The following is a 114394-nucleotide window of genomic DNA, read 5'->3' on the forward strand; positions in this document are numbered from 1 at the left end:
CCTCCATTATGAGGCTTATCGGGGTGTCCGCTCCAATTGGACCACTTCATGGCGAGCCAGAAGCGGAATAACCACTCCCCCGCGTTCAAGGCCAAGGTGGCTTTTGAGGCGGTTCGGGGGCTCAAGACAGCCAACGAAATCGGACAGGAGTACGGGGTTCATCCGGTGCAGGTCAGCCAGTGGAAGAAGGACCTGCTCGAGGATTCCTCGACGCTGTTCGTCAAGAAGTCTGGTCCCAAGCCGAAGGCTGAGTACCAGACCGACGAGAAGCTTTACAGCGAGATCGGCCGTCTGAAGATGGAGCTCGACTGGCTGAAAAAACTCCGGGATCAACCTGCCGTGACTTGCCGTAGCTGGATCGATCCTTCAGACGAGGTGCCGCTGGTCCAGCAATGCACACTGTCGGGTGTTGCCAGGTCGACGGTTTATGCTCAGCCGAAGCCCAGGCCACTGGTATCTCTCGACCTCGAACTATGCCATGCGCTGGATGAGATCTACACACGCTGCCCGTTCTATGGGAGCCGATGCCGTGAGGTCAAAGCAGTCCAGTGTGGTGGTCGGCAATCTGCCTATATAGCCGTTGGAAGCCGTGACGGCCACAAACATACGGGATGGTGGAGCGATTCAACGGCCGTGTCAGCGATGTGCTGGCTGCTACCCGGCGCTATGAATCAGGTGAAGACCTGGAACAGACCCTCAAGCGCTATTGCTGGCTGTATAATCACCATATCCCGCAGAAGGCGCTGCACCAGCAATCACCGATTGCAGCGATGAAAAAATTGCAGGACAAACGGTCTGAGCTATTTACCAAACGGGTAGTCTATCACCCGGGACCCGACTGTATATCGTGTTCTCGGGACAGAATAAATTCTCTGACTTCCTCGGCAGGTAGCGGTTTGGCATAAAGATAACCTTGCCCCGCGTTGCATGCCATGGTTTTAAGCAGCTCTGCTTGTTCCACGGTCTCGATTCCCTCCGCCAGTACATTGAGGCTCAGACTGTGACCCATGTGAATGATTGCCTGTGTAATGGCATGGCTCTCTCGACCCTCTATGAGACCGGCGGTGAACGTCTGGTCGATCTTGAGCCGGTGTAGCGGAAATTGCTTCAAGTAACTCAGGCTAGAGTAACCGGTACCGAAATCATCAATCGCCAGCTTGATGCCAAGGGTGTGCAGGCGACTGAGTTTATCTAGCACGATTTCCACACCCTGCATGACCATGCTTTCCGTCAACTCCAGCTCCAGGCGGTCTGCGGTCAGGCCGGTGCGCTTCAATACGGCCTCCACTACGTTGACGAAGTCAGGCTGTTGGAACTGATTCGCTGAGACATTGACCGCGATGGTGCCGACTTCAAATCCCTCGGCGATCCAGCGGGCGTGCTGATGGCATGCATCTTCCAGGACCCAGGTTCCGATAGGTACGATCTGGCCGCTCTCCTCTGCGATGGGGATGAACTTCCCGGGAGACACAAGGCCATGGGTGGGGTGCCGCCATCGGACCAGGGCTTCGAGTCCGATGATGGCGCCGGTCGTCAAGTCGAGCTGTGGCTGATATTCGAGGTGGAGCTGGTGGTTCTCGATTGCCCGGCGGAGATCCCCTTCCAGCATGAGATGCTCCATAGTCTTGGCATGCATATCTGCGGCGTAGAACTGGTAGCAGTTGCGCCCTTGCTCCTTGGCAACATACATGGCGGCATCGGCATTGCGCAGTAGGGTCTCTGCTTCCTGGCCATCGGCCGGGAAACAGGCAATCCCGATGCTGGCGGAGAGCACCACCTGGGTATCCTCCACTTGGAAGGGGGCTACAAATGTTCCGAGCACTTTCTGTGCAACGCATTCGGCCTCCTGATCATTGCGCAGTTCTGGCACCACCACTAGGAATTCATCTCCCCCCTGGCGACTGATGGTATCCATGGCTCGCATGACCCCACGTAACCGCTTGGCAATCTCTATGAGAATCTGGTCGCCGAAGGCATGGCCGTAGATGTCGTTGATGTTCTTGAAACGGTCCACGTCGAGGAATAGCAAGGCTAGGTGCTGGCCGTGCCGTTGGGCATCCGCAAAGGCCATGTTCAGGCGGTCGGTGAGTAGGAAGCGGTTCGGCAGGTCAGTCAGCGCATCGTGAAGGGCCATGTGGGTAAGCCGCTCATCGGCAATCCGCCGCTCGATTGCAGTGCTTAGGGTATTGGCAAGGCTCTCCAGGAAGCGGATGTCGTCGGAAGAAAAACGATGCGACTCTCGGGCGTAAGCGCCGAGGACGCCCAGAGGATGCTCGATCCCCTTTACCACCACGTTGACCCCACTAACGATGCCATGCTGGATTAGTAGCGGCGAGGGTGAAAAGCGCGTCTCGTCACGGAAGTTTTCGATGGCCAACGGTTCCTGAGAATCAAATACGTGTTTAGCCTGGGAGTAGATCGAACTGTCGCGATAGGTCTTGCGACCAATCCAATCCGCGGACCATCCGGTCCCAGCCACCAGTGTGCAAGTATTGCTGGATTCGTCGCAGAGCAGCACTTTGGCGTAACCCACGCCCAGGCCCTCGGCTATCAGCGCGGCCGCCTTCCGGAAGACCTTCTGTATGTCTTTTGTGGACAGTGCCAAACGCCCGAAGTCGGCTACCAGCAGTTGCTGGTGTGCGCGTGTCATCAAGGCTCGTTCGGCGCGCTTCTCCTCGCTGATGTCCTGGATCGTGCCGTAGAGGCCGTTGACACGGCCTTGTGAATCCTTGCTCGGTACCGCCATGGCCCGGACATACACCTCCTTCCCAGACGGGTGTGCGACGAGAAGCTCATACTCCTGAGGCTCTCCTGAGGCGATGGCAAGTTCGACTCTTTCGATGAGTACGCGATGGCTAGGCGGTGCGTAAAGCTTGGCATGCTCTTCAAGACTGCGTGGCGGTCCCAGTGTCAGATCCCGACCAAGAATCTCGTAAACCTGTCTGGACCAGTTAATAGACTGCGTTGCGATATCGTATTCCCAGTCGCCAATCCTACCGATACGCTGCGCCTCAGTGAGCCGTTCCTCAGTACGCTTGAGTTCATGGATGTCGGTACAGGTACCGAACCACTTTACAATCTGGCCGGTGCTGTCACGCAAAGGCAGGGCACGTCCGAGCATCCAGCGATAGGCGCCGTCGGCGCGACGCAGCCGATACTCGATCTCGTAGGGGGTCCCCGTAGTGATCGCCTCCTGCCATCGCCTGGCGGCACGCGGCCGATCATCCGGATGAAAAGCCGGATTCCAGCCGTGGCCGAGGCTCTCTTCTAGCGTCAGCCCGGTGAAGTCGAACCAGCTCTGGTTGTATTGCAGGTGCCAGCCGTCTGGTCGTGTCACCCAAACAATCTGAGGCATCGACTCGATCAGGGTGCGAAATTCGGCCTCGCTGTCTCGCAGGGCCACCTCGACGCGAAGTCGGTCGGTGATGTCATGGGCCAACACCAGTTCGGCGGGCTGGCCGCTGTAGCGAAGAAGGTGAGAGTAGATCTCGACGTCGATGTATCGGCCGTCTTTGGTGATGTGTTTCCAGATCCCCGCGCTATCCAGCGCCTGTGCATTTTCGGCTACCTGCTCGACGTTAGCGAGCAAACGGGGAATATCCTCCGGCGGGCGGATATCCTTGATGGTCATCCGCATGAACTCGTCACGGCTGTAGCCATATTGACTCAACATGGCATCATTCACTGCCAGGAAGGCCAGCGTATCAAGGCTGTAGACACACATCGGATGAGGATTGGCCTCGAACAGCTCGCGGTGACGGGCTTCGCTCACGCGGAGTTGTTGGGCGTGGTCTTCAAGTCGTTTCCTGACATCGGCGATTTCACGAATGGAAGCAGGCGGAACTGGTAACTTGGGATCCGCCAAGAAGGCTACCTGACGACGAATGCGACGCGCCGCCCAATGGCCACCGATCACACCGCTTAATGTTGCCATGAAGATCAGTAGCGCTAGGGTAACAGCGAGCTTCTGGCGTGGGGCATCGAGGGCCGATTGAGGAACTGACACAGTGATGTGCCAGGGAGATAGCTCGGACGAAACGCGAAAGGTCTCTGCCGTTTGCTGCGGACTTGCAGCGTCACCAGCCAGAGCACCGCGATGTGCCAAATGCCCCCCGCGGCTATCGGTCAGGGTCAATGTCCACGCGTCGGGGAGAACCAGTGAGTCGAGTCGCTGCTGAAGCTGTTTGGCTTCCAGGGTGCTGAGTATCAAGTGGGTGACATGACTCTCCCGTATTCCAGGCACCACGATGGCGACCAGGGTCTCATTGGCGACCGGACCCATGAAGCTGTCGCCGACTGCGGGCTGTCCCGTGGTGAGAGCCTGGGGCGCAGCTGCACTACCGTCTGGGCGGGGAAGTGGCGGAAGTTCCGTCCCGTATGGCACGCGGGTATTGAAGCGCATCCGCATGGGATCGCCCACACCGGAAAAAACCACGTGGTTTCCGAAGCTTTGCTGGAAGCCTTGCGCTTCGGCGTAGAGCTGCTGCCACTGCATGGGGTCATCCGCCAGAGGTGAAACAGCTAGCATCGACAAAGCACGAATGCGCGTATCCAAATAGTGATCGATAGAATTGCTTGTGTTGTGAGCTAGTTGCTGAGCTTCCACACGTATTTCCTGGCCGCGGCCTTGGACGCTATGAAATGCCCACCAGGCAGACAGCAGGACAAGGGGCAGGATACTCAAAAATATCAAGCCAGTGAGATACGTTGCCAGAGGACGTTGCGTCATCGTGATGGATATTTCCTGGATGCTGTGCCATCTGTATTGATACCGGGTGAGGTGGAACCCATCCTTCGGATCACCTGTCAGGTCATTTAAGCTTTCGGGTAATTGTCGGCATCAGCGCGCCTGGGTCAGTGGTTGAGGGAAGTACACCTCATCTGGTGGCACATCGTCCAATCCTTAATGAGGCCTCGCCCGGTTGTACCAGACTCGGAGCCCTTGAAGTATCCGGCGGCGTTGTCCAGCAGCTCGTGCTTCCACTGGTTCAACATGGACGGCGGCTCCTCGAAGCGAGCGGCCAACTCCAAGGTGGTCTTATCTCGCTTCTATAGCGCGCGAGGCTGCCTTGGCCTTGAAGTCACTGATGTACTGCCGACGTTTCTTGCTCATGATCAGGCTTTCCTGGTTGGTCTGTTCAGAGCTTAGTGCCTGGCCCAAATTTCGGAGACCACTCCAGTGCACTACTGGTCCTGGTATGGCCGTCTCGCATACTGTGAGCGATTGGCCAGGTTGTGGTGTGGGTACCAGTCTAGGTTCGCTCACATTGGCTTGTGCATTGGCACCTTTTCAGCATGCTATAGACCGCTCGAACCTATTTGGAACCTAGAAATTTCGGAGGGGAAAAAACCAAAAACCGCCACTCGGCATGACCCGTAAGCGGCGGTTTTTCTTGAATCTATTGGTCGGAGCGACAGGATTCGAACCTGCGACCTCTGCAACCCCATTGCAGCGCGCTACCAAGCTGCGCCACGCTCCGACAGTCGTTCTACAACCCCGGGTTTCCCCGGTTTTCGGGTTGGTTGGCCTTGACCAGTACCCCGAGAACGAGGCGTATACTAGCGCGTTCCTTTCTAAATGGAAAGCCTCTTTTGTACTTTCCTTTCATAAGCTTGCCTTTACAAGGGGTTGGTCGCGGCGAGGCGCCGAGCTTGCCGTGAAGGGAGGCGACCATTGCTTTATGATGAACATCGGCAAATGCTCATCATCGTCAAAGGAATACGTCCATGTACCAACAGGCTCAGCGCGGCCCTTTGAAGGGTCTGAACCCGCGGGTAACTCTGGTGACGTTCGTGGTCGTGGTGGTCTCCCTGATCTTCGGCGCGTTCTTTACTGAGCAGTTGGGCCATGGCCTGGCCCTGGTGCGTGCCGTTCTGGACCCGTTTCTTGAGTGGTATTACGTGCTGCTGGTGGCCTTTCTCCTCTTGTTCATGATTTGGCTGGGCACCGGCCGCTACAAGAACGTACGCCTGGGCAGCGACTTCGAACAGCCGGAGTTCACCTTCTTCTCCTGGGTGGCGATGCTGTTCGCGGCAGGGACTGGCGTTGGCATTCTGTTCTGGTCGGTGGCCCAGCCGATACTGCAGTTTCAGGAGAACCCCTTCATCGCCGACGGCATGAGCCCTGATGCTGCTCGCGTGGCCATGCGCTTGACCTATTTCCACTGGGGCTTGAATGGGTGGGCCATCTTCTCTTTTGTGGCGCTGGTCCTGGCCTATTTCTCCTATCGCTGGAAGATGCCACTCACCATCCGTTCGGGCCTGAAGCCACTGTTCGGCGAGCGAACCGATGGGCTGTTGGGAGATGCCGTCGATGTGCTGGCAGTTTTTGGTACGGTATTCGGCATTGCCACTACCCTCGGGCTTGGCGTTCAGCAGATGAATGCGGGCCTCGACGCCGTATTCGGCCTGCCGTCTTCGCTGACCCTGCAGTTGATCGTCACCGCCGTGATCATGAGCGTGGCGACATTCTCCGTGGTCTCCGGCGTCAAGCGTGGCGTGCGGCTGCTGTCGGAAGCGAATTTCTGGCTGAGCATCGCGGTGGTGCTGTTCATGCTGCTGTTCGGACCAACCCAGTACCTTATCGCGATTACCATCGAGTCCGCGGGGGACTATATTCAGAACCTGATGGGCATGACGTTCCATACCAATGCGACCCGTGACGATGGCTGGCAGGCAGAGTGGACGGTGTTCTTCTGGGGGTGGTGGCTGGCCTGGTCGCCGTTTGTCGGCATGTTTATCGCCCGGGTGTCACGGGGGCGTACCTTCCGTGAATTCGTCATGGGCGTCCTTCTGGTGCCCACGCTTATCACCATTGTATGGATCGGTCTTTTTGGCGGTACCGCGCTCTATCATGAGCTGTTTGGCACCGGTGGCATCGTGGCCGCCGTGGAGGCTGACGTGGCCACGGCGCTCTTTGCCACCATCGATGCCATGGGGCTCGGTTTGCTGGGGCAGGGCGTATCTGCCGTGCTGGTACTGCTGATCGCCACCTACCTGATTACATCGGCCAATGCCGGCACCTTGGTGATCAATACCATACTGGCAGGGGGCGACCCCGAACCACCCACGGCTCACCGTATACTCTGGGGTGGCCTGCTGGGCTTGCTGACGGCGGTGTTGCTGATGGCGGGTGGGCTCGAGACTCTGCAGGCGGCCGTGATCATGGCGGCCCTGCCTTTCTCGGTGGTGATCATGCTGATGATTGCCGGTCTGCTCAAGGCGCTGCATCGTGAGCGCTATGCGGCTCGTACCGGTGAGCGCGCCGAGGCGCCGCGGGAGCCGTGGGCAGACCTCGACGATGCGGGCTCCCAGCCGGTGCCGGTTTCCAATGACGAGGCGCACAAGGCGCATTGAGCGAACGCTGCGACGAGCAGAAGGGGGCTGGCATGCCGTTGATCATGGGGATGAGCGTATTGCTGGCCTGCCAGTTCGCCGGTGAGCTGGTGGCGCGTGGGCTGGGGGTGCCGATCCCGGGGCCGGTGGTGGGTATGGTGATTCTGCTGCTGGGCCTGATGGTGCTAGGTCGGGTACCCAGCAGTCTGCGCATTACCGGGGAGGGGCTGCTGCGCTACCTGACACTGCTGTTCGTGCCTGCCGGGGTTGGATTGATGGTGCATGCCAGGCTGATTGGCATGGATTTCTGGCCCATCGTTGCGACACTGATTATCTCGACGGCGCTGACCCTGGCGGTTACTGCGTGGGTGTTGGAGCGCATGCAGCGCCGCTATCGGCAAGGCGAAGCGCAATGAGCGTCGTTGCCCTGGATCAGCTATGGGTCTACCTGTCTGGCAATCCACTGCTGTCGTTATTGGTCACCTTGCTGGCCTTCATGGTGGCAGTGCGAATCAATCGCGTGCTGGGGGGGACTCCCCTTGTGCATCCAGTGACCCTGGCCATCGCCATGCTCATTGGCTTTTTGCTTTTGGTCGACATGGATTACGCCACCTACTTCGAGGGGGCGCAATTCATCCACTTTCTGCTCGGGCCTGCCACCGTGGCACTGGCCATTCCGCTCTATGATCACCGTGAGCGCATCCGACGGCTGCTGTGGCCCTTGCTGCTTGCTTGTCTGGTGGGAATATTTACCGCCGTTGCTTCCACGATTGCCATCGCCATGGCGCTGGGGGCCCAGATCGAAACCGTACTAACCCTGGCGCCGCGATCGGTGACGTCCCCAATTGCCATGGGCATCGCCGAACAGGTGGGGGGTATTCCCTCGCTGGCGGCGGGACTGGTCTTGTTGACCGGCTCGATTGGCTGTGCGCTGGGGCCGCTGCTATTCCGGGTAATGGGAATTCGCGACCCCGGCGTCCAGGGCTTTACCCTTGGGCTGGCCGCTCACGGCTTCGGTACCGCCCATGCTTTTGCTCGGATCGGGGCGGTAGCCGGCGCCTTCTCAGGGCTGGCCATGGCGCTGACGGGCTTGCTGACAGCGTTCCTGCTGCCACTGGTGGTCAGGGCATTCGGATTAGGCTGAGCGCTATCAATCGTTAGATCTCCTCCCAGATGCGTGCACGAAAGTCATGGGACAGGTTCGCGACATTTTTCATTCTTTCCATATGGTGTTCCGCCACTTCCTTGGCAAGTTCCTGATAGCACTCGTTCATTTTCATCGGATCGCCCTGGTTGGTGTCGTAGCACTTGGCGATGCGCTGACTGGCCTCGGCCAGGGCCGAGAGAAAACGGGCCTCCTGCTGCATGATTTCAGACAGATTCTCCATCCAGGCCAATTGCATGCGGGTCATTGGGGTCGCACCCTGCATCCACTGCTTGGTCCACCACTCCATGATGGGCTGGGCAGCCTCAAAGGGTGCGCTGGGGTTGGCGGCCGATTTCTTGGTGGTCATGTCGTACTCCAGAGGTCAGTAAAACAGGGCTTGTCTCCTACTTGAAGTGTAGCCCAGAGCGGGAGCCTTGGCGGTATTTCTACTGCGTTGCAGCATGGTTTTTCGTGTTGTTTTGAATACTTGATTTCCCGAAGTCGTGACTGCTGTGGCATGCTGTAAGCGTCCCAACTGGCCGTGGAGATCAGGCATGTGGAAGGTGGTCAAGTCGGTGCTTGCGGCTTTTTTGGGTGTGCAGAAGGAGCAGCAGAGGCGTGAGGATTTCGAGAAGGGCAATCCGATGGCCTTTATCCTCGTGGGTATCATCATGGCGCTGCTGTTTGTGGGCGTGATCGCAGTGGTGGCTATCTGGGCAGCAGGTTGAGCTGGCCCGGGTTTGATGCGCTGCGTTGATTGGAGCGTTTGTCAGAAGACGGGAGCAGGAGCAGTGACTTTCCGGCCCCGACTTCATATAATCTTTGCAGAAGCGGCTAATGTTCTTGCGCTTGCGTGAGGGCCCCCGTCCCTGACCTTCGGGGTTTCCGCTCTACGACAACTACAAACATCGGGAGGCGTCGATGCGCACTCTGCTCGTATGGTTGGCAGGGGGCCTGTCCCTTGTCGGCTCGAGCCAGGCGGCTCTGGCCAGTGGCTGGAACATGCCGGTGGGGGTAACAGACCTCAGTAGAGAAATCTACAATCTGCACATGGCCATATTCTGGATCTGCGTGGTCATCGGCGTGGTGGTGTTCGGGGTGATGTTCTACTCCTTGATCCGCTACCGCCACTCCAAGGGCGCCAAGGCGGCCAACTTCCATGAAAACACCACCGTGGAAGTGATCTGGACGGCGGTACCGCTGCTGATCCTGGTCGGCATGGCCATCCCTGCCACAGCGACGCTGCAGAAGATCTATGATCCCTCTGATGCTGAGTTGGACGTCATGGTCACTGGCCAGCAATGGCGCTGGCGCTATGAATATCTCGGTGAAGATGTTGCTTTCAATTCGAACCTGGCGACACCGCGTTCACAGATACGCGGTGACGAGGTTCGCGGTGAGAACTACCTGCTGGAGGTCGACGAGCCTCTGGTCCTGCCGATCAATCGCAAGGTGCGTTTCCTGTTTACTTCCGACGACGTCATCCACGCCTGGTGGGTGCCTGACTTCGCCGTCAAGCAGGACACTATCCCCGGCTTCATCAGTGAAAACTGGGTCAGGATAAACGAGCCGGGGATCTATCGCGGCCAGTGCGCCGAACTGTGCGGGGTGGATCACGCCTTCATGCCGATCGTGGTTCACGCCATGGAAGAAGATGACTTCGAGACCTGGCTGGCCGAGCGCAAGGAGATGGCAGCCGAGGAGGCGCTTGGCGTCGATCGCGATTGGGAAATGGATGAGCTGATGGAGCGTGGTGAAGCCGTCTACGGCAGCATCTGTGCCTCCTGTCACCAGGTGGAAGGTCAGGGCTCTCCGCCGGCGTTCCCGGCACTGGCCGGCAACGAGCAGATGCTGGACGATGTCGATTGGCACAAGGATGTCATCATCAATGGCGTGTCCGGTACTGCCATGCCGTCGTTCCGTACCACGCTCAACCCTGTCGAGCTCGCTGCGGTGATCACTTATACCCGCAACGCCTGGGGCAACGACACCGGCGATGCGGTACAGCCCGCGGAAATTGCCGAGCGGCTGGAACGTTGATCACGGCCACGGCACTCACGCCGTGGCCACCCCTTGCGCCGATATAACAAGACAATGAATCTGGAGATTTCCGATGGCCCCTAAGGTACCTCCTCAGCCTACCCTCGAGCAGAGCAGCACCGCCGCGGAAGCTGGGCATGGACACGCCCATGCAGCGCCCCCCAAGGGCCTCATGCGGTGGCTGCTGACTACCAACCACAAGGAGATCGGGTCGCTCTACCTGATCTTCTCGCTGGTCATGTTCTTCATCGGGGGGATCTTTGCCCTGGTGGTGCGCCTGGAGCTCTTCCAGCCCGGCATGCAGTTCGTCAATCCGGAATTCTTCAACCAGATGACGACCATGCATGGCCTGATCATGGTCTTCGCCGCTGTCATGCCGGCCTTTACCGGACTTGCCAACTGGATGATTCCGCTGCAGATCGGTGCGCCGGACATGGCCCTGCCGCGCCTGAACAACTTCAGCTTCTGGCTGCTGCCCGTGGCGTTCGGGCTGCTGCTGTCTACGCTGTTCATGCCGGGTGGTGGGCCCAACTTCGGTTGGACTTTCTACGCGCCGCTCTCTACCACCTATGCACCGCCCTCGACGACGTTCTTCATCCTCGCGTTGCATATCGCCGGTATCAGCTCGATCCTGGGGGCAATCAATATCGTTGCCACTATCCTCAACATGCGTGCCCCGGGGATGCGCATGATGGATATGCCGCTGTTCGTGTGGACCTGGCTGATCACCGGTTTCCTGCTGATCGCCGTGATGCCGGTACTAGCCGGGGTGATCACCATGATGCTGATGGACATCAACTTCGGCACCAGTTTCTTCAATGCCGCGGGTGGGGGTGATCCGGTCCTGTTCCAGCACCTGTTCTGGTTCTTCGGCCATCCCGAGGTTTACATCATGATCCTGCCGGCCTTCGGGATCGTGTCGGCGATCATTCCCGCCTTCGCCCGCAAGCGCCTGTTCGGCTACGCATCGATGGTGTACGCCACTGCGGCCATCGCTCTGCTGTCGTTCATGGTCTGGGGACACCATATGTTTGTGGTGGGGATGCCGCTGGCGGGGCAGCTTTTCTTCATGTATGCCACCATGCTGATAGCGGTACCCACCGGGGTGAAGGTATTCAACTGGATCGCCACGCTCTTCCAGGGCTCGATCAGTTTCGAGCCGCCGATGCTGTTTGCCCTGGCCTTCGTGGTGCTGTTCACCATCGGTGGCTTCTCGGGCTTGATGCTTGCCATCGCGCCGGCCGATTTCCAGTATCACGATACCTACTTCGTCGTGGCGCATTTCCACTATGTGCTGGTGCCGGGCGCGATCTTCGCGATTATGGCAGGGGTCTACTTCTGGCTGCCCAAGTGGACCGGGCACTACCCCAATGAGCGCCTGTCCCAGTGGCACTTCTGGCTGTCTGTGATCGGCGTCAACCTGACCTTCTTCCCGATGCATTTCTCGGGGCTTGCCGGCATGCCGCGCCGGATTCCCGACTATGCCCTCCAGTTTGCCGATTTCAACATGGTGTCGAGCATCGGTGCCTTCATGTTCGGTTTCTCCCAGCTGTTGTTCGTGGCCGTGGTGATCATGTGCGTGCGGGGTGGCAAGAAGGCGCCGGCTGCGGCCTGGGGCGACTATGCCGACGACCTCGAGTGGAGCGTGCCTAGCCCGGCTCCGCTGCATACCTTCGAGACACCGCCGAACTACCAGCGCCCGGCTCACTGAGCCGGCGTATCGGCATGTGACAGGAGGAACGAAGCATGAGTCGGAACGAGACGGATACTCAGGAAGTGAGGGTCAGGCGCACGGTATGGCGGAGCGTCGCGGCATTGGTGGGAATGTTCGCCTTCGCCTTTGCCCTGGTACCCCTGTACGACGTGTTCTGCCGCGTCACCGGCATCAACGGCAAGGTGGACACCAACGCCCAGGCATTGGTCCATGATGATGTTGACGATTCGCGCATGGTGACCGTGCAGTTCATCACCCGCAATGGCTCCGGCTTGCCCTGGCGCATGGAAGTCGAGACCCGCCAGGTCCGAATTCATCCGGGCCAGACATCCGAAGTGAATTTCAGCTTCAACAATCAGAGCAGTGGGGAGAGCTGGGGTCGTGCGGTTCCCAGTGTCTCGCCCTCGACTGCTACGCGACACGTGCGCAAGGCAAGCTGCTTCTGTTTCGAGGAGCAGCGGCTTGAGGCAGGCGAGCGGCTCGAGCTGCCGCTGGTTTTCCAGCTGGATCGCGATCTACCCCCCGAAATCAACACCGTCACCCTGGTCTATACGCTCTATCCCGTTGAAGGCAAGAAGGCGCCGCTTCAGGCCGCTGCGAAGACCATTGAAGGAGATGAGGCATGAGTGGCAGCTATTACGTACCTGCAACCAGCAAGTGGCCGGTGCTGGGCTCCCTGGCACTAGGCATGATGATGGTCGGCACCGGCATGGTGCTGGTGCATGGGAGCGGCACTTTGATCATGCTGCTGGGGTTGGCGGGGGTGGTGGCCGTGATGGCGCTCTGGTTCCGCGATGTCGTGGTGGAATCGCGCAGCGGCCTCTATGATGCCCAGATGGACCGCTCGTTCCGCTGGGGTATGGGCTGGTTCATCTTCTCGGAAGTGATGTTCTTCGCTGCCTTCTTTGGTGCGCTGTTCTATGTGCGCATGTTTGCCATCCCATGGCTGGGGGGCGAGGGCACCAAGGGGCCAACGGCGCTGCTATGGCCGGAATTTACCGCCCACTGGCCGTTGCTGAGCCCGCCTGACCCCTCGATTTCCGGGCCGGCACAAGTATTCAGTCCCTGGCATCTGCCGCTGGTCAATACGCTGATCCTCATCTCTTCAAGCATTACCCTGACGGTGGCGCACGAGGCGCTCAAGGAAGGCCATCGCAAGATCTGTCGCAACTGGCTGGCCGGCACGGTACTGCTGGGCCTCACCTTCATCGTCATCCAGGGTGTGGAGTATTACGAGGCTTACGCCCATTACGGCATTACCCTGGAGGCTGGCATCTATGGTGCAACCTTCTTCATCCTGACCGGCTTCCATGGCGTGCATGTCATCGTCGGTACCTTGATACTCATCGTGATGCTGGTGAGGGTAATGAAGCGTCACTTTTCACCCGAGGAGCATTTCGGTTTCGAGGCGTCCTGCTGGTACTGGCACTTCGTGGATGTGGTCTGGGTAGGGCTGTTCCTGTTTGTCTACGTATTCTGAGGCTCAACAAGCGCATCCCCCTTCACCAGTCGATGATACGATATCTCCCGTCCAGCCCGGTGTGGCCGGGCGGGAGTTCGTCGTGAGGCGTCGGGTGTTCAGGCGGTGCCCAGGTCGCCAAAATAGAAGCCGTAGAACAGCAGGGCGAGCAGTAGCGCGGCCAATCCAACGCGGATCTTCAGTGACACCAGCAGGCGGCGGGACTGGCTGTCGTCTCGTAGCAGAAAGCCGACGCCGGCTGCCAGGCTGGTCACCATGGCCAGGAATACAACGGCGATCAGGATCTTCAGCAGCATGAGTTACTCCATCAAGGGTCAGGGGGCAGGGGGAAAGGGGATGCCGACGATGCGTCTTCCTGGCTGGCGACTGGGCCTGTGGTGCGTGCTCTGGTCGCTGCTGGTGGCACTCGGTCTGGCTCTCGGACTATGGCAGTGGGAACGGGCCGACGACAAGCGCGACTATCTGGCCAACCTCGACGCCGCGCCAACGCTCGAGGCACCCTTGACGGCTCCTCCTGATGGTACGCGTCTGACGCTGCGAGGCGAGTACCAGGCTGACGACACCCTGTTCCTCGATAATCGTACACTCAATGGCCAGGTGGGTGTGGCAGCATTGACGCCATTGCGCACCGAGGATGGCCGGCTATGGCTGGTACAGCGTGGCTTCATGGCCACCGGTCCGGTGCGCGAGACACCCGAAGTGGATACGCCTCAGGGTCAGGTCACGCTAAAAGGTCGCTGGCAAGAGGCCGGCGATTCAGGGCCGCTCTATGGTCCGAACCGCGAGGGGCTGCGGCTGCAGCAGATGAATCTTGCTGCCTGGAGCCAGTCGCCCGGGTTCGCCCACGATGGCTGGCTCCACCTGGAGGAGGGTGGCGGTCTGCTCGAACCATGGTGGGAGCCCAGTGTGATGCCCCCTGAGCGACATGTCGGTTACGCGGTGCAGTGGTGGGGCCTGGCTCTGGCGGCACTGGTCATGATGATCGTCGGAGGGCGTCGGCTGGCCCGGGATCGGCGTGCAAGCTTCGCTTCTGACGATTACCCACCGCAGGGGCTGGAACCTCTGTCGAAACAACCTCCTACAGAGCCTCCCAAAGAAGGGTAGCCCGCTGGTTGGGCACGCTGGGAGCTGTCATCAGATTAAGGTAGAAACGTGCGAGAAAAGCCGGCCGAGCAACACATTAACGAGAAGGATAGCCAGAGGGCGCGTCGCCAGCGCTTCAAGCTTCTGGCGTTGATTGCCATCTTCGCCATACCGGTAGCTACCGCCTGGATCATGGTGGAGTGGCGCATTGGTATTCCAGAGCAGCGTACGGCTCACGGTGAATTGGCACCGGCAGTGCCTGCCCTTGCCAACTGGCCTCTGGTCGAGCCTCTCGAGGCGCTGGAGCCCGGGGATTGGATCCTGGCTTTCGATTGCTCTACGCAATGTGAGGCATTGGCTGACCAGTGGTGGCGCCTCCATCGGGCCCTGGGGCGAGAAGCGCCCAGGGTGAGCCGTTTGCGTATCGGTGGCGATGGGCCGGCACTACCGGGAGAGTCCGTGGCACAATGGACCCATACGCCGGAATGGCACTCGCCGGGCCGTGTTTGGTTGGTCGATCCACGGGGTGAGGCGGTGCTGACATACGCCCGCGAAGTGGAACTCCGCGATGTGATGGATGACATCAGCCACCTATTGCGCATGAATCCGGAAAAGCGAGCGGCGCCGGAGCTAGAGGTCGGTAATCGCTGAAACGCCAGCGGTCGCCTCTCACGATCAGGGTAGGCATCATCGAGTGGCAGTCAGGATCGATAAGGAATGTACCAATGCAGGACATATCGACGCGAGGCCATCAAGGGTCGTCGCGGCTGGGACTTCTGCTCAGCCTCAGTCTGGTGGGTGTTTTCTTCACGAGTGCCGTGATTCTGGTGGGTGTCTGGACGCGGCTGGTGGATGCTGGCCTGGGTTGCCCCGACTGGCCGGGCTGCTATGGCCGTCTTGTCGTACCTGACGCCGAGCGGGCCATGGCCCATTCACCGGACGCGCCTCTGGAAGTCTTCAAGGCCTGGGTCGAGATGATTCATCGCTATGTGGCTTCCGCGCTGGGTTTGCTGGTCATCGCCCTGCTGGTGGCGGGAGCCGGCCTGCGTAAACGCCAGGGGTATCCCTGGGGCGTGAGCGTGGCGCTGCTGGTCGTGATCCTGCTGCAGGGGGCTTTCGGCGCGTTCACCGTTACCCTGAAGCTTTGGCCCCAGGTGGTGACGATGCACTTGCTGGGCGGATTGGCCGTGCTGCTTTTATTCCTCTGGTTGCACTTGCGGCTTAGGCGATATGCCGCCGGGGACACGGGGGAGCGTCCAAGGCGCCGGCTTACGCCGCTGTGGGGCCTTGCACTGCTGCTGTTATTGCTGCAGCTTGCACTCGGCGGTTGGGTTTCCAGTAACTACGCCGGTATTGCCTGCCAGGGCTTCCCCACTTGTAATGGCCAATGGTGGCCGGAGATGGACTGGAGCGAGGGTTTTCATCTGACCCAGACGGTCGGGCCAAACTACCTGCATGGGCAGCTGCATGCCGATGCAAGAGTCGCCATTCATCAGGGGCATCGCATTGGTGCGCTCCTGCTGGGGTTGGTCCTGCTGGCGCTGGCGGTCCGCTATTGGCATGAGTCACGCCTGCGGCCTTGGCTGGGCGGCGTGGTGGGGATATACGTGCTGCAACTGGGGTTGGGGGTCGCCAATGTCCTGCTTTGGCTGCCGCTTTGGCTTGCCCTGCTACATACCGCCGGGGCCGTGGCGTTGGTGCTGTGCCTGGCATTGGCGGTATGGCATTGGCGTGAGGCGGTGGAGGATGAGACTACAATACGAAAGGACAAGGAGTGGGCGCATGTCTAATGCGGTAATCAAGCGAACGGGATTGAAGCGCACCCTGGGGGCTCCCTTCAATACCGAGGATGCTGCCGACTGGACCGGACAGGATCTGCTTACCCTGTGCAAGCCGCGGGTAGTCGTCGTCATGCTGGCTTGTGCCCTGGTGGGCATGGCATTGGCGACACCGGCCTTGCCCCCGCTCAGTACGGTGATTTTCGGGCTGGCCGGGATTGGCTTCGCGGCTGGTGGGGCCGCTGCGTTCAACCATGTGGTCGATCGGCGGCTCGATGCCATGATGCTGCGGACCTCGCGTCGGCCGCTGGCCAGCCAGCGAATGCCGACTTGGCTTGCGCTGGCCTGGGCCTCGCTACTATCCGTGTCGGGAATTCTGTTGTTGCTGTGGCAGGTCAATGCATTGACGGCGTGGCTGACGCTTGGCTCGCTGATTGGCTATGCATTGATTTATACCGCGTTTCTAAAGCGGGCCACGCCACAGAACATCGTCATCGGCGGTGTTGCCGGCGCGGCACCGCCACTCCTGGGTTGGACGGCGGTAACCGGCCAGTTGGGTCCGGAGCCGCTGCTGCTGCTGCTGATCGTTTTTGCCTGGACGCCGCCTCACTTCTGGGCGCTGGCAATCCATAAGCGTGATGAGTATGCCCGGGCCGGGGTCCCCATGTTGCCGGTTACCCATGGTGAGGCGTTCACTCGGCTACAGGTATGGCTATACGGCTGGTTGACCGTGGCAGTAACGATGTTGCCGTTCGTCATCGGCATGAGCGGCGCGGTCTACCTGGTTGGCGTTCTGGCACTGAATAGCCGCTTCATGTACTGGAACTGGAAGGTTTGGCGAGGCCACGATCCCGAGGCGCCTCTGGCCGCATTCTGGTTCTCTATCCGCTATATACTTGGCGTGTTCGGGGTTCTCCTGCTTGATCACTACGCAGCCCTCTGGGCGTTGTAATGGCAGGGCGTCGAAACCTCGGCGCCCTGTCGGCTCGCCCGCTCCCTCATTTCCTTTCCTTGCCTCTTTTTTCCCGTGCCGATTTATATCCGCGAGTCGGCCCAACCTGTGAGTGGGACACTACAGCAGGGCAGGGCATGCTGGAGGGTGCCGGCGGGGCGATGTTGAGCCTGGGATGCTACCCTGGTGGCTCATCTGTTGCCCTGAGTGTATTGCCTGCCCCTGGCTGAGGTACAATTCAAGCTAATTCTTAACCACAGGCTGGAAGAAGCCATGACGACAACGACTGCCCTGATCCTGCTCGCGGTGGGCGTGGCCATCATTGCCGGTATGGGCGCCTACGCCTTCACGCTCTGGCGTGAGATCAATCGCCGGCAAGCCGCCAAGCAGGATGAGATCCAGCGCGCTCACACCAACTGTCTGGAAAATCTGGAGATCGTCGCCTCGTCGCTATTGCAGGAGCAAGTGGACGTCACCGAGGGGGCGTGGCGCTGCAAGGTGTTGCTGGAGATACTCGACCCCCAGTTGCTGGAGCGTCCGGCCTTTCGTCCCTTTGGCGAGGTCTATGCCCGGACCCAGCACCTGCATACCCATTCAGCACGTAAGGCGCTCACCCCGCGCGACAGGATGCGGGAGGATCGCGAGCGGCTGGAGGTGGAGGCAGAGCTGCGCCAGCCAGTGTTGAAGGCCGCGGCCGAGGTGCTGGAATTTCGTCGGACCTGGCCCGGCAGCCTCCATTGAGGCAAGCACGGCCTGGACATGACTATGCTGTACATGTATTGTACAGTAATATTTCGATGCAACGCTTTGATTGTCTGCGCAGGCTTGTATAGTCTTCTGCGCTTGGCGTCGAGCCTGCCTAATTCTCGGACAGTTGAATTAGGTTATGCTTTGAGAGTGGCTGATTAAGGCCTACACTGTGAAGAACCGGGTCCCAGAATTCCCGGATATTTCGGGTCCTCGACAATGGATTGCCCGAAGATGAATCAAGAAGGAGTCTTGTAATGAAAAAATCTACGACTGGCTTGCTGTTAGGTTCTGCTCTCGTCATCGGTCTTTCCGGCTGTGCAAATACTCAGGGTGGGGCGACTGCCTCAACAGATCGTCCCTGGTATCAGCAGCCTGTGGTGTGTGGTGTCGCTGGTGGCCTGATCGGCGGCAGCATCGGCTATGCCGTCAGCGGCAGCTCCGATGAGGACCAGGGTGTTGGTGTTGGTGGCGCTACCGGTGCCGCTATTGGTGCATTGCTGTGTGCCGACCGTACGCCAGCACCGGTTGCCGAGCCTGAGCCCGAGCCGATGCCGGAGCCTGCACCGGCACCTGCACCCGAGTTTGAACCGGTAGTGCTGGATAGCGAAGTTACCTTCGCCTTCGATTCTTCCGAAATTCGTGAAGGTGCCTACCGCGAGCTCGAACAGGTGGCGAATACCCTGCGTGAGAATCCCGATATGCGTGTTCGTATCGAAGGTCATACCGACCACGTTGGCTCTGCCCAGTACAATCAGGGCCTCTCCCAGCGTCGTGCCGATTCCGTCAGGGACTTCCTCGTTTCTCGCGGTATCGATCAGAATCGCATGACTACCGTTGGCTATGGCGAAGAGCGTCCGGTCGCCACCAACGAGACTGACGAAGGTCGCGCGCAGAACCGTCGCGTGGAAATCGTCAACTGGGACTGATCTCACGATCGGACCCGGGGGCCTGAATCAAGGCCGCTTGCAGTAGACAGGGGCACCTTCGGGTGCCCCTGTTCCGTTCCGTACCCCCGCCCTGCCACGGCGAGCTTTCATGGCGTGGCGTGAGAAGGGGGGCATCTGGTAGTCTTGTCGGCTGTCGTGACCCGTCATGGACTGTTTTTAACTGTTTTGAACTACGCCACTAACTGCGGCACGTGATCCCTGGTATGGATCACCACTGCGCACAAGGACGCTTCAATGCCCATCGTGACCCTGCCGGATGGCAGCCAGAGAACCTTCGACGAACCCCTTTCCGTAATGCAGTTGGCCGAATCGATCGGGCCTGGCCTGGCCAAGGCCTGTGTCGCCGGCAAGATTGACGGCGCACTGGTGGACGCTGCCGATGTCATCGATCATGACGCCGAAGTGGCAATTATCACCGCCCGCGATCCGGAAGGTCTCGAGGTCATTCGTCACTCCTGCGCTCACCTGATCGGCCATGCGGTCAAGCAGCTCTATCCCGAGGCGAAGATGGCCATCGGTCCGGTGATTGACGATGGTTTCTACTACGATATCGACTTTGGTGCTTCCATCACCCCGGACGATCTGGCCGCTATAGAGACGCGCATGAAGGCGCTGATCGATGAGGAGTATGACGTCGTTCGCGAGTATGTGGACCGCGATCAGGCGATGCTGACCTTCCTGCATCGCGATGAGCCCTACAAGCAGGAGATCGTCCGTGAGATTCCCGAGGGGGAGACGATTCGGCTCTATCAGCACAAGGAATATACTGACATGTGTCGGGGGCCCCATGTGCCCAACACCCGGCACCTGAAGGCATTCAAGCTGACCAAGCTGGCCGGTGCATACTGGCGTGGCGATGCCAGCAACCCGATGCTGACCCGGGTATATGGCACGGCCTGGGGTGACAAGAAGCAGCTGAAGGCCTATCTCAAGCGCCTCGAAGAGGCCGAGAAGCGCGATCACCGCAAGCTGGCCAAGCGCATGAACCTCTTCCACCTTCAGGAGGAGGCGCCGGGGATGGTGTTCTGGCACCCCAATGGCTGGACCATCTATCAGGCGCTCGAGCAGTACATGCGCAAGGTACAGGTCGAGCACGGCTACCAGGAGATTCGCACTCCGCAGGTGGTAGACCTGTCGCTGTGGAAGAAGTCCGGTCACTGGGGGCACTACAGCGACCTGATGTTCACCACCGAGTCGGAGAAGCGCGAATACGCGGTCAAGCCGATGAACTGCCCCTGCCATGTGCAGGTGTTCAACCAGGGGCTCAAGAGCTACCGTGACCTGCCCCTGCGCCTGGCGGAATTCGGCAGCTGTCATCGCAACGAGCCCTCCGGTTCACTGCACGGCCTGATGCGGGTGCGCGGCTTTACCCAGGACGATGCGCACATCTTCTGCACCGAGAAGCAGATTCAGGCCGAAGCGGAAGACTTCATCGCCCTGACGCTCAAGGTCTACAAGGAGCTGGGCTTCGACGACGTGGAGCTCAAGCTGTCGACTCGCCCCGATGGCTTCATGGGCGAGGCAGGGCTGTGGGACCGGGCCGAGCAGGGACTGGAGGCGGCACTCAATGCCACCGGCCTTGAATGGGAGCTGCAGCCGGGTGAGGGCGCCTTCTACGGACCCAAGATTGAATTCGCTTTGCGCGATTGCCTGAATCGGGTCTGGCAATGCGGTACACTGCAGCTGGATTTCAATCTGCCCGGCCGTTTGAACGCTCAATTCGTCGATGAGGACGGTGAGCGCAAGACGCCGGTCATGCTGCATCGGGCCATTCTCGGCTCCTTCGAGCGCTTCATCGGCATCCTGATCGAGCACTACGCTGGGGCGATGCCGCTCTGGTTGGCGCCCGAGCAGGTGGTGGTGATGACAATTACCGATGCACAGCGCGACTATGCGGTACAATTGGAGCGTCGCTTGCAGAAAATCGGTCTTCGCGTCAAGGCGGACTTGAGGAACGAGAAGATCGGCTTTAAAATCCGCGAGCATACGTTGCAGAAAGTTCCCTATCTCCTTGTGGTAGGGGATAAGGAAGTCGAAGCCGACTCGGTTGCCGTGCGCACCCGCACCGGCGAAAACCTCGGCGTCCAGACCGTCGATGAATTCATCGAGCGTGTTCGGGCCGAAGGTTGGTAACGACACTGTCAATTACCGGAACGGAGACGGAACGATCAAGCGAAGCAGCCAGCGCGGACGTCCTCAGGACAAGCGCCCCCCAATGAACGACCGTATTACCGAGGATCAGGTACGCCTGATCGACAGCGACGGCGAGCAGCTGGGCGTAGTGCCCACCAGTGAAGCACTGGAGCGAGCCGAAGCGGCCGGTTTGGACCTCGTCCAGATTTCCAATGCCGACCCCATCGTCTGCAAGATCATGGATTACGGTAAATTCGTCTTTGAGCAGAAGAAGCAGAAGGCAGCTCAAAAGAAGAAGACGAAGCAGATTCAGGTCAAGGAAGTCAAATTCCGGCCTGGCACCGACGAGGGCGACTATCAGGTCAAGCTGAAAAACCTGATCCGATTCCTCGAAGGTGGCGACAAGGGCAAGGTCACGCTGCGTTTTCGCGGCCGTGAAATGGCGCACCAGGACATCGGCCGCAAGCTGATGGAGCGGATCGCTGCGGATCTCGACGAGATCGGGACCGTGGAGTCCTTCCCCAAGATGGAAGGGCGCCAGATGATCATGATCATTGCCCCCAAGAAGAAGTGATCCGACGGCCAGTTAAACGGATGGTCGGCGTCATTGCCGGCCATAGGCCACGGATTTTCTAAAAAACTCGAGCGGAGAATTGACTCATGCCGAAGATCAAGACCAATAGTGGCGCTGCCAAGCGCTTCAAGAAGACTGCCAATGGCTTCAAGCACAAGCAGTCTTACCGTAGCCACATCCTGACCAAGAAGTCGACCAAGCGTAAGCGTCATCTGCGTGGCACCAAGCTTATCCACGACGCCGACAAGGCCCTCGTTCAGCGCATGTTGCCGAACCTGTAAGCCTCTGCTTGTTCTATTTTAACGTCAGGAGAAAGCTATGACTCGTGTCAAGCGTGGTGTCGTCGCTCGTCGTCGTCACAAGAAAGTACTGAAGCTGGCCAAGGGCTACTATGGCGCTCGTTCGCGCGTATTCCGCGTGGCCAAGCAGGCTGTCATCAAGGCAGGCCAGTATGCCTATCGTGACCGTCGCAACCGCAAGCGTCAGTTCCGTGCCCTGTGGATCCAGCGTATCAACGCGGGTGCTCGTCAGCACGGCATGTCCTATAGCCGTTTCGTCGGTGGCCTGAAAAAGGCTGGTATCGAGATCGACCGCAAGGTGCTGGCCGATCTGGCTGTTCACGAGAAGGCTGCCTTTGCTGCCATCGTCGAGAAGGCCAAGGCTGCCCAGTAAGCGATTCCGACCGATGGCGTCGGGCCGGCGTTGGCCGGTCTCCTTCAACGCCAGACCGTCGCAGGGGAAGAGCAGCCGCTCTTCCCCTGTTTTTTTGTCGATCGAAACACGACGTTTTTTCAGACAAGATCAACGATTTCGGAGCTCAATGGATGGACCACCTTCCCACACTGGTCACCGAGGCCCGTCAAGCCATCCAGGCCGCCGACAGCATTGCGGCGCTCGATGAGCTGCGCGTGCGCTATCTCGGCAAGAAGGGCGAGATTACCGCTCAACTGAAAGGGCTGGGTAAGCTGCCGGCCGATGAGCGTCCCGCGGCAGGTGAACGTATCAACCAGGCCAAGCAGGCGTTGGCCCAGGAGCTGGACGAGCGGCGGCAGGCCTTGTCGAAGGCGGCACTGGAGGCGCAGCTGGCCGCCGAGCGCATCGACGTGACGCTGCCCGGTCGTGGCCAGCCCAGCGGTGGTCTTCATCCGGTGACGCTCACCCTGGAGCGAATTGAAGGTCTGTTCACTCGCATCGGCTATGACGTCGCCGTGGGGCCGGAAATCGAGGACGACTATCACAACTTCGAAGCGCTCAACATTCCCGCCCACCACCCCGCACGGGGCATGGCCGATACGTTCTACTTCGATGCCACCCGACTGCTGCGTACGCATACGTCGCCGGTCCAGGTGCGCACCATGAAGGAGCAGTCGCCACCCATTCGCATCGTCTGCCCAGGGCGGGTCTATCGCAGCGATTCCGATCTGACCCACACGCCAATGTTCCATCAGGTGGAGGGGCTGCTGGTCGACGAGGATGTCAGCTTTGCCGATCTCAAGGGCACCATCGAGGACTTCCTGCACGCCTTCTTCGAGCGTGACGATCTCTCGGTCCGTTTCCGGCCATCCTACTTCCCGTTCACCGAGCCCTCGGCCGAAGTCGATATCCAGTGCGTCATGTGCAGCGGTGATGGCTGTCGCGTCTGCTCCCATAGTGGATGGCTGGAAGTCATGGGCTGCGGCATGGTGCATCCGGAGGTGTTCCGCCATTCCGGCATTGATTCGGAGCGCTACAAGGGCTTCGCCTTCGGCATGGGAGCCGAGCGCCTGGCCATGCTGCGCTACGGCGTCAATGACCTGCGGCTGTTCTTCGAGAACGATCTGCGCTTTCTGCGCCAGTTCGCCTGACCGTGCGACGTTACATGAACTTCGGCAGAACACAGGATAAGTCATGAAATTTTCCGAACAGTGGCTGCGCGAGTGGGTCTCGCCGCAGCTGGGCGTTCAGGCGCTGGCCGACCAGATCACCATGGCCGGCCTTGAAGTGGATGCCATCGAGCCGGTAGCGGCGCTCTTCAGCGGCGTGGTCATCGCCGAGGTGGTGGCAAAGGCGCCACATCCGGATGCCGACAAGCTCAATGTGTGTCAGGTGCTGGATGGTAGCGGTGAGCCGGTCCAGGTGGTGTGTGGCGCAGCCAACGTGGCGGTCGGGCAGAAGGTGCCCTTCGCCCGCGTCGGCGCGGTGCTGCCCGGCGACTTTACGATCCGTCAGGCCAAGCTTCGTGGCGTGGAGTCCTGCGGCATGATCTGCTCCGCCTCGGAGCTGGGCCTGGAGGAGGAGACTTCACACGGGATTCTCGAGCTGCCGCTGGATGCGCCGGCGGGGGAGGATTTCCGGGGCTGGATGGGTCTCGATGACAACACCATCGAAGTGGACCTGACGCCAAATCGCGGGGACTGCCTGAGCCTCAAGGGACTGGCGCGGGAAGTGGGCGTACTCAACCGGCTGCCGGTGGTTTCACCAGGCGTCATGCCCGTCCCGGCGACCCATGACGAGACGTTCCCGGTTCGTGTCGAAGATGCCGAACGCTGCCCACGCTACATCGGCCGCTTGATCAAGGGTGTCGACGTCACGACCGCCACGCCGCTGTGGATGGTCGAGCGACTGCGCCGCAGTGGCGTGCGCTCCATCGATCCGGTAGTCGACATTACCAACTACGTGATGCTCGAGCTGGGCCAGCCTCTGCATGCCTTCGACCGTGCCAACCTGCATGACGGCGTGGTCGTGCGCCTGGCCCGTGAGGGTGAGCGGCTGGTGCTGCTCGATGGGCAGGAGATTACCCTGAGCGCGTCGACCCTGGTGATTGCCGATGAGCGTGGGCCCCTGGCCATTGCCGGGGTGATGGGCGGTGAGGACTCGGGCGTCAGTACCGCAACGCAGGATATTTTCCTGGAAGCGGCCTACTTCTCGCCCCTGGCCGTGGCCGGACAGGCGCGCGCCTATGGCCTGCACACCGATGCGTCGCACCGCTTCGAGCGGGGCGTCGATCCGCAATTGACGGTGGACGCCATCGAGCGCGCCACGGCCCTGCTGCTGCAGATCACCGGCGGCGAGCCGGGGCCGCTTGTCGACGCGACAAACCAGGCGCAACTGCCCGGCGAGCGTGAAGTGACGCTGCGCTCTTCACGCCTCGAGCAGGCGCTGGTCAAGGCGTTGCCGGAGGAGGAGGTGACCGACATCCTCGTGCGGCTGGGGATGACGGTCGATATCACCGAGTCTGGCTGGCAGGCGCGAGTGCCGAGCTGGCGTTTCGACATTTCCATCGAAGAGGACCTGATCGAGGAGATCGCGCGGATTCATGGCTACAACCGACTCCCGGTGCGCCGTCCTTCCGCACGATTGGCGCTGCGCCCGGACCATGAGGCGCGCACCCCGCTGGCTCGCCTGCGTCGGCAGATGGTGGCCCGAGGGTATCAGGAGGCGGTGACCTACAGCTTCGTGGCACCTGAGCTGCAGCAGGCAATGCTGCCCGACGTCGTATCTCCCAGGTTAGCGAACCCCATCTCCAGCGACCTCTCGGTGATGCGGGCGAGCCTGTTCCCCGGGCTGGTGCGAGCCCTGGAGCATAACCTCAACCGCCAACAGAGCCGTGTGCGGTTGTTCGAGGCAGGGCTGGTCTTTCGTGGGGACCTGGACGACCTTCAGCAGACGCCAATGCTTGGAGCGCTGGTCTGTGGTTCCCGCGAGCCCGAGGGCTGGGCCGGCGGTCGTGAAAAGGTCGACTTCTTCGACCTGAAGGGCGACCTGGAAAGCCTGATTGCCATGGGCGGGGAGGCCGATGCCTGGCGCTTCGAACCGGGCGAGCACCCTTCGTTGCACCCTGGCCAGAGCGCGCGCATTCTCTATCGCGGCGAGGTAGTCGGTTGGATTGGTGCGTTGCATCCGGGGGTCAAGGCTGCGCTGGGCCTCAAGACCGATGCACTACTCTTCGAGGTGCGGCAGGATGCTCTGGTGCGTGGTGTACTGCCGGCATTCGTGCCCCTGTCCCGCCATCCGGAAGTGCGTCGTGACCTGGCTTTCCTGATCAAGGAGGAGCAACCGGTTCAGGCGCTGCTCGACTGCGTGCGAGAAAAGGCCGGTCAGTGGCTCGAGGAACTGCGCCTTTTCGATGTCTACCAGGGCAAGGGTGTAACAGAAGGGTACAAGAGCATCGCCTTGGGCTTGACCTGGCAGCATCCTTCGCGCACGCTGAATGATGAGGAAATCAATCAGTTGGTCGATGCCATTGTCGCCGAATCGCATCAACACCTGGGGGCCGAGCTACGCGGTTGACCATTCCGGCAATGACCGGAGTCGTGTGTTCACGTGGCTTGCGACACAAGTAATGATGAATGACCGGTGACGGGCTGGACCGCCACTCTGAAGGAGTAGACATGGGAGCGTTGACCAAGGCGGAACTGGCCGAACACCTTCATGCCGAGTTGGGGTTGACCAAGCGGGAAGCCAAGTCGATGGTGGAGGCCTTCTTCGAGGAAATCCGAGCCTGTTTGCGGGAGAACGAGCAGGTCAAGCTGTCGGGTTTCGGCAATTTCGACCTGCGCGACAAACGCGAACGCCCGGGGCGAAACCCCAAGACGGGCGAGGAAATTCCTATTTCTGCTCGCCGCGTGGTGACGTTTCGGCCCGGCCAGAAGCTGAAGAGCCAGGTTGAGCGCTTCGAAGGGCCCCTGCCCAGTTGAAGTGTCATGACCCGATGCCGCCCCTTTGGGTTGCATCGGGTCGTTCTGGATCGTTAGACGCTACCGCGTTCTATGAGCCAGGTGATAACCACTTTCAGTAGATAGCCGAGAATGCCGGCGCCTAGCACCACGAACAGCATGATGGTGCCGAATCGCCCGGCCTGGGATTGCTTGGCCAGATCCCAGATGATGAAGCTCATGAACAGGACCAGGCCACCGATCATGATCGGCGTGATCCAGGCTTCGAAGGTCTGCAGCATGTCGCCTCCTTGGCATAAAATCCGACTATTATACTCGGACATTCCCCCGGCTGCATGCGGCCCCATGTCGCTAGCGTGCCGGTTTCGGAGCCGTTCGAGCTATGCTAATATCCGACCAAAATACTCAGGTATACCCTCGACATGCCAATGCTGAAGATCCTTGTAGGAACCATGTATGGCGGCGCGCTCGATGTCGCCGAACAGGTCAAGCCGCTATTCGAGTCGGCCGGCTATGAGGTGGACATCCTCGAACAGCCGACCGTCTCGGACTTGACCGATTCCCCCACCGATCTTGCGCTTTTCTGCGTCTCCACCACCGGTAGCGGTGACTTTCCCGGCAACTTCGTCCCTTTCGCCCGTGGTCTCGATGAGCAGAGCCCAGGGCTCACTGACTTGCGTTACGGCGTGATTGCGCTGGGTGACAGTTCCTACGGTGATACCTTCTGCGGTGCCGGCCGGCAGCTGGATGAGATGCTCCAGGGTCTGGGAGCCAACCGTTTGGGAGAGCGCCTGGAAATCGATGCCATGGAAACGTTCATGGCCGATGATGCGGCGATCCCCTGGGTGGAAGAGTGGATCGATGCCCAGCAGCTGAAGGTGGCCTGATGAGCGCCTCGCCGACAGCCGAGCGGCTGAGCGTCATGCTGGGCCTGCTGGTGCTGATGCTCTCCACCATACCGCGCTACCTGGCGGGTGGGCACGACAATCGCCTGACCATGATCACGCTCGCCCTGGTCGTTGTTGCGGCCGTGACGGTGGTGCACTGGCGCATGCTGGAAGCGAGCGAGCGACGTCGCCTGCCGATGCTGCTCAAGCGCTTTGGTGCCTCGCTGCTTGCCGGCCTGGGGCTGATGGGCGCCTGGCACGCCCTGATGACCGACTGGATCAGCTGGCAGCTGTTCATCGCCCACGCCGCCACGGCTGGGCTGCTGATGCACGTTCTGTGGCTGCTGTGGCGCCCGGCGGAGTCCCGGTAGGCGTCGTTGACAGTAATGAATCCGCCGAGGCGCCTGGCGCGACGCGGAGTCGGAGCGCCAAGCCGAGCGCTCCAGCAGCGATTCTATGCCACCGGCGGTGCCACGCCATTGTTGGAGTATCTTCAGATCACGACTGGAGGCCGCAGGCCTCCCGGCGGTGTTGCCAATGCTGGTGATTGCCGCCAACGCTGGCAGCTTCCTCCGAGGCGCCTGGCGGCGCCAGTCGCGATGGGAACCAGCGCTCCAACAGCTGTTTTTTCCTGCCTCGGCAACGACCGCCGGGGCGCCTGGCGGCGCCAGTCCCTATACCAGCCGGTAACAGGGCTCGTAATCGCGACCCGGTAGCTTCATCCGCCCCTGTGCAACAAAGGACCCCAGTAGCTCGTCAAGCCGCCGCATCAGTTCCGGTTCTGCGTGCAGAGAGAAGGGGCCTTTCGCCTCGATGGCGCGAATTCCGTTCTCCTTGACGTTTCCAGCGACGATACCGGAAAACGCTCGGCGCAGGTTGGCGGCAAGTTCGTGGACTGGCTGGTTCCTGTGCAACGCCAGGCTGCCCATGGCTTCGTGGGTCGGCTCGAAGGTTTCCTGAAAGTCGCGGGCAATGGTCAGGCGCCAGTTGTAGTGATAGGCGTCCTGATGTTCACGGCGAAAGTTTGTGACGTCGTCGATACCTTCGCGCATGAGACGGGCCACTTCGGTGGGGTCATCGACGATGATGCGGTACTTGGAACGCACTTGCTCGCCCAGGGTATAGACCAGAAATTCGTCGATGCGCTTGAAATAGTCTGACGCGCTGGCGGGACCGGTGAAGATGACCGGCATGCGCATGTTGGCATTGTCTGGATGAAGCAGAATGCCTAGCAAATAGAGGATTTCCTCGGCGGTGCCGACCCCGCCGGGGAACACGATGATACCGTGGCCGAGGCGAATGAAGGCTTCAAGGCGCTTCTCGATGTCTGGCATCACCACCAGTTCATTGACCAGCGGGTTGGGGGCCTCGGCGGCAATGATGCCCGGCTCGGAAATACCGAGATAACGGCCGTCCTGGATACGCTGCTTGGCATGGGCCAGGTTGGCGCCTTTCATCGGCCCCTTCATGGCGCCGGGCCCGCAGCCAGTGCAGATGTCCAGCTCACGCAGCCCCAGGTGGTAGCCCACGTCCTTGGTGTATTCATACTCTTCGCGGGCGATGGAGTGGCCGCCCCAGCATACAACGATACTCGGGTCCCGCCCCGGTTTCAGGGTGCCGGCCTTGCGCAGAATGTGGAACACGGCGTTGGTTGTCCCTTCGGCCGTGGTCAGGTCGAAGCGGGAGTGGTGCTGGATTTCGTTATAGACATAGACGATATCGCGCAAAACTGAGGAGAGGTGCCCACGAATGCCGCGAATCATCTTGCCATCGACGAAGGCTTCAGCCGGAGCGTTGGTCACCTTGAGGCGAATGCCGCGGTCTTGCTGTATCACCTCGATATCGAAGTCGTGGTAGGTTTCCATCAGCACCAGGCTGTCGTCTGTCATGTTGCCGGAACTGAGCACCGCCAGGGCGCAGCGGCGCAGCAGATCATGGAGGCCTGCCTTGGACGTGTCGCGTAGCCGGTTGACTTCATGTTGGGAAAGTACTTCCAGGCTGCCCAGAGGGGAAACGGTGCTGGAGATGGTGTCGGGCATGGAACGGTCCTTGTCAGGTCAGTTTGGCGGACGATCTCGGGGGAGCAAGGCCGCCGGATAGGGTCTGGTTAATCTTCGAATCCTACCATGAGCTTGCCCAGGGCGCAGCGCTGCGCGGCTTGAGCGGTACTGGTAGAATGGGGGCTATCAGGCCCTGGCCGCATCGCAAGCGAAGCCCATGTTCAACGCTCAATATTTCCGTACCTTCATCACACTGGTAGAGACCGGCAGCTTCACTCGCACGGCCGAACGGCTTGAGATGACCCAGCCTGGCGTCAGCCAGCACGTGCGAAAGCTTGAACACTATCTCGACAAGTCGTTGCTGGAGCGTCACGGCCGCCGCTTCGCGCTGACCGAGGCCGGTCGGCGCGCCTATGATTACGGCCTTCGCCTGTTCACCGAGCATGAGCAGTTCCGACACTCGCTGGACGATGAGGCCCTGGATACCGGGGAATGCCGGATAGGCTCGCCGGGTAGTGTCGGGCTGATGCTGTACCCCTATATTCTTGGGCAGCAACAGATGTACCCGGGCCTGACGGTCAGCTACAGCTTCGCCTTCAGTCATGAGATCGTTGCCGATGTGCTGGCCGGCCGGCACGATCTGGGCATCATTACCGAACCGGTTCGACATCCTGAGCTGGATTGTTCGCAATGGCACCAGGAGCCGCTTTGCCTGGTTGTCCCCGCCGATTTTGCCGGGACAACCCTCAGCGAACTGATGGGCATCGGCTTCATCAACTACTCCGACGGCGTCAACCATGCCGGCGCGCTGCTGCGCAGCAACTTTCCCGATGAGTTCCGTTCCATGAGCCAGTTTCGCCGTCAGGGCTTTACCAATGAGGTAGCCATGGTGCTGGATGCAGTGGCTCGTGGGCTCGGCTTTACGGTGGTCTCGCGCCTGGTACTCGAGACCTCTCCCTGGCAGCGGCAGGTCAAGGAGCTCGACCTTCCGGTGGTGGAGCATGAATCCCTGCACCTGGTCACCCGCACCAGTAGCCGGGTCCCCCGTCGTTATGAGCGTCTGCTGGAGGGGTTTCGCGAACAGCGGTTGCGGGAGCGCTTTGGATACAGCGATGGGGCGCCGGCCATTTGACGCATCGGAAGCACCGTGACTGGAACGCAATCGACCCGCCGCTGGCGGGTCGATTGCGTAAGGGCAGGAATTCACCAGTCAGTCACGATACTCGTCGATGCTGGGGCAGGAGCAGATCAGCTGCCGATCGCCGAAGACGTTATCGACGCGGTTGACCGCCGGCCATACCTTGGCGGCCTTGACTGCGTCGGAGGGAAAGGCGCCGAGCTCTCGGGCATAGGGGCGATCCCAGGCGTCGTCCATCAGGTCGGCCATGGTATGGGGCGCGTTGACGAGCGGGTTGTCATTCGCCGGCCACTCGCCGGCTTCCACCGCCGCGATCTCCTTGCGAATGCTGATCATGGCATCGCAGAAACGATCGATCTCGTAGCGAGACTCCGACTCGGTGGGTTCGACCATCAGGGTGCCGGGTACCGGGAAGGACATGGTCGGGGCGTGAAATCCGTAGTCCATGAGCCGCTTGGCGATATCCTCCTCGCTGATGCCGGAGGTCGCCTTGAGCGTGCGGATATCGATGATGCATTCGTGTGCCACGGTGCCATTGACGCCACGGTACAGCACCGGATAGTGCGCCTCGAGGCGCCTGGCGACATAGTTGGCGTTGAGGATGGCCAGCTCGGTGGCCTCGCGCAGGCCGCGGGCGCCCATCATCTTGATATAGGCCCATGAGATCGGCAGGATCGATGCGCTGCCGAATGCCGCCGCCGAGACGGCGCCGCAGTCGGCATTGACACCTGCGATCGGTGTGACCACGTGGTTGGAGACGTAGGGCGCCAGGTGCGCCTTGACCCCGATGGGGCCCATGCCAGGCCCGCCGCCACCGTGGGGGATGCAGAAGGTCTTGTGCAGGTTCAGGTGCGAGACGTCGCCACCGAAGTCGCCGGGGCGGGAAAGGCCAACCTGGGCGTTCATGTTGGCGCCGTCGATATATACCTGACCACCGTGCTGATGGACGATTGAACAGGCTTCCCGCACCCCTTCCTCGAATACGCCATGCGTTGAGGGATAGGTCAGCATGATCGCCGAGAGAGCATCGCTATGCTGGGCGGCCTTGGCGCGCAGGTCGTCGAGGTCGATGTTGCCGTTGCTGTCGCACTCGACTACCACCACTTTCATGTGGGCCATGGCGGCGGAGGCGGGGTTGGTGCCGTGGGCCGAGCTGGGTATCAGGCAGATGTCGCGATGCCCCTGGCCCTCGGCCTGCTGGAAGCGACGAATGGCCACCAGGCCGGCATATTCGCCCTGGGCGCCGGAGTTGGGCTGCATCGAGATATGTTCGTAGCCGGTGATTTCGACCAGGAAGGCGGCCAGCTCATCGATCATCTGCTGGTAGCCGGCCACCTGGTTGCGCGGGGCGAACGGGTGGATCTGTCCGAATTCCGGCCAGGTGACGGGGATCATCTCGCTGGTGGCATTGAGCTTCATGGTGCAGGAGCCCAGCGGGATCATCGCATGGGTGAGCGACAGGTCCTTGTTCTCCAGTCGCTTGAGGTAGCGAAGCATCTCGGTCTCGCTGCGGTAGCGCTGGAAGGTCGGGTGATCGAGAAAGCCCGACTCGCGGCGGCAGGCGGCAGGAATACCTGTCTTGCCTGAATTGACCACGGTCTCATCCAGTGCGGAGACCGACAGGCCGTGTTCCTCGCCGAGGATGACATCGAAGAGGGTGTCGAGATCGTGGGCTGTGGTGGTCTCGTCGAGACTGACCCCAATATCGCCATTATCGAAATAGCGCAGGTTGATCTCGTGGGTCATGGCGCGGCCATGGACCTTGCCGGCATCGATACCGGTCAGGCGCAGGGTATCGAACCAGCTGTCATGGGCCAGATTGACACCCTTGCTGATCACGCCCTCGGCGAGGAGGGTGGTCAGGCGGTGAATGCGCGTGGCGATGGTGGTGAGCCCTTCGGCGCCATGATAGACGGCGTAGAAGCCTGCCATGTTGGCCAGCAGGGCCTGGGCGGTGCAGATGTTTGAGGTGGCCTTCTCGCGACGGATGTGCTGCTCGCGGGTCTGCATCGCCATGCGCAGCGCGGTGTTGCCACGGGCGTCCCTGGAGACGCCGATGATGCGCCCAGGGATCGAGCGCTTGAGCTTGTCGGTGGTGGCAAAGAAGGCGGCATGGGGGCCGCCGAAGCCCATGGGTACGCCGAAGCGCTGGCTGCTGCCCACTACGATGTCGGCACCCAAGGCGCCCGGTTCCTTGAGCAGCACCAGACTCATGATGTCGGCGGCGACGCAGGTCATGATGCCGCGCTCGCGGGCAGCGCTGAGCAGGCCGCCAAGGTCGCGGACTTCGCCGCTCTGGCCCGGGTACTGGAGCAGGGCCCCGAAGACGTCGTGTTCGGCAAGGCTGTCGGCGGCGTCGACGATCAGCTGGAAGCCGAAGTAGTGGGCGCGGGTGCGCACCACGTCCAGGGTCTGCGGCAGTACGTCGTCGGCGACGAAGAAGGCGTTGCTCTTCGACTTCTTGTTGGCGCGCTGGCACAGCGCCATGGCTTCGGCCGCCGCAGTGGCTTCATCCAGCAGAGAGGCGTTGGCCAGCTCCATGCCGGTGAGGTCCATCACCATCTGCTGAAAATTGAGCAACCCTTCGAGACGGCCCTGGGCGATCTCCGGCTGGTAAGGGGTGTAGGCCGTGTACCAGCCCGGGTTCTCGAGAACATTGCGCTGTATTACAGCAGGAACATGGGTGTTGTAGTAGCCTTGGCCGATGTATGTCTTGAAGACCTTGTTCTGGCGGGCCAGGCGCTTCAGGTAGTCCAGCGCCTCGGCCTCGCTGCGGGGCGGATCCAGATCCAGCTCTCTCCCCAGTCGAATATCCGCCGGCACCGTGCGCTCGATCAGGGCGTCCAGGCTTTCCATTTCCAGTGACGCCAGCATGGCGGCGATGTCATCGGTACCGGGTCCGTTGTGGCGTCGGATGAAGGCGTCATGATCGGCCAGTTCGGCCAGGCGGCGATTGTCAAAAGCCATGGAGCACCCTGTCGATAGAAAGAAAAGAGCCCGGCCACCGTGGGCCGGGTGATAGCAGCGGGGATCAATCTTCGGCGGTAATCGCCTGGTAGGCGTCGGCGTCGAGCAGGTCGTCGAGGCTGGCAGTATCTTCCATACGCACTTTCATGATCCAGCCACCCTCGTAGGGCGTCTCGTTGATCGTCTCCGGCGAGTCTTCCAGCGCCTCGTTGACTGCGATGATTTCGCCGGTCACCGGTGCATAGAGGTCCGAGGCGGCCTTTACCGACTCGATCACTCCAAACTCGTCGCCCTTAGCCAGGTTGCGCCCTACGTCGGGGAGCTCTACGAATACCACGTCTCCCAGGGCTTCCTGGGCATGGTCGGTGATGCCGATGGTGACAGTGCCGTCGCCATTGTCCAGCACCCATTCATGGCTGTCGTTGTAGCGCAGATTGGCGGGAATCGTGCTCATGATGGTTTTCCTATACGAAAAAGGTTTCTGAACAGTTGAATGCTAACGCCATTGACGGCGTTTGGCGAGTCCCTGTGCCTGGCTGGTTCAACGGTGCTGATGCGAGTTCCAGCAGGTTGGCGGGAGAGCAGTACGAGCCGGCGGCGGCACGCATCTCCGCTATGTCAGGTTACTACCGCTGCTGATACCAGTCGATTCTCCTGTTAGACAGTTCCTTCTGCGCTCACTAGCCTTTAGCCAGGCCTGCGCGAGACGATGCCACGGCTGCGCGTGACTTGAGTGCCGAGGTGGAGAGAGTAGATGCTTGTTTCCGATACGAAACACGCGTTACGCTTCACGCCAGCGCAAGCTCTGACTTGGAAAGTGGACTCTTCGATGGGGTGGCATTTTGACGGTGGATTCCGCTATGGTACGCCGGTTTGTGTCGCTGATCGTTCGAGTAAGTTGGTAGTGGCAAGATTAATGTTGGTGCCGATGCGTTCGGGTCATGCATTGGCAGCCCCAACAACAAATCCATACAACAGAGGGAAGCGTGCGTGGAAACGTTGACAACACTATTTACGGCCATCAACAGCGTGGTGTGGGGCCCGCTGATGCTGATTCTCCTGCTGGGCGTCGGCTTGTACCTACAGCTTGGCCTGAAATTCATGCCTATTCGCAAGCTGGGCACCGGTTTCAAGCTGATGTGGCAGGGACGTGAGGCCAAGCCGGCACCGGGCGACAAGAAGCGAGTGGAAGAGGAGGGTGAGATATCTCCCTTCAATGCCTTGATGACGGCGCTTTCGGCTACGATCGGCACGGGGAATATCGCCGGTGTGGCAACCGCAATCGCCCTGGGTGGGCCTGGGGCGATCTTCTGGATGTGGATCACGGCACTGGTGGGCATGGCAACCAAGTTTGCGGAAGCGGTGCTGGCGGTGCGCTTTCGTGAGACTGACAGTACCGGCTATCACGTCGGTGGGCCGATGTTCTACATCAAGAATGGCCTCGGCAAGAAGTGGCTGTGGCTGGGCGGCGCCTTTGCCTTCTTCGGCGCCGTCGCTGCCTTCGGGATCGGCAACACCGTGCAGTCCAACTCCGTCGCGGATGCTCTGGATTCCACCTTCAATATCCCGCACTGGCTGACAGGTGTGGTGATCATGGTTCTGGCCGGGGCGGTCATCCTGGGCGGCATCAAGCGTATCGCCAAGGTGGCGGGCAAGCTGGTGCCGATCATGGGCATCCTCTATATCCTGGCGGGGTTGCTCGTCCTGATCGTCAATGCCGGTCAGATCGGTGAGGCCTTCGGACTGATCTTCTACTATGCCTTCAACCCCCATGCGGCGGCGGGCGGCTTTGCCGGGGCAGCCGTGATGGCAGCCATCCGCTTTGGCGTGGCGCGAGGCATCTTCTCCAACGAGGCTGGCCTGGGTAGTGCGCCTATCGCCCATGCCGCCGCCAAGACCAAGAACCCTGTCCGCCAGGGCTTGATCGCCATGTTGGGTACCTTCATCGATACTATCATCGTCTGTACCATCACGGCGCTGGTGATCCTGACGTCCACAGTGTGGATCGATGGCGAGCAGGGCGCTTCACTGACGGCGCTTTCCTTCGATGCGGCCCTGCCGGGCTTTGGCAACCAGGTCGTCTCGGTGGCGCTGGCAGTGTTTGCCTTCACCACCATCCTGGGTTGGTCCTTCTATGGTGAAAAGTGCTTCCAGTTCCTGTTCGGGACCCGGTCGATCATGCTCTATCGCACACTGTTCGTGCTTGCCATTCCCCTGGGGGCAATGGCGCAGTTGGGCTTCATCTGGCTGATGGCTGATACCTTCAACGCCATGATGGCGATTCCCAACCTGATTGCCCTGGCACTGCTCTCGCCGGTGGTATTCAAGGTGACCCGGGACTATTTCGATGGCAAGGAGGTCCTGCCGGGCGAGGATCTCGATCACGGCCAGCGTTGATTTCGGGAACCGGCAATTCGATAGGCGTCCACTGGGGCGCCTTTGCTACCGCTGAAACCCGCGTTCGGATATTTCGTCCAACACTTATCACTACCCGAGGACTTCCGCATGAGCGATCTCAAGCACACGCCGCTTCATGGCCTTCATCTTGAGCTGGGGGGGAAGATGGTTCCCTTTGCCGGCTATGACATGCCGGTGCAATACCCACTCGGTGTCAAGAAGGAGCATGAGCATACCCGGGCGGCCTGTGGTCTGTTTGACGTTTCTCACATGGGGCAGGTGCTGCTGCGCGGCCCCCGGCCAGCGGAGGCGCTGGAGACCCTCGTCTGTGCGGATATCGTCGGGTTGCCCGAGGGGACGCAGCGCTATGCACTCTTCACCGGGCAGGAGGGCGGCATCCTCGACGACCTGATGGTAGCCAATGTCGGAGACCATCTTTATCTCGTGGTCAATGCGGCCTGCAAGGATCAGGATATTGCCCTGCTCGAGATCGGGCTGGATGCCGAGCATCGGGTCGAGGTCCTCGACCGTGGTCTGCTGGCGCTTCAAGGCCCCCAGGCCGCGAGTGTCATGCAGCGACTGTGCCCCCCGGCCTGCGAGATGGTCTTCATGCAGCATGGACGTTTCCAGATCGATGATATTCCTGTCTGGGTCAGTCGCAGCGGCTATACCGGAGAGGACGGTTTCGAGATTTCGGTGGCGGCAGACCAGGCCGAGGCGCTGGCCCGTCGCCTGCTAGCCGAAGACGAGGTGGAGGCAATCGGCCTTGGTGCCCGGGATTCCCTGCGCCTGGAAGCCGGGCTCTGCCTCTATGGGCATGACATCGATACCGAGACCACGCCGGTGGAAGCGGGGCTCATCTGGGCGATCGGCAAGCCGCGTCGGCGTGGTGGCGAGCGCCAGGGCGGTTTTCCTGGCGCCGACCTGATCCTGCACCAGGTCGAAAAGAAGGATCACCAGCGAAAGCGGGTGGGCTTGCTTGGCGATGGACGTGCTCCTGTACGTGAGGGTGCCGAGCTGTTCAGCAGTGATGATATTTCGATTGGCGTGGTTACCTCCGGCGGATTCGGCCCCAGCGTTGGCCAGCCCGTGGCCATGGGTTACGTCACCATCGAGAACGCAGAGATCGGTACAACCGTCTACGCCGAGGTGCGTGGCAAGCGCCTGCCGATGACGGTGACCAAGATGCCGTTCGTGGAGCCGGGGTATTTCCGCGGTTGATTTTATACCGTTAACTTCTTGCCAGGATGATGCTCATTCATCCTGTCCTGAGGCGGTGCCTGGGACCGTTAGTCACGGCGGGAGTTTGGCCAGATCCAGCGAAAGGTAAGGCTTATCCTGAGTCCAGGAATCCTGCGGGGTAACAGCGCATGCTGTAGTTGACGCTGCACTCCAGGCCCCATTAGAAGGAGGCTGTCATGGGGCAGCCAGACATTGAATGCCGCGCCTGAGCCCTGGCGCCAGCGCATGCGCAACGGGCGCTCGGCGCCCAGGCTGACGGCGGCTATCAGCGGGTCAGGGCCAAGCTCGGGCTCGTCGTCGCTGTGCCAGCCCATGCGCTCCTCGCCATCGGCGTAACGGTTGAGCAGGACGCTGTTGAACCTGGCGGCCACACCGGCAGTGGCCAATCGTTCGACGACGGCGTCACGGATGCCGGCAACATCGGTATGCCAGGGCACGGGTTGGAAATCCTGCCCCGAATAGCGGTAATACGCTTCGCCATCGCCCATCCACACTTGTCGCCGGGGGATCGGGTGTTCGCGACCGTAGAGTCGCAGGCGAGGCTGTTCCCATGCCAATTCGCTGTCCAGCCGGGACAGGGTCTCGCTCGCTGTCGGCTCGCCGAGCAGGCAAGGGAAGCGCTGCAATAGCGGCGAGCGCAACAGGGTGTCACCACGAGCAGCGTCGAGTTTCATCATGAGCTCAGCGCAACACTCGGCGCGGATCGATCGGTTTGCCTCCCAGGCGCAGGTCGAAGAGCAGGTCGTATCGCTCGGTACTGTTGCTGTAACCGACCTCGCACAGTGGCGTACCACGGCTGATCCGGGCGCCATCGTCTACCAGGATCGAATCGCAAAGGGCGTAGACGCTTTGCAGGTTGTCGGCATGGTGCACGATGACGACCCGGCCCAGTTGTCGCATGCTGCCAGCGAAACGGACATCGCCATCGGCCACGGCCTTTGCCTTGGCCCCACTGCCGGTGGCGAGCAGCATCGGCTGCAGTGTGCCGCGGCTGTCGCTGCCAAAGGGGCGAACGACCCGGTAGTCATCCAGTGGCCATGGCCAGTTGCGAGCGGAGCTGGGTAGCGAACTGGTGTCGGTCGCAGGTGGCGTGGAGCGGGTGGCACTGGAGCCTGCCCCACTTTGCGGACGGCTCGCTGCGGCTGGTGCCGAGCGGGCAGGTCCTCCCTGCAAGGGCACCTGAATCACCTGTCCCACCCTCAGCCGCGTGGGCTCGATGCCGGGGTTGGCCGATTGAATCCGGGCAGACGTGGTGGAGAAGCGTCGGGCGATACCGGAATAGGTGTCGCCGGGACGTACCTGGTAGCGGTAGGGGCCACCGGAAGGTGCGCGCTCCTGTTGCGTCGGTACCAGCAGCCGTTGTCCTACCGCCAGCCGATTGGGGTTGGCATCCGGGTTGAAACGCTGCAATCGGGCCAACGGCACATCCGCCCGGGCCGCGATGCTTCCCAGGGTATCGCCACGTTGCACGGTGACCCAGCTCCCGGCGATGCCAGGATCGCCACTGCGCTGCACGTCGCCGCTGCTACCGCTGCTGGCACAGCCGGCCAGCCACAGCAGAATGGCGAGTGTCAGCGCGAGTCGAGCGCTTCGTCCTTTTCCTGCCAGAGGGCATTGAGCCATGAGTGGAAGCGCTCCTTATAGTGCGGGTCGTCGTAATAGCTGCCTTCCAGCATCCAGGCGGGTACGTCAAGGCGGCGTGCCTCGACCTGGATCGGCCCTTCTCGGCCGCACAGGAACCCCCAGAAGGTCGGGTTGGGGTTCTGGTAGCGCAGAGTGAAGTCAAGTATGCCGCTGAGTCGGTCGCCGAGCAGGTTGAGCACCTGGGCGATGCCCCCGGCCTTGGGCCTGAGCAGGTGTCGAAAGGGACTATTCTGCAGGTCGCGTTTGGCTGGCGTAAATCGCGTACCTTCAACGAAATTGAAGATGGCAATCGGCATTTCGCGAGCCCGCTCGCACATGCGCTCCGTCGCCTCTCGATCGATGCGGGCGAGCTGCGGCTTGCGTTCCAGTTGCTGCTTGCTATAGCGGCGCATGAACGGGTATTCCAACGCCCACCAGGCGAGACCCACGATAGGTACCCAGATCAACTGCTGCTTGAGAAAGAAGCGGGGCATGGGAATGCGCCGATGCAGCCCCATCAGCAGCATGAAGATGTCGGTCCAGCTGCGATGGTTCGACAGCACCAGCCACCACTGGTCCCTGGCCAGCCCCTCCGGCAGATTCATGCTCACCTGGGGCTTCAGCCAATGGCGCATCCACCACAGGTTGAAGCCGATCCAGTTGAGTGCCACGCCATTGAGCCCACGGAGGATGAGCCGCCGGAGAGGGCGCCCGGGGGTAATCAGCTTTAGGGCAGTCAGCAGAACCAGGGGAACCCCCCAGAACAGGGTGCTGAGAATAAGCAGTAGCACGCTGACGATCCCCTTCAGGGTCGACATGCCTCACTCCTTGCGTCGAATTCATGACAGCCGCTCATGCTAATAGATCAAGGGTGGGCTGCCCAGCGCTACCTGCTGTTACGGACCGGTTCGCTGAAGCGTTGACCCAAGAACATCATAAAGTGCGCGGGCAGCGGTAGAGAGTTCCTGGCCGGCCCCGATGACCACGCCGACGGTTCGCCGTATCTGCGGGTCGTGCAGCGGAATGCAGCGAGCACCCAGCTCGTGCATCTGCTCCCGGCAGAGGGTAGGTACGGCACTGACCCCGAGCCCGCTGGCGACCATCCGTCCCACCGTTGCCAACTGGTGGCTTTCGAAGGCGACGGGTAGTTCGGTCCCGCGCAGTAGCAGGGCCTGCTCCATCAGGATCCTTACCATTGAGGGGCGCTGCAGGGTAATGAAGTCGTAGGCGAGCAGGGCCTTCCAGTCGATAGCCCCGGCATCCACCAGCGGTGAATCGGGAGGCACAACGGCGACAAAGGTATCGTCGAAGAGAGGCAGGAAGTCGACCCCCTCGCTGGTTTCCGGTTCGAAAGCGACGCCGAGCTCGACCTGCTGCCGGCGAACCATCTCGATGACTTGCTCGTTGATGACATCATGTACGGTCACGTTGACCCGCGGGAACTGCTCGCGGAAGACGCGCAGGGCATGAGGCAGTCGGTTGCAGGCGATAGAGGGCATGGCGGCAACCGCCACGCGGCCCAGCTGCAGCGTGAAACGCTGACGGAGCAGTTCCTCGGCGTTGTCCCAGTCGGTTAGCAGCCGCTTGGCCATGGGCAGGAGTGTCTCGCCCTCGGGTGTCAGGCGTACGCTTCGGGTGTTGCGAATCAGCAGCGCGCCGCCCAGCGTCTCCTCCAGTCCCTTGATGGCCAGGCTCAAAGCCGGCTGGGATAGATGAAGGCGCTCGCAGGCCTGGGTGAAGCTTAGCGTCTGGGCAACGGCTTGGAAGGCGCGAAGCTGCTTGATAGTCATGGGCATGATTTATTTGCCATACCGATTAATTGATAAAAAAAACAAACTTAACAAATATATTCGTCGGGTCAACACTGATCAGGTACTGTCACTCTTTCATCCCACAACAAGACGAGGCTTCGCGATGGCCGGATTCGACAAGCGCGTATATTCCTACGAAGAGGCAATGCAAGGCATCGAAAGCGGTATGACCGTGATCGCTGGCGGATTCGGTCTGTGCGGCATTCCGGAGAACCTGATCGCCGAGATCAAACGCCGTGGCGTCAAGGACCTCACCGTGGTCTCCAATAACTGCGGGGTCGACGGGTTTGGCCTCGGGCTACTTCTGGAAGATCGTCAGATCAGCAAGATCTATGCGTCATACGTGGGCGAGAACGCCATGTTCGAGCAGCAGATGCTCAATAACGAAATTGAGGTCGTGCTGACGCCCCAGGGCACCCTGGCCGAGCGCATGCGCGCCGGTGGCGCTGGCATCCCCGCCTTCTACACCGCCACGGGCTATGGGACGCCAATCGGCGAGGGCAAGGAGGTGCGCGAGTTCAACGGTCGCCACTATATTCTTGAAGAGGGAATCGTCGGCGACTTCGCCATCGTCAAGGGCTGGAAGGCCGACCGCTACGGCAATGTGGTCTACCGTCATACGGCTCAGAACTTCAATCCCATGGCCGCCACCGCCGGCAAGATCACCGTGGTTGAAGTGGAAGAGATCGTCGAGCCGGGGGAGCTGGAGCCCAGTCAGATCCACACGCCCGGGATTTACGTCGACCGGATCATCCAGGGCTCATTCGAGAAGCGCATCGAGAAGCGCACCGTTCGCGACTGAACCGCGACTTTCCATGGATTCGATTCGAGCCTTCCGGCCTGACCGAAGTGGCTCACAACGACAAGAGGCAAGAAGATGGCACTGACTCGCGAACAGATGGCACAGCGCGTGGCACGCGAACTCCAGGACGGCTTTTACGTCAATCTGGGTATTGGCATTCCCACGCTGGTGGCCAATTACATTCCCGATGGTATCGACGTCATGCTGCAGTCCGAGAATGGGCTGCTGGGCATGGGGCGCTTCCCGACCGAGCAGGAAGTCGACCCGGACATGATCAATGCCGGCAAGCAGACCGTGACTGCACGCCCTGGCGCCGCGATCTTCTCTTCCGCGGAGTCCTTTGCAATGATCCGCGGCGGCCATGTGGACCTGACCGTTCTCGGTGCATTCGAGGTCGATCAGGAGGGCAATATCGCCTCCTGGATGGTTCCCGGCAAGCTGATCAAGGGCATGGGCGGCGCCATGGATCTGGTTGCTGGTGCAGAGAACATCATCTGTACCATGACCCATGCGTCCAAGCACGGTGAGTCCAAGCTACTGGAGAAGTGCACCCTGCCATTGACCGGTGCAGGCTGCATCAACCGGGTATTGACCGACTTGGCCTATATGGAGATCGAGAACGGGGCCTTTATCCTCAAGGAACGGGCGCCGGGCGTCAGCGTGGAAGAGATCGTCGAGAAGACAGCGGGCAAGCTGGTGGTGCCTGAACACGTACCTGAGATGACGTTTGACGACTGATTCCTGTCAAGCGCTACCTTGATGAAGCCCGGGCCGTGATGCCCGGGCTTTTTTCTGGGAGCCATCCGGCAAGGTTACAAGAGATGATGGTTTTGTGACCAGTTCGTATGAGCCCTTCTGGTTTCTGGGTAGCAAGGTCTTGCAACCTTCTCTTTCACAGTGTTATCCACAGTTTTTGTGGATAAGCGCGAGCTTCAAGAAATCTCGCAGCGGGTATGGTGCGGTAGCAAAAGCTCGACGGCTCGTTCATGGTCGCTGCTCAGACGCTTTTGCATCAGGGCCAGGCCCCCCTGGGGAATACGGTGCTCATCGCCATCGGCGAAAGCGATACGTCGTGAACAGGTGGGATAGAAGCGATAATTGAGCAGTGGCGAGATCGGGAAGAGCCCATGTTGTCGATCCTCGCTACCGTTCAGCCCGGTCTCCTTGAGGGCTTCGTCGAGACTGTCGATTTCACGCCCGATATGCTCGCAGTCGTATCCAGCATGATGCATGCTTGGTCCCATGACAGCCAGCCAGCCGGCCAGCGGATGGGCTTCACAGAGCATGCGATAACTGGACCAGTCGGGCATCGCCCAGGGACGACCGCGCGTCAAAAGGTTCTGCCCGCGGGTATCCTGAGGATGCGTATTGGCGACGAGATCGGCGAGTCGGGCCCTGGGTTCACGCGATAGTGTTCCCATCTGCAGCTCAGCCAGTATGAGCCATGGACCGTCATCGGGCGGGGCCAGCAGGGTGACCAACAGGCCACGGTCCGCCATGGCATAGCGTTGGATGGGACGAAAGCCGAGATGCCCAAGGGTGGGCAAGAGATCGGCAGAAGCAAAGGGCGCTTGATTCAGCGTCAGTATCGCCAGGTATTCGGCTGAGGTGCTGGTGGGCCACAGGCGCAGGGCCCCTACCTCCGTATTCTGGTGGATATAGTCCAGCCAAAGCTGTTGCAAGAACTCTTCCCGCTGCATCGTTGCCGTTCCTTGTCTCCTGAGGCGCCTGTCACAGTACGCTTGGCGTCAGTATAGGTGCTGCCGGCAATTGGCTTTCAACGCAGAAAGAGCGCTCAACGAAGTAAGGACGCTATGGGGAGCTGAGCAGTCTGCTCCTCGAGGATTGGCTGTCAGCCGTTACTGGTTTGCGACAAGAGGTCGTGCTCACGCACATACTGGTCGAACTCAGTAAAGCCACCCACGTGGGACTGGTCGACGAATATCTGCGGCACGGTCGTGACCGGCTTGCCGATGGTCTTCTCCATGTCGGCCTTGCTGATGCCTTCTACCAGGATATCGACGTAGCGGTGGCCCTCGATGGCACCGGACGCTTCCAGCCGCTCGGCAAGCGCCTGGGCACGAACGCAGAAGGGGCAGCCGGGACGGCCGAAAATCACGACGAACATAGGAGCACTCCTGAATAATGTTGGCGCTATTGTGACCGATGACCTCTTTGGGCGCCAATAGCGACCCGCTAGCCAAGGCATTGCCCTTGGCTATCGATCTGCATGCCGTTGCAACGCATAGGCCCTGGCAAGGGCATCGCCGGGAGCCGGTCAGCTCAGAAGAGCGTTAATTCATTGTCATCGGCGGCGCGAAGCAGGTCGGCGAGTTCCGCATGGATCTCCGGTGCGCTGACCAGCAGGTTTTCGCCGTAGAGGTCCTCGGGGATACCCTTCGGGCAAGGGTAGAGATGACCGCCCCTGGCGCCGGCCTCGCGGGCGATCAGCAGACCGGCGGCGAAGTCCCAGGGCGAGACGCTTTCGTAGTAGGCGTCAAGCCGGCCGCAGGCGACGTCGCAGAGGTCCAGTGCCGCCGAGCCGTTGCGGCGCACGTCCTGACAGTGCTGAAGAATTGCCATCAGACGGCGCATCAGGGGAGGGCGACTATCGCGCCGATAGGGAAAGCCGGTGGCGACCAGGCAGTGCTCCAGGTTGGAGCGACGACTGGCATGGATGGGCTTGCCGTTGCACCAGGCACCCTGGCCATACAGGGCGGTGTAGGTTTCTCCCAGGAAGGGGGCGTGGACCACGCCGAGCCGGGTCCTGCCCTCGCTGACCCAGGCGATGGAAACACCGACATGATGAAGACCATGGGCGAAATTCACCGTTCCGTCGATGGGGTCCACGACCCACAGGGCTTCTGTCGTGGCCATCGCCGTGTGATCCGGTGCCAGCTCTTCGCTGAGCCGTGACTCGCCCGGCAATGCGGCCTCCAGCCGCTCGCTGATCAGTGTGTCGACCTCAAGATCGACATTCGTGACCAGCTCCTGTCCCTTCTTGTAGCGCTGGTTGAATGCCTGGCCCTGGCGAGCCGCGATGATGTGCTCTCCGGCCTGGGTTGCGATCGACACAGCCAGCTCGAGGCGGTCCTGGGGAAGCATGAGCATTCCTCGTCGCAGTTGGAACTGCCAGAATAGCAGCCGTTGTGTTTTCCTGCCGAGCCGAACGGCACGATCAACCAGTTGAGAAGGAGCGCCAATGCAGGCCCTGACCCCCGAGCAGTACGAGCGTCTTCGCGATTTGGCTGCCGCTTGGCAGCAGCAGCAGGGCCGAAGCCTGAAGGCCTCGCCTCAATACAATCCGCGATTGACCGTGGATGCGCTGTGCTTTCAGGTGCTGCCGGAGGATCCGTCGGACGGGGAGGACACGGCCTACCTGGCCGGCGCCCTGGTCACTCCGGTGTCGCTGTCGCTGGTGCTGGTCCCTGCCGAGCACAGCTCGCCGCCGCCAGAACCGGGAACACGCCGGCATTTCACTCTGCCATCGGGGCGCTACCCCTTCATTGCGGAACGACCCGCAACTTCGGTGTGGCTGTGGCGCTGCGAACTCATTGACGATCTGTCGGACCTCGACTCCTTGCAGGAGGCGAGTCGGCTGGCCCAGCGAATGATGGACAAGGTGATGAGCGTCGACGGCAAGGCGTAAGCACGCTTTCTGCGGGAGTTACCGCCGCACCGGCCGTTTCTGCAGCTTGCGCTGCAGGGTGCGGCGATGCATGCCCAGGGCGCGGGCGGTGGCGGAGATATTGCCGTCATGTTCCTGCAGTACTTTCTGAATGTGTTCCCAGGCGATGCGGTTGATGGACGGAGGGGTGACGGCCAATTCGGCGTCTGGGTCGCCCTGCTCGCGGCCAAGGGCGATGAGGATCTCCTCGGCATCCGCCGGCTTGCAAAGGTAGTTGACGGCTCCGAGCTTGATCGCTTCCACGGCGGTGGCGATGCTGGAGTAGCCGGTCAATACCACGATACGACAACTGGGCAGCACGTCGAGCAGCTCCGGGAGCAGCTTGAGGCCAGAGCTCTGTTCCAGCTTGAGATCCAGCGTGGCGAAATCCGGGCGGTGGCGCCGAGCCAGGGTAATCGCTTGTTCTGCATCGTGTGCCACGATGACGTCGAAACCACGCCGGGTCATGGCGCGAGACAGGACATGGCAGAACATTTCGTCGTCGTCGATGATCAGCAGGCGTGAATCGGCGTCTTGCATGGCAACCTCGGCGCTTCGTTCGTAAGGGACACCGCCCGGTCAGGGCTCGCTGGGCGGCAGGGTCACTTCGGTCAGCGTTCCCCCGTCAGGATGATTATACAGGCTAACGCCTCCGCCGAATCGGTTGATGGTCGCATGGGTAAGAAAGAGGCCGATACCCAGCCCCTTGCTCTTGGTCGAGACGAAGGTCTCGCCGAGCTGGTCGGCAATTTCCAGGGCGACCCCGGGGCCATGGTCGCGGATATCGATTACCACTTCTTTGGCGGACCAGTCGAGCCGGATGCTGATGTTGTCCGGATTGGCATCCGCAGCATTGTTGAGCAGGTTGGTGATGGCCTGTTCGAGCGTGGCGTCCACCTTGAGCCAGGGCGTGTTGCTATGGCTGCCGATGTCCAGCCGATGGCTGACGTCGGGTCGCAACACCAGCCAGCGTTGTACGACGCTGGCCAACCACTCGCGCGCATCGCACACCTGGGGTTTTGCCATCCGGCCTCGGTCAGCACTCTGCACCAGGTGGCGCAGTCTTTCCTTGCAGACATCCACCTGCTGACGCAGCAGGTCGACATCCTTTTCCAGCCCCCTGTCGCCACGGACTTCCTCGCGCATCTCGCTCAATAGAACGGCCATGGTCGATAGTGGGGTGCCCAGTTCATGAGCGGTTCCCGCGGCCTGGGTGGCCACCGCCACAACCTGCTCGTTGCGCAGGGCTGCTTCCCGCGTGCGTGATAGCGCCTGTTCTCGGCTCCGGAGGGCGTGGGCCATCTTGTAGATGAAGAAGGTGACGAGACCGGCCGAAAGGGCAAAATTCAGCCACATTCCCAGCACGTGGAGATCGATGGCTTCGTCATCATAGTGATGGGTCAGCTGTGGCACGGGGTAGTAATCGAACATCAGCATCGTGTAGGAGGCCATGGCCGCCGAGGCGATTAGCCAGGCATAGCGCCAGGGCAGCGTGGCGGCGGCGATGGTCACTGGGATCAGGTAGTAATTGATGAAGGGGTTGGTGGAGCCACCGGTGAGGTAGAACAGCAACGTCAGGCCCAGGACATCGGCGAGTAGGTGCAGTACGTATTCAGAGTGACTGACGACCCATTGACGGCCGAGTCGCCACCAGGTGAAGAGGTTGATGAGCCCCATGGCAACAATGACCCCGATGACTGCAACCACCTTCAGTTCGAAGTGAAGCAGCTCAACGCCGATGATCACCGCGGCCAGGAAACCGGTCCAGGTGATACCGCGTACGATGGTCAGTCGGACCAGGTTGCGGCTGGGTGTTGAAAGCGGCAGGGGCAGTGCGGAGGGCATGGGTGCTCCATTGTAGAACCTTCCCCCTATCATAACCCGTGGCGTTGGTGTGGTAGCCAGTGCTCTCCTCGATTGTGTCACTCAATGGGAAAGGTGCGCCCATAGAGAAAAATACGATAAGCGATCAAGCTCGTGATTCGATAAAGTGAAAAACATGCCGATATGCGACAGGATGTCGCGCGTGGACAAGCACTGCAAATAGGAATCGGACTGTGGGGTGGCCATAAGTGTCACACCTGAGCCGCTGGGGAGAGTCACCATGACGAACACATCACGCAAGGATCCTGACGGATTCAGGAGCCTGCAGACCAAGGGCAACGGGATCAAGACCCAGACCATCGGGTTTCTGCTGTTGGACAATTTCACCTTGATCTCGCTGGCCTCTGCCATCGAACCCCTGCGCATGGCCAACCAGTTGGCCGGTCATGAACTCTATCGCTGGTACACACTCACCGCCGATGGCGAACCCGTCAGCGCCAGCGATGGACTCAAGGTGACGCCTGACGTCTCCCTGCGGACTCCGCTGACGCTGGATATGGTGGTGGTCTGTGGCGGCGTCGGTCCCCATCGTAGCGTGCAGCGGGAGCATGTCGCCTGGCTGCAGGGCCAGGCCCGACTATCCCGTCGTCTCGGCGCAATCTGTACCGGCAGTTGGGCATTGGCCAAGGCCGGCCTGCTCGATGGCTACGACGTCAGTACCCACTGGGAATGCATGGCCGCGATGCGTGAGGCCTTTCCCCGTGTCGAGCTGACCACACGGCTGTTCTGTATCGACCGTGACCGCGCCACCTCCTCCGGGGGCACCGCGCCACTGGACATGATGCTCAATCTGATCGCCAAGGATCATGGCCGGGAGCTGTCTGCCGGTATCTCCGAGATGTTCATCTGCGAGCGCGTGCGCAACGAGCAGGATCAGCAGCGCATCCCCCTGCGTCATGTGCTGGGTACCACGCAACCCAAGCTGCTCGAGAGCGTGGCACTGATGGAGGCCAATCTCGAAGAGCCCATAGGGCTCGACGAACTGGCCTGCTATGTCGGTATCTCCCGGCGTCAGCTCGAGCGGCTGTTCCAGAAGAACCTTGACTGTTCGCCTTCCCGCTATTACCTCAAGCTTCGCCTGACCCGTGCCCGTCAGTTGCTCAAGCAGACATCGATGTCGATCATCGAGGTGGCATCGGCCTGTGGCTTCGTCTCGACCCCCCACTTCTCGAAGTGCTACCGCGAGTTCTTCGGTTTTCCTCCCAGGGATGAGCGCATTGGCAACCTCCAGCCGGTTGCGCGCCTGCAGGTCGACGCCCTTTTCAAGGATGCTGCCTTCGAGGTGATATCCGGTGAGCCGGTTTCCAGCGCCCTGGTCGCGCTTGACCAGGCACGGGGGGAGCCCACCTATGCCAGCGTAACGGTCACCAAATAGCCGGGGAGATGTCGCCTTTACGACAGGCGTGACGCAATTGGAATTCTCCCCGTCGCTTCCAGCCTCCGTGTAGATAGCTTGCCGGCGCTATGCTGCCGGCAGGCAACGACAACACGGAGATTCGGTCATGAGCCCCCACGAGCTGCACCAGGACGCCATCGTCATCGATGGCCTCATCATCGCCAAATGGAACCGTGAGCTGTTCGAGGACATGCGCCGCGGTGGCCTGACGGCGGCCAACTGTACCGTCTCGGTGTGGGAGGGCTTCCAGGCCACCGTCGACAACATCGTCAAGTCCAACCAGCTGATGGCAGAGTGCAGTGACCTGGTGCGCCCGGTACGCACTACTGCCGACATCAGTCGCGCCAAGGAGGAGGGCAAGACCGGCATCATCTACGGTTTCCAGAACGCCCATGCCTTCGAGGATCAGATCGGCTACGTGGAGATCTTCAAGCAGCTCGGCGTGGGGATCGTGCAGATGTGCTACAACACCCAGAATCTGGTGGGCACCGGCTGCTACGAGCGTGATGGCGGACTCTCCGGCTTCGGTCGCGAGATCGTCGCCGAGATGAATCGGGTCGGCATCATGTGCGACCTCTCCCACGTTGGTTCGACGACCTCCGAGGAGGTGATCCTCGAGTCGCAGAAGCCGGTCTGCTACTCCCACTGCCTGCCCTCGGGCCTCAAGGAACACCCCCGCAACAAGTCCGACGAGGAGCTGCGCTTCATTGCCGATCACGGCGGCTTCGTTGGCGTGACCATGTTCACCCCCTTTCTGCGCGCCGGCGTCGACGCCACCGTCGATGACTACGTCGAGGCCATCGAGTACGTCATGAACATCGTCGGTGAAGACGCCATCGGCATCGGTACCGACTTCACCCAGGGCCACGGCCAGGACTTCTTCGAGTGGCTGACCCACGACAAGGGCTATGCCCGCCGTCTGACCCGCTTCGGCAAGATCGTGAACCCTGAGGGCATCCGCACCATCGGTGAGTTTCCCAACCTCACCGAAGCGCTGCTGCGCCGCGGCTTCAGCGAGTCCCAGACGCGCAAGATCATGGGCGAAAACTGGGTGCGTGTACTGAAGGATGTCTGGGGCGGCTGAGATAGCCCTATAGCAAGGAGCGCCGGCCCGAAGACGCGGCTTAACCGGCGATAGGTCTATGAGGGGGCGCTGTAAACCCTTCCCTGGGCGCTACTTTTGCCATCCATGGCAAAAGACCCCCTCTACGACCTATCCCCGGCGCCGCTCACCTTGCATAACAACGATTTCGAGGAACAAGACCGTGACCAAGATGGCCCCTGAACTGCCCATCGAAGTGGATAGCGAGACCGGCGTCTGGACCAGCGATGCCCTGCCGATGCTCTATGTGCCGCGCCACTTCTTCATCAACAACCATGTCGCCGTCGAGGAGGCCCTGGGTGCAGAGACGTACGCCGAGATCCTCTACCACGCCGGCTACAAGAGTGCCTGGCACTGGTGCGAGAAGGAGGCCGAATGCCATGGCCTCGAGGGCGAATCGGTGTTCGAGCACTATATGACGCGGCTTTCGCAGCGTGGCTGGGGCAAGTTCATCACCGAGGCGATCGACCTCGAGGCGGGAACCTGCCGGGTGCGCCTGGAGCACAGCGCCTTCGTCTACCAGCTGGGCAAGGTGGGCCGCAAGGTTGAGTACATGTTCACCGGCTGGTTCGCTGGCGCCATGGACCAGATCCTGGCGGCACGCGGCAACAGCCTGCGCACCGTCGCCGAGCAGACCCAGAGTGCGGCCGAGGAAGGCTGCGACGTGGGCTATTTCGAGACCAAACCGCTGACCGGCGCCGCCCACTAATCCCGGCGACGAGGAGAGATATCCATGGCATTCGAGGCACTCTTCGAGCCGATCCAGATCGGCAAGCTCACCATCCGTAACCGGGTCGTCAGCACTGCACACGCCGAGGTGCATGCCACCGACGGCGGCATGACCACCGACCGCTACGTCAAGTACTACGAGGAGAAGGCCAAGGGCGGCTGCGGCCTGAGCATCTGCGGCGGCTCCTCGGTGGTCTCCATCGATAGCCCCCAGGGTTGGTGGAGCTCGGTGAATCTCTCCACCGACCGGATCATTCCTCACTTCCAGAACCTGGCCGATGCGGTGCATCAGCACGGCGGCAAGATCATGATCCAGATCACCCACATGGGACGCCGCTCACGCTGGGACGGTTTCGACTGGCCGACACTGGTATCGCCTTCGGGTATTCGCGAGCCTGTACACCGCTCCACCTGCAAGACCATCGAGGAGGAGGAGATCCGGCGCATCATCGGTGATTTCGCCCAGGCTGCGCGCCGGGCCAAGGAAGGGGGACTCGACGGCGTCGAGCTCTCTGCCGTACACCAGCACCTGATCGACCAGTTCTGGAGCCCGCGGGTCAACAAGCGCGAGGACCAGTGGGGCGGCAGCTTCGAGAACCGCATGCGCTTCGGCATGGAAGTGCTCAAGGCGGTGCGCGCCGAGGTCGGCGACAACTTCGTTGTCGGCATGCGCATCTGCGGCGACGAATTCCACCCGGACGGCCTCTCCCATGACGACATGAAGCAGATCGCCGCCTACTACGATGCTACCGGCATGGTGGACTTCTTCGGCGTGATCGGCTCCGGCTGCGACACCCACAACACCCTGGCCAACGTCATTCCCAACATGTCCTACCCGCCTGAGCCCTTCCTGCACCTGGCGGCTGGCATCAAGGAAGTGGTCAGCGTGCCGGTGATCCACGCCCAGAACATCAAGGACCCCAACCAGGCACAGCGTATCCTCGAGGGTGGCTATGTGGACCTGGTAGGCATGACCCGGGCGCATATCGCCGATCCGCACCTGATCGCCAAGATCAAGATGGGCCAGGTTGACCAGATCAAGCAGTGCGTGGGCGCCAACTACTGCATCGACCGCCAGTACCAGGGCCTGGACGTGCTGTGCATCCAGAACGCCGCGACGTCCCGCGAATACATGGGCCTGCCCCATATCATCGAGAAGAGCGAGGGCCCCAAGCGCCGCGTGGTGGTGGTGGGCGGCGGCCCCGGCGGCATGGAGGCGGCCAAGGTGGCGGCCGAGCGCGGCCATGACGTCACCCTGTTCGAGGCCGCCGAGGCCCTGGGCGGGCAGATCACCATCGCCGCCCAGGCCCCACAGCGTGATCAGATTGCCGGCATTACCCGCTGGTACCAGCTGGAGCTCGCGCGGCTCAAGGTAGACCTGCGCCTTGGCACCCGTGCCGATGAGGCCACGATCCAGGATCTGCGACCCGATATCGTGGTGCTGGCCACCGGCGGTCAGCCGTTCATGGATCAGTATCCCGAGTGGGGCTATGCCGAAAACGCCGAGGAGAGCCTGGTGGTGAGTAGCTGGGACATCCTTTCGGGCAAGGTGGCCCCGGGCAAGAACGTGCTGGTGTATGACGCGATCTGTGAGTTCTCGGGTGTTTCGGTGGCGGATTTTCTTGCCGACAAGGGCGCCAAGGTGGAGATCGTCACCGACGATATCAAGCCGGGCGCGGCGGTGGGCGGCACCACCTTCCCGACCTACTACCGCAGCCTCTACGAGAAGGAGGTGATCATGACCTCCGACCTGATGCTGCATAAGGTCTATCGCGAGGGCGATTCTCTGGTGGCGGTGCTCGAGAACGAGTACACCGGCGTCCAGGAGGAGCGGGTGGTGGACCAGGTGGTGGTGGAGAACGGCGTGCGTCCCGACGAGGTGCTGTACTACGCCCTCAAGGACCAGTCCCGCAACAAGGGCCAGGTGGACCTGGAGGCGCTCTACGCCATCCAGCCCCAGCCCTGCCTGAGCGAGGCGGGGGACGGCTTCCTGCTGTTCCGCCTGGGCGACTGCACGGCGCCGCGTAATACCCATGCGGCCATCTACGACGCCCTGCGGATCTGCAAGGATTTTTAACCGCCAGAGGTCCGCTCCAGGCCGAGGGCATGCGCAAGCTGCGCCTTCAGCAATTCGCCCGAGTCGAGACGCCGCAACGCGGTTCTGCCGAAGGGATTCGGCAGAGGCGTGGGGGCCAGGGATGGCCCTTCCACGCCGTGACCGCAGGTTGCCAGTCGAGACTCGGCACAGCGAATGCGTGGCGCGCTTGAGGATGGCCCTCGGACGGCAATGCCGGCGCATGCGAAGGCGCTGAATAGCCGTTATGTCGGATGTTAACCCTGGCTATACCACTATCGATGAGGTGAGCACCATGCTCGAGACGCTCCTGCCGATTCTGATCTTCGCCGCCCTGGCGCTGGCGGTGGTCGGCGCCTGGCGGCGTATCCGCCTGTGGCGTCAGGGGCGGCCCGCCGAGGTCGACCTGCTCCGCGGGCTTGCTGCCATGCCGCGCCGCTACCTGGTGGACCTCCACCATGTGGTCGGGCGCGATAAAGTGATGTCCAATACCCACGTGGCCACCGCCGGTGGCTTCGTGGCCGCCGCCGTGCTGATGATCCTGGTGCATGGCTTCGGACTCGCCAACCCGGTGCTGGGCGGACTGCTGCTGGCCGCCAGCGCGACCATGTTCGTTGGCAGCCTGTTCGTCGCCAAGCGGCGGCGTAATCCGCCCGCACGGCTCTCCAAGGGGCCTTGGATGCGGCTGCCGAAGAGCCTGATGGCGTTCTCGGTAAGCGTCTTCCTGATTACCCTGCCGACGGTTGGCGTGCTACCGCAAGACGCTGGCAGCTGGTTCCTGGCGCTGGTACTGAGCGCGGTGTTGGTCTGGGGCCTGGGCGAGATGTTCTTCGGCATGACCTGGGGCGGGCCCATGAAGCACGCCTTCGCCGGCGCCCTGCACCTGGCCTTCCATCGCCGCCCGGAGCGCTTCTCCACCAAGTTGGGAGGAGAGGGGCGCTCAACCGGCCTCAAGGCGCTGAACCTGGACGATCCCGGCGCCAAGCTGGGGGTCGAGACGCCCAGCGACTTCACCTGGAACCAGCTGCTCGGCTTCGATGCCTGCGTGCAGTGCGGGCGCTGTGAGGCGGTTTGCCCGGCATTTGCCGCCGGCCAGCCGCTCAATCCCAAGAAGCTGATCCAGGACATGGTCGTCGGCATGGCCGGGGGCAGCGACGCGGCCTATGCCGGCTCTCCCCACCCTTCACAAGGGCTTGGGGGCAAGCCGGTGGGCGAGCATTTTGGTTCTCCCCATGGGCCCATCGTGGCGCCTGACTCGATGAAGAGTGGCAAGGCCCTGGTGGACGCCGAGACCCTGTGGTCCTGCACCACCTGCCGTGCCTGCGTGGAGGAGTGCCCGATGATGATCGAGCATGTCGATGCCGTCGTCGACATGCGTCGTTTCCTGACCCTGGAGCACGGCAATACGCCCAACAAGGGTGCCGAGGTGCTCGATAACCTGATCGCCACCGATAACCCCGGCGGCTTCGACCCCGGCTCGCGGCTGCACTGGGCTGCGGATCTCAACCTGCCGCTGATGGCGGACGTCAAGCAGGCCGATGTGCTGCTGTGGTTGGGCGACGGCGCCTTCGATATGCGTAACCAACGCACCCTGCGAGCCCTGATCAAGGTGCTGCGGGCCGCTGAGGTGGAGTTCGCGGTGCTCGGCGTTGAAGAGCGCGACAGCGGCGATGTGGCGCGTCGCCTGGGCGACGAGGCGACCTTCCAGTCCCTGGCCAGGCGCAATATCGCCACCCTCGCGAAGTACCGTTTCCAGCGCATCGTCACCTGTGATCCTCACAGTTTCCATGTGCTGGGTAACGAGTACGGCGAGCTGGGCGGCCCCGGAGCGCCGGACCGCTATGAGGTACGCCACCACAGCACCTATATCGCCGAGCTGTTCGAGGCGGGGCGCCTGCACTTCGCACCCTGGAAGGGCGGCAAGGTCACCTACCACGACCCCTGCTATCTGGGCCGCTACAACGGCGAGTACGAAGCACCGCGCAACGTGCTAAAGGCGTTGGGAATCGAGGTCAAGGAGATGGAGCGCTCCGGCTACCGTTCGCGCTGCTGCGGCGGTGGCGGTGGCGCCCCCATCACCGATATTCCCGGCGAGCGGCGGATTCCCGATATGCGCATGAACGACGTCAAGCAGACCGGTGCCGAGCTGGTGGCGGTGGGCTGCCCCCAGTGTACCGCCATGCTGGAGGGTGTGGTGGATGCCTCGGCGGAAGTGCGTGATATCGCCGAGCTGGTGGCCGATGCCCTGGTGGCGCGTCCTGCCGTCAAAGTGGTCGATGCCGCCGCCAACAAGACGACCGCCGAGGAGGTGACCTGATGAGCGAGATTCGTCGCCGCGATCCACGTCGCGAGTGGATCGCCCGCAATCGTCTGCATCCCGAGCACGCCGCAGCAGTGGCCGAGCAGGAGGGGGGCGCCATCAGCGAGTGGCTGGGCCCCAACGGAGTGATACGCAAGAATCCTCGTGCCATCGGCTTTATCGGCCCCAATGGCGTCAAGCGCATCGACCGCAGCGGTGCCCAGCAGGGTAACCAGGCGACGGGCGCGGCCCGCCAGGCAGCCCAGGATAGCCGTCGTGATGTCATCATCGAGGATCCCGCCTTCCTGGTGACGGTGGTGCCGGATATGCCAGGCGGGCGACTATCCGGCCATGACAAGGACCTGCTGGGCCTGGCCCGGCAATTGGCGGATGCCGACGCCGACCGTCCCGGCGCCGTGTTGGCCGTGGTATTTGGCGAGCATAAGGAAGATGCCTTTGGCGAGGCGGGCATCGATCGACTGCTTCACGTCAATGGTGACGCCTACGCCGGTTTCGCCCCAGAGGCGCGGCTGGCGGCGCTCTGTGCCGTGGAGCGGGAGCTGGCGCCGCGTCACTGGCTGCTGCCCGACTCCCCCCTGGGCGGGGCCGATCTGGGGCGCCGCCTGGCGCTGCGCCTGAGTGAGGGGAGTGGCGAGCGTGCCGCCACCGGCGTCTGGCAGATCGAGGCTGATGGCGCCGCGCCCCTGGGCTGGCGCTGTACCGCTCGTGGTGCGGCGGGGAGCCTGGATATCCAGCGCCCGCTGCCGCGGGTCACGCTGGCGCTGGCCGAGTGTGCCGAACCGGTGGACGAGACCCGGCATGGCGCCGAGCGGCTGGCGCTCAGCATCGAGCCGCCTGCGACCCTGTCGCGGATCGAGGACCTGGGGCAGGTCGCCGTCGACCCGGCCGGCGTGGCCCTGGCCGAAGCCGAGTTCATTATGTCCGCTGGCAATGGGGTCAAGAATTGGGAGGGTTTCCACCACGCTGCCAAGGTGCTGGGGGCCACGGAAGGGGCCTCCCGGGTGGCCGTGGACGACGGTTTCATGGCACGCGACCGCCAGGTGGGGGCCACCGGCACCTGGGTTACCGCCCGGGTCTATCTGGCGGTGGGCATCAGTGGGGCTATCCAGCATCTACAGGGCATCCAGAGCTGCGACAAGGTGGTGGCCATCAATCTCGATCCTGGATGCGACATGATCAAGCGCGCTGACCTGGCAGTGATCGGTGATAGCACCGAGATCCTTGCCGCCTTGGTAGCTATGGTGGAGCAACAGCGAGGAGGGCAGAGCGATGCGGCCTGAGCAGAAGGGAATCGAGGTGGCGGTACTGGTCTCGGTGGGCCGCCACCCCATCACCGGGCGGGCCCGTCGCGCCGATCAGGATGCCCGGGGGCTGGAGCTGGCCCTGGGCCTGGAACGCCAGTTGCCCGGCAGCCGGGTGAGACTGCTGCATGCCGGCCCGCGCAGCGAAGAAAGCGAAGCGGCGCTGCGCGGCTATCTAGGCATGGCCGCAGGCGCTGGCACGGGGCTGGACACCCTGACCCTGCTGGAGCAGGCCGAGGAGAGCGATGCCATCCCGGCGCTGGTCCGGCACCTGGCCGAAGCACCGCCGCAGCTGGTGATCACCGGGGCCCGGGCGGAGCGAGGCGAGGGCTCGGGGCTCCTGCCCTATGCCCTGGCCGAGCGCCTGGGCTGGCCCCTGGTCAATGGGCTGGCCGCGGTGGAGAAGGTCGAGAATGGCGTGGCGACGGTGCTGCAGGCCCTCCCGCGGGGCCAACGACGGCGCCTCAAGGTGCGGCTGCCGGCCATCGTCAGCGTGGATGGGGCGGCGCCGGCGGCGCGCCAGAGCGCGTTCGGCCCGGCTCGACGGGCCGAGCTTGATGCCACCCCGGTGGCCGCCGAACCCGACCGGGAACTTGCTCAGTGGCAGTTCGCCCCGGCCCGCAAGCGCCCCAAGCGGTTGAAGATCGTCAAGGCCGCTTCGGCAAGGGATCGTTTCAAGGCCGCCGCCGCCAAGGCGGAGGGCGGCAGCGGCCAGGTGCTGGAGGGCGTATCGGCGGAGCAGGGGGCCGAGGCGATCCTTAAGCTGCTCGAGGCAGAAGGGGTGCTGCGATAGGCCAAGCCGGTCCCCTTGTCTCGCACAGGCATGCCGATGCCTCTTTTGGGCAAGTGGCGTGCCCGGGAAGGCATAGGCTGGAGCAGCACGACCGGAAAGGTCGTCTTTCACCCCTCAGTCATACCCTGACAACAAGTACAGGAGTCAGCCATGAGCCAAGCCAACCGCGGCGTCGTCTACAAGGGCCCGGGTAAGGTCGACGTCGAGTCCATCCCCTATCCGGAGCTTGCCCTCGGCAATCGCAAATGCGACCACGGTGTGATCCTCAAGGTCGTTACCACCAACATCTGCGGCAGCGACCAGCATATGGTACGTGGACGTACCACCGCGCCCTCCGGCCTGGTGCTTGGGCACGAGATTACTGGCCTGGTGGTCGAGTGCGGACGCGACGTTGAATTCATTCAGCCAGGTGACCTGGTCTCGGTGCCCTTCAACATCGCCTGCGGACGCTGCCGCAACTGCAAGGAAGGCCGGACGGGGATCTGCCTCAACGTCAACCCGGCGCGCCCGGGTGCGGCCTACGGCTACGTCGACATGGGCGGCTGGGTCGGCGGCCAGACCGAGTACGTCATGGTGCCCTACGCCGACTTCAACCTGCTGAAGTTCCCGGACACCGACCAGGCCATGGAGAAGATCCGCGACCTGACCCTGCTCTCGGATATCTTCCCCACCGGCTTCCACGGCTGCGTGACCGCCGGTGTCGGGCCCGGCAGCACCGTCTATATCGCCGGAGCCGGCCCCGTGGGTCTGGCGGCGGCGGTTTCCGCCCAGTTGCTTGGCGCGGCCTGCGTGATCGTCGGTGACATGATCGAAGAGCGCCTGGCCCAGGCGAGGAGCTTCGGTTGCGAGACCATCGACCTGACCCAGGATGGCGACATGGCCGACAAGATCGAGGTGATCCTCGGCGAGCGTGAGGTCGACGCCTTCGTCGACTGCGTCGGCTTCGAGGCCCACGCCTGTGGTTGCAACCACGGCAAGGAAGCCCCGGCCACGGTACTGAACTCGGCAATGTCGCTGACCCGCGCCGGTGGCCAGATCGGTATCCCGGGCCTCTACGTGACCGAAGATCCGGGTGCGGCCGACGAAGCCGCCAAGCAGGGCGCTCTGAGCATGCGCTTCGGCCTCGGCTGGGCCAAGTCCCACAGCTTCCACACGGGCCAGTGCCCGGTGATGAAGTACCACCGCCCGCTGATGCAGGCGATCCTGTTTGGCAAGGTCAAGATCGCCGATGCGGTCAATGTCCAGATGATCACTCTGGACGAAGCCCCGCAGGGATACGCCGACTTCGATGGCGGTGCGGCGAAGAAATTCGTCATTGACCCCCATGGCAGCGTGGCTGCCTGAGACCGGATAATGGCAGGTATAGCGTTGCGATAGACGATGAGCCTCGGTTCCCATCGAGGCCCATCCCATCATGCCCCAGCGGGGACAGTGTATTGTCTGGCGCGCCGGCCATTGTCCTAGTATAGGGGGAGTGACACCATGAATCCGCCACTACCAACAAGACCGAATAACGAGCCCCCATGACCGTCCAGACCGTGAATCCCAAGCGCCGTTTTCGTGGCAAGCCCCGCGGCCGTGAACTCGACACCGATGAGCTTGCGGCACTGCGCCAGCTGATTGGCGATGAGCGTGAGCAGCCCGAGATGCGCCGGCGCGACCTGTTGATCGAGCACCTCCATGCGATTCAGGATAGTCGCGGGCATCTCCCCCTGGCAGCGCTTCGCGCCCTGGCCAGCTACATGAATCTTCCCATGGCCGCGGTCTACGAGACCGCGACCTTCTATGCGCATTTCGACGTGACCCACGACGATCAGCAGGCACCGCCCGCGATCACGCTGCGGGTCTGTGATTCACTCTCCTGCCAGTTGGCCGGTGCCGAGGCGCTCCGGGCTCGGCTGGAGGAGGGTGCCGACCCTGCCGAGGTGCGCGTGCTGCGGGCGCCCTGCATGGGACGCTGCGAGACCGCGCCGGTAGTGGAGGTGGGCCATCGCCACCTGGGGCATGCCACCCCCGAGCGCGTGACGGCGGCCCTGGAGGCTGGGGATCTGCATCCCGATCCCATCGACTGGCCCAGCCTGGCCGACTACCGGGTCGTTGGCGGCTACACGCTTCTGGCAGACTGCCGTGAAGGGCGCGTGTCGGTCGAAACCTTGATGCAGGAGCTGGAAGAGGCGGGCCTGCGCGGCCTGGGCGGTGCCGGCTTTCCCACCTTCCGCAAATGGCACTTCGTGCGTGCCGAACCCGGGCCGAGGTACTGCGTCATCAATGCCGACGAGGGCGAGCCCGGCACCTTCAAGGATCGCTACTACCTGGAGCGTGAACCGCACCGTTTCCTGGAAGGCGCCCTGGTGAGCGCCTGGGCCGTGGAGGCCGAGGCGCTCTATATCTACCTGCGCGATGAGTACCCGGGCCTTCATCGGGTACTGCGCGAGGCGACCGAAGAGCTGGAGCAGGCGGGCCTGGTCGACCCCGGCTACGTGGTACTGCGTCGCGGTGCCGGGGCCTACATCTGCGGCGAGGAGTCGGCGTTGATCGAGTCGCTGGAGGGCAAGCCGGGCAAGCCGCGCCATCGTCCTCCCTTCGTGGCCCAGAAGGGGCTCTTCGACCGGCCGACCCTGGTCAACAACGTGGAAACGGTCTACTGGATCCCGGTCATCCACAAGCGTGGCGCCGAGTGGTTCGCAAGCCAGGGGCGGCATGGCCGCAAGGGGCTGCGCAGCTTCTCGGTCTCCGGCCGGGTTCGTTATCCCGGCGTGCATCTGGCGCCGGCCGGCATCACCTTGCGCGAACTGGTCGATGAGTACTGCGGTGGCATGGCAGACGGGCACCGTCTGCTGGGGTATCTCCCGGGCGGTGCCTCCGGCGGTATCCTGCCGGCGAGCAAGGCTGACGTTCCCCTGGACTTCGACACCCTTCAGGAGCACGGCTGCTTCATCGGTTCCGCCGCTATCATCGTGCTCTCCGACCAGGATGACCTGCGCGGGGTGGCCACCAACCTGCTGGCCTTCTTCGCCGACGAATCCTGCGGCCAGTGCACGCCGTGCCGGGTCGGCAGTGAAAAGATGCTGACCCTGCTGGAGCGCCCGGAGTGGGATGCAGCGGCGCTGGATCGCCTGTCGCAGGTGATGATGGACGCCTCGATCTGCGGGCTGGGCCAGGCGGCTCCGAATCCGGTACTCGGTCTGCTCAAGGATTTTCGGTCCGAATTGGCCGATCAGAACGTGATTGTCAGGGGATGAAACCATGAATCAGGAAACCTTTACCCTGACCCTGGATGGGCATGAAATCAGCGCCACGCCGGGGGAAACCCTGTGGCAGGTCGCCAAGCGGGCCGGCGAGACCATTCCCCATCTCTGCTTCAAGGATGCGCCGGGCTATCGCAGCGACGGCAACTGCCGTGCCTGCATGGTCGAGATCGAAGGCGAGCGCATCCTGGCGGCGAGCTGCCTGCGCCAGGCCGCTCCCGGCATGGTAGTGAAGAGTGCTACCTCCGATCGTGCCCGGGTGGCGCGTGAGGGGGTCATGGAGATGCTCGCCGTCGACCAGCCTGCTCGCCATGCGAGCCCCGATCGCTCCAGCCACTTCTGGGCCATGGCCGACCAGCTCGCCGTCGATGCCGATGCGGTGCGCCAGTGGCTGCCTGAGCAGGGCGAGCGCAGCCAGCCGACGGTGCATCATGTGGCCGACCGCGAGTCCTCGTTGACGCAGGACCGCTCCCACTCGGCGATGGCCGTCGACCTCAATGCCTGTATCGAGTGCAACCTCTGCGTACGAGCCTGCCGTGAAGTCCAGGTCAATGACGTCATCGGCATGGCTCATCGGGGCGCGGCGTCGAAGATCGTCTTCGACTTCGACGATCCCATGGGGGATAGCACCTGTGTGGCCTGCGGCGAGTGCGTGCAGGCTTGTCCTACCGGAGCGCTGATGCCGGCGACCCTGGTCGATGCGGCTGGCCACGGCGACTCCCGTGCGGCCGATCGCAAGGTCGACTCGGTCTGCCCCTATTGCGGCGTAGGCTGCCAGCTGACCTATCACGTCAAGGATGACCGGATCCTGTTTGTCGAAGGACGCGACGGCCCGTCGAACCAGAATCGTCTCTGCGTCAAGGGCCGCTTCGGTTTCGATTACCCCAATCATCCCGCACGAATCACCCGGCCCTTGATCCGCAAGGCCGGGGTGCCCAAGGGGCTCGACCCTGCCTTTGACCCTGCCGCGCCGCTGACCCATTTTCGTGAGGCGAGCTGGGATGAGGCGCTGGATATGGCCGCCGATGGCCTGAAGCGGCTCAAGGTAGAGCATGGCCCCGCTGCGCTGGCCGGCTTCGGTAGCGCCAAGTGTACCAACGAGGAAGCGTGGCTGTTCCAGAAGCTGGTACGTACCGGTTTCGGCACCAACAACGTCGACCACTGTACTCGGCTGTGCCATGCCAGCTCGGTGGCGGCGCTGATGGAGTGCATCGGCTCGGGGGCGGTCACTGCCTCGTTCATGCAGGCGGAAAAGGCCGACGTGGTCATCCTCACCGGCTGCAATCCGGCCATCAACCACCCGGTGGCAGCGACCTTCTTCAAGCAGGCGGCCAAGCGCGGCACCAGGTTCATCATCATCGATCCCCGTGGCCAGTCGCTGGATGCCTATGCACACCTCAGCGTGCGGTTCAAGCCGGGGTCCGACGTATCGCTGTTCAATGCCCTGCTCAATGTCATCGTCACCGAGGGCCTCTTTGATGAGGCGTATGTCGCCCAACACACCGAGGGGTTCGAAGCGCTCAAGGCCCATGTGGCGCCCATGACCCCCGAAGCGATGTCCGGGGCTTGCGGCGTGGATCCGGCAACCATCCGTGAAGTGGCGCGTGTCTATGCCACCGCGGAGAGGGCGATGATCTTCTGGGGCATGGGTATTTCCCAGCACACCCACGGCACGGACAACGCCCGTTGCCTCATCTCGCTGGCGCTGGCCTGCGGCCAGATCGGCCGTCCGGGCACGGGCCTGCATCCGCTGCGTGGGCAGAACAACGTCCAGGGAGCCTCCGATGCGGGCCTGATTCCCATGGTGCTGCCCGACTACCAACCGGTCGCTGATGCCCAGGTTCGTGCCGCTTTCGAAGAGCTGTGGAATACGCCGCTGGACGACCAGCCGGGGTTGACCGTGGTGGAGATCATGCACGCCATTCATGACGGTACGATCAAGGGCATGTATATCCAGGGCGAGAACCCCGCCATGTCCGATCCGGACCTGGCGCATGCCCGCAGTGCCCTGGCGCAACTGGAACATCTGGTGGTGCAGGATCTGTTTGTGACCGAGACCGCCCAGTTCGCCGATGTGATACTGCCGGCTTCCGCCTGGCCGGAGAAGGATGGCACCGTTACCAATACCAACCGACAGGTACAGCTTGGCCGCGCCGCCGTGCCCATGCCTGGGGAAGCCCGGACGGACTGGTGGATCATCCAGGAGATCGCCCGGCGCTTCGACCTCGATTGGCACTACGATCACCCCCGCGACGTCTTCGCGGAAATGAAGCAGGGCATGCCTTCGCTGGATCACATCAGCTGGGAGCGCCTGGAGCGGGAGGCGTCGGTGACCTATCCCTGCCCGGCAGACGACGAGCCGGGGGCCGATGTGGTATTCAGCGATGCCTTCCACACCGAGAGCGGCCGCGCATCCTTCTCGCCGACCCTGCCGCTGCCACCGGACGAGCCGATCGATGCCGAGTACCCGGTCGTGCTCACGACCGGGCGCCAGTTGGAGCACTGGCATACCGGTTCCATGACCCGGCGCGCCCAGGTGCTCGACGACCTGGAGCCGGAAGCGGTGGCGACCCTGGCACCGGCTGAGATGCGCCGGCTGGGGGTGGAGCCCGGCTCCGCCCTTACCATCACCACGCGCAGGGGGAGCATTACCCTGTCGGTACGTACCGACCCAGCCATGCCCGAGGGCATGGTGTTCGTGCCGTTCTGCTACGCCGAGGCTGCCGCCAACATCCTGACCAACCCGGCGCTGGATCCCTTCGGCAAGATCCCGGAGTTCAAGTATGCCGCCTGTCGCTTGAGTGCCGAAAAGGCAACGGCGCCGGTGGAGAGCGTATAAGGAGAGCAGACCGATGATGATCGTCGACCTGATAGATGACGATGATTTCCGTGACCGCTTGGTGGCGCTCGGTATCCGTATCCCCGAGGGAGCCAGCCCGGAAACCAGCGCCCGCCTGGCACGGCTTCAGCATGACGAGGAGGGCGTGCCGGGTCTTCAGGAGCTGGTGCAGGCGCTCGGCGAGCGGACCGACATCATGCTGCCCTCGGTGAGGGCAGCACTGGATGAGGTCCTGTTGCCTGCCCTCGAATAGCAGGATCGGACCAACGTAGTGTTACTGGAAGACGCCCCCGACTCGAGAGAGTTGGGGGCGCTTTTCGGTGTGCCAGGCCCATGTCAGGATGCCGCAATCGTCGGCCTGACCGCTGTTGGCTTGGTCATCCCTGTGGACCTGGTCATGTCGTGGTCGAACCAATGCGAGCTGAAACGACGGGACCCGCGCAGAGGCGGGTCCCGTCAGGTAGGGGCGGGCAAGCGATCAGCCGCGTACGACTTGAAGACTGGGTGTGACCTGGCCGATATGCTCCTGCAGTCGCTCGCAGTACCAGTCGATGAAGTCGATGACGCCGAACTCATAGGTGGGTGAATAGGGGCCTGGCGAGTAGGCCTTCGAGTTGATGCCGCGCTGGTTCTCTTCGGCCAGCCGACGATCCTGGTCGTTGGTGGCGTCCCACACGCGCCGCAGTGCCGTCGGGTCGTAGTCGACGCCTTCCACCGCGTCCTTGTGTACCAACCACTTGGTTGTCACCACGGTCTGCTGTGGTCCCAGCGGCATGACGCGAAAGACCACCGCGTGATCGCCCATGACATGGTTCCAGGAGTTGGGCAGGTGCAGGATGCGCAGCGAACCCATGTCGGGGTCGGTCAGTTTGCCGAGCAGTCGCTTGCAGCCCTGTGTGCCGTCCATGGTCATGGAAACGCGCCCTTCGAGCAGGGGGGTGCGGGTCAGGCGATTCCGGCGGCCGTGGCGCTGCAGCGCCCAGGGAATATCGAGCGCATCCCAGTCGCTCTGCTTTTTTGCCACCAGGGCCTTGTAGGCATCGGTGGCGCGGGGGTCGTCGGTATCGTCGAATTCCTGTAGCGAGTTGAGCAGCTCCGGGTGCGCGCCGTTACAGTGATAGCATTCGCGATTGTTCTCGATCACGAGCTTCCAGTTGGCCTGCTCGACGATGGTGGACTCCACGGCGACCTTGGCGTTCTCCAGGTCATGTGGGGCCAGATAGCGCGATACGCTCGCCAGGAAGTCATCGATTGAGGGAGGCGTGTCGGACAGGCAGATGAAGATGAAGCCGCCGGCAATCTCTACGGCGATGGGGCGCAATCCATACTCGGCGAGATCGAAGTCGCTGCCCATATCGCTGCCAGCGAACAATAGCCTGCCGTCGAGCTCATAGGTCCACTGATGATAGGGGCAGACCAGCTTGGCCACCTTGCCGCGTGACTGGGTGCAGAGCCGCGACCCGCGATGGCGGCAGACATTGTGGAACGCGTGAATGGCACCCTCGGCACCACGGACGATGATGATGGGGTTATCGCCCACGTCGAGAGTAAGGTAGTTCCCCTTGGCCGGAATCTCGCAGCTCATGCCGGCAAACAGCCACTCCTTCTCGAAGATCGTCTCCATGTCGAGGGCGAAGAATCGGCCATCGTTGTAGAACGGCTGAGCCAGCGAGAAACCAGGCTGGCGGTTGTCGAGACGGGAAGCCACATCATGACGAGTGGCAGAGAGTGGGTCGTCGAGCGGCGAGGGTGTAGCAGTGGACATCAAGGGCATCCTTTTTGACGGGCTGGTGAATGAGGTTCGCGTCATCCGGGACCTTGCGGAACCATCGGAGGCAAGCAGAGTGTGGTCCAGCGTCGAGATGGGTCCATGCCTTGCAGCGACGCCGACAGGTGTGGTTACGACCTGGGTCATGTCGATGTCATGGGCGGCTGGCCTCTTCAGGCAAGTCGATGTCGCTGGCAGAACAATGGGGGGAGTCTCCCAACCCTCAAAATGTCCTTAAACAACGATCTAGCCATGAACGGCTGGCCCTCAACCTTCTGGCTTACCCTTGGCGAGACGAGATATGACAATGAACTTCCTCAATCCTGTCACTACCCAGACATGGACCAACGGCCGCCATATGGTGCGCTGCGTCAAGGTGATTCAGGAGACCTGGGATGTGCGTACCTTCTGCTTCATGGCGGAGCAGCCGGTGCTGTTCTTCTTCAAGCCGGGGCAGTTCGTGACGCTCGAGCTGGAGATCGATGGCGAGGCGATCATGCGCTCCTACACTATCTCCAGTTCGCCATCGATTCCCTACAGCATCTCGATCACCGTCAAGCGGGTGCCGGGTGGCCGGGTGTCCAACTGGCTGCATGACAACATGAAGGTCGGCGACGAGCTGCCGGTGCATGGTCCGGTGGGCAACTTCAACTCGATCGACTTTCCCGCCGACAAGGTACTATTCCTCTCCGGTGGCGTTGGCATTACGCCGCTGATGTCGATGACCCGCTGGTTCTTCGACACCAACGCCAGTGTCGATGTGGAGTTCATTCACAGTGCACGTGCCCCGCGTGACGTCATCTACCATCGCGAACTGGTGCATATGTTCTCGAGAATTCCCGAGTTCAAGCTGCATATCGTGTGCGAGAAAAAGGATGACGTTGGCGAGGCCTGGGCCGGCTACCGCGGGTATCTGACACAGCCGATGCTGGAGTTGATGGCACCCGACTTTTTGGATCGTGAGATCTTCTGCTGCGGCCCCACGCCCTACATGAACGCAATCAAGCGCATCCTGCACGATAACGGCTTCGACATGAGCCACTATCATGAGGAGTCCTTCGGCGCCACGCCGCTGGATGTGCGAGAGGACGTACTGGAACTGGCTGAACAGGCCGAGGCAGAGGCCGAGGAGGTCGATGTCGCCGACATGCTCAGTGTGGAATTCAGCTCCTCCGGCAAGAGCGTGCGCATCCAGCCGGGCGAGACGGTGCATTCCGCTGCCGCGAAGCTCGGGCTGCACATCCCCAAGGCCTGCGGCATGGGCATCTGTGGCACCTGTCGTGTCCCGTTGGCTTCCGGCGAGGTGGAAATGGAGCACAACGGTGGCATTACCGATGAGGATGTTGCCGAGGGGTATATCCTTTCATGTTGTAGTACGCCCAAGGGTAATGTGGTCGTCGATTTCTAGGCTGCCCAACGACACTCCTCGGCCAGTCACTTCCCTGGTCGGCCACAAGAAGAGCCCCGCATGTGCGGGGCTCTTCTCGTTGACGCTTTCTCTTTCTGTTCCATGCTCCCCGTTTCAGGGAGGCCCGTAGGCCTCCCTGTGTCGCCAGGGTCAGCCGAGGTTTGTCTTGAGTACTGGTTTGCTGCGGGGTTCGCTCATCAGTCCCTTGACGATGGTGTAGCAGCCTACCAGCAGCACCAGGGTGAAGGGCAGGCCGGTAGAGACCGCCATGGCCTGAAGGGCCGCGAGCCCACCGCCTAGCAGCAGGGCGATGGCAATCAATCCCTCGACAGTTGCCCAGAAGACTCGCTGGGGCTTGGGGGCGTTGACCTTGCCCCCGGCAGTGATGGTATCGATGACCAGTGAGCCGGAGTCCGACGAGGTGATGAAGAACACCACGACCAGCACGATGCCGATGAAGGACGTTATGGCTGCCAGCGGCAGCTCGGCCAGCATCACGAACAGCTGCAGTTCGAGCGCAGCATCCTGGACCCCTTCGAACCCAGCCGATACCAGTTGGTGGATACCGGTACCGCCGAAGGCGGACATCCACAATACAGAAACCAGCGACGGCACCAGCAGCACGGCGATCAGGAACTCGCGCACCGTGCGGCCACGACTGATCCGGGCGATGAACATGCCGACGAACGGAGACCAGGAGATCCACCATGCCCAGTAGAAGGCGGTCCAGCCCTGGCTGAAGTTGGCGTCTTCGCGACCGAACGGATTGGATAGCGCCGGCAGGTAGGTGGCATAGGCCAGCAGGCTGTCGAAGAATCCGGTCATGATGACCAGCGTGGGTCCGACGACGATGACGAAGGCGAGTAACAGGAAGGCCAGCACCATGTTCAGCTGGGAAAGCCGTTTCACGCCCTTGTCCACGCCGGCAACGATGGAGAGGATGGCGATAAACGTGATGCCGACGATCAATAGCATCATGGTCAAGTTGCCGTCCGGGATGCCGAACAGGTAGCCGAGTCCGGCGGCGGCCTGCGATGCGCCGAGACCCAGTGAGGTTGCCAGACCGAAAAGGGTGGCAAATACCGCCAGGATATCGATGACATGGCCCGGCCATCCCCAGATGCGCTCACCCAGGATCGGGTAGAAGATCGAGCGCATCGTCAACGGCAATCCCTTGTTGAAGGCGAAGATGGCCAGCGCCAACGCCACGATGGCGTAGATCGCCCAGGGGTGAAGGCCCCAGTGGAAGATGGTGGCCGCCATGCTCAGGCGAGCCGATTCCTGTGCGTTGCCGGCAGCCGCTCCTAGCGGTGCCCAGTCGGTGCGAACGCCATTCTCCATGGCGGTACCACCCATGGCACTGGAAAAGTGCGACATGGGTTCCGAGACACCATAGAACATGAGGCCGATACCCATGCCCGCGGCGAACAGCATGGAGAACCAGGAGAGATAGGAAAAGTCGGGGCTGGCATCGAGGCCGCCGATACGCACCTTGCCCAGCGGCGAGACCACCAGTGCCAGGCACAACACCACGAAGACATTGGCCGAGAGCAGGAAGAACCATGACAGGTGACCGGTCAGCCAGTTGCGCAGCCCCGTAAACAGGGGCTCCACTTCGCTCTGCAGGGCGAGAGTGAGGAGGACGAATAGCAGGGTGACCAGGGCGGAAATGCCGAAGACCTTGCCGTGGATATCGAGATCGATCTTTACATGACCGGTGAGATTGTCCTGACCGATCACGTAATCGGTTTCGATCAGGTCACTGGGGCCTTCCGGGGGTGGCACCCCCTCGGCGCCGGCCGTTGGCTGGCCGGATGGGGAACGGTGTTCGGGTTGCTTCATCAGGGCTTCTCCCGCTTGTTATTGTTCTCGCCCAGGCAAAAGCAGACGTGGCGAAACTGTCGCCAACGGGCCGCGCGCAGGGCGAGGGGCAAGTGGATGAGAGTGGCAGTGGGTTGGGGGGCCACCTCAGGGCGGAGCACGACGGTCCTGGCGCCATTGGGCAACACCCGGCGTCCAGAGCGTCACGCTGCAATGTACTCCTGTGGGAGGGGCGCGCATGTCTGACGGCGACGCTCGCACATTGCTCATACGACCTCTATGCGGACGTTTGCCGGGGAGTCACCTGAATACGGGTAGCCGCAATCTCCCGTGCCGACCTACAACTTCCGACACTGACCTACAACTGCCGCCGGCAAAGCCGTAGAATGCGTGGCATTCCATTCACGCACCCTCAGCCGGTGCCATGACGGCGAAATCTAAAACTGATGTCAGAAGCCACTCTGGCCCGTGAAGTCGGGCTGCGCAGGACGTTCGCGATCATCTCGCACCCCGATGCGGGGAAGACCACCATCACCGAGAAGATGCTGCTGTTCGGCAACGCCATCCAGCTGGCCGGTTCGGTGAAAAGCAAGCGCAACGACCGCCATGCCACGTCCGACTGGATGAAGATGGAGCAGGAGCGTGGCATCTCTGTTACCACCTCGGTCATGCAGTTTCCCTACGGTGGACGTATCGTCAACCTGCTCGATACCCCGGGCCACGAGGACTTTTCCGAAGATACCTATCGCACTCTTACAGCCGTTGATTCGGCGCTGATGGTGATCGACGGGGCCAAGGGCGTCGAGGCCCGCACCATCAAGCTGATGGAGGTGTGTCGCCTGCGCACCACGCCGATCCTTACCTTCGTCAACAAGATGGACCGGGAGATTCGCGACCCCGTCGAGGTGATGGACGAGGTGGAGGAGGTGCTCGATATCCAGTGTGCGCCCATGACCTGGCCGATCGGCATGGGGCGCAACTTCAAGGGCGTCTACCATCTCTACAACGATGTGATCCATCTCTATACCCAGGGGCAGGGTAGCCGGATCCCCGAGGACCGGCGCATCGAGGGGCTCGATAACCCCGAAGTCGACACGGTGCTCGGCGAGGACCTGGCCGAGGAGCTGCGCATGGAGGTGGAGCTGGTGCGTGGGGCATCGCACGAGTTCGACCATGATGCCTACCTGCGCGGTGAGCTGACCCCGGTCTATTTCGGTACCGCCATGGGCAACTTTGGCGTGCGCGAGATGATGGATGGCTTCGTCGAGTACGCGCCGCCGCCCCAGCCCCGGGAGACCGATACCCGTAGCGTGGAGGCCGCCGACCCGAGATTCACCGGCTTCGTGTTCAAGATCCAGGCCAACATGGATCCCAACCATCGTGACCGTATCGCCTTCCTGCGGGTCTGTTCCGGCAAGTACGACAAGAACATGAAGATGCGCCACGTGCGTATCAAGAAGGACGTCAAGATCGCCGATGCGCTGACCTTCATGGCCTCCGACCGCACCCATGTCGAAGAGGCCTGGCCCGGCGACATCATCGGCCTGCACAATCATGGCACCATCCAGATCGGCGACACCTTCACCGTGGGGGAGGACATGCGCTTCACCGGCATTCCCCACTTCGCCCCGGAGCTGTTCAAGCGCGTGCAGCTCAAGGACCCGCTCAAGCTCAAGGCACTGCAGAAGGGGCTGCAGCAGCTGTCGGAGGAGGGCGCCACCCAGCTGTTCCAGCCGCTGGACAACAACGACCTGATCCTCGGTGCCGTGGGTACCCTGCAGTTCGACGTGGTGGCCCATCGGCTCAAGGAGGAATACAAGGTCGACTGCGTCTATCAGCCGGTCAACGTGCAGACCGCCCGCTGGGTCTACTGCGACGATGCCAAGATGCTCGACGAATTCAAGCGTAAGGCGAGTGCCAACCTGGCGATAGATGGTGGCGGCTATCTGACCTACATTGCCCCTACGCGGGTCAATCTGCAGATGACTCAGGAGCGCTGGCCGGATATTCGGTTCGCCGCCACACGCGAGCACTAGCAGAGCTGCCGGAAGGTTCGCCAAGGGAGGCTGGAATTGCTCATCGACGCCCACTGCCATCTCGATTTCCCCGAATTCGACGACGACCGTGACGCCATGTTCGAGCGGGCCAGGGCGGTCGGGGTCGGACACTTCATGGTGCCGGGCACCACGCGGGAGTGCTGGCCTGGCGTGCTGGCGCTGGGCGAAAAGAGAGATGACGTCAGTATCAGCCTGGGGCTGCATCCCTATTTCATGGACGAGCACCGGGAGGAGGATGTCGAGGCGCTGGCCCAGGCCCTGGATGAGCACCCAGAGGTAAAAGCACTGGGCGAGTGCGGCATCGATGCCCGCTTCGAGGAGAGCCTGGCCGATCAGTGGGTGCTGTTCAACGCCCAGCTTCGGCTGGCCAAGTCGCGCCAGCTGCCGGTGGTGATCCACTGCGTGCATGCCAACGACAAGGTCTCCCAGCGCTTGCGCCAGCTCGACCTGCCTGCCGGGGGCCTGATCCATGCCTTCGCCGGTTCGCCGGATCAGGCCTGGAAATTCCTCGATCTCGGCTTCGTGGTCGGCCTGGGCGGTGCCGTGACGTATGAGCGAGCCCAGCGCCTATGGCGGGCGGTGAAGAGCCTGCCTGAGGATGGCTTCGTGCTGGAGACCGACAGCCCCGATATGCCGCTATGTGGCCACCAGGGTCAGCGTAACGAGCCGGCACGCATCGGCCAGGTTTGCGAGATGGTGGCGAATCTGCGCGACGAGACGCCGGAGGCGATTGCCGCACAGAGTACGGCAACCGCCAAGCGGGTATTTGGGCTTTCCTAAGTGCATATATCAAGTGCTTTTTCCTAGGCGCTTGCCAAGGCCAGGCTTTCCGGATCCAGCCGTTCGATGGGGTAGGGCAGCTTCATCAGCTTGACCGGCTGATCGTCGACGCTCAGTGGGCCGATCTCCTCTCGGGTACTAGTCACAGCCAGTATCTCGGGCTGACCGTAGGCGTCCATTTCGGCGGCCAGCACCTCACCGTGTGACTTGCCGTTTTCGTCGAGAAGGGGGGTGCCGAGTGCCGGCACCCTGTCTCCCTCGAGTTGGGCCCTTGCCAGCCGCTTCTTCACCTGCCCGCGGAAGTGGGCCCGTGCCACCACCTCCTGCCCGGTATAGCACCCCTTCTTGAAGCTGATGCCGCCCAGGGCCTCCCAGTTGATCATCTGTGGCAGCAGGGCGTCTTCATGATGCGGGGTGAGCCAGGCGAGTCCGGCCTGAATGTCGTGGAGACACCAGACGGCGTTGCCGACCAGGCTCGCCTGCGGGGTCAGCCGGGAGACGATCTCGACTGCCATATCGATAGGCAGGCAAGCCAACACACGGGGCTGGGTCCCGGGATGCGCCAGCAACTGAACGTTCTCGTCACCGGACTGGTGCCAGATGGCCGGCGGCACCAGGTCGAATCGAACCTCCGCCAGGGCCTTGGCCTCCTTGCCGATAAGCCCTACAAGGGCAAGGTCGTCGCGCACCCTGAGTTCCGACTTGTAGAACGGCGCGAATTTCTTGAGGTGGGCGCGCAGTGTTTCAACCAGGCCGCGATGAAGTATCAGGCGGTAGTGATCGGCAGTGATTCGCAGCAGTTGGGCATTGGCCAGCATGCGTCCCTTGGCGGTACAGAAGCAGGTCAAGGGGGCGAAGTCGCCATTGGCAAGATCCACCTGGGTGCTGGTCTGGCCCTGAAGAAACTTGCCGGCGCCCGAGCCGATGACATCGAGCACGCCAAGATGCACGAGCGGGGTTACGATGGTGGCATCCAGTGCCTGTCGGGCCGGGTCTGGGGTGTCGAAGTCAACCCGGTCCTCACTCTTGCGCCGCCCCTCCAGGGCGGTGATCCAGTCGCTCATTACCGGTGGCTCCAGGTGCGTCATGTGGGGAAGAGTTTGGTTGTCATTCCTAGGGTATGCGGGCGAAGAGAGGGAATTGCAACCGGCTGTCGGCCGGTAGGTAGCGTGCTAAACTCGTCCATTCACTATCTGCCATCTCATCCGCCGGGTCAGGAGTCATCTATGGCACAGCAATCGCTGAGCTTTCATGGCGTGGAGAACGCCGATCAGGTCAACCGCATTACCACGGCGCTGATGATGCTGGACGGCGTCGAGTCGGCCGAGGTTGGCCGACATGGAGCCGATGTGGAGGGCAGGGTGTCTCGTGAGGCGCTGATCAAGGCCGTCCAGTCGCTAAAGCTTCCCATTGAAGTCCAGTAATCCAGCCGAGGTCATTTCATGAAGAAGACCATTGAAATCGTCAGTGAACGTAACAGTCTCTTACGCCAACGGGTTGAGCTTGATGGCTTCGAAGACATCTTCGTCGACGTACCCAAGGCCTTCGGTGGCGAGGGCAACGCACCCGATCCCCATGACTACTTCGACCTCTCGCTCGGTGCCTGCAAGGCGATCACCGCCCAGATGTATGCCAAGCGAAAGAAGTGGCCGCTGGAGGGCGTCAGCGTCATCGTCAATCGGGACGATAGCGAGGAACCGAAGGGGACCTATCGACTCGAAGTGGTGATGACATTCCATGGTATCGACGATCCGGAACAGCGCGCACGGTTGGAAGAGATCAGCCACAAGTGCCCGATCCACCGCCTGATGACCAGTTCAACGGTGGACGTCATCACGCGTACAGCCGATACCAGCGAAGTGTGAGCCTCTGGCAAATTGACATTGTCCCACCCAGGCGCCGATTTGGCGCCTGATGCAATCCGGAGCCGGCATGAGCAAGCCCTTTCGCCTTCAGTCGAATTTCCAGCCGGCCGGTGACCAGCCGGCGGCCATCGAAAGCCTGATCAGTGGGCTGGAGTCGGGCCTGACTCACCAGACCCTGCTGGGGGTGACCGGATCGGGGAAGACCTTCACCATGGCCAACGTGGTCCAGCGGCTGCAGCGTCCGACCATTGTCATGGCCCCCAACAAGACCCTGGCGGCCCAGCTCTATGGCGAGTTCAAGTCGTTCTTTCCCGACAATGCCATCGAGTATTTCGTTTCCTACTACGACTACTACCAGCCTGAAGCCTACGTACCGTCGTCGGATACCTTCATCGAAAAGGACGCCTCGATCAACGAGCACATCGAACAGATGCGCCTGTCTGCCACCAAGGCGCTGCTGGAGCGACGCGATGCCTTGATCGTGGTCTCGGTATCGGCAATTTATGGTCTGGGCGATCCGGAGCAGTACCTGAAGATGCGGTTGCACTTCACTCGCGGCGAGTTGATCCACCAGCGTGACTTCCTGCGCCGACTTGCCGAGCTGCAGTACACCCGCAACGACATGGATTTTCGTCGAGGCACCTACCGCGTGCGCGGCGATGTCATCGATATCTACCCGGCCGACTCCGACGAAGAAGCAGTACGCGTGGAGCTGTTCGACGACGAGATCGACACCATCAGCCTGTTCGACCCGCTGACTGGAGAAGTGCGTGGGAAAGTGCCGCGCATGACCATCTACCCCAAGAGCCACTATGTGACGCCGCGAGAGACCATCGTGGCGGCAGCGGACCGGATCAAGGGAGAGCTGGTCGAGCGGCTGGAATGGCTGCGCAAGCATGACAAGCTGGTTGAAGCACAGCGATTGGAGCAGCGTACGCTCTACGACCTGGAAATGATGAATGAGCTCGGTTACTGCAACGGCATAGAGAACTACTCGCGTTACCTGTCCGGCCGTGCGCCGGGCGAGCCACCACCCACCTTCTTCGATTACCTGCCGGCGGACGCGCTGCTGTTCATCGATGAATCCCACGTCAGCGTTCCCCAGGTCGGCGGCATGTACAAGGGTGACCGCTCACGCAAGGAGACGCTGGTGGAGTACGGCTTCCGCCTGCCGTCGGCGCTGGACAATCGCCCCATGAAGTTCGAGGAGTGGGAGCGCATCTCTCCCCAGACCATCTTCGTTTCGGCCACCCCTGGGCCCTACGAGGCGGCACACGCCGGCCAGCTCGTGGAGCAGGTGGTGCGCCCCACGGGGCTGCTCGACCCGGAGCTCAAGGTTCGCCCGGCGACGACCCAGGTGGATGACCTGCTCTCCGAGATACGCTTGCGCACAAATGTCGGCGAGCGGGTGCTGGTCACCACGCTGACCAAGCGGATGGCGGAAGACCTGACCGAGTACCTCGACGAGCATGACGTGCGCGTGCGCTACCTGCACTCCGATATCGACACCGTGGAGCGGGTCGAGATCATTCGTGACCTGCGTCTCGGCAAGTTCGATGTGCTGGTCGGCATCAACCTCTTGCGGGAGGGGCTCGACATCCCCGAAGTCTCGCTGGTGGCGATACTCGATGCCGACAAGGAGGGTTTCCTGCGCAACGAGCGCTCGCTGATCCAGACGATCGGGCGGGCGGCGCGTAACGCCCATGGCAAGGCGATTCTCTATGGCGATCGGGTGACCGATTCGATGCGTCGTGCCATGGAGGAAACCGAGCGGCGCAGGACCAAGCAGATGGAGCACAACGCGGCCCACGGCATTACCCCCACCACGATATCGCGCTCGGTGGCCGACATCATGGAAACCGCCCGGACGCCGGGCAAGAAGGGCGGCCGCAAGCGCGGCGAACGCCAAGTGGCCGAGGGTGCCGCGATCTACGATCTCAATGCGCTGTCGCCGGGTGAGCTGATCAAGGAGGTCTCCCGCACGGAAGACGCCATGTTCGAGGCAGCCCAGAACCTGGAGTTCGAGGAGGCGGCACGGCTGCGCGACCGGCTGCATGAGCTCAAGGAGCGTCAGCTGGTGCTGGGGTAATAGTGCGGGCAACATCGTCGATGCATAGCGAGGGGCGCAGGGGACGGGCCGAAGAGGAGGTCCGATTCCAGGGATGGAATCGGTAGCGTACAGGGATGTATTCACAGCGCCTCCTCGGAGGCCCGTCCCCGTATCAGCCCCGAGCGGGCCCTGAAGATGATGGGTTCGATACGTTACTGGCTACGGTGATAGAAGGAAATTACATGCCAGAAGGCCCCGAGATTCGCCGTGCGGCGGATAGGCTCCACGAGCAGCTCGCCGGCAGGCAGCTGGAGTCGGTCTGGTTCGCTTTTCCCGACCTGGCCAGCGAGGCTGATTCACTGGTAGGCCGCCGGGTCACGGCCGTGGACAGCTGGGGCAAGGCGCTGCTCACGCGTTTCGATGATGGCCGCGTGCTCTACTCTCATAATCAACTCTATGGCGTCTGGAAACTCCATGACGCCGAGCGCGAGCCGGATACCGAACGTTCCCTGCGCGTGCGGCTGACGACGGAAGGGCGCTCGGCAAGTCTCTACAGCGCTTCAGATGTCTCGCTGTGGTTGGCCGATAGGCTCGATGAACACCCTTTCCTGACCCGGCTGGGCCCTGACCTGCTGACCCATGGAGTGACGCTGGAAAAGGCCTTGGTACGCCTGGGCGAGCCGCGTTTCGCTCGGCGTTCATTGGGTGGGCTGCTGCTGGATCAAGCGCTATTTGCCGGCATTGGCAACTATCTGCGCTCCGAAATCCTGTTCTTTGCCGGGCTTCCGCCCAGGGCCAGGGTCTGTGATCTGACAGAGGAGAAGCAGGTGCAGCTGGCGCGAACCATCATCGAGGTGACGCGACAGGCCTACGACCAGGCCGGAGTAACCAACCGACACGATTGGGCAAGTGCCGCCAGGCGTCGGGGAGAGAGCCCGCGCCTATGTCGCTTTGCCGTCTTCGAACGCGATGGGTTGGCGTGTCACGCCTGTGGCACGGTGATTGAGCGGCAGATGGTCGCTTCGCGACGCCTGTACTGCTGTTCAGGCTGCCAGCCAGTGGCGTCCTAGCCATGGCTTTTTATACCGTTATCTTTATTAGGTCACTACTCATTGCCCCTCTTGCTGAGGGGCGGGAGAGCAGGCTCATCACTGCTTGCCCTTGAACAGTGAGCGGCCCATCTGCTTGGCGGAGAGTTTGGCGCTGTGAATGCCGGATGAGTCGCCTTTCACGATAGAGGCGAGGTAACTCTTGGCCTGTTCGAATTTGATATGCGGCGGCAGCGGGGCGATATCGGGGTCGGTGTAGGCATTGATCACCACCGGGCGATCAGCCGCCAGCGCCTCGTCCCAGACGCGGTCAACGTCGTCCTCATGCTCCATGCGAAGCCCCTTGAATCCAAGCAATTCAGCGTACTGGTCGTAGGGAAACTCGGGCAGACCCTGGGAAACGTCGAACTTGGGATCGCCTTCCATGACGCGCTGCTCCCAGGTCACCTGGCTGAGATCGTGGTTGTTCAACACCAATACAATACAGCGGGGGTCTTGCCACTCGTGCCAATACTTGGCCAGGGTGATCAGGGCGTTGTTGCCCAGCATCTGCATGGCGCCGTCACCGACCATGGCGATGGCGGGACGCTCGGGATGGCAGAACTTGGCGGCAATGAGATAGGGTACGCCGTTACCCATGGAAGCCAGCCCGCCCGAGACGGAGCCAAGCATACCGGCGCGTATTTTCAAATGACGTGCATACCAGTTGGTTGCCGAGCCCACGTCGCAAGCCAGCATCACATCGGTAGGCAGTCGTGGTGAAAGGCTCTGGAAAACATGCTGTGGGTTTATCGGCGAGGCGCTGGTAGCGCTTCGTGCCTCAGTCACCTCCCACCAGTCATCGACCCAGCTCTGTACCTGCTTGCGCCATTTCCGGTTGCGCTTGGACTTGAGTCGCTTGGCCAACGCCGTGAGCGTTGGTGCCGCATCGCCGTGCAGGTTGACTTCCGTTGGATAGCGTACGCCCAGTGCTTCGGGAACGACGTCGATCTGGATCGCACGCGCCTGGCCCGGTTCGGGCAGAAACTCGACGTAGGGAAAGCGTGTGCCGACGAGGAGAAGGGTGTCGCACTCCTTCATCAGTTTGTCGCTGGCCTCGGTGCCCAGCAGCCCGATAGAACCGGTCACGCGAGGCAGGTCATCGGCAATCATGGTCTTTGCAAGAATCGCCTTGGCGATGCCTGCACCGGTAAGTTCGGCAACCTTGAGCAGTTCATCGACGGCATGCTTTACCCCTGCACCAGCCAGGATGGCAACTCGCTTGCCCTGGTTGATTATCTCGGCCGCCGCATCAAGGTCGGCCGATTCCGGCACCACTTGGGGGAGGCGGTAACCCATGCCGGAGAAAACCGCGCCATGCTCCATGGGAGGATCTTCCATGGGCAGATCCTGTATGTCATTGGGCAGGATCACGCAGGTCACGGTACGGCGTGCAATCGCGATGCGCATGGCCTGGTCGATGACATGGCGCGCCTGGGAGGGGGTAGTAACCATCTGCACGTAATCGCTGGCCACATCCTTGAACAGTGCCATGAGGTCCAGTTCCTGCTGGTAATCGGCCCCCAGGCTCATTCTTGCCTGCTGCCCGACGATGGCCACGGTCGGCATGTGGTCCTTGCGAGCATCGTAGAGGCCGTTGAGCAGGTGAACTGCGCCGGGCCCCGATGTGGCAACGCAGACACCGACCTGATCGCTGAACTTGGCGTGGGCGCACGCCATGAAGGCGGCAACCTCTTCATGGCGAGGTTGGATCAGGCGAGGGGTGCCGTTGGCTCGGCGCAGTGCGGCCATGACACCATTTATGCCATCCCCGGAATAGCCATATAAGCGTTCAATGCCCCATTCATGCAGGCGTGACACGATAAAATCACTGACAGTGACGGACATGATCCTCTCCTTAGATCCGATAGAACCCCCCTGGCTTCTACGCAAGCCTAGAAGCGAGAGCCATGGCAGGCAAATAAGACGAGAAAATATACCGTTATCTTGCCGGGTGATAAGAATGTTAGACCTTGGCGTCACATCCCTGTCAGATAGGTCCCCATGAGGTATAATCCGACACCGCTTGAGACTGTCGTGGCCTGTGTCTATTTTTCTTTTCGCCATGGCAGGCATCCCGATAATGCCCAGGAGCCCCTTGCTCATGACCGTGATCCGCCAGGATGACCTGATCCAAAGCGTCGCTGATGCCCTGCAATACATTTCCTATTACCATCCCAAGGATTTCATCGACGCCATGGCGGCGGCCTATGAACGGGAAGAGAATCCCGCAGCCATGGATGCCATCGCCCAGATACTGATCAATTCACGGATGTGCGCCATGGGGCACCGCCCGATCTGCCAGGACACCGGCATCGTGACGGTCTTCGTTCACGTTGGCATGAACGTGCGCTGGGATGCCGACATGAGCCTGGACGACATGATCAACGAGGGCGTGCGCCGCGCCTACCAGCTGCCCGACAACGTGCTGCGCGCCTCGGTGCTGGCCGACCCGGACGGCGCACGCAAGAATACCGGTGACAATACGCCGGCCATCATTCATCACAAGATCGTCCCGGGCGACAGTGTCGAAGTACATGTGGCCGCCAAGGGGGGTGGCAGCGAGGCCAAGTCCAAGTTTGCCATGCTCAACCCGTCCGACAGTGTCGTCGACTGGGTGATGGAACAGCTCCCCAAGATGGGCGCCGGCTGGTGCCCGCCCGGCATGCTGGGTATCGGCATTGGCGGTACTGCCGAGAAGGCCATGGAGATTGCCAAGGAAGCGTTGCTGGACCCGATCGATATCCAGGAGTTGCAGGCTCGTGGCGCTTCCAACCGTGCCGAAGAGCTCCGCCTCGAGTTGTTCGACAAGGTCAACAAAAGCGGTATTGGGGCGCAGGGTCTCGGTGGGCTGACCACGGTGCTCGATATCAAGGTGAAAGATTACCCGACACACGCCGCCAACAAGCCGGTCGCGATCATTCCCAACTGTGCGGCGACTCGACACGCGCATTTCACGCTCGACGGCTCTGGCCCTGCATCGCTACCGGTGCCAAAGCTCGAGGACTGGCCGGAAATCACCCGCGAGGCTGGCGACAACGTCAAGCGCGTCAATCTCGATACCGTGACCCCGGAAGAGGTGCTGACCTGGCAGCCCGGTGACACTCTGCTTCTCAATGGCAAGCTGCTTACCGGCCGTGACGCCGCTCACAAGCGCATGGTCGAGATGCTGGCAAAGGGCGAAAGCCTGCCCGTCGATCTGAAAGGCCGCTTCATCTACTACGTGGGCCCGGTGGACCCGGTTCGTGACGAAGTCGTTGGGCCAGCCGGTCCGACCACTGCAACGCGCATGGACAAGTTCACCCGAACCATGCTGGAAGAGACCGGCCTGTTGGGCATGGTCGGCAAGGCAGAGCGCGGCCCGGCTGCCATCGATGCCATCCGCGACAACAAGGCCGTTTACCTGATGGCCGTGGGGGGCTCAGCCTACCTGGTCGCCCAGGCCATCAAGAAATCTCGTGTCGTGGGCTTCCAGGATCTGGGCATGGAAGCGATCTACGAGTTCGAAGTGGAAGACATGCCAGTCACCGTGGCAGTCGACAGCCAGGGTACGTCGGTCCATCAGACCGGCCCTGCCAAGTGGAAAGAGATCATTGCCGAGCGTGCCTGATACCGCTCCGCGATAACCCCGCGGCCCCGCCATCTGGCGGGGCCGCTGCCGTATGGGGTATGCTGTAGCACGCTGATTTTTCAGGGAGAGATCATGGCATCCTGGCTCTTCGGCCTGGCTATATTTCTAGTTCATCTGCTGGGCTTTGTTTCGGCAGTCCTGGCTCTGCTTTCCAGTCGCACCTCCCAAGGTGCCGTTGCCTGGATCATCTCCCTGGTGACGATTCCCTATCTCGCGGTTCCGGCCTATTGGATCTTTGGGCGGCCTCGCTTCTATGGCTATGTGTCGGCGCGTGGTGAGCGCGACACGGTCCTGCGCCGGATCCTTGCCCGCTATCGGGAACGGTTGGAGCCCTTCCTCGCGGACGCCCGCGACCCCGATGTGCGTGCCGTTGAACAGTTGGCAATGATGCCGCTCACCAGCGGTAACCAAGCCGAACTGCTGATCGATGGGGAGACCACCTTCGCTAGTCTCTTTGCCGGTATCGATTCAGCGGAGGAGTACCTGCTGATCCAGTTCTTCATCGTTCGCCACGATGCCCTGGGCATCAAGCTCAAGGAACACTTGATCAAGGCAGCCGACCGCGGTGTTCGTGTCTATTTCCTGTTTGACGAGGTAGGCAGCCGAAATCTATCCGAAGGTTATCTGCGCGAGCTGAGCGATGCCGACGTCGAGGTCAGCGCCTTTCGCTCCTCGCGTGGCTTCAAGCATCGGTTTCAGCTCAACTTTCGCAACCACCGCAAAGTGCTGGTAGTGGACGGGCGCGAGGGCTGGCTGGGAGGTTTCAACGTCGGCGTCGAATACCTTGGCGAACACCCACGGCACGGACCCTGGCGCGACACTCACCTCAAGCTTACCGGCCCCAGCGTGCTCGGATTGCAGGAGGCCTTCTGGGAGGACTGGCACTGGGCCACTGGCACGGTGATCAACCTGAGCTGGGAGCCCCAGATTACCTGCGAGGAGTGCCAGAACGTAGTGATCGTACCGTCCGGCCCGGCCGATCGGCAGGAAACCGCCAGCCTGTTAGTGCAGCATGCCATTCATAGCGCTCATGATCGCCTCTGGGTAACCAGCCCCTATTTTGTTCCCGATCAAGGGGTCCAGGATGCCCTGAGGCTGGCCGCCATGCGCGGTGTCGATGTCCGTATCATGATACCCGAACGACCGGATCACCTGCTGATCTACCTCTCGGCCTTCTCGTTTTTGCCCGATATGGTACGTGCCGGGGTGAAGGTCTATCGTTACCAGCCCGGCTTTCTGCATCAGAAGGTCATTCTGATCGACGACAGTACGGCAGCCGTGGGTACCGTGAACCTGGATAACCGATCGTTCCGGCTCAACTTCGAGATCACAGCCTTTATTCCCGATCGCCGGTTTGCAGCAGAGGTCCGCCTGATGTTGGAAAGGGATTTTGCCAATTGTCGCCGCATCGGTTACGACGAACTGCAAAATCGCCCGCTGTGGCAGAAGCTCATCTCCCGAGCAGCCTACCTGACAGCGCCGATACAGTAGCATCTTGCTCCATGTCGTCTTGGGTTCGGCTAGTGGCTGGGTTACATTAGGGCCTGCCTGAAGAGCGACACGGCGTGACGACGTTTCGCTATCAGTAGCTTTCATCACTTTCACTCGTCAAAGCTGTCATCGGGAGTCGCGGTGAACCTCGAGACCAAATGGCTGGAAGATTTCGTTGCCCTGGCCAGCACACGTAGTTTTTCCGCCTCCGCTCGCCAGCGGCATGTCACCCAGCCGGCCTTCAGTCGCCGCATTCGCTCACTGGAACAGGCAGTCGGTGTCACGCTTGTCGATCGCTCTACCACGCCAATCAACCTGACCCCGGAAGGGCAGCTGTTCCTGGTGACCGCACGCAATCTCGTCGAGCAGCTCAATGAGTGCCTGGGCCACCTGCGCGGTGTGTCAATGGCTCGCGAGGCGCTGGATATCGTCGCCGCGCACTCCCTGGCCTTGAGCTTCTATCCCGAGTGGATCTCACGCCTGCAGGAAGGCCTGGGCGAGCTGCCGACACGACTGGTGGCCATGAACGTGGGAGAGGCAATTCATGTGCTGCGCGAGGGCAACTGCGACCTTATGCTGGCATATCACGACCAGTATGCAACGATGCAGCTCGATGCGGAGGTCTTCCCCTCATTCTCAATCGGTCAGGTCAAGATGCTGCCAGTCAGTCTGGCGGACAAGCAGGGCAAGCCGCTCTTCAGTCTGGAGAGCCAGGATCAGATACCGTATCTTTCTTACACCCAAGGCGCCTTTCTTGGTCGAAGCGTCCGCATGCTACTCAAGAACGATCCATTGCGCCTGCGCCTGCGCACCATCTATGAAACAGCCATGGCCGAAGGACTCAAGGGCATGGTCCTGCAAGGTGTCGGCCTGGCCTGGATTCCCGACTTCTGTATTCGCGATGAACTGAAGAGCGGCCGGGTGGTGCGCGCCGGCGATGACAAGTGGGATGTGCCGCTGGAGATACGTCTCTATCGCTGCTCGCTGGTTCACAAGCCGGGCGTCGAGAAGCTGTGGCGGCAGATGATGAAGTTGCCGCGCGATTTCCTGCAGGCGTAAGGAGCGCTGGAAAACGTTTCCTGATTACTCACCTTGATCAGCCATCGGGCCAATTTTGAGCCACACTGAAAGCGCTAGGATGGTCAAGAAGTTATAACTCGCCCTCCCTTAGCGACTTTCTCCACCAACGTTGCCACACCATCTTGTAGGAGGAAGCTTTAGCTCACGACTGGAGGCGCAAGCCTCCTGGCGGTCTTGCCGACGCCAACGATCACCGCCAACGCGGCGGCCTCCGCCAGGCGCCTGCTGAGTCTTATGCGTCATCAGGAAACGTTTAGATCCCGCCGAAGTCGGCCGGCAATCCGAGAAAATTCTGGATGATGAAGAAGTGGTCCTCGAACAGGCCATCGGGTTCGAGCTCGGCCAGGGGCACCCAGCGGGCATGATCGCCGCCCTTGACCGGCTTTAGCTGAGGCAACTGCTGATCGGGCCTGAGGGCAAAATAGAAGGCTTCCGCCAGGGTGCGCCCGCGCCAGCTGCGATGCGGCTCGTCGAACAAGCGCTGGCCACGCAGGGAGCCTTTCAATACCGGCTCCGGCACCTTCAACCTGACCCTTTCGCGCAGTTCGCGCAGGCAGGCGTCCAGCAGTCGCTCGTGAGGGTTGATGAACCCCCCGGGCAGGGCCAGCAGACCCTTTCCGGGTGCCGCAGTGCGGCGTACCAGCAGCACATGGCCAGACTGCACTACCACCGCATTGACGGTAACGAAGACCGGTGGATAGGGCGCCTGGGCCCAGGCCTGGCGATATTGCTCCAGCAGTTGCTGCTCTTCCATCAGCTGCTGGTGGGCTTCACCGCCGGCAAAGCGGCGCAGTTCAGTACAGACAGGTGGTGGCAGGTCATGGACGGCGCCGGTGCTCAGGTAGTCGTCGGTAGAGGAGTTCGAGCGAAAAAGGCGTTCGCGTATCTGACTGGCCGAAATGCCTTCGACCAGCGGTACACTGAGTGACTCCCACTGAGGGAACAACGACAGATAGTAGCTTGACTGGCCACGGCTCGCCCCAATTAGCCCGATGCGTGGCAGTCTGGCATGTCGGTGGCCGGCAATGTCACGTACCTTGCGCTGGACATCACGCACCCAGACATCATTGTTATAGAGCGCATCCAGCAGCGGCACTATCTCGAGCCGCGCGTTCTCCTCCTCGTCGAAACAGCCTCGCAGCAGATTCTGTCGTTCCTCAAAGCGCCAGGGATTGCGCAGTGAACGGGCCTGCCAGGCGGAGCCGACGAGCACGATGACCTGCCTCGCATGACGTAATGCTTCGTTGATAACTGCCAAATGGCCCAGGTGGGGGGGTTGGAACCGGCCGATGAATACGAGACAGTCAAAATCATGGTCTGAAGCGGACATCGGCGAATCCTTCGCTGGCGGCTCGGGGCCGTCTATTATGGAGGGCGTCAGGCAGGGCTGCAATGGAGGTGCCAACGGAGCCATTCGGTTGTATCCAGATCACAAGGAGGCGGAGTGAAGACCAATATCGTGACGTTCTGGTGGGGGGTGATTCATGACTCCATACAGCTATGGCTTCAGCGCAATGCCTTCAGCTATGCCGGCTCACTGGCCTTTTATACGCTCTTTTCGTTGGCTCCGACGATCATCATTGCGGTAACGGTCATTGGCGTGGTGTTTGGCGAGGAAGCGGCTCAGGGGCAGATCGTTGCCCAGCTGGAAGGGGTCCTTGGTGAGGAGGCAGCAACCGCCGTCGAACAGGCAGTCGCGGCATCGAGAATCGAGGAGAGTGGCCTGATGCCGACGCTGCTCGGGGTCGGTGCTCTATTGATAGGCGCCACCACCGTGTTCGCCCAGATGCAGTTTTCCCTCAACACCATGTGGGGAGTGACCGCCAAGCCGGGTCGCAACGGCTTGCTGCTGTTTCTTCAGAAACGCCTGATGTCACTGGCCGTGGTGCTCGCCATCGGTTTTATCCTGCTGGTCTCACTGGTTTTCGGCGTTATGCTTCGCGCACTGCTTGTGGCCGGCGACGACCTGGTACCCTTCGTCGGCCCCTTGACCGCGGCGGTTGAGTTCATAGTGACACTGGCAGTCCTCACCGCGCTCTTTGCCACAATCTTCAAGGTGTTGCCAGATGTGGTGCTGGCCTGGAAGGATGTCCTGCTGGGGGCTTTGATTACTGCACTTCTGTTTGCTATCGGGCGCAGCGCCATCGCCGCCTATCTTGCCTATACGGCAACCGCTTCCACCTATGGTGCCGCCGGTTCGGTGGTCATGATCCTGCTGTGGGTCTACTACAGTTCGCTGATCCTGCTGTTCGGGGCGGCCTTCATCAGGAGTCATCTGCTGGCCCAGGGGCGAAAGATCATCCCACGAAACAGAGCCGTCCTGGTGAGGCGGGAGCTGCTGGAAAGCTGAGTCGGGCGGCCCAGGCCGCCCGACGCATGCCAGGACTGGCCTATGTCAGAAGCCGCTCACGGGCAAGTTCATCGGCAATGGCCGCCGGGCTTGTGCCGCGATTCCCGGCGCGTTCGAATATCTCGTCGAGGGTCGCGGTGATGCGCTCCACATGAGCCATCACCGCCTTGCGTGAATAGTCCTCGTGACGCTGGTACTCGACCTCGATGACGCCGCCGGCGTTGGCAACATAATCCGGTGCATAGAGAATGCCCCGGTCATGCAGCAGATCCGCCACGTCCGGCGTCGCCAACTGGTTGTTGGCCGCTCCGCACACTACAGCTGCCTGCAGGCGGTTTGCCACATCTGCAGTCAGGACCGCTCCCATGGCACAGGGGGCGAAGACATCCACCTCCGCATCGAATATCGCAGCCGGCGTGGTGGTAGTCGCGTCGACCTCTCCGGCCAACAGCTCCAGGGCCTTCTGGTCAATATCGGTCAACACCAGGCGGGCTCCTGCAGCGTGGAGCTGACGCGCCAGATGCGCCCCGACATGGCCGACTCCCTGAATGGCCACTCTGAGGCCATCCATGTCCGCTCGTCCCAGGCCATGACGAATGGCGCTCTGCAGGGCACAGAAAACACCATGGGCGGTAAAGGGGGAGGGGTCGCCGGACTCGCCGGGGCGACGAGCCAGGCCGCTGACATGGGCTGTGCTTTCGTGGATATAACGCATGTCGGCTTCGCTGGTACCGGAGTCTTCCGCCGTGATGTAGCGGCCGCTCAGGGAGTCAACCAGCTGCCCCATGGCACGCAGTAGTTCCGGGGTCTTGTCCCGGCGCGGGTCGGCGATGATCACGGCCTTGCCGCCTCCCAGCGGCAAATCGGCAAGGGCCGACTTGTAGCTCATTCCACGGGAGAGGCGCAGAACATCGGTGAGGGCCTCCGCTTCGCTGGCATAGGGGAAAATGCGCAGGCCACCCAGGGCCGGACCGCGGTGAGTATCATGAATGGCGATGATGGCGCGCAGACCGCTGGCGGCATCACTGCCGAAGACGATCTGCTCATGATGATCGAATTCGGGATGATCGAAGACCCGCATGGTGTTACTCCCTTGTGAGGATGGCTTGTAGTCTTGTTGTTGGCCCGATCGGAGCCGTTTATGGGCCTGCCGTCGCTTGTGGCAGCGACAGGTTCCCATCAGTAAATGTTAGAGCATTACGCCAGCGGCGAGAACCGACTTAACCTCGACGCCATGAAATGATGCCTAGCTGCAAGAAGCGTGCGGCTGGTGGATAGACGCGCGGGATGTTAGAACGACAGGACGATATCTCACAGGGAGAATGTGCCATGAGCAAGCGCTGTGTGAAGGCAGTGGTGGCGGGAAAGGTTCAGGGCGTGTGGTACCGCAAAGCGGTCCAGGATCAGGCGCTCCAACACGGCGTTACGGGCTATGCGAAAAACCTTCCCGATGGCCAGGTGGAGGTGATGCTTTGCGGTGAGAGCGATGCGGTCAACAAGGTCGCGACCTGGCTCTGGCAAGGTCCGCCGAATGCCCGGGTCACCCACGTGGAGCTCGAGTCGCTCGAGCCTAGGGACCCGGACAATTTCGTCACGCTATAGCCTCAAGAGCTAGCCAGACAGGCACGGTCATACAGGCTAGCCGTTCAGGCCAGCGTGGAGGTAATCCACTCCACCACGGCATCGCCGTCTGTCTCGAGACAAACCTCGACCAGCGGCGTCTGGGACCAGCGCTCCTGGATGAAGCCGCGACCCTCCGGTGCAAAGATGGTCTGCCCCTCGGCCGCGCCTTCCGTCACCACTGACAGGTGACCCGGCGCGGTGGTAAACAGCTCGGGGCGTAGCAGCCAAGCCAGTGCGCAGCTGTCGTGGGGGCAGCAGCCATCGATGCCGAGGAATTCCCGGTAGAAGTCACGATAGAAGTCATAGCTTCCCGCGAGCACCTTGCCCAATTCGCCCTGACCCGCCTCAATACGGGACATGTGCTCTTGCGTGAGTACACAGCGGTGGGTTACATCGAGTCCCACCAGGGTCAGCGGCCACCCGGCGGTAAGCACGCGCTGGGCGGCATGAGGGTCGTTGAACATGTTGGCTTCCGCGACTGGCGTGACATTGCCACCCTCACCGATCGAGCCGCCCATGATCACCACCTGCCTGACCTTTTCGGTAAGCTCCGGGTCAAGCTGTAGCGCCGCAGCAAGATTGCCCACAGGCCCTACCGCGACCAGGGTCACCTCACCGGGGCGGACATTTACCGTATCGACAATGAACTGCGCGGCATTGCGTGGATCCCTGCAGCCCGTTACGGCGGGCAGGTCGATATTGCCAAGGCCATTGGCACCATGGATGTGGGCCGGTGCCGGGTGACGCGGTTTGACCATGGGGCCGGCGGCTCCCTGGGCCACAGGTACATCGCCGCGGCCGGCCAGTTCGCTCAACAGCAAGGCATTGTGGGTGGCGGTCTCCACGTCCACGTTGCCGTAGGTCGTGGTCAAGCCAAGCAGCTCGATCTCGGGATGGCGCAGGGCAATGGCGATGGCCTGGGCGTCATCGACGCCCGGGTCGGTATCGAAGATGATGGAATGGGACACGTGGACTCCTTTCTCTAAGTAAAATGAGCGCTAGGTAGCGTTTCAGGCATGGAACTGGCTCATCGCGTGCTCGACGTCGGCCCGTAGCGGAATGCTCTCGGCAGCGCCGAACTGCTGGACGCAAAGAGCCGCTGCATGGGCAGCCAGTCCAAGGCAGCCGGCAACAGTCTTGCCTTCCTGGAGGGCTGCCATGAAATAGCCGATGAAGGTATCGCCTGCCGCCGTGGTATCCACGGGCTTGACCGGCAGGGCGGGCTGATAGCACTGTTCATCACCCGATTGATACCAGGCGCCAGCGCCACCGAGCGTGAGCACCGTATCGGTCTCGGGCAGGCGTTGCCGCAGGCCTGCCAGCAGGGCCTCGGCACCGGAGGACTCGGGCAAGCCGACCAGGCCCGCGGCCTCGACGCGGTTGACGAACAGCAGTTGGCAGGTCTCCAGCGGCAGCCGGGCCACGTCTTTCGTCATGGGCGCCGGGTTGAAGGCGATGTTCAGGCCGCGCTCGCGAGCGCTCGCGAAGAGCTCCGGCAGCGCATTGCACTCGTTCTGTGCCAACAGCCACTCCCCGGGGCGGGCCAATGCCGCAAGCTCAGCGAGCGCCGATGGCGTAAAGCCATGATTGGCGCCGGAAAACAGAATGATGGCGTTCTCGCCACTATCATCCACCTGGATGATGGCATGGCCGCTGGGCTCGTCGACCAGGGCGAGATGGGCCACGTTTACTCCGGCATCGGCCAGACGCTCTCGGGCCCAGGCATCCTGTCGCCCCAGGCGCCCCCAGTGGCTGACCTGCCCTCCGGCAAGCGCCATGGCCAGGGACTGATTGGCTCCCTTGCCGCCGAGCCCCACCTGGTAAGCCCGGCTGGCAAGCGTCTCGCCGGGATGCACCAGGTGCGGGACGCGATAGACATGGTCGAGATTGATCGATCCGAAATTGTGCAGCATGGCGCCCTCTCTTTCAGTTCGCTTGAACCTGACGCAGATTTTCCGCCGTCAGCGTCACGATGCGCTGGCGCGCCTCCGGCGTGATCCAGGCACTGTGGGGCGTGACGATCAGGTTGAGCGACTCCTCCAGGGCATCGAGAAGGGGGTGCCCATCCCGGGGTGGTTCCACCGGCAGCACGTCGACGCCTAGCCCGCCCAGTTGCCCTTCGCGCAGCGCATCGAGCGCCGCCTGTTCGTCGATAATGCCGCCCCGTGCGCAGTTGACCAGCAGCGCGCCCGGCTTGAGGGTGGCCAGCAGGGTGGCGTCGAACAGGTGTCGGGTGGCATCGTTCAGAGGGCAGTGCAGGGTGACCACGTCCGCTTCGGGTGCAAGGTTGGCCAGCGGGGTACGTCGGTCATTGGCTTCATTGCCAGGCCTGGCAGCGAAGCTGACGCGCATGCCGAAGGCCTCCGCCAGGGCGGCGACACGACTGCCCAGCTCGCCCTGGCCAACGACCACCAGGTGCTTGCCCTCGAGCTGCAGCGTGGGGTGATCCATGAGGCAGAAGAAGGGACTCACATTCCAGTGTCCGGCGGCCACGTCACGCTGATAGAGCGGCAGTCGATTGGCGAGGGCGAGGATCAGCATCAGCGCATGCTGCGCAACGCTGGCGGTGCCGTAGGCAGTGACATTGCGCACGTCGATACCCAGGCGCTCGGCAGTCGGCATGTCGATATTGTTCATGCCGGTGGCCAGCACGCAGATCGATCGCAGCGAGGGCAGGGCGTCGAGCGTAGCCCCATCCAGCACCACCTTGTTGACGATGGCCACCTCGGCGCCGTCGAGGCGCTCCCGAACCTGGTCGGGGGCGGTGTGTTCATGCACATCGAGTTCATCGACCCGTTCGCGGATCGGTGACAGGTCGATATCGGCGCCAAGGCTGGCAGCATCGAGTATCACGGCTTTCATGCGGGGTTCCTTCTGTTGGTCCGCGTTGTGCCCCACCTTTTACGGGCCCAGCGTGCCAGGGCTGGGACAGGCCCGGCCAGGCGCGCTATAATGTCCGGCTTTCACGGCAGGCTTGGAAAGTCCCTCGCACGACCCAATATTGCCGGAGGTTGCGCGCTGTCGAATCAGGAGTGAATTGAACCATGCCCATCTATGAATATCAGTGCAAGGCCTGCGGCCATCGTCTGGAAAAACTGCAGAAGATCAGTGCAGCGCCCCTGACCGATTGCCCCGCCTGCGAGGCTCCCGAACTCAATCGCCTGGTCTCCGCAGCAGGCTTCCGGCTGGCCGGCGGTGGCTGGTACGAAACCGACTTCAAGTCCGGCAGCAAGAAGAACATCGCCGGTGACACCGCCAGCACCGGCGGCGAGGCCAAGCCACCCGCCAAGGGCGGCGAGCCCAAGCCGGCCAAGGATGGTGCCGCGGCCTGAGCCTGAGCCCGCGCCCATTGCGATCAACCCTTTCGATAACGCTACAGAACAGGATACGACATGCGCAGCCATTATTGCGGCCAGCTGAACGAAACCCTGGTGGACCAGACGGTCAGCCTGTGCGGCTGGGTACATCGCCGCCGTGACCACGGGGGTGTCATCTTCCTCGACCTGCGCGATCGCGATGGCATTGCTCAGGTTGTGGTCGACCCCGATACCGCCGAGGCCTTCGCCACTGCCGATCGGGCGCGTAGCGAATACGTCCTGCGCATTTCCGGCCGTGTCCGGCTGCGCCCCGAGGGAACCCAGAATCCCAAGATGCCTACCGGCCTGATCGAGGTACTGGCCAAGGAAGTCGAGGTCCTCAATACTGCCGCCACGCCGCCGTTCCAGCTCGACGAGCATGGCCGGGTGGGGGAGGAGGTACGTCTCAAGCATCGCTACATCGACCTGCGCCGTCCCGAGATGATCGAGAAGCTGCGTCTGCGTTCACGGATCTCCCATAACGTGCGCGCCTTCCTCGAAGGGCAGGGCTTTCTCGATATCGAAACCCCGGTCCTGACCCGCGCCACGCCCGAGGGCGCCCGCGACTACCTGGTGCCCAGCCGCACCCATCCCGGCAGCTTCTTTGCGCTGCCGCAGTCGCCGCAGCTGTTCAAACAGCTGCTGATGGTGGCGGGCTTCGACCGCTACTACCAGATCGCCAAGTGCTTCCGTGACGAGGACCTGCGCGCCGACCGCCAGCCGGAGTTCACCCAGATCGACCTCGAGGCGTCCTTCGTCAGCGAAGAGGACATCATGGGGATCACCGAGACGATGATTCGTCAGCTCTTCCAGGAAGTGCTGGACGTCGAGTTGCCCGAGTTCCCTCGCATGACGTGGGCCGACGCCATGCACCGCTTCGGCTCCGACAAGCCGGACATGCGCATCCCGCTGATGCTGGTCGACGTCGACGACCTGATGCAGCAGGTGGACTTCCAGGTCTTCTCCGGCCCGGCCAGTGCCGCGGACGGCCGCGTGGCCGCACTCAAGGTGCCGGGCGGTGGCGGCATGTCGCGCAAGGTCATCGACGAATACACCAAGTTCGTCGGGATCTACGGTGCCAAGGGGCTGGCCTGGATCAAGGTCAATGAGCGCGCCAAGGGCATCGAAGGCCTGCAGTCGCCCATCGTCAAGTTCATGGAAAACGTGATCGAGGAGCTGCTGGACCGCGTCGGCGCCGAAGATGGCGATATCATCTTCTTCGGTGCCGACAAGGCCAAGGTCGTCAACGAGGCTCTCGGGGCGCTGCGGGTCAAGCTCGGCGAAGACCTCAATCTCTATACCCAGCCCTGGGCGCCGCTGTGGGTGGTCGACTTCCCCATGTTCGAGGCCGACGACAACGGCCGCCTGAGCCCGCTGCACCATCCGTTCACTTCGCCGTCGTGCAGTCCCGAGGAACTCAAGGCCAACCCGGCCGGAGCCCTGTCGCGGGCCTACGACATGGTGCTCAACGGCACCGAGCTCGGTGGCGGCTCGATCCGTATCCACGACCAAGCTATGCAGAGCACCGTGTTCGAGATCCTCGGCATCGGCGAAGAGGAAGCACGCGAGAAGTTCGGCTTCCTGCTCGACGCCCTGCATTATGGCGCGCCGCCCCACGGCGGCCTCGCCTTCGGTCTCGACCGTCTGGTGATGCTGATGGCCGGGGCGCGCACGATCCGTGAAGTGATCGCCTTCCCCAAGACGCAGAGCGCCGGCTGCCTGTTGACCGACGCCCCGGGGGAGGTGTCTGCCGACCAGCTCAAGGATCTCAACATTCGCCTGCGCCAGAAGGCCAAGGCCGAGAGCGGCAACGAGTAACAGGCGACAGCGTTGCCACCCTGTTCACCGGCGCCTGATGGCGCCGGTGTCATATTAGGAGCCTGTCGGACTTAACGCTGATCTACTGCGACGATCGGTCAAATCCGACAGGCTCCTAGGCATCTCGACAGCGAGAGCATGTGAGGAGAGACGGCATGGCCGGGTACAGCAATAGGGCCAGCAGCAGCCAGACGGCTCCGGGACGTTGCACATGATGATCCTGGGTATCGATCCCGGCTCGCGGATTACCGGCTACGGGGTGCTCGACGTCGGTGGGCCGACGCCACGCTATGTCGCCAGCGGCTGTATCCGCCTGCAGGGCGACGACCTGGCCCAGCGGCTCGCCCAGGCCTATGCCGGCATCAGCGAGCTGATTGCGCTGCACAGGCCCGGCGAGTTCGCCATCGAGCAGGTGTTCATGTCGAAGAACGCCGACTCGGCACTCAAGCTAGGGCAGGCCAGGGGCACCGCGATCGTCTGCGCTGCCAACCATGGCCTGCCCGTCAGCGAATATGGCCCGCGCCAGATCAAGCAGGCGGTCACCGGCACGGGAAGCGCCAGCAAGTCCCAGGTGCAACATATGGTGGTCGCCATCCTCGGGCTGGGTGGCGCCCCTCAGGCCGACGCTGCCGATGCGCTGGCCATTGCGCTGACCCACGCTCATGCTCGTTCTGGTTTACTGACAACGGGCAGTTTTGGCGGTCATCGCACCCGTCGCCGGGGAGGGTCGTGGCGTGACTACCAGCCCTGATCGTCGACTCCCTTCGAGGTTATGAATAATTCTCGAACGCTGTTTGATGCTGGGCTGGTCAGTCGCTTGAGCGAACAGTATAGTGGCGCCATGGTGGCCCTAAATGCCTTGTTACTTACAGGATTGGAATAGCGAAGCCCATGATCGGACGCCTGCGTGGCAACCTGCTCGACAAGCAGCCGCCCTGGCTGGTAGTGGATGTAGCCGGAGTCGGCTACGAACTGGAGGCCTCCATGACCACGCTGGTGGCACTGCCAGGCATTGGGGAATCCGTTTCCCTGTTTACGCACCTTACCGTGCGTGAAGATGCCCACCTGCTCTACGGTTTCGCCCGCGAGCAGGAGAGAGCCCTGTTCCGCGCCCTGATCAAGGTCAATGGCATCGGCCCCAAGCTGGCCCTGGCGATTCTCTCCGGCATGGATGAAACCGCCTTCATTCGCTGCGTCATGGACGATGACATCAAGTCGTTGACGCGACTGCCGGGCGTGGGCAAGAAAACCGCCGAAAGACTGATCATCGAGATGCGCGACCGTTTCCCCCACTGGGAGCAGCCAGCCGGCATGGCCACGGCTGGGTCGGGTGGCACCGAGACTCCGCGCAGGCAGGACCCCCTGGTCGATGCCGAGGCGGCCCTGGTCAGCCTGGGTTACAAGCCCACGGAGGCGGCAAAGATGCTGTCGGGCCTGGATGAAGGCCTCTCCACCGAGGCCATGATCAAGGCGGCGCTCACCCGTCGCCTGGCAGGATGAATCCCATGAGCGTGAGTGGCTGGCATGATTGATAACGATCGACTGATCGCCGCCGACGAGCATGATGGGGAGGCTCGCGTCGACTACGCGATCCGCCCCAAGCGGCTGGCCGAGTACATCGGGCAGCCCAGGGTGCGCGAACAGCTTGAGATCTTCATCACCGCTGCCCGCGGGCGCGATGAAAGTCTGGACCATACCCTGGTATTCGGACCGCCGGGACTGGGCAAGACGACGCTGGCCAATATCATTGCGGCCGAAATGGGGGTGGGCATGAAGTCCACGTCCGGCCCGGTACTGGAACGAGCCGGCGATCTCGCCGCGATGCTCACCAACCTGCAGCCGGGTGACGTGCTTTTCATCGACGAGATACACCGCCTCTCACCGGTGGTGGAAGAGATCCTCTATCCCGCCATGGAGGATTTCCAGCTTGACATCGTCATCGGGGAGGGACCGGCAGCACGTTCCATAAAGCTGGACCTGCCACGCTTTACCCTGGTGGGTGCGACCACCCGCGCCGGCCTTCTGACCTCACCACTACGAGATCGCTTCGGTATCGTCCAGCGCCTTGAGTTCTACGATATCCAGGAGCTCACCGAGATCGTCACCCGTTCGGCGCGGCTGCTGGGGGTGGAGACCGACCGTGATGGCGCCACCGAAGTGGCGCGCCGCTCCCGGGGCACACCACGTATCGCCAATCGCCTGCTGCGTCGCGTTCGCGACTATGCCCAGGTCCGAGCAAGCGGCAGCGTCAATGCCGAGATTGCCGACCAGGCGCTGAACATGCTGCATGTGGATCATCATGGCCTCGACCACATGGATCGCCGATTGCTGCTGGCAATGATAGAGAAGTTCGACGGCGGCCCGGTAGGGGTCGATTCGCTGGCGGCCGCCATCGGCGAAGAGCGCGACACCATCGAGGACGTCATCGAGCCCTACTTGATTCAGCAGGGCCTGATGATGCGCACCGCCAGGGGCAGGGTGGTCACCCGCCAGGCATGGCAGCATTTTGGACTGTCGCCTCACGACCAGGCGCTGGATGCCGCTGGAGAGGTAAGGCCGTGAGCCCGTTTCGACTTCCGATACGGGTTTATATCGAGGATACCGATGCCGGTGGTATCGTCTATTACGTCAATTATCTCAAATATATGGAGCGGGCTCGCAGTGAGTGGCTACGCCATCACGGCCTCACCCAGAGTGATCTGTTGGAAACCGGTATTCAGCTGGTTGTTCATCGTCTCGAGTGCCGCTATGCCAAGCCAGCACTACTGGACGATGCCCTGGAAGCCACCGCCGCCATTCACTCGGCGGGCCATTGTCGTGCGAGCTTTCTGCAAAGGATAACCCGTAACGGGGAACCCTTGTGCGAAGCGAGGGTCGACATCGCTTGCCTGGATACCGCCCGCCTCAAGCCCACGCCATGGCCGCCGGCAATTGCCGCGGTTCTCAACGGTTAACTGAAAGTTCGACGAGGATGCCTGTGAACGACTCGATGTCAATTCCACACCTGATCATGAGCGCCAGCACCGTGGTGCAGTTGGTCATGCTGATCCTGGTGATCGGCTCGATCCTCTCCTGGATCGTGATTTTCCAGCGCACTTTCGTCATGCGCCGCGCTCGCCAAGCCCATCAGCTGTTCGAGGAGCGCTTCTGGTCCGGTGTCGATCTCAATGAACTGTACCGTGACACCCCCTCCGAGCAGGAAACCCAGGGCGCCGAACAGGTCTTTCGTGCCGGCTTCCGTGAGTTCAACCGGCTGATGCCGAAGACCAAGAGCCCCGACGCCATCCTTGACGGCGTGCAGCGCAGCATGCGGGTCGCCTGGTCACGGGAAGAGGAGCGGCTGTCTCTGCATCTGGTCTTCCTTGCGACCGTCGCCTCGGCCAGCCCCTATATCGGCCTCTTCGGCACGGTCTGGGGCATCATGGGGTCGTTTCAGGCGCTCTCGCTGACCCAGCAGGCCACGCTCACCACGGTGGCCCCCTGGATTGCCGAAGCCTTGATCGCGACGGCCATGGGTCTATTCGCTGCCATTCCTGCGGTTATTTTCTATAACCGCCTTTCTGCTGAATCGAGCAGATTGCTGGGCAAGTACGAGGACTTCGCCGAGGAGTTCCACTCCATCCTGCATCGCAACCTGCAGGGACGCAGCGAAGCCGGCACTGCCTGAAGGAGCCGCACCATGCAAGGACCTTTCAATCGTGATGGTCGGCGCAAGCCGATGGGCGAAATCAACGTGGTGCCGTTTATCGACGTCATGTTGGTGCTGCTGGTGATTTTCATGATCACCGCGCCGATGCTGACCCAGGGTGTGCAGATAGAGCTGCCCCAGGTGACCTCGGAGCCTATCGACTCCGATGACGATAACGAGCCGATCGTGGTATCGGTGGATCGTGAGGGCGAGTATTTCCTGATGGTCGGCGGTGACGAGATCCAGGTCGGCCTGGATGAACTCTCCGACAGGGTGCTGATCCTGCTGGATCGTCGGCCGGGCTCCCAGGTCATGGTGCGTGGGGACCGACAGGTGCCCTACGGACAGGTCGTGAACCTGATGAGTACCCTGCAAGTGGCCGGTGTGGCCAATGTCGGGCTGATCTCCGAACCACCGCCGCGTGATTGAGGAGAAAGGTACCGCCATGGCTCGACATGACCAGCGCGCGCCCACCCAGCCGGTTCGACCCGTCGGCTATGGGCTGCCAACGGTTCTCGCTGTTGGCCTGCACGTTCTGGTAGTGGTGCTCAGCGTGATCACCCTGCCGCAGCGTCAGCCGGAAGATCCCCTGACCAGCTCCATCGTACAGGCAACGCTGGTCAGCACCGAGACCACCACGGACCAGGCCCAGCGTGCCGAGGAGGCGCGCTCTCGGGCACAGGCTCGCCAGGCAGAGGAAGAAGCCCAGCAGGCCGAGGCCGAAGCACTCGAACGCGCTGCGGAAGAGCAGGCTGCCGAGGAAGCCGCGCGCCAGGCCGAGCAGGAGGCTGCACGTGAAGCCGAGGCACGCCAACGCGAAGAGGCGCGGGAAACGGCAGAAGCAGAGGCCCAGCGACGTGCTGAAGAGGCCGAGCGCCAGGCACAGCTGAGAGAAGAGCAGGAAGCCCAGCGCCAGCGCCAGCAGGAGGAAGCCGCCGAGGCGCAGCGTCAAGCCGAGGAAGAGGCCCGCCGCCAGGAAGCCGAGGCCCAGCGCCGTCGCGAGGAGGAAGAGGCCCGTCGCCAGCAGGAGGCCGAAGAGCAGCGCCGCCGCGAGGAGGAAGCCCGTCGCCAGCAGGAGGCCGAGGAGCAGCGCCGTCGCGAGGAGGAAGCCCGTCGCCAGCAGGAGGCCGAGGAGCAGCGCCGCCGCGAGGAGGAGGCACGCCGAGCCGCGGAACAGGCCAGCCAGGGCCTCGATCGCGCCATCGAGGGTGAGAGCGAATCCGTGGCCAATGCACGCCAGGCCCAGGAGGCGGCCAACAGCTTCATCAATCTGGTGCGAAGGGCGGTGGAACAGGCCTGGGTAATTCCCCCGGGTGCATCAGGAAACCTGGAGGCCACTGTTCAGGTCCAACTGGGACCCTCTGGCGAGCTGTTTGGCGCTACTATTATGCAGAGCAGTGGTGATAGCAGCTTCGACCGCTCTGCCATTCAGGCGGTGGAGTCCGCCGCACCGTTCGGTGAACTGCGCCAACTGCCCGCTTTGGCGCAGCGTGACTTTCGACAATTCAATCTGCGGTTTCGACCGGGAGATGTACGCTGATGAAAGCCCTGATGATGACCTGGCTGAGCGCTTTACTCTTGTTGTTCAGCACGCTGGCACAGGCCAACCTGACCATTGAGATTACACGCGGCAGCGACCGTGCAACCCCCATCGCGGTGGTTCCTTTCGCCGCCGACGGTGAAAGCCTGCCCGAGGATGTCGCCCAGATTATCAGCGACAATCTCCAGCGCAGCGGTTACTTCGAACCCCTTGATCGTCGAGCCATGTACGACAGGCCCAGCAGCGGTGACGAAGTGCAGTTCGGCCAGTGGCGCGGACTGGACGTTCGCTACCTGGTGGTAGGCCGCGTCAGTCGCGAAGGCGACGGCTATCGTATTCGCTATGAGCTGATGGATGTCAGCGGCTCCCGTCGCATGCTGGGTGAAAGTGTAACTGCCAGCAGCAACGAACTGCGGGGCGGGGCGCACTACATCAGCGATCAGATCTTCGAGTCCATAACGGGCATTCGTGGCGCGTTCGCCACGCGTATCGCCTATGTCACTGCCCGGGGTGCCGGCGATGACATGCAGTTCGCCCTCTATGTTGCCGACGCCGACGGCCACAATAGCCAAGAGGTCCTGAGTTCGCGGGAGCCGATCCTTTCCCCCGCCTGGTCCCCGGATGGACGCAAGCTCGCGTATGTCTCCTTCGAGACGGAGCGGCCGGCTATCTATATACAGGAACTGGCAACCGGCCAGCGGGTCAGGGCGACCTCCTTCGAAGGGATCAACGGTGCTCCAGCCTGGTCGCCCGACGGGCGTAGGCTGGCCATGGCGCTGTCCAAGGACGGCCAGCCGGAAATCTATATCATGGACGTGGCATCGCGGAACTTCGAGCGCATCACCAATAACAATAATATCGACACCGAGCCAAGCTGGTCACCGGACGGACGTAGCCTCCTGTTCACGTCCGATCGTAGCGGTGGGCCTCAGCTCTATCGCTATACGATTGGCAGCGGGGATATCGAACGGCTTACGTTTACCGGCAACTATAACGCCCGCGGGCGCTTTGCTCCCGATGGTGAATCCATTTTTCTGGTCCACCGCAGCAACAATGGCTACCAGATCGCCAGGCAGGACCTGGGGTCGGGTCGGCTGGTCGTAATCAGTGAATCGCGTTGGGATGAATCACCCAGTGTTGCACCCAACGGGACCATGGTAATCTTCGCCACCCAGCAAGGTAACAGCGGGGTGTTGGGAGCGGTGTCGGCCGATGGACGTGCGTCCTACCGGTTGCCATCGGCGCAGGGTGACGTACGCGAACCCGCGTGGTCGCCGTTTCTGAATTAACGCTCAATGATCCGTCTCATTCGAATCCTTCAAGGAGTTTGACGATGCAATTCAAGTCGCATGCCAGGAGCCTGGCAATCGCCCTTTCTCTGGCGCTCGTGGCCGGCTGTTCCAGCACCGGTGGGACTCAGGACGGGTCTATGGAGGGCACCCGCAACGGCGCAGCCGGTACCGGCGTAGCGGGTACCGGTCAGGTCAGCGGCACTGGAGTCGGTGCTGATGGCGATCGTGCCGGTCAGCAGGCCGATGGCCGCATCCCAGAAGTCCGTACCATCTACTTCGACTTCGATCGCGACAACATTCGCTCCGAATTCGAGTCAGTGCTGGTCGCCCATGCCCGCTACCTGCGTTCCAATGGCAACGCTCGCGTCGTACTGCAGGGCCATACCGACGAGCGTGGCACCCGTGAATACAACATGGCCCTCGGTGAGCGTCGCGCGAATTCCGTGAAGCGCTTCCTCGAAGTCCAGGGTGTCTCTCCCTCCCAGCTGGAGATCGTCAGCTATGGTGAAGAGCGCCCGGCAGTGCGTGGCAACAATGACGAAGCATACGCCCAGAATCGTCGTGTGGTCTTCGCCTACTGATCGAGCCGGCGCGATGGTGCGCCAATGGAGTCCAACATGAGACACAGTCTGAAAAGGCTGTGCGGCGCGGGAGCCCTGGTGCTCCCGCTGTCCGTGATGAGCCTTGCCGTTGCACAGCAGCGCCCCGTGGTCGAGGACCTGACCGCTTCTCCGTCGCGCTCCTTCATGGATCAGGCAGAAGTGCGGGAAGAGTCCCGGGGCAGCCTGGTCATTTTCAACCAGGTGGAGGAGCACCAGCGGGAAATTCAGCAGCTACGCGGCCAGATCGAAGAGCTGCGCCATCAGCTCGAACAGCTGCGTAACCAGACGCGCCAGCAGTATCTCGATCTTGACGAGCGGCTGATGGCAAGCAGTGCCGGTATCGAAGCACGCCCGGAAGTCGATGAGGAGGCTGCCCGCCAGGTCGCCGAAACACCCTCACCGAGCGGCATCAGCGCCGACGCCCAGGCCGCCTATCAGGCTGCCTTCGCCAAGGTGCAGGCACGCGAATTCCAGGATGCGATCAGGGCCTTCGAAGCCTTTGTGGTCGAGCACCCTGACAACAGCCTGACGGCCAACGGGCATTACTGGCTGGGCGAGCTGCACTCCGCGGAGGGCAATCTGGCCGAAGCCGAAGCCGCCTTCCAGCGGGTCATCGAGAACCACTCACAGAGCAGCAAGCTGCCCGATGCCCTCTACAAGCTTGGCCTGATCAAGGCCCGCCAGGGAGAGCCCGGCGAGAGCCGAGAATTGCTGGAAAGGGTGCGAGATGACTATCCCGACAGCAGCGCTGCAGGACTTGCCAACGACTTTCTACGCCAGTCCCTGTGAGGACTGGTTCCGCCCCAGGACGAGGAGCCGCGATGAGTTGCAGGATCGACTACCAGGCGCCAGCCGATCTGCTTGAAGGACGTGTCATTCTGGTCACCGGAGCCGGTGATGGCATCGGCCGTGTGGCCGCTATGGAATTCGCCCGCCATGGAGCCACGGTCATACTGCTGGGCCGCACGCTTGCCAAGCTGGAAAAGGTGTACGACGAGATCGAAGCGGCAGGCTGTCCTCAGCCCGCGATCGTACCGCTGAACTTCGAAGGCGCCACGCTCAAGGACTATCACGACCTGGCGGAAATGCTCAACAAGGAGTTCGGCCGCCTCGACGGTCTCCTGCACAATGCCAGCCTGCTGGGACGCATAACCCCCTTCGAGCAGTACAATCCCGAGCTCTGGGAGCAGGTCATGCAGGTCAATTTCAATGGACCGGTATGGATGACCCAGGCGCTCTTGCCGCTATTGCAGGCATCGAAGGACGCCTCGGTAGTCTTCACTTCGTCCAGCGTGGGACGCAAGGGACGCGCCTATTGGGGGGCCTATTCGGTTTCCAAATTCGCAACCGAGGGCTTCATGGAAGTGCTCGCTGACGAGGTGGAACACCTCGGCACCCTTCGGGTAAATAGCCTGAATCCCGGTGCGACGCGCACGACCATGCGGGCCAATGCTTACCCGGGCGAAGACCCCGGGACGCTGCCAACGCCGGAAACCATCATGCCCACCTACCTGTGGCTGATGGGACCCGACAGTCAAGGCCATAACGGCGAGCGATTCGACGCGCAGCCGCCGAAGTCGGCATAGCCCCGGCGTCATGGCCTGACCTGATGCCCCGCACCCTGTGCCTGGATCAGAGTGCGGGAGCGGGCATCAGGGTCTCTGCCAGGGACGCGCTGGTCTCGAACCATAGGTCGGCCGGCCAGTCGCGATAGTCGTCTCCTTCCTCGATGTAGCCGTAGCCCACAGCAATGGCCGGCATGCCGGCGGCACGCGCCGCCTGCATGTCGCGCAGATGATCGCCGATATACCAGCACCGCTCAGGCGCGACGCCCAATGCCTCCGCAGCGGCCCACAGCGGTTCGGGAGACGGCTTCTTGACGGGCAGGTCGTCGGCGCAGAGGAGGGCGCCTGGCATCAGGCCCAGGGCGTCGATCAAGGGCGCCGCATAGGCTCGAGGCTTGTTGGTGACGATGCCCCAGGGCCAGCGCATGGACTCCCAGCTCGCCAACAGGCGATCCAGCGGGGGAAATACCCGGCTCTCTTCAGCCACGGCCTGGCCATAGGATTCGAGCAGGAAGCTCCGGGCCTCATCATGGCCGTCATGGGCCTTTTCAAGTCCCAGTGCCAGCATGACCAGGGCGCTGCCCCCATTGGAGACCTGGGCGCGGATCACCGGGTAGGGCAGTGGCGCCAGCCCATGATGGGCACGCAGGGCATTGGTGGCTCGTGCCAGGTCGGGTGCGGTGTCGATCAGGGTCCCGTCCAGGTCGAACAGCAGCGCGTCCGGCAACTGCATCAACTTTTCTCCCGGCGACAGTGCATCAGGTAATTGACCGAAACATCTTGTTCCGAGAGCCGGTAGCGGCGGGTCAGCGGATTGTAGACCAGGCCGCTTTGTTCGCGCACCTCCAGGTCCGCTTCCCGACACCAGCCGGCGAGTTCGGAGGGGCGGATGAACTTGCGGTAGTCATGAGTGCCGCGGGGGAGCATCCTGAGCAGGTATTCGGCGCCGATGATCGCCAGGGTGTAGGCCTTGGGGTTCCGGTTTAGCGTCGAGAAGAAGACGTGACCACCAGGCTTGACGAGGGTGGCACAGGCGCGAATGACGGAGCCGGGATCGGGCACATGCTCCAGCATTTCCATGCAGGTCACCACGTCGAACTCGCCGGCATGCTCGGCGGCCATCTCCTCCGCGCTGGCTTGGCGATAGGTCACCTCGACACCGCTTTCCTGGGCATGCAGGCGCGCCACGCCGAGAGGAGCCTCGCCCATGTCCACGCCGGTTACACGGGCGCCGCGATGAGCCATGGCTTCGGCAAGAATGCCGCCACCGCAGCCCACGTCCAGGACCTGGCGACCTGCCAGACCACAGCGTGCATCAATGAAATCAAGACGCAGCGGATTGATGTCGTGCAGCGGTTTGAATTCGCTCTGCGGATCCCACCACCGACTGGCCAGCGCCTCGAACTTGGCAATTTCGGCCTGGTCCACATTGTGGTGATGGAGGCTAGCGCTCATGGTATATCTCCGTGTGAATTGGTCCGCACCCTGGCAACATTCAGTACCTTCGGTATCATGCACTATTGTACCCGTAGCGACCCGGGCTTTCCCATGACGGAATCATCGGTGACCCGGAGGGTGATTTTCCTCAACCGACTCAAGCGACAAGGAAGGCACAATGATTCGCAAGGCTGTTCTCCCCGTGGCCGGTTTCGGAACCCGCTGCCTGCCGGCTTCCAAGGCGATTCCCAAGGAGATGATCACCATCGTCGACCGTCCCGTGATCCAATACGTGGTCAATGAAGCGGTCGCTGCCGGGATTCGCGATATCGTCCTGGTGACGCATGCCAGCAAGAGTGCCATCGAGAATCACTTTGACAAGCACTTCGAGCTCGAAGCGAGCCTTGAGTCCAAAGGCAAGCAGGAGCTTCTCGACGAGCTGAGAGCCATCGTTCCCGACGACGTCAATATCATCAGCGTTCGCCAACCCGAGCCCCTGGGCCTGGGCCATGCGGTACTCTGCGCTCGGCCCGTGATCGGAGATAATGAGCCCTTTGCCGTACTTCTCCCCGACGTTCTGGTGGATGGCGATGGACTCGAGCGCAACGACCTCGCCGGCATGATCGATGCCTTCGAGGCCAGTGGACGCTCCCAGCTGATGGTGGAGGAGGTGCCATGGGAGAATGTTCATCAATACGGCATCGTGGACCCCCAAGGTGGGGCGCCGTCACCCGGCAAGTCCTGCCAACTGAATGGGGTGGTGGAGAAACCGTCACGTGATGAAGCGCCTTCCAACCTGGCCGTCATCGGCCGTTATATCCTGCCGGGCCGCATCTTCGGCCTGCTGGCAGAAACACCGCCCGGTGCCGGTAATGAGATTCAATTGACTGATGCCATCGAGACGCTGCGCCAGACCGATGGCGTCGATGCCTGGCGAATGAGAGGCAAGACCTACGACTGTGGCCACCAGCTCGGTTATCTCGAGGCCACCCTTGTCTATGGCCGTCGTCATCCGCGCTTCGGCGAGGGCTTTCGCGAATTGCTCTCCCGCTATAGCCAGCCGGAGTAACCGCCATGCGACTCGAAATTCATGGAAGTGAACTTGCGGCCGCCACGGCGGCCGCCGCCCTCTCGTGGGTAGGGCACCAGGTCCATTGGGTGCCCCACGACTCGCTGCCCTGGCCCCGCCTGCTGGAAGCCGACTGGCTGAAGCGCGAGCCCGACCTCATGGCCGGTATCCGGGAGGGGCGCGAGCTCGGTACCCTCACAGTTGAGGGCATTGACAGCGCAAAGCCGGGTGACATCGATATTCTCTGGCTCGCACTCTCCCCCGAGCAGCGCGACGAGGCCGGCGAACTGGTCGAGCAAGCCGCCGCACGTCACGCCAGCGACATGATGCTGGTCAACAACTCCACCTTCCCTGTGGGCGAGACCGAGCGACTTGAGACGCGACTGGGATCGCCCAAGGGACGCTCCGTGGCCCTGGTCGACATGCTGGAGGAGGGGCGCGCCTGGGCAAGTTTTACACGCCCAGGCCGCTGGTTGCTGGGCTGCGATGACGATCACGCCGAAGCCCAGGTGCGCGAACTGCTCCGCGCCTTCAATCGCCGTCGCGATGTGGTGCAGCGCATGCCGCGTCGTGCCGCCGAGCTGACCAAGCTGGCCACCATCGGCATGCTGGCAACGCGTATCAGCTACATGAACGAGATTGCGGGGTTGGCCGATAGCCTCGGGGTGGACGTGGAACATGTCCGCCAGGGCATGGGAGCCGACTCACGTATCGGCTATGAGTACCTTTATCCAGGCTGCGGTTTCGGCGGACCCAACTTCTCCCGCGACTTGATGCGGCTGGCCAATGTTCAGGAGGCCAGCGGGCGTCATTCCGCACTGCTCGAACAGGTCCTGGATATCAACGAACAGGTCAAGGAGACGCTGTTTCGCAAGCTCTGGACCCATTTCCACGGCCGTCTGGAAGGGCGCACCCTGGCGATATGGGGCGCGGCCTTCAAGCCGGGCTCGGCCCGCATCGATCATGCACCGGTCCTCACACTACTCAAGGCACTGTGGGCCCAGGGCGTCAGGGTTAGGTTGCACGACCCCGCCGCCACGGCGGCGCTGCGCGCCGAAGTCGGCGACCATCCATTGCTGGAGCTGTTCGACGCAGACCCCTATGCTGCCTGCGAAGGAGCGGATGCCCTGATGCTGGTCACCGAATGGAAGCACTACTGGAATCCGGACTGGGCCAGGCTGGCGGGACAGCTTCGAGAGGGCCTGTTGCTGGATGGTCGAAATATCTACGACCCCTCCCATGTAGCAAGCTGGGGGCTTGCCTACCGGGGAATCGGCCGCCGGGCCGATCCCACGCAGACTTCTTCGCGTTGAGGTAACAGCGTGCGTGCAGGTGGTTTCCCTGCTTACAATGAGGCGCCTGCCGCCTTTGCTGAAAGGAATTTGCCATGCCAGAAGCGCGTCCGCCCGATCGACGCCCCATCGTTCCCGACCCGGATACCAGCCTGACGCGGGCACGTCGGCCGTCGCAGCCCATGCCCAGGCTTTGGCCGCTTCGGCTTATGGTGTTCCTTCTGGTCATTGCCCTGGGGGCGGTGACATGGTTCGCCTGGGAGGAGCGTCAGCGCTTCGACGAGCAACTGCGGCAACTCAGCGGCGAAATGTCTAATGTGCATGCCCGGTTCGATGCCGAGGAGGGCCGAGGCGACCGACTGGAGGGAATCGAGTCACGCCTGTCGACGATGGAGAGTCGCAGCGAGTCCCTGGCGGCGCGCACAGCGAATCTCGAGCTTGAGGTCGAGCAGGTCGCTGACATCGACGAATCCCGACTCGATGACACGGTTGAACGGATTGATGGCCTGACCGGTCAGTTAGAAACCATGGCCGAGGAAGCCGCATACCGGGACGCGCTGTTGAGCGCAACTCAGGTATCGATGAATGCACTGGAGCGAGCCAGTGAAGAGGGGCGCCAGGCACTGGCGACACGCATCGAGATAGTAGCCGACTCCGCCCAGCGTACCGACGCGCAGTTGGCGGAATGGCAGGCGCGTTTCGATGAGCTGGACGACCTCCAGCAGAATATACATGCCGCACTGGCGGAAGAGCTTGCTGAACGAGATGGCCAGCTCCAAGCTCAGATAGAGCAGGAACTGGCCGCACTGAATGAGCACACCCAGAGCCAGGAAGCAGAGTTGATCGGTCAGCTCGAGAGCGTGGCTGAACGTATCGCTGCCTTAAGCGACGAGCTGGAAGGCCTTGCGTCAGGGCAGCAAGAACATCAGGAAACGGTTAGCGGACTGCAGAACAGACTCACCGCCATGGAGTCCGAATTGATCGGGCTGCGTCAGGCCCAGCTCGCACTGAGTGCCGGGCTGGAAGCCCTGCAATAATGCCGTCAGGTGGGATGGCGGTCCGCCGGGTGAGTTGGAGCCAGTCAGGAAACCGTTGATATGGGAAAACGCGTAACAGCATGCCTTGGGGCAGTGCTCCTGTGCCTGGGCCAGGATGCACTGGCCCTCGAGGCCCGTATCGACGGGCTGGAGGGTGATGTCGCCGACAATGTTCGTCACTACTTGAGCAGCCTCGATGCCGCTCAGTACGGACGAGTGCGGCTGGAAGGCGAAGTCCTGCGTCGCACTCGGGAAGCCATGCGGGTCTATGGTTATTATGAACCTCAGGTCCACCAGCGACTCGAAGAGCGTGATCCGCCCCGTCATGTCGAGCTGGTGATCGAACCGGGCCCCCAGGTCATCATTGAGGTACTGGATATTCACCTGGATGGCGATGCCCGACGCGACGATCCTTTTCGCGATACGGTCGAGGCCTTCCCGCTGGAGGTCGGAGACCCGCTATTGCATGCTCCCTGGGACCGGATGCGCAATCGCCTTGCCAACCTGTCCCTGGAACGAGGCTACTTCGACTGGCGCTTCACTGACAGGCGCATGGAAGTCCGGCCCTTCGACGAGAGCGCACGTCTCTACCTGGCGCTCGACAGCGGCCCTCGCTACGCCTTTGGTGACGTGACCGTACGGGGAAGCCATATCCTCGAAGAGCGAATTCGCCAGATGACTCCCTTCACTCCGGGAGAGCCCTATCTCGCCGGCGATGTAGCGCTCTATGCCCAGCGCCTGGGTCAGGCAGGCTGGTTCAGCTCGGTCAGCGTACGCCCTCGGCTGGACAGTCGCCGTCAGTTGGCCCTGTCGCCACCTGAACTGGGTTGGTGGAACGAGGTGGGCACCGAGGGTGAAGCGACACTGCCCAGCGCTCCGGCAGCCCCCCCGCCGCAGCCTGGCGATGGACCACGGCTGTCCGCCGAAGCACTCGCCGCCGTGACCACGCTGCATCGACCCGAACGCCCCGTCATGCCGATCGATGTCGTCCTGGCACCGGCAGACCGGCACCAGTTCGAGGTCGCCGTGGGCTACGCCACTGACGTAGGGCCCCGGCTGGGTTTTGGCTGGGAGCAGCCCTGGATCAACCGCTACGGCCATAGCCTCGACCACGATCTATTCATCTCTCAGCCTGAGCAGCGCCTGACCGGTACCTACCTGTTACCCCTGGACGACCCGCTGCGCGACCAGTTCCGCCTGCAGTACGGCCTGCGTCATCGGGACATGGACGATACCCGGACACTCGAGAACACGATCGAACTGGCACGGCGCTGGGAGTTCGACAACCGCTGGGTACAGACAGCTTACCTCCGCGCCACCTACGAGGACTTCACCCAGGGCGGGGAAGCCGACAGCGTCCTTATCTACTACCCCGGGGTGAGCTGGTCACGGACACGGACTCGCGACCCTCGGTTTCCCAGTTGGGGCGACCGCCAGAGAATTGCCTTCGAATACTCCGACAGCATGTGGGGCTCGGATGCCGATTTTCTGCGCATGACGGGCGATACCGAATGGATTCGCATGCTGGGCAGCAATCTGCGTTTCGTGAACCGCCTGGGCCTGGGTGCCATCGAAACCAGTGATTTTTCCAAGGTACCCCCATCACTGCGCTTCTTCACCGGCGGCGACCGCACGGTACGTGGCTATGGGTATGAAACACTGGCTCCCCAAAACGAGGAGGGCCGCCTGCGCGGCGGCCAACAGATGTTGACTGCCAGTACCGAGATTCAGCAACGCATCACCGGTAACTGGTGGGGCGCCGCTTTCATCGATACCGGTGACGCCTTCGATGACTGGGGACCTGACTCACTCAACACTGGGGCCGGCCTCGGGGTTCGCTGGATTTCACCCGTCGGCCCGGTACGCTTCGATGTCGCCCACCCCTTTGACGACGAGGAGAATGCGTGGCGCCTTCATTTCGCCATCGGCCCGGAATTCTGAGGACTCGCCTGCTGCTCTGGTCTCTTGTACGCCTGTTTATCCTACTGCCGCTCTGGCTGCTGGGCTTGGTCGTCCTTGCGCTGGGCCTGGCGCTGTCCCCATGGGGGGCAGGCCTGCTGCTGGAGCAGGGGGCCGAACGGGGTTTCTACCAGTTGGAGGATGCTGAAGGCGCTCCCCTCGACCGGCTGGTTCTGCACGGACTGGAACTGGAGGCCGGGCCGGCGAGGGTGTCGCTACAGCGCCTTGATCTGGCCTGGGCCGATGACTGCCTGCTTCGTGGCAAACTCTGTATCGAACACCTGGCCGTCGAGGGCGCGCGAATTCATCTCAAAGCCGGTGAACCAGCCGCTGAACGGGAGGCAGAGAGGGAGCCTGCAGGAAACATTCGTTTGCCATTTCCGGTGGAGCTACGTGCGCTATCCCTGATCGACGTGGAGCTGGAGCTGGCGGACGGTACGCGTGTTGTTTTCGATGACTTCAGTTCGGCTGCCAGGGCCAGCGCCTCTGAGTTAGAACTGCTGAGCACCCGGCTGGAAGGGCTGCGCGTTTCACTTCCCGCCTCGCCGGGGACCGAGCTGGCTCCAGCCATTACCGAAGAGAGCAGACAGCGCCTATCGGCTCCAGCCATTGATGCCGCTATCGAACTGGCAGACACACCGCCGAGAACGTTGGAGGCCGGGGAAGAGGACACCGAAGCCACCAGTCAGCCGATTCACCTACCCCTGGCTATCACGGCCCCCGACCTTCAGGTTGTCGATACGGCCGTGGAACTGGGAGATGGCACGCGAATCGAGCTTGATACGTTCACGTCCGGCATTGAGGCTGCCAAGTCACACCTGGACCTGTTGCCGACTCGGCTTACCGGCCTGCGCATTCGCCTCCCACTCTCTCCGGGGGCTCAGCTGGCCCTGGAAGAAAACGACACCGACGCCCAGCGCCTCTCCGCCGAAGCCATCGATGCCACGCTTGCCCTGGCATCACCCTTGCCGGCCGCCATCGCTGCCGAGGTCGATGCGATTTTGGCACTGACCCAGCGTGAGCGCATCGGACTTCCGGAAGTTCATCTCCCGCTGTCGGTGTCGATGCCTCACCTCCGGCTCGAGGAGGTCGAGTTCACCGGCCCGGTCGACTACGCGATCCGGCATCTGACGCTCGGTCTCGAAGCCAGTGGGCAGGAGGTCGAAGTGACCTCGCTGGATCTCGCCACCCTGGATGTCGACGCCCACCTGTCCGGCAGGGTAACCCTGCGGGGTGACTATCCTCTCACAGCCCGACTACGGACCACCCTGTGGCTACCGGAAATCATGCCTGAGCTCGCCGGACAGCGCCTCGAGCTACTGTTGAGCGGCAGTCTTGGCGACTTGGAGGCCGAGCTGGCTGCCGCTGGCCCTGTCAACGCTGAGCTGAGGGCTCGATTCGACGCACTGGAGCCGACCCTGCCCTTTACCGCTTCGCTGGAGAGCGACCTGATTCAGTGGCCACTGCCGATGCGCCTGGCCACTGAGGTGCCTGAGGACGAGGAAGACGTGTTGGTCGACCCCTTTCTGATCGAGGATCTGTCGCTACGACTGTCGGGCAGCCTGCTCGATTACAGCGCCGCCCTTTCCATGCGGGTGGAAGGACCCGAGATACCGCGTACCCGTGTCGCCCTGTCAGGCAGCGGTGATTTCGAACACTTTTCCTGGCTGCCCCTGTCATTGACTCTGGGGGATGCCTCGCTGATCACCAGGGGCCGGGTCGACTGGACCGATGGCGTCGACGTCGGCGCTGTCATCCGCCTCGATAACATCGATCCCGGCACCTTTACCGACGCCACCGATGGCCGCCTGAGCGGCGATATCGAAGTGGCGTTTGCCCAGGGGCTTCATGGCTGGCAGGTGGAGGTGCCTCGGCTCGATATCGGTGGCGAACTGCAGTCGCTGCCTATGTCGCTGCAGGCGCGCCTCAGCGGTGACAGCGAAATGCGCTGGGAGATCGATCGCTTCGAGTTTCGCCAGGCCGACAATCGCCTCTCCGCCAGCGGCGCGGTAACAGAGCAGAGCATGAGCCTTGACGGCGAGCTCGACCTGCCCAACCTCTCCAACCTGCACGACGACCTGGCCGGCAGCCTGGCCGGGCAATTCACCACATCGGGAAGTCTCGAGACGCCACAGATCGACATCGAGCTCCTTGGCGATAGCCTGGCGTTTTCCGACAATCGCCTGGAGAGCCTGGGGCTGTCGGGCAGCGTCAGGGGGCTGGACGACCCCGCGCTCGACCTGATGCTGGATATCGAGAACCTCAATGCCGGTGGACAGCGCTTCAGCGAGATCTCCCTCCTTCTCGACGGCCACCTGTCGGACCATGCGCTGACGCTGGACGCCATTGCCGGACGCGGCATGCCACTGTCACAGGCCTCAATGGTGCTTGAGGGAGGGCTCTCCCAGGACCGCCAGCGCTACAACGGGCGCATCCATCCGCTGGAGGTATCTGCCGAGTACGGCGATATCCGCCTGGACGAACCACTGAGCTTCAGTGCCGATCTCGAAGCCGGCAGTGCGCGCGTGCAACCGTTCTGCCTGAGCCGCGAGCAGGGCGGCAGCATCTGTCTCGACGAGACGCTGCAAGCCAGTGCGGAGAGCGGTGATGCCTCTCTCTCGGTTCGCGGGCTGCCCATGGAGCTGCTGGATGAGTGGCTGCCCGAAGAGTGGCGTGCGACGGGCCAGACCGACATGAACCTTCAGGCTCAGTGGCGCAGGGGAGGCGCTCAGTGGCGCCTGCAGAGCGATCTGGAAAGCGACCTCTCTCTCCACGGAATGGATATCTACGGGCAACCCTGGTCGCTGCCGGCCACGCAATTGAGGGTGAATGTGGATGCCAGCCAGCAGAGGGTCGATCTGGACCTTGACCTGCGCCTGGCCGATGCCGGCCGCGTTCAACTGCGCGTGGGGCAGGACGATCCGGCCGGGGACGGCGCCCTGGAGGGGACCCTGACTCTCGATACACTCGATCTGTCACGCTATCGTACCCTGGCCGCCGGCATGGTTACCCTGGAGGGCGTCATCGATGGGCGAGTTGACATATCGGGCACCGGCCAATCCCCGCAGCTGAACGGCGCCCTGGAATTGAGCGGCCTGGAGGCCAGCGGCATGGACATCCCGCTGATCATAGTGGATGGCCGCATCCGGGTGGAATTCGACGGCGAGACAGCCCGTATCATGGGCTTTGTGGAGAGCGACGATGGGCGGCTGGTGATCAATGGCGATGCGGCCTGGCCTTCGCCGGACGACTGGCGAATCGGGATCGACCTGGACGGCACGCGGCAACCGCTGCTGGTCACAATGCCGGAATTCGGCCGCTTGCGCATTGCGCCCGACCTGCGTGTACGCATCGATCCGACCCAGCTCCAGGTACGTGGTGACGTGCAAATCCCCTGGGCACGGCTCGAAATAGGCGATACACCGCCCGCTGCCGTCTCGCCCAGCCCCGACGAAATCATCATCACCCGCCGCGATGATGCCCGGGCCAGGCGTACCGCCGAACTCGAGGAAGAGGCCGGGGCGGATGAGGCCGCTGCGGTGGCCTTGCAGCAAGCTGGCATGTCGCTGGACGTCCGCATCGACTTGAACCTGGGTCCCGACATGCAGTTCGAAGCCCGCGGACTCGAAACGGGGTTACGTGGCACGTTACAGGTTCGACAGCAGGATGGCCCGGTGCAGCTGTTCGGTGACGTGATTCTAACCGACGGGCGCTTCCGTGCCTTCGGCCAGGACCTGATGATCAGACAGGGACAATTACTCTTCAGTGGACCACCGGATCAGCCACTGCTCGACTTCGAGGCCATCCGTAATCCGGACCTGACCGACGACGGTGTCATCGCGGGGCTGCGGGTCAGCGGCTTTGCCGCCGAACCGGCCCTGGAGATATTCTCCGAGCCGGCCATGGATGAAGCCAGCGCCCTATCCTATCTCCTGCGCGGCCGTGCGCCGCGAGATGGGGATGCCGACGGGGCTCTCACGGCCGCGCTGGTCGGCCTCACCCTGGGGCAGACCGGCGGTGCGGTGGGCGCTATCGGCCAGGCCTTCGGCATTGATGACCTGGCATTGGAAACGGCCGGCATGGGAGACGAGAGTCAGGTGGTGGTAACCGGCTATCTCACCGAGGACCTTCGTATCAGCTACGGCGTGGGTATCTTCTCGCCAATCGCCGAGCTAACCCTGCGCTATACCCTATGGAGGAATCTCTATGTGCAGGCCGTTTCGGGTGCGGCGCAAGCGGTCGATCTGGTCTATACCTTTTCCCGTCCGGGGAAACCACCGCAGCTCGATAGCGATCCATAGTCCAGGAACCGTGCGTGAATCTGTCGACACAAGCCTTAAGCGCACTCAAGCGCAAGGAGAGAGTAAATGATCATAGACCCTGCACGCGCCTTGCCCGGGCGCGATAGCCCACTTCACGTATCGGGTATACATGTGGTCAACGGCCACTCCATGCTGCCGCCGTTTCCCGATGGGCATGAAGTCATTGTGCTGGGTCTGGGCTGTTTCTGGGGGGCAGAGCGGCTGTTCTGGCAGCTCCCGGGAGTTCATGTCACCGCCGTTGGCTATGCCGGTGGCGTCACCCCCAATCCCACCTATGAAGAGACCTGCAGTGGCTTGACCGGCCATGCGGAAGTGGTGAGGGTGGTCTTCCACCCCGGCGAGCTCGATGTCGAGACGCTGTTGCGCACCTTCTGGGAGGCGCATGACCCGACCCAGGGCATGCGTCAGGGTAATGACATCGGCAGTCAGTATCGTTCGGCGATCTATACCACCAGTGGCACGCAGCAATCAGCGGCCCAGCGCAGCCGAGATGCCTACCAGTTTTCACTGTCCCAGGCCGGGCAGGGGAGAATCACCACCGAGATCGCTCCGCTCACCGATTTCTTTATGGCCGAGGAGTATCACCAGCAGTACCTCCATAAGAACCCCGGCGGCTACTGTGGCCTGAAGGGCACCGGCATCAGCTGCCCGATCGGGTGAGGTGGGACCCGGCGCGGCCAGGCCAGGGAATCGCCGGGCTGCTCCAGGACTTCAGCTCACGACTTATGCGCCTGGCAAGCCAGGGTTCCAGCCGCCGATTACGCCACTCCATGAAGCCGACATGTCCCCCGAACCGTGCGATTTCCAGATGCACGGCAGGAGAGGGGTCGGGCAGGCGATCATAGAGACTCGCCGGCATGAAGGGGTCGTCATCGGCGTGCAGGATCAGGGTCGGAAGCTCGACGTCTCCCAGCAGGGGACCGGCAGAAGCCCGTTGATAGTAGTCTTCGGCCCCATCGAAGCCATGCAACGGTGCAGTCACGACATCATCATAAGCACGCAGACTGTCCAGGTTGGCCAATCCACGGGCATCGAGCGGCAGCGGCAGCGCGTCCCGGTCAAGCTTGTATTTTACCTTGCGCTTGAGCGCGCTCAGCAGGTGCCGCTCGTAGATTCGTGAAAACCCCTGATGGAGACGGTCTGCACTGGCTGCCAGGTCCAATGGCGCGCTGATCACGATGGCACCGGCCAGATCCAGGCCGTCCCCCCCCCTGTTCGGCCACCAGCTTGAGCAGCATATTCCCACCCAGCGAGACACCGGCCGCCACCTTCAGTGCCTTGGGGAAGCGGTGTGCGAGGTGTCCGAATAGCCAGTAGGCGTCGGCGGTATCACCGCTATGATAGGCTCTGGGCAGCCTGTTGGGTTGGCTGCCACAGCCACGGAAGTGCATCAGCACGGCACGCCAGCCCAGTTGGCTTGCCGCCGAGAGCAGCCACCGCGCATAGGGGGAGTCGAAGGAGCCTTCCAGTCCATGAAAGAGCACGAAGACCGGCGCCTCGGGATCTGCGGGCTGGGGGCTGGCCCAGTTCAGCTCGACGAAGTCGCCGTCAGGCAATTCGAGCACCTCCACTTCGCGTGCCAGTGGCGGGCGCGGCAGGAGGCGCGGCAGCAGCGTCTGCACGTGGGCATTGTTCAGCCCGCGTGGTGGTGAGAAGTCGGCTTCGTGTCGCCGCTCGCGCATGATGGTATCACTCGGCCTCAGGCGTCAGGTTCTTGGCAGTGTCGCTGGTGACCAGGACGTTATCCTCGATGCGAATGCCACCGTGAGGGGCCAGTCGCTCCACCCGTTCCCAATTCACCTCGCGGCCAACCGGCCCCTGACGCAGTGGGTCGAGCAGCATTGGAATGACATAGAGCCCCGGTTCAATGGTGACCACCATTCCCGCTTCCAGTTCACGTGTCAGGCGCAGGGCAGGGTGCTCGTCAGGCGGAGGCAGGGCCACACCGTTCGCGGCACGGCGTCCGGCCACATCGTGTACCTGAATTCCCAGCAGGTGACCCAGTCCATGGGGGCAGAAAGCCCGTGTGATACCGTTTGCCACAGCAGACTCGGGGCTGCCAAGCACGATACGATGCTCCACAAGCAGTGCGGCCAGCAGTTCATGCATTTGCTCATGCAGGACTGCATAGTCGACACCGGGGCGTATGCCGGCAATCAGCTGCTGCTGGATATGTGTCACACCCTCGATGAGCGGTGGGAACACCTCATCCGCCTGGCCCCCTGCCCAGGTGCGAGTGATGTCGGCGCAATAGCCACGGTAGCGATGCCCGGCATCGACCAGCAGACTTCGTTGCTTCTTCGGGGGCAGGGTGTCGTAGTGCTGGTAGTGGAGGACACCGCCGTGGGCATTGATGCCGACGATATTGCCGTAGGGAACCTGGCTTTCTCGTTGACGCGATGCCTGGAGGTAGGCGAGCTGCACGTCCAGCTCTGCGGCACCTGACAGGAAAGCATCCCTGGCTGCCATATGACCGGCCATGGCCTGTCGGTTGGCCCGGCCGATGCAGGCCACCTCGTACTCGCTCTTCCGCACCCGCCCCTCATCCAGCGCCATCAATAGGGCTTCGGGATTGGGATCGGCCCCCAGCGCCCCGGCAGTGGCAACGTCCACGTCACCGATAACGGCATACCTGCCACGAGGCAGAGCAGGAGGCACATCGAAGCGCCCCTTCACCACCTCGACGCGCTCGGTCCAGGCCTCCTGAGGCAGGCTGGCAGGCAGGTGCCAGAAATCATCCGGGGAATGCAAATAGAGAACAGGGTGATTGCCGGGACACACCAACAGCCAGCTGTGGGTGAGATAGGCCTGGCCGGTCCAGTGCTGGAAATGCCCGTAGGCTTGGAAGCTGGCGTGCTGGTCGTCGCCGAAATGCAGTGCGGCCTGGCCGCTGAAGATCAAGACACCATCATACCCAAGGCGGGAGAGCGTCTCGGCATAGCGCTGCTCGAGCCAGTCAAGATGGCCACGCTGTAGTTCAGCGAGCGGGTCTGTCATGTCAGCCTTCCTGGCAGTCTGATTGAAGGCAGTTTAGCGTACTGCCCAGAGTGAACGATAGCTGGGTCCTCTACTGGCCCGGCGTCGGCTCCACCCGATCAATGCGGTAGAGGGTTTCCACCTGATCCAGGCCCTGCACCGTGCAGTCGAGATCGTTGATACGCCCATCGCCCAGGCCGTAGATCCAGCCGTGGACGGCCAATGCCTGACCACGTTGCCAGGCCAACTGGAGGATCTTGGTGCGACACAGATTGTTGACCTGAGCCCTGATGTTAAGCTCGCACAGACGGTCCACCTGCGAATCCAGCGGCAGCGCCGCCAACGCCGAGCGATGGTGGCTGTAGAGTTCACGGACCGAGTGGAGCCAGTAGTCCACCATACCGCACTCGCCGCCGACGACCGCCGCCCGAACACCGCCGCAGCCGTAGTGGCCAACGATCATGATGTGCTTCACCTTCAGTACATCCACCGCATACTGCACGACGGAAAGGGCGTTCATGTCATTGTGATAGAGAAGGTTGGCGACGTTGCGATGGACGAATATCTCCCCGGGAGGAAGCGAGACGATCTGGTTCGCCGGCACGCGACTATCCGAGCAGC

The 114394-nt window shown here is 62.1% G+C and carries 102 protein-coding genes, 1 tRNA gene and 1 pseudogene (1 of these 104 cut by a window edge); 72 read left to right on the forward strand and 32 right to left on the reverse strand.

Annotated features, from left to right (window positions below; all coding sequences use genetic code 11):
- Positions 1 to 596: 596 nt before the first annotated feature.
- A pseudogene (locus KZO25_RS08115) lies at positions 597 to 905 on the forward strand (integrase core domain-containing protein); the annotation flags it as partial.
- Here KZO25_RS08115 and KZO25_RS08120 read toward each other — a convergent pair.
- Together KZO25_RS08120 and KZO25_RS08125 are read right to left on the reverse strand one after the other, a co-directional pair.
- Positions 824 to 4729, reverse strand: coding sequence for an EAL domain-containing protein (locus KZO25_RS08120; protein WP_223136561.1), 3906 nt, complete (start codon positions 4727 to 4729; stop codon positions 824 to 826). The pseudogene KZO25_RS08115 and the gene KZO25_RS08120 sit on opposite strands and share 82 nt — an antisense overlap.
- A 674-nt stretch (positions 4730 to 5403) precedes the next feature.
- Positions 5404 to 5480, reverse strand: a tRNA-Pro gene (locus KZO25_RS08125).
- A 247-nt stretch (positions 5481 to 5727) separates the two neighbouring features.
- Here KZO25_RS08125 and KZO25_RS08130 point away from each other — a divergent pair.
- Genes KZO25_RS08130 through KZO25_RS08140 form a run of 3 tightly spaced genes read left to right on the forward strand, consistent with a single transcriptional unit; the run spans position 5728 to position 8479 of the window.
- The gene (locus KZO25_RS08130; RefSeq protein WP_223136562.1) at positions 5728 to 7356 is read left to right on the forward strand and encodes a BCCT family transporter; all 1629 of its coding nucleotides are present in this window, start codon (positions 5728 to 5730) and stop codon (positions 7354 to 7356) included.
- Complete coding sequence (locus tag KZO25_RS08135) at positions 7353 to 7751, forward strand: CidA/LrgA family protein (protein WP_316935591.1); 399 nt, start codon at positions 7353 to 7355, stop codon at positions 7749 to 7751. The genes KZO25_RS08130 and KZO25_RS08135 overlap by 4 nt, the downstream gene beginning before the upstream one ends.
- The gene (locus tag KZO25_RS08140) at positions 7748 to 8479 is read left to right on the forward strand and encodes an LrgB family protein (RefSeq protein ID WP_223136563.1); all 732 of its coding nucleotides are present in this window, start codon (positions 7748 to 7750) and stop codon (positions 8477 to 8479) included. The genes KZO25_RS08135 and KZO25_RS08140 overlap by 4 nt, the downstream gene beginning before the upstream one ends.
- Positions 8480 to 8492: 13 nt before the next feature.
- Here the strand turns inward: KZO25_RS08140 and KZO25_RS08145 are convergent, their stop codons facing one another.
- Positions 8493 to 8849 carry a hypothetical protein gene (locus KZO25_RS08145; protein ID WP_066451725.1) on the reverse strand — a complete coding sequence of 119 codons (357 nt, stop codon included), beginning with the start codon at positions 8847 to 8849 and terminating at the stop codon, positions 8493 to 8495.
- A gap of 187 nt (positions 8850 to 9036) precedes the next feature.
- Here KZO25_RS08145 and KZO25_RS08150 point away from each other — a divergent pair, with 187 nt between their 5' ends.
- From KZO25_RS08150 to KZO25_RS08170, 5 genes are all read left to right on the forward strand, one after another.
- The gene (locus KZO25_RS08150) at positions 9037 to 9210 is read left to right on the forward strand and encodes a DUF2970 domain-containing protein (RefSeq protein ID WP_083517640.1); all 174 of its coding nucleotides are present in this window, start codon (positions 9037 to 9039) and stop codon (positions 9208 to 9210) included.
- Between the two features lie 193 nt (positions 9211 to 9403).
- Positions 9404 to 10522 carry a cytochrome c oxidase subunit II gene (gene coxB / locus KZO25_RS08155; protein ID WP_223136564.1) on the forward strand — a complete coding sequence of 373 codons (1119 nt, stop codon included), beginning with the start codon at positions 9404 to 9406 and terminating at the stop codon, positions 10520 to 10522.
- A gap of 73 nt (positions 10523 to 10595) precedes the next feature.
- Positions 10596 to 12233 (forward strand): cytochrome c oxidase subunit I, encoded by a 1638-nt coding sequence (ctaD, locus tag KZO25_RS08160; protein ID WP_066451720.1) that lies wholly within the window; start codon positions 10596 to 10598, stop codon positions 12231 to 12233.
- Between the two features lie 35 nt (positions 12234 to 12268).
- The gene (locus tag KZO25_RS08165) at positions 12269 to 12862 is read left to right on the forward strand and encodes a cytochrome c oxidase assembly protein (RefSeq protein WP_066451717.1); all 594 of its coding nucleotides are present in this window, start codon (positions 12269 to 12271) and stop codon (positions 12860 to 12862) included.
- Positions 12859 to 13716 (forward strand): cytochrome c oxidase subunit 3, encoded by an 858-nt coding sequence (locus tag KZO25_RS08170; RefSeq protein WP_223136565.1) that lies wholly within the window; start codon positions 12859 to 12861, stop codon positions 13714 to 13716. The genes KZO25_RS08165 and KZO25_RS08170 overlap by 4 nt, the downstream gene beginning before the upstream one ends.
- A 98-nt stretch (positions 13717 to 13814) precedes the next feature.
- Here the strand turns inward: KZO25_RS08170 and KZO25_RS08175 are convergent, their stop codons facing one another.
- A complete protein-coding gene (locus KZO25_RS08175) occupies positions 13815 to 14012 on the reverse strand; it encodes a DUF2909 family protein (protein ID WP_066451713.1) in 198 nt (65 codons plus the stop codon).
- Positions 14013 to 14052: 40 nt separating this feature from the next.
- On the opposite strand from KZO25_RS08175, the gene KZO25_RS08180 reads away from it, so the two are divergent.
- From KZO25_RS08180 to ihfA, 13 genes are all read left to right on the forward strand, one after another.
- Positions 14053 to 14820 (forward strand): SURF1 family protein, encoded by a 768-nt coding sequence (locus KZO25_RS08180; protein ID WP_316935593.1) that lies wholly within the window; start codon positions 14053 to 14055, stop codon positions 14818 to 14820.
- Positions 14821 to 14868: 48 nt separating this feature from the next.
- The gene (locus KZO25_RS08185; protein WP_316935595.1) at positions 14869 to 15450 is read left to right on the forward strand and encodes a hypothetical protein; all 582 of its coding nucleotides are present in this window, start codon (positions 14869 to 14871) and stop codon (positions 15448 to 15450) included.
- A 74-nt stretch (positions 15451 to 15524) separates the two neighbouring features.
- Positions 15525 to 16589 carry a COX15/CtaA family protein gene (locus KZO25_RS08190; protein ID WP_223136567.1) on the forward strand — a complete coding sequence of 355 codons (1065 nt, stop codon included), beginning with the start codon at positions 15525 to 15527 and terminating at the stop codon, positions 16587 to 16589.
- On the forward strand, positions 16582 to 17529 hold the full coding sequence (cyoE, locus tag KZO25_RS08195) for a heme o synthase (protein WP_223136568.1): 948 nt from the start codon (positions 16582 to 16584) through the stop codon (positions 17527 to 17529). The genes KZO25_RS08190 and cyoE overlap by 8 nt, the downstream gene beginning before the upstream one ends.
- 273 nt (positions 17530 to 17802) lie before the next feature.
- A complete protein-coding gene (locus KZO25_RS08200; protein ID WP_223136569.1) occupies positions 17803 to 18270 on the forward strand; it encodes a DUF2489 domain-containing protein in 468 nt (155 codons plus the stop codon).
- 263 nt (positions 18271 to 18533) lie between these two features.
- Positions 18534 to 19205 (forward strand): OmpA family protein, encoded by a 672-nt coding sequence (locus KZO25_RS08205; protein WP_223136570.1) that lies wholly within the window; start codon positions 18534 to 18536, stop codon positions 19203 to 19205.
- Positions 19206 to 19460: 255 nt separating this feature from the next.
- A complete protein-coding gene (gene thrS / locus KZO25_RS08210) occupies positions 19461 to 21359 on the forward strand; it encodes a threonine--tRNA ligase (protein ID WP_223136571.1) in 1899 nt (632 codons plus the stop codon).
- On the forward strand, positions 21322 to 21933 hold the full coding sequence (infC, locus tag KZO25_RS08215) for a translation initiation factor IF-3 (protein WP_262488908.1): 612 nt from the start codon (positions 21322 to 21324) through the stop codon (positions 21931 to 21933). The genes thrS and infC overlap by 38 nt, the downstream gene beginning before the upstream one ends.
- A gap of 86 nt (positions 21934 to 22019) precedes the next feature.
- On the forward strand, positions 22020 to 22214 hold the full coding sequence (gene rpmI / locus KZO25_RS08220; protein ID WP_043517630.1) for a 50S ribosomal protein L35: 195 nt from the start codon (positions 22020 to 22022) through the stop codon (positions 22212 to 22214).
- 37 nt (positions 22215 to 22251) lie between these two features.
- Positions 22252 to 22605 (forward strand): 50S ribosomal protein L20, encoded by a 354-nt coding sequence (rplT, locus tag KZO25_RS08225; protein ID WP_043517631.1) that lies wholly within the window; start codon positions 22252 to 22254, stop codon positions 22603 to 22605.
- A gap of 152 nt (positions 22606 to 22757) precedes the next feature.
- Complete coding sequence (pheS, locus tag KZO25_RS08230) at positions 22758 to 23777, forward strand: phenylalanine--tRNA ligase subunit alpha (protein WP_223136572.1); 1020 nt, start codon at positions 22758 to 22760, stop codon at positions 23775 to 23777.
- Positions 23778 to 23820: 43 nt separating this feature from the next.
- Positions 23821 to 26202, forward strand: coding sequence for a phenylalanine--tRNA ligase subunit beta (gene pheT, locus KZO25_RS08235; RefSeq protein ID WP_223136573.1), 2382 nt, complete (start codon positions 23821 to 23823; stop codon positions 26200 to 26202).
- Between the two features lie 101 nt (positions 26203 to 26303).
- Positions 26304 to 26609 (forward strand): integration host factor subunit alpha, encoded by a 306-nt coding sequence (gene ihfA / locus KZO25_RS08240; protein WP_043517633.1) that lies wholly within the window; start codon positions 26304 to 26306, stop codon positions 26607 to 26609.
- Positions 26610 to 26662: 53 nt separating this feature from the next.
- On the opposite strand, the gene KZO25_RS08245 is transcribed toward ihfA, so the two are convergent.
- The gene (locus tag KZO25_RS08245; protein WP_066444454.1) at positions 26663 to 26869 is read right to left on the reverse strand and encodes a DUF2788 domain-containing protein; all 207 of its coding nucleotides are present in this window, start codon (positions 26867 to 26869) and stop codon (positions 26663 to 26665) included.
- Positions 26870 to 27010: 141 nt separating this feature from the next.
- Between KZO25_RS08245 and KZO25_RS08250 the strand changes: the two genes are divergently transcribed.
- The gene (locus tag KZO25_RS08250) at positions 27011 to 27475 is read left to right on the forward strand and encodes a flavodoxin domain-containing protein (RefSeq protein WP_223136574.1); all 465 of its coding nucleotides are present in this window, start codon (positions 27011 to 27013) and stop codon (positions 27473 to 27475) included.
- Positions 27475 to 27846 carry a hypothetical protein gene (locus KZO25_RS08255; RefSeq protein ID WP_223136575.1) on the forward strand — a complete coding sequence of 124 codons (372 nt, stop codon included), beginning with the start codon at positions 27475 to 27477 and terminating at the stop codon, positions 27844 to 27846. Before KZO25_RS08250 ends, KZO25_RS08255 begins: the two co-directional genes overlap by 1 nt.
- A gap of 303 nt (positions 27847 to 28149) precedes the next feature.
- On the opposite strand, the gene ppnN is transcribed toward KZO25_RS08255, so the two are convergent.
- The gene (ppnN, locus tag KZO25_RS08260; RefSeq protein WP_262488909.1) at positions 28150 to 29514 is read right to left on the reverse strand and encodes a nucleotide 5'-monophosphate nucleosidase PpnN; all 1365 of its coding nucleotides are present in this window, start codon (positions 29512 to 29514) and stop codon (positions 28150 to 28152) included.
- 178 nt (positions 29515 to 29692) lie between these two features.
- Here ppnN and KZO25_RS08265 point away from each other — a divergent pair, with 178 nt between their 5' ends.
- A complete protein-coding gene (locus KZO25_RS08265; RefSeq protein ID WP_066444468.1) occupies positions 29693 to 30607 on the forward strand; it encodes a LysR family transcriptional regulator in 915 nt (304 codons plus the stop codon).
- A 78-nt stretch (positions 30608 to 30685) separates the two neighbouring features.
- On the opposite strand, the gene gcvP is transcribed toward KZO25_RS08265, so the two are convergent.
- Together gcvP and gcvH are read right to left on the reverse strand one after the other, a co-directional pair.
- The gene (gcvP, locus tag KZO25_RS08270; RefSeq protein ID WP_223136576.1) at positions 30686 to 33580 is read right to left on the reverse strand and encodes an aminomethyl-transferring glycine dehydrogenase; all 2895 of its coding nucleotides are present in this window, start codon (positions 33578 to 33580) and stop codon (positions 30686 to 30688) included.
- Between the two features lie 64 nt (positions 33581 to 33644).
- Entirely contained in the window at positions 33645 to 34034 is a 390-nt protein-coding gene (gene gcvH, locus KZO25_RS08275) for a glycine cleavage system protein GcvH (protein ID WP_223136577.1), read from the reverse strand.
- Positions 34035 to 34570: 536 nt separating this feature from the next.
- Between gcvH and KZO25_RS08280 the strand changes: the two genes are divergently transcribed.
- Together KZO25_RS08280 and gcvT are read left to right on the forward strand one after the other, a co-directional pair.
- On the forward strand, positions 34571 to 35977 hold the full coding sequence (locus KZO25_RS08280; protein WP_223136578.1) for an alanine/glycine:cation symporter family protein: 1407 nt from the start codon (positions 34571 to 34573) through the stop codon (positions 35975 to 35977).
- 108 nt (positions 35978 to 36085) lie between these two features.
- Complete coding sequence (gcvT, locus tag KZO25_RS08285; protein ID WP_223136579.1) at positions 36086 to 37198, forward strand: glycine cleavage system aminomethyltransferase GcvT; 1113 nt, start codon at positions 36086 to 36088, stop codon at positions 37196 to 37198.
- A 68-nt stretch (positions 37199 to 37266) separates the two neighbouring features.
- Here the strand turns inward: gcvT and KZO25_RS08290 are convergent, their stop codons facing one another.
- The 4 genes from KZO25_RS08290 to KZO25_RS08305 form a co-directional block, all read right to left on the reverse strand.
- Positions 37267 to 37893 carry an alpha-ketoglutarate-dependent dioxygenase AlkB family protein gene (locus KZO25_RS08290; protein WP_262488910.1) on the reverse strand — a complete coding sequence of 209 codons (627 nt, stop codon included), beginning with the start codon at positions 37891 to 37893 and terminating at the stop codon, positions 37267 to 37269.
- A gap of 7 nt (positions 37894 to 37900) precedes the next feature.
- Positions 37901 to 38842 (reverse strand): M23 family metallopeptidase, encoded by a 942-nt coding sequence (locus KZO25_RS08295; protein ID WP_223136581.1) that lies wholly within the window; start codon positions 38840 to 38842, stop codon positions 37901 to 37903.
- Entirely contained in the window at positions 38791 to 39660 is an 870-nt protein-coding gene (locus KZO25_RS08300) for an acyltransferase (RefSeq protein WP_066444487.1), read from the reverse strand. Before KZO25_RS08300 ends, KZO25_RS08295 begins: the two co-directional genes overlap by 52 nt.
- 78 nt (positions 39661 to 39738) lie before the next feature.
- Positions 39739 to 40632, reverse strand: a complete 894-nt coding sequence (locus KZO25_RS08305; RefSeq protein ID WP_066452175.1) for a LysR family transcriptional regulator — start codon at positions 40630 to 40632, stop codon at positions 39739 to 39741.
- A gap of 124 nt (positions 40633 to 40756) precedes the next feature.
- On the opposite strand from KZO25_RS08305, the gene KZO25_RS08310 reads away from it, so the two are divergent.
- Entirely contained in the window at positions 40757 to 41455 is a 699-nt protein-coding gene (locus KZO25_RS08310; protein WP_223136582.1) for a CoA transferase subunit A, read from the forward strand.
- A gap of 75 nt (positions 41456 to 41530) precedes the next feature.
- Positions 41531 to 42193, forward strand: a complete 663-nt coding sequence (locus tag KZO25_RS08315) for a CoA transferase subunit B (protein WP_066444491.1) — start codon at positions 41531 to 41533, stop codon at positions 42191 to 42193.
- Between the two features lie 194 nt (positions 42194 to 42387).
- Here the strand turns inward: KZO25_RS08315 and KZO25_RS08320 are convergent, their stop codons facing one another.
- The 3 genes from KZO25_RS08320 to KZO25_RS08330 form a co-directional block, all read right to left on the reverse strand.
- Positions 42388 to 43137, reverse strand: coding sequence for a DUF1338 domain-containing protein (locus KZO25_RS08320; RefSeq protein WP_316935598.1), 750 nt, complete (start codon positions 43135 to 43137; stop codon positions 42388 to 42390).
- Between the two features lie 170 nt (positions 43138 to 43307).
- Positions 43308 to 43583 (reverse strand): GrxA family glutaredoxin, encoded by a 276-nt coding sequence (locus KZO25_RS08325; RefSeq protein WP_066444494.1) that lies wholly within the window; start codon positions 43581 to 43583, stop codon positions 43308 to 43310.
- Between the two features lie 155 nt (positions 43584 to 43738).
- Positions 43739 to 44560, reverse strand: coding sequence for an inositol monophosphatase family protein (locus KZO25_RS08330; RefSeq protein ID WP_223136584.1), 822 nt, complete (start codon positions 44558 to 44560; stop codon positions 43739 to 43741).
- A 97-nt stretch (positions 44561 to 44657) separates the two neighbouring features.
- Here KZO25_RS08330 and hybE point away from each other — a divergent pair, with 97 nt between their 5' ends.
- Entirely contained in the window at positions 44658 to 45104 is a 447-nt protein-coding gene (gene hybE / locus KZO25_RS08335) for a [NiFe]-hydrogenase assembly chaperone HybE (protein ID WP_223136585.1), read from the forward strand.
- A gap of 18 nt (positions 45105 to 45122) precedes the next feature.
- Here the strand turns inward: hybE and KZO25_RS08340 are convergent, their stop codons facing one another.
- Complete coding sequence (locus KZO25_RS08340; protein WP_223136586.1) at positions 45123 to 45662, reverse strand: response regulator transcription factor; 540 nt, start codon at positions 45660 to 45662, stop codon at positions 45123 to 45125.
- A gap of 39 nt (positions 45663 to 45701) precedes the next feature.
- On the reverse strand, positions 45702 to 46967 hold the full coding sequence (locus tag KZO25_RS08345; protein WP_223136587.1) for an ATP-binding protein: 1266 nt from the start codon (positions 46965 to 46967) through the stop codon (positions 45702 to 45704).
- A gap of 259 nt (positions 46968 to 47226) precedes the next feature.
- On the opposite strand from KZO25_RS08345, the gene KZO25_RS08350 reads away from it, so the two are divergent.
- The 11 genes from KZO25_RS08350 to KZO25_RS08400 all read left to right on the forward strand — a co-directional run bounded on the left by KZO25_RS08350 (position 47227) and on the right by KZO25_RS08400 (position 63061).
- Positions 47227 to 48381: a GlxA family transcriptional regulator gene (locus tag KZO25_RS08350; RefSeq protein ID WP_223136588.1), complete on the forward strand. Its 1155-nt coding sequence runs from the start codon at positions 47227 to 47229 to the stop codon at positions 48379 to 48381.
- 127 nt (positions 48382 to 48508) lie between these two features.
- A complete protein-coding gene (locus KZO25_RS08355) occupies positions 48509 to 49486 on the forward strand; it encodes a dipeptidase (protein ID WP_223136589.1) in 978 nt (325 codons plus the stop codon).
- A gap of 181 nt (positions 49487 to 49667) precedes the next feature.
- Entirely contained in the window at positions 49668 to 50213 is a 546-nt protein-coding gene (locus tag KZO25_RS08360; protein ID WP_223136590.1) for a DUF5943 domain-containing protein, read from the forward strand.
- A gap of 24 nt (positions 50214 to 50237) precedes the next feature.
- Positions 50238 to 52310: a dimethylglycine demethylation protein DgcA gene (gene dgcA / locus KZO25_RS08365; RefSeq protein ID WP_223136591.1), complete on the forward strand. Its 2073-nt coding sequence runs from the start codon at positions 50238 to 50240 to the stop codon at positions 52308 to 52310.
- A gap of 292 nt (positions 52311 to 52602) precedes the next feature.
- Positions 52603 to 54624: a (Fe-S)-binding protein gene (locus KZO25_RS08370; protein ID WP_223136592.1), complete on the forward strand. Its 2022-nt coding sequence runs from the start codon at positions 52603 to 52605 to the stop codon at positions 54622 to 54624.
- Positions 54624 to 55907 (forward strand): electron transfer flavoprotein subunit alpha/FixB family protein, encoded by a 1284-nt coding sequence (locus KZO25_RS08375; RefSeq protein WP_223136593.1) that lies wholly within the window; start codon positions 54624 to 54626, stop codon positions 55905 to 55907. Before KZO25_RS08370 ends, KZO25_RS08375 begins: the two co-directional genes overlap by 1 nt.
- Complete coding sequence (locus KZO25_RS08380; RefSeq protein WP_223136594.1) at positions 55897 to 56721, forward strand: electron transfer flavoprotein subunit beta; 825 nt, start codon at positions 55897 to 55899, stop codon at positions 56719 to 56721. The genes KZO25_RS08375 and KZO25_RS08380 overlap by 11 nt, the downstream gene beginning before the upstream one ends.
- Positions 56722 to 56871: 150 nt before the next feature.
- Positions 56872 to 58065, forward strand: coding sequence for a formaldehyde dehydrogenase, glutathione-independent (gene fdhA / locus KZO25_RS08385; RefSeq protein ID WP_066444520.1), 1194 nt, complete (start codon positions 56872 to 56874; stop codon positions 58063 to 58065).
- Positions 58066 to 58244: 179 nt separating this feature from the next.
- Entirely contained in the window at positions 58245 to 59963 is a 1719-nt protein-coding gene (locus KZO25_RS08390; RefSeq protein ID WP_223136595.1) for an NAD(P)H-dependent oxidoreductase subunit E, read from the forward strand.
- 4 nt (positions 59964 to 59967) lie between these two features.
- Positions 59968 to 62808: a formate dehydrogenase subunit alpha gene (gene fdhF / locus KZO25_RS08395; RefSeq protein ID WP_223136596.1), complete on the forward strand. Its 2841-nt coding sequence runs from the start codon at positions 59968 to 59970 to the stop codon at positions 62806 to 62808.
- Positions 62809 to 62821: 13 nt separating this feature from the next.
- Complete coding sequence (locus KZO25_RS08400; protein ID WP_223136597.1) at positions 62822 to 63061, forward strand: hypothetical protein; 240 nt, start codon at positions 62822 to 62824, stop codon at positions 63059 to 63061.
- Between the two features lie 225 nt (positions 63062 to 63286).
- On the opposite strand, the gene KZO25_RS08405 is transcribed toward KZO25_RS08400, so the two are convergent.
- Positions 63287 to 64573 carry an aromatic ring-hydroxylating oxygenase subunit alpha gene (locus tag KZO25_RS08405; protein ID WP_223136598.1) on the reverse strand — a complete coding sequence of 429 codons (1287 nt, stop codon included), beginning with the start codon at positions 64571 to 64573 and terminating at the stop codon, positions 63287 to 63289.
- Positions 64574 to 64877: 304 nt separating this feature from the next.
- On the opposite strand from KZO25_RS08405, the gene KZO25_RS08410 reads away from it, so the two are divergent.
- Positions 64878 to 65984 carry a hybrid-cluster NAD(P)-dependent oxidoreductase gene (locus KZO25_RS08410; RefSeq protein WP_223136599.1) on the forward strand — a complete coding sequence of 369 codons (1107 nt, stop codon included), beginning with the start codon at positions 64878 to 64880 and terminating at the stop codon, positions 65982 to 65984.
- Positions 65985 to 66134: 150 nt separating this feature from the next.
- Here the strand turns inward: KZO25_RS08410 and KZO25_RS08415 are convergent, their stop codons facing one another.
- Positions 66135 to 67826, reverse strand: a complete 1692-nt coding sequence (locus KZO25_RS08415) for a BCCT family transporter (protein ID WP_223136600.1) — start codon at positions 67824 to 67826, stop codon at positions 66135 to 66137.
- A gap of 425 nt (positions 67827 to 68251) precedes the next feature.
- Between KZO25_RS08415 and KZO25_RS08420 the strand changes: the two genes are divergently transcribed.
- Both KZO25_RS08420 and KZO25_RS08425 read left to right on the forward strand, forming a co-directional pair.
- Positions 68252 to 69841 (forward strand): peptide chain release factor 3, encoded by a 1590-nt coding sequence (locus KZO25_RS08420; protein ID WP_223136601.1) that lies wholly within the window; start codon positions 68252 to 68254, stop codon positions 69839 to 69841.
- A 36-nt stretch (positions 69842 to 69877) separates the two neighbouring features.
- The gene (locus tag KZO25_RS08425) at positions 69878 to 70642 is read left to right on the forward strand and encodes a TatD family hydrolase (protein ID WP_223136602.1); all 765 of its coding nucleotides are present in this window, start codon (positions 69878 to 69880) and stop codon (positions 70640 to 70642) included.
- 23 nt (positions 70643 to 70665) lie between these two features.
- Here the strand turns inward: KZO25_RS08425 and KZO25_RS08430 are convergent, their stop codons facing one another.
- Positions 70666 to 71706, reverse strand: a complete 1041-nt coding sequence (locus KZO25_RS08430; RefSeq protein WP_223136603.1) for a YgfZ/GcvT domain-containing protein — start codon at positions 71704 to 71706, stop codon at positions 70666 to 70668.
- 162 nt (positions 71707 to 71868) lie between these two features.
- Between KZO25_RS08430 and KZO25_RS08435 the strand changes: the two genes are divergently transcribed.
- From KZO25_RS08435 to nei, 4 genes are all read left to right on the forward strand, one after another.
- Complete coding sequence (locus KZO25_RS08435) at positions 71869 to 72066, forward strand: hypothetical protein (RefSeq protein WP_201025401.1); 198 nt, start codon at positions 71869 to 71871, stop codon at positions 72064 to 72066.
- An 18-nt stretch (positions 72067 to 72084) separates the two neighbouring features.
- Complete coding sequence (locus KZO25_RS08440) at positions 72085 to 72507, forward strand: OsmC family protein (protein ID WP_223136604.1); 423 nt, start codon at positions 72085 to 72087, stop codon at positions 72505 to 72507.
- Between the two features lie 67 nt (positions 72508 to 72574).
- Complete coding sequence (gene uvrB, locus KZO25_RS08445; protein WP_223136605.1) at positions 72575 to 74596, forward strand: excinuclease ABC subunit UvrB; 2022 nt, start codon at positions 72575 to 72577, stop codon at positions 74594 to 74596.
- A gap of 203 nt (positions 74597 to 74799) precedes the next feature.
- Positions 74800 to 75627, forward strand: a complete 828-nt coding sequence (gene nei, locus KZO25_RS08450) for an endonuclease VIII (protein WP_223136606.1) — start codon at positions 74800 to 74802, stop codon at positions 75625 to 75627.
- Positions 75628 to 75705: 78 nt separating this feature from the next.
- Here nei and KZO25_RS08455 read toward each other — a convergent pair whose 3' ends face one another.
- Complete coding sequence (locus tag KZO25_RS08455; RefSeq protein ID WP_223136607.1) at positions 75706 to 77493, reverse strand: thiamine pyrophosphate-requiring protein; 1788 nt, start codon at positions 77491 to 77493, stop codon at positions 75706 to 75708.
- Positions 77494 to 77749: 256 nt separating this feature from the next.
- On the opposite strand from KZO25_RS08455, the gene KZO25_RS08460 reads away from it, so the two are divergent.
- The 3 genes from KZO25_RS08460 (at position 77750) to KZO25_RS08470 (ending at position 81826) form a co-directional block, all read left to right on the forward strand.
- Positions 77750 to 79255, forward strand: a complete 1506-nt coding sequence (locus KZO25_RS08460) for a fumarate hydratase (RefSeq protein ID WP_223136608.1) — start codon at positions 77750 to 77752, stop codon at positions 79253 to 79255.
- Between the two features lie 93 nt (positions 79256 to 79348).
- Complete coding sequence (cls, locus tag KZO25_RS08465; protein ID WP_066447331.1) at positions 79349 to 80767, forward strand: cardiolipin synthase; 1419 nt, start codon at positions 79349 to 79351, stop codon at positions 80765 to 80767.
- Positions 80768 to 80908: 141 nt separating this feature from the next.
- Positions 80909 to 81826 carry a LysR substrate-binding domain-containing protein gene (locus KZO25_RS08470; RefSeq protein ID WP_066447333.1) on the forward strand — a complete coding sequence of 306 codons (918 nt, stop codon included), beginning with the start codon at positions 80909 to 80911 and terminating at the stop codon, positions 81824 to 81826.
- Positions 81827 to 82100: 274 nt separating this feature from the next.
- Here the strand turns inward: KZO25_RS08470 and KZO25_RS08475 are convergent, their stop codons facing one another.
- Positions 82101 to 83177 (reverse strand): bifunctional nicotinamide-nucleotide adenylyltransferase/Nudix hydroxylase, encoded by a 1077-nt coding sequence (locus KZO25_RS08475; protein WP_066447335.1) that lies wholly within the window; start codon positions 83175 to 83177, stop codon positions 82101 to 82103.
- A gap of 114 nt (positions 83178 to 83291) precedes the next feature.
- Here KZO25_RS08475 and KZO25_RS08480 point away from each other — a divergent pair, with 114 nt between their 5' ends.
- Positions 83292 to 84197, forward strand: coding sequence for a YihY/virulence factor BrkB family protein (locus KZO25_RS08480; RefSeq protein WP_223136609.1), 906 nt, complete (start codon positions 83292 to 83294; stop codon positions 84195 to 84197).
- Between the two features lie 40 nt (positions 84198 to 84237).
- Here the strand turns inward: KZO25_RS08480 and KZO25_RS08485 are convergent, their stop codons facing one another.
- Positions 84238 to 85278, reverse strand: coding sequence for a Glu/Leu/Phe/Val family dehydrogenase (locus KZO25_RS08485; RefSeq protein ID WP_223136610.1), 1041 nt, complete (start codon positions 85276 to 85278; stop codon positions 84238 to 84240).
- A gap of 248 nt (positions 85279 to 85526) precedes the next feature.
- On the opposite strand from KZO25_RS08485, the gene yccX reads away from it, so the two are divergent.
- Positions 85527 to 85799, forward strand: a complete 273-nt coding sequence (yccX, locus tag KZO25_RS08490) for an acylphosphatase (protein WP_223136611.1) — start codon at positions 85527 to 85529, stop codon at positions 85797 to 85799.
- A 44-nt stretch (positions 85800 to 85843) separates the two neighbouring features.
- On the opposite strand, the gene KZO25_RS08495 is transcribed toward yccX, so the two are convergent.
- From KZO25_RS08495 to KZO25_RS08505, 3 genes are read right to left on the reverse strand one after another with little or no spacing between them, the layout of a single operon-like run.
- Positions 85844 to 86788 (reverse strand): nucleoside hydrolase, encoded by a 945-nt coding sequence (locus tag KZO25_RS08495; protein ID WP_223136612.1) that lies wholly within the window; start codon positions 86786 to 86788, stop codon positions 85844 to 85846.
- Positions 86789 to 86830: 42 nt separating this feature from the next.
- Positions 86831 to 87733: a ribokinase gene (locus KZO25_RS08500; RefSeq protein WP_223136613.1), complete on the reverse strand. Its 903-nt coding sequence runs from the start codon at positions 87731 to 87733 to the stop codon at positions 86831 to 86833.
- Positions 87734 to 87746: 13 nt separating this feature from the next.
- Positions 87747 to 88682, reverse strand: a complete 936-nt coding sequence (locus KZO25_RS08505) for a D-2-hydroxyacid dehydrogenase (protein WP_223136614.1) — start codon at positions 88680 to 88682, stop codon at positions 87747 to 87749.
- 182 nt (positions 88683 to 88864) lie between these two features.
- Here KZO25_RS08505 and KZO25_RS08510 point away from each other — a divergent pair, with 182 nt between their 5' ends.
- From KZO25_RS08510 to KZO25_RS08570, 13 genes are all read left to right on the forward strand, one after another.
- Entirely contained in the window at positions 88865 to 89152 is a 288-nt protein-coding gene (locus KZO25_RS08510) for an FmdB family zinc ribbon protein (protein WP_066447988.1), read from the forward strand.
- Positions 89153 to 89212: 60 nt separating this feature from the next.
- The gene (gene aspS / locus KZO25_RS08515) at positions 89213 to 90994 is read left to right on the forward strand and encodes an aspartate--tRNA ligase (protein ID WP_223136615.1); all 1782 of its coding nucleotides are present in this window, start codon (positions 89213 to 89215) and stop codon (positions 90992 to 90994) included.
- A 211-nt stretch (positions 90995 to 91205) separates the two neighbouring features.
- Complete coding sequence (ruvC, locus tag KZO25_RS08520) at positions 91206 to 91745, forward strand: crossover junction endodeoxyribonuclease RuvC (protein WP_223136616.1); 540 nt, start codon at positions 91206 to 91208, stop codon at positions 91743 to 91745.
- 140 nt (positions 91746 to 91885) lie between these two features.
- Positions 91886 to 92494: a Holliday junction branch migration protein RuvA gene (gene ruvA, locus KZO25_RS08525; protein WP_223136617.1), complete on the forward strand. Its 609-nt coding sequence runs from the start codon at positions 91886 to 91888 to the stop codon at positions 92492 to 92494.
- A 24-nt stretch (positions 92495 to 92518) separates the two neighbouring features.
- On the forward strand, positions 92519 to 93556 hold the full coding sequence (gene ruvB, locus KZO25_RS08530) for a Holliday junction branch migration DNA helicase RuvB (RefSeq protein WP_223136618.1): 1038 nt from the start codon (positions 92519 to 92521) through the stop codon (positions 93554 to 93556).
- Positions 93553 to 93948: a tol-pal system-associated acyl-CoA thioesterase gene (gene ybgC / locus KZO25_RS08535; protein WP_316935616.1), complete on the forward strand. Its 396-nt coding sequence runs from the start codon at positions 93553 to 93555 to the stop codon at positions 93946 to 93948. Before ruvB ends, ybgC begins: the two co-directional genes overlap by 4 nt.
- Positions 93949 to 93983: 35 nt before the next feature.
- The gene (gene tolQ / locus KZO25_RS08540) at positions 93984 to 94661 is read left to right on the forward strand and encodes a protein TolQ (protein WP_262488911.1); all 678 of its coding nucleotides are present in this window, start codon (positions 93984 to 93986) and stop codon (positions 94659 to 94661) included.
- Positions 94662 to 94673: 12 nt separating this feature from the next.
- Positions 94674 to 95111 (forward strand): protein TolR, encoded by a 438-nt coding sequence (gene tolR, locus KZO25_RS08545; protein WP_223136621.1) that lies wholly within the window; start codon positions 94674 to 94676, stop codon positions 95109 to 95111.
- A 16-nt stretch (positions 95112 to 95127) separates the two neighbouring features.
- Positions 95128 to 96222, forward strand: a complete 1095-nt coding sequence (gene tolA / locus KZO25_RS08550; RefSeq protein ID WP_223136622.1) for a cell envelope integrity protein TolA — start codon at positions 95128 to 95130, stop codon at positions 96220 to 96222.
- Positions 96222 to 97511, forward strand: coding sequence for a Tol-Pal system beta propeller repeat protein TolB (tolB, locus tag KZO25_RS08555; RefSeq protein ID WP_066448020.1), 1290 nt, complete (start codon positions 96222 to 96224; stop codon positions 97509 to 97511). Before tolA ends, tolB begins: the two co-directional genes overlap by 1 nt.
- Before the next feature lie 44 nt (positions 97512 to 97555).
- Positions 97556 to 98095, forward strand: coding sequence for a peptidoglycan-associated lipoprotein Pal (gene pal / locus KZO25_RS08560; protein ID WP_066448022.1), 540 nt, complete (start codon positions 97556 to 97558; stop codon positions 98093 to 98095).
- 36 nt (positions 98096 to 98131) lie between these two features.
- The gene (gene ybgF / locus KZO25_RS08565; RefSeq protein ID WP_223136623.1) at positions 98132 to 98905 is read left to right on the forward strand and encodes a tol-pal system protein YbgF; all 774 of its coding nucleotides are present in this window, start codon (positions 98132 to 98134) and stop codon (positions 98903 to 98905) included.
- Between the two features lie 32 nt (positions 98906 to 98937).
- A complete protein-coding gene (locus KZO25_RS08570; RefSeq protein ID WP_223136624.1) occupies positions 98938 to 99702 on the forward strand; it encodes a YciK family oxidoreductase in 765 nt (254 codons plus the stop codon).
- Positions 99703 to 99748: 46 nt separating this feature from the next.
- Here KZO25_RS08570 and KZO25_RS08575 read toward each other — a convergent pair whose 3' ends face one another.
- Entirely contained in the window at positions 99749 to 100414 is a 666-nt protein-coding gene (locus KZO25_RS08575) for an HAD-IA family hydrolase (protein WP_223136625.1), read from the reverse strand.
- Positions 100414 to 101136, reverse strand: coding sequence for a bifunctional 2-polyprenyl-6-hydroxyphenol methylase/3-demethylubiquinol 3-O-methyltransferase UbiG (ubiG, locus tag KZO25_RS08580; protein WP_223136626.1), 723 nt, complete (start codon positions 101134 to 101136; stop codon positions 100414 to 100416). The genes KZO25_RS08575 and ubiG overlap by 1 nt, the downstream gene beginning before the upstream one ends.
- 160 nt (positions 101137 to 101296) lie before the next feature.
- Between ubiG and galU the strand changes: the two genes are divergently transcribed.
- The 6 genes from galU (at position 101297) to msrA (ending at position 111457) form a co-directional block, all read left to right on the forward strand.
- Complete coding sequence (gene galU, locus KZO25_RS08585; RefSeq protein ID WP_223136627.1) at positions 101297 to 102187, forward strand: UTP--glucose-1-phosphate uridylyltransferase GalU; 891 nt, start codon at positions 101297 to 101299, stop codon at positions 102185 to 102187.
- A gap of 5 nt (positions 102188 to 102192) precedes the next feature.
- Positions 102193 to 103500, forward strand: a complete 1308-nt coding sequence (locus KZO25_RS08590) for a UDP binding domain-containing protein (protein ID WP_223136628.1) — start codon at positions 102193 to 102195, stop codon at positions 103498 to 103500.
- Positions 103501 to 103574: 74 nt separating this feature from the next.
- The gene (locus KZO25_RS08595) at positions 103575 to 104516 is read left to right on the forward strand and encodes a hypothetical protein (protein ID WP_223136629.1); all 942 of its coding nucleotides are present in this window, start codon (positions 103575 to 103577) and stop codon (positions 104514 to 104516) included.
- A 60-nt stretch (positions 104517 to 104576) separates the two neighbouring features.
- Entirely contained in the window at positions 104577 to 106457 is a 1881-nt protein-coding gene (locus KZO25_RS08600; protein WP_223136630.1) for an autotransporter assembly complex protein TamA, read from the forward strand.
- Positions 106421 to 110776 (forward strand): translocation/assembly module TamB domain-containing protein, encoded by a 4356-nt coding sequence (locus KZO25_RS08605; protein ID WP_316935619.1) that lies wholly within the window; start codon positions 106421 to 106423, stop codon positions 110774 to 110776. Before KZO25_RS08600 ends, KZO25_RS08605 begins: the two co-directional genes overlap by 37 nt.
- Positions 110777 to 110842: 66 nt before the next feature.
- Positions 110843 to 111457, forward strand: a complete 615-nt coding sequence (msrA, locus tag KZO25_RS08610) for a peptide-methionine (S)-S-oxide reductase MsrA (RefSeq protein WP_223136631.1) — start codon at positions 110843 to 110845, stop codon at positions 111455 to 111457.
- On the opposite strand, the gene KZO25_RS19980 is transcribed toward msrA, so the two are convergent.
- The 4 genes from KZO25_RS19980 to can all read right to left on the reverse strand — a co-directional run.
- Positions 111438 to 111974, reverse strand: a complete 537-nt coding sequence (locus KZO25_RS19980; protein WP_262488924.1) for a YheT family hydrolase — start codon at positions 111972 to 111974, stop codon at positions 111438 to 111440. The two genes, msrA and KZO25_RS19980, sit on opposite strands and share 20 nt — an antisense overlap.
- Complete coding sequence (locus KZO25_RS19985) at positions 111856 to 112479, reverse strand: YheT family hydrolase (protein ID WP_262488912.1); 624 nt, start codon at positions 112477 to 112479, stop codon at positions 111856 to 111858. Before KZO25_RS19985 ends, KZO25_RS19980 begins: the two co-directional genes overlap by 119 nt.
- 7 nt (positions 112480 to 112486) lie before the next feature.
- Positions 112487 to 113794, reverse strand: a complete 1308-nt coding sequence (pepQ, locus tag KZO25_RS08620) for a Xaa-Pro dipeptidase (protein WP_223136632.1) — start codon at positions 113792 to 113794, stop codon at positions 112487 to 112489.
- Positions 113795 to 113864: 70 nt separating this feature from the next.
- Positions 113865 to 114394, reverse strand: the 3' portion of a protein-coding gene (gene can / locus KZO25_RS08625; protein WP_223136633.1) for a carbonate dehydratase. Its footprint extends 124 nt past the window's final position; 530 of the gene's 654 nt are visible here — the last part of the coding sequence; its start codon lies off the right edge, out of view; the stop codon is at positions 113865 to 113867.

It is taken from the genome of Halomonas sp. ANAO-440 (assembly GCF_019915905.1).
In the GTDB taxonomy this organism is placed as follows: Bacteria; Pseudomonadota; Gammaproteobacteria; order Pseudomonadales; family Halomonadaceae; genus Halomonas; species Halomonas chromatireducens.

Coding starts and splice junctions, on each gene's coding strand:
- KZO25_RS08120 (WP_223136561.1), bottom strand. CDS start 4,729: ATGACGCAACGTCCTCTGGCAACGTATCTCACTGGCTTGATATTTTTG.
- KZO25_RS08130 (WP_223136562.1), top strand. CDS start 5,728: ATGTACCAACAGGCTCAGCGCGGCCCTTTGAAGGGTCTGAACCCGCGG.
- KZO25_RS08140 (WP_223136563.1), top strand. CDS start 7,748: ATGAGCGTCGTTGCCCTGGATCAGCTATGGGTCTACCTGTCTGGCAAT.
- KZO25_RS08145 (WP_066451725.1), bottom strand. CDS start 8,849: ATGACCACCAAGAAATCGGCCGCCAACCCCAGCGCACCCTTTGAGGCT.
- KZO25_RS08150 (WP_083517640.1), top strand. CDS start 9,037: ATGTGGAAGGTGGTCAAGTCGGTGCTTGCGGCTTTTTTGGGTGTGCAG.
- coxB (WP_223136564.1), top strand. CDS start 9,404: ATGCGCACTCTGCTCGTATGGTTGGCAGGGGGCCTGTCCCTTGTCGGC.
- ctaD (WP_066451720.1), top strand. CDS start 10,596: ATGGCCCCTAAGGTACCTCCTCAGCCTACCCTCGAGCAGAGCAGCACC.
- KZO25_RS08165 (WP_066451717.1), top strand. CDS start 12,269: ATGAGTCGGAACGAGACGGATACTCAGGAAGTGAGGGTCAGGCGCACG.
- KZO25_RS08170 (WP_223136565.1), top strand. CDS start 12,859: ATGAGTGGCAGCTATTACGTACCTGCAACCAGCAAGTGGCCGGTGCTG.
- KZO25_RS08175 (WP_066451713.1), bottom strand. CDS start 14,012: ATGCTGCTGAAGATCCTGATCGCCGTTGTATTCCTGGCCATGGTGACC.
- KZO25_RS08180 (WP_316935593.1), top strand. CDS start 14,053: ATGCCGACGATGCGTCTTCCTGGCTGGCGACTGGGCCTGTGGTGCGTG.
- KZO25_RS08190 (WP_223136567.1), top strand. CDS start 15,525: ATGCAGGACATATCGACGCGAGGCCATCAAGGGTCGTCGCGGCTGGGA.
- cyoE (WP_223136568.1), top strand. CDS start 16,582: ATGTCTAATGCGGTAATCAAGCGAACGGGATTGAAGCGCACCCTGGGG.
- KZO25_RS08200 (WP_223136569.1), top strand. CDS start 17,803: ATGACGACAACGACTGCCCTGATCCTGCTCGCGGTGGGCGTGGCCATC.
- KZO25_RS08205 (WP_223136570.1), top strand. CDS start 18,534: ATGAAAAAATCTACGACTGGCTTGCTGTTAGGTTCTGCTCTCGTCATC.
- thrS (WP_223136571.1), top strand. CDS start 19,461: ATGCCCATCGTGACCCTGCCGGATGGCAGCCAGAGAACCTTCGACGAA.
- infC (WP_262488908.1), top strand. CDS start 21,322: ATGAATTCATCGAGCGTGTTCGGGCCGAAGGTTGGTAACGACACTGTC.
- rpmI (WP_043517630.1), top strand. CDS start 22,020: ATGCCGAAGATCAAGACCAATAGTGGCGCTGCCAAGCGCTTCAAGAAG.
- rplT (WP_043517631.1), top strand. CDS start 22,252: ATGACTCGTGTCAAGCGTGGTGTCGTCGCTCGTCGTCGTCACAAGAAA.
- pheS (WP_223136572.1), top strand. CDS start 22,758: ATGGACCACCTTCCCACACTGGTCACCGAGGCCCGTCAAGCCATCCAG.
- pheT (WP_223136573.1), top strand. CDS start 23,821: ATGAAATTTTCCGAACAGTGGCTGCGCGAGTGGGTCTCGCCGCAGCTG.
- ihfA (WP_043517633.1), top strand. CDS start 26,304: ATGGGAGCGTTGACCAAGGCGGAACTGGCCGAACACCTTCATGCCGAG.
- KZO25_RS08245 (WP_066444454.1), bottom strand. CDS start 26,869: ATGCTGCAGACCTTCGAAGCCTGGATCACGCCGATCATGATCGGTGGC.
- KZO25_RS08250 (WP_223136574.1), top strand. CDS start 27,011: ATGCCAATGCTGAAGATCCTTGTAGGAACCATGTATGGCGGCGCGCTC.
- KZO25_RS08255 (WP_223136575.1), top strand. CDS start 27,475: ATGAGCGCCTCGCCGACAGCCGAGCGGCTGAGCGTCATGCTGGGCCTG.
- ppnN (WP_262488909.1), bottom strand. CDS start 29,514: ATGCCCGACACCATCTCCAGCACCGTTTCCCCTCTGGGCAGCCTGGAA.
- KZO25_RS08265 (WP_066444468.1), top strand. CDS start 29,693: ATGTTCAACGCTCAATATTTCCGTACCTTCATCACACTGGTAGAGACC.
- gcvP (WP_223136576.1), bottom strand. CDS start 33,580: ATGGCTTTTGACAATCGCCGCCTGGCCGAACTGGCCGATCATGACGCC.
- gcvH (WP_223136577.1), bottom strand. CDS start 34,034: ATGAGCACGATTCCCGCCAATCTGCGCTACAACGACAGCCATGAATGG.
- gcvT (WP_223136579.1), top strand. CDS start 36,086: ATGAGCGATCTCAAGCACACGCCGCTTCATGGCCTTCATCTTGAGCTG.
- KZO25_RS08290 (WP_262488910.1), bottom strand. CDS start 37,893: ATGAAACTCGACGCTGCTCGTGGTGACACCCTGTTGCGCTCGCCGCTA.
- KZO25_RS08295 (WP_223136581.1), bottom strand. CDS start 38,842: ATGGCTCAATGCCCTCTGGCAGGAAAAGGACGAAGCGCTCGACTCGCG.
- KZO25_RS08300 (WP_066444487.1), bottom strand. CDS start 39,660: ATGTCGACCCTGAAGGGGATCGTCAGCGTGCTACTGCTTATTCTCAGC.
- KZO25_RS08305 (WP_066452175.1), bottom strand. CDS start 40,632: ATGACTATCAAGCAGCTTCGCGCCTTCCAAGCCGTTGCCCAGACGCTA.
- KZO25_RS08310 (WP_223136582.1), top strand. CDS start 40,757: ATGGCCGGATTCGACAAGCGCGTATATTCCTACGAAGAGGCAATGCAA.
- KZO25_RS08315 (WP_066444491.1), top strand. CDS start 41,531: ATGGCACTGACTCGCGAACAGATGGCACAGCGCGTGGCACGCGAACTC.
- KZO25_RS08325 (WP_066444494.1), bottom strand. CDS start 43,583: ATGTTCGTCGTGATTTTCGGCCGTCCCGGCTGCCCCTTCTGCGTTCGT.
- KZO25_RS08330 (WP_223136584.1), bottom strand. CDS start 44,560: ATGCTTCCCCAGGACCGCCTCGAGCTGGCTGTGTCGATCGCAACCCAG.
- hybE (WP_223136585.1), top strand. CDS start 44,658: ATGCAGGCCCTGACCCCCGAGCAGTACGAGCGTCTTCGCGATTTGGCT.
- KZO25_RS08340 (WP_223136586.1), bottom strand. CDS start 45,662: ATGCAAGACGCCGATTCACGCCTGCTGATCATCGACGACGACGAAATG.
- KZO25_RS08345 (WP_223136587.1), bottom strand. CDS start 46,967: ATGCCCTCCGCACTGCCCCTGCCGCTTTCAACACCCAGCCGCAACCTG.
- KZO25_RS08350 (WP_223136588.1), top strand. CDS start 47,227: ATGACGAACACATCACGCAAGGATCCTGACGGATTCAGGAGCCTGCAG.
- KZO25_RS08355 (WP_223136589.1), top strand. CDS start 48,509: ATGAGCCCCCACGAGCTGCACCAGGACGCCATCGTCATCGATGGCCTC.
- dgcA (WP_223136591.1), top strand. CDS start 50,238: ATGGCATTCGAGGCACTCTTCGAGCCGATCCAGATCGGCAAGCTCACC.
- KZO25_RS08370 (WP_223136592.1), top strand. CDS start 52,603: ATGCTCGAGACGCTCCTGCCGATTCTGATCTTCGCCGCCCTGGCGCTG.
- KZO25_RS08375 (WP_223136593.1), top strand. CDS start 54,624: ATGAGCGAGATTCGTCGCCGCGATCCACGTCGCGAGTGGATCGCCCGC.
- KZO25_RS08380 (WP_223136594.1), top strand. CDS start 55,897: ATGCGGCCTGAGCAGAAGGGAATCGAGGTGGCGGTACTGGTCTCGGTG.
- fdhA (WP_066444520.1), top strand. CDS start 56,872: ATGAGCCAAGCCAACCGCGGCGTCGTCTACAAGGGCCCGGGTAAGGTC.
- KZO25_RS08390 (WP_223136595.1), top strand. CDS start 58,245: ATGACCGTCCAGACCGTGAATCCCAAGCGCCGTTTTCGTGGCAAGCCC.
- fdhF (WP_223136596.1), top strand. CDS start 59,968: ATGAATCAGGAAACCTTTACCCTGACCCTGGATGGGCATGAAATCAGC.
- KZO25_RS08400 (WP_223136597.1), top strand. CDS start 62,822: ATGATGATCGTCGACCTGATAGATGACGATGATTTCCGTGACCGCTTG.
- KZO25_RS08405 (WP_223136598.1), bottom strand. CDS start 64,573: ATGTCCACTGCTACACCCTCGCCGCTCGACGACCCACTCTCTGCCACT.
- KZO25_RS08410 (WP_223136599.1), top strand. CDS start 64,878: ATGACAATGAACTTCCTCAATCCTGTCACTACCCAGACATGGACCAAC.
- KZO25_RS08415 (WP_223136600.1), bottom strand. CDS start 67,826: ATGAAGCAACCCGAACACCGTTCCCCATCCGGCCAGCCAACGGCCGGC.
- KZO25_RS08420 (WP_223136601.1), top strand. CDS start 68,252: ATGTCAGAAGCCACTCTGGCCCGTGAAGTCGGGCTGCGCAGGACGTTC.
- KZO25_RS08430 (WP_223136603.1), bottom strand. CDS start 71,706: ATGAGCGACTGGATCACCGCCCTGGAGGGGCGGCGCAAGAGTGAGGAC.
- KZO25_RS08435 (WP_201025401.1), top strand. CDS start 71,869: ATGGCACAGCAATCGCTGAGCTTTCATGGCGTGGAGAACGCCGATCAG.
- KZO25_RS08440 (WP_223136604.1), top strand. CDS start 72,085: ATGAAGAAGACCATTGAAATCGTCAGTGAACGTAACAGTCTCTTACGC.
- uvrB (WP_223136605.1), top strand. CDS start 72,575: ATGAGCAAGCCCTTTCGCCTTCAGTCGAATTTCCAGCCGGCCGGTGAC.
- nei (WP_223136606.1), top strand. CDS start 74,800: ATGCCAGAAGGCCCCGAGATTCGCCGTGCGGCGGATAGGCTCCACGAG.
- KZO25_RS08455 (WP_223136607.1), bottom strand. CDS start 77,493: ATGTCCGTCACTGTCAGTGATTTTATCGTGTCACGCCTGCATGAATGG.
- KZO25_RS08460 (WP_223136608.1), top strand. CDS start 77,750: ATGACCGTGATCCGCCAGGATGACCTGATCCAAAGCGTCGCTGATGCC.
- cls (WP_066447331.1), top strand. CDS start 79,349: ATGGCATCCTGGCTCTTCGGCCTGGCTATATTTCTAGTTCATCTGCTG.
- KZO25_RS08475 (WP_066447335.1), bottom strand. CDS start 83,177: ATGTCCGCTTCAGACCATGATTTTGACTGTCTCGTATTCATCGGCCGG.
- KZO25_RS08485 (WP_223136610.1), bottom strand. CDS start 85,278: ATGCGGGTCTTCGATCATCCCGAATTCGATCATCATGAGCAGATCGTC.
- yccX (WP_223136611.1), top strand. CDS start 85,527: ATGAGCAAGCGCTGTGTGAAGGCAGTGGTGGCGGGAAAGGTTCAGGGC.
- KZO25_RS08500 (WP_223136613.1), bottom strand. CDS start 87,733: ATGCTGCACAATTTCGGATCGATCAATCTCGACCATGTCTATCGCGTC.
- KZO25_RS08505 (WP_223136614.1), bottom strand. CDS start 88,682: ATGAAAGCCGTGATACTCGATGCTGCCAGCCTTGGCGCCGATATCGAC.
- KZO25_RS08510 (WP_066447988.1), top strand. CDS start 88,865: ATGCCCATCTATGAATATCAGTGCAAGGCCTGCGGCCATCGTCTGGAA.
- aspS (WP_223136615.1), top strand. CDS start 89,213: ATGCGCAGCCATTATTGCGGCCAGCTGAACGAAACCCTGGTGGACCAG.
- ruvC (WP_223136616.1), top strand. CDS start 91,206: ATGATGATCCTGGGTATCGATCCCGGCTCGCGGATTACCGGCTACGGG.
- ruvA (WP_223136617.1), top strand. CDS start 91,886: ATGATCGGACGCCTGCGTGGCAACCTGCTCGACAAGCAGCCGCCCTGG.
- ruvB (WP_223136618.1), top strand. CDS start 92,519: ATGATTGATAACGATCGACTGATCGCCGCCGACGAGCATGATGGGGAG.
- tolQ (WP_262488911.1), top strand. CDS start 93,984: ATGTCAATTCCACACCTGATCATGAGCGCCAGCACCGTGGTGCAGTTG.
- tolR (WP_223136621.1), top strand. CDS start 94,674: ATGCAAGGACCTTTCAATCGTGATGGTCGGCGCAAGCCGATGGGCGAA.
- tolA (WP_223136622.1), top strand. CDS start 95,128: ATGGCTCGACATGACCAGCGCGCGCCCACCCAGCCGGTTCGACCCGTC.
- tolB (WP_066448020.1), top strand. CDS start 96,222: ATGAAAGCCCTGATGATGACCTGGCTGAGCGCTTTACTCTTGTTGTTC.
- pal (WP_066448022.1), top strand. CDS start 97,556: ATGCAATTCAAGTCGCATGCCAGGAGCCTGGCAATCGCCCTTTCTCTG.
- ybgF (WP_223136623.1), top strand. CDS start 98,132: ATGAGACACAGTCTGAAAAGGCTGTGCGGCGCGGGAGCCCTGGTGCTC.
- KZO25_RS08570 (WP_223136624.1), top strand. CDS start 98,938: ATGAGTTGCAGGATCGACTACCAGGCGCCAGCCGATCTGCTTGAAGGA.
- KZO25_RS08575 (WP_223136625.1), bottom strand. CDS start 100,414: ATGCAGTTGCCGGACGCGCTGCTGTTCGACCTGGACGGGACCCTGATC.
- ubiG (WP_223136626.1), bottom strand. CDS start 101,136: ATGAGCGCTAGCCTCCATCACCACAATGTGGACCAGGCCGAAATTGCC.
- galU (WP_223136627.1), top strand. CDS start 101,297: ATGATTCGCAAGGCTGTTCTCCCCGTGGCCGGTTTCGGAACCCGCTGC.
- KZO25_RS08590 (WP_223136628.1), top strand. CDS start 102,193: ATGCGACTCGAAATTCATGGAAGTGAACTTGCGGCCGCCACGGCGGCC.
- KZO25_RS08595 (WP_223136629.1), top strand. CDS start 103,575: ATGCCAGAAGCGCGTCCGCCCGATCGACGCCCCATCGTTCCCGACCCG.
- KZO25_RS08600 (WP_223136630.1), top strand. CDS start 104,577: ATGGGAAAACGCGTAACAGCATGCCTTGGGGCAGTGCTCCTGTGCCTG.
- msrA (WP_223136631.1), top strand. CDS start 110,843: ATGATCATAGACCCTGCACGCGCCTTGCCCGGGCGCGATAGCCCACTT.
- KZO25_RS19985 (WP_262488912.1), bottom strand. CDS start 112,479: ATGCGCGAGCGGCGACACGAAGCCGACTTCTCACCACCACGCGGGCTG.
- pepQ (WP_223136632.1), bottom strand. CDS start 113,794: ATGACAGACCCGCTCGCTGAACTACAGCGTGGCCATCTTGACTGGCTC.